Origin of the sequence: Streptomyces sp. NPDC001381, assembly GCF_042895685.1 — a bacterium.
Taxonomy (GTDB): Bacteria; Actinomycetota; Actinomycetes; order Streptomycetales; family Streptomycetaceae; genus Streptomyces.
The window spans coordinates 1-112,621 of sequence record NZ_JBIAWO010000011.1 but is presented as its reverse complement, the minus strand read 5'-3'; the positions used below and the strand labels follow the sequence as shown (position 1 = coordinate 112,621).

At 73.2% G+C, this 112,621-nt stretch carries 99 protein-coding genes, 1 rRNA gene and 1 pseudogene (1 of these 101 cut by a window edge); 38 read left to right on the top strand and 63 right to left on the bottom strand.

All coding sequences use genetic code 11. The annotated features are described in order from the left end of the window. Together ACFY2L_RS33435 and ACFY2L_RS33430 are read right to left on the bottom strand one after the other, a co-directional pair. Positions 1 to 258 carry the 5' portion of a YiaA/YiaB family inner membrane protein gene (locus ACFY2L_RS33435; protein WP_390660717.1) on the bottom strand. 30 nt of this gene lie to the left of the window's left edge, so the window shows 258 of its 288 coding nt (coding positions 1-258); its start codon is at positions 256 to 258; its stop codon lies beyond the left edge, outside the window. Positions 259 to 318: 60 nt separating this feature from the next. After that, positions 319 to 1,470 (bottom strand): acyl-CoA dehydrogenase family protein, encoded by a 1,152-nt coding sequence (locus ACFY2L_RS33430; protein WP_390660934.1) that lies wholly within the window; start codon positions 1,468 to 1,470, stop codon positions 319 to 321. 111 nt (positions 1,471 to 1,581) lie between these two features. Between ACFY2L_RS33430 and ACFY2L_RS33425 the strand changes: the two genes are divergently transcribed. From ACFY2L_RS33425 to ACFY2L_RS33415, 3 genes are all read left to right on the top strand, one after another. Further along, on the top strand, positions 1,582 to 2,214 hold the full coding sequence (locus tag ACFY2L_RS33425; protein WP_390824223.1) for a TetR/AcrR family transcriptional regulator: 633 nt from the start codon (positions 1,582 to 1,584) through the stop codon (positions 2,212 to 2,214). A gap of 45 nt (positions 2,215 to 2,259) precedes the next feature. Next, entirely contained in the window at positions 2,260 to 2,982 is a 723-nt protein-coding gene (locus ACFY2L_RS33420; protein WP_390824222.1) for an ArsR/SmtB family transcription factor, read from the top strand. A gap of 103 nt (positions 2,983 to 3,085) precedes the next feature. Then, entirely contained in the window at positions 3,086 to 4,012 is a 927-nt protein-coding gene (locus ACFY2L_RS33415) for a DMT family transporter (protein WP_390660933.1), read from the top strand. On the opposite strand, the gene ACFY2L_RS33410 is transcribed toward ACFY2L_RS33415, so the two are convergent. From ACFY2L_RS33410 to ACFY2L_RS33355, 12 genes are all read right to left on the bottom strand, one after another. Continuing rightward, positions 4,004 to 5,326 carry an MFS transporter gene (locus ACFY2L_RS33410; RefSeq protein ID WP_390660714.1) on the bottom strand — a complete coding sequence of 441 codons (1,323 nt, stop codon included), beginning with the start codon at positions 5,324 to 5,326 and terminating at the stop codon, positions 4,004 to 4,006. The genes ACFY2L_RS33415 and ACFY2L_RS33410 overlap by 9 nt on opposite strands. A gap of 134 nt (positions 5,327 to 5,460) precedes the next feature. Further along, entirely contained in the window at positions 5,461 to 6,540 is a 1,080-nt protein-coding gene (locus tag ACFY2L_RS33405) for a Zn-dependent alcohol dehydrogenase (protein WP_390824221.1), read from the bottom strand. A 10-nt stretch (positions 6,541 to 6,550) separates the two neighbouring features. Continuing rightward, positions 6,551 to 7,939, bottom strand: coding sequence for an aldehyde dehydrogenase family protein (locus ACFY2L_RS33400; RefSeq protein ID WP_390824220.1), 1,389 nt, complete (start codon positions 7,937 to 7,939; stop codon positions 6,551 to 6,553). A 127-nt stretch (positions 7,940 to 8,066) separates the two neighbouring features. Next, complete coding sequence (locus ACFY2L_RS33395; RefSeq protein ID WP_390824219.1) at positions 8,067 to 8,495, bottom strand: class F sortase; 429 nt, start codon at positions 8,493 to 8,495, stop codon at positions 8,067 to 8,069. A 745-nt stretch (positions 8,496 to 9,240) separates the two neighbouring features. Next, positions 9,241 to 9,837: a hypothetical protein gene (locus tag ACFY2L_RS33390; protein WP_390824218.1), complete on the bottom strand. Its 597-nt coding sequence runs from the start codon at positions 9,835 to 9,837 to the stop codon at positions 9,241 to 9,243. A gap of 101 nt (positions 9,838 to 9,938) precedes the next feature. Next, positions 9,939 to 11,189: an MFS transporter gene (locus tag ACFY2L_RS33385; RefSeq protein WP_390824217.1), complete on the bottom strand. Its 1,251-nt coding sequence runs from the start codon at positions 11,187 to 11,189 to the stop codon at positions 9,939 to 9,941. Positions 11,190 to 11,209: 20 nt separating this feature from the next. Next, complete coding sequence (locus ACFY2L_RS33380; protein ID WP_390824216.1) at positions 11,210 to 12,631, bottom strand: CitMHS family transporter; 1,422 nt, start codon at positions 12,629 to 12,631, stop codon at positions 11,210 to 11,212. Between the two features lie 121 nt (positions 12,632 to 12,752). Next, the gene (locus tag ACFY2L_RS33375) at positions 12,753 to 14,984 is read right to left on the bottom strand and encodes a molybdopterin oxidoreductase family protein (RefSeq protein ID WP_390660707.1); all 2,232 of its coding nucleotides are present in this window, start codon (positions 14,982 to 14,984) and stop codon (positions 12,753 to 12,755) included. A gap of 110 nt (positions 14,985 to 15,094) precedes the next feature. Then, on the bottom strand, positions 15,095 to 20,572 hold the full coding sequence (locus ACFY2L_RS33370) for a caspase family protein (protein ID WP_390824215.1): 5,478 nt from the start codon (positions 20,570 to 20,572) through the stop codon (positions 15,095 to 15,097). Positions 20,573 to 20,605: 33 nt separating this feature from the next. Further along, positions 20,606 to 21,463 (bottom strand): hypothetical protein, encoded by an 858-nt coding sequence (locus ACFY2L_RS33365; protein ID WP_390824214.1) that lies wholly within the window; start codon positions 21,461 to 21,463, stop codon positions 20,606 to 20,608. A gap of 68 nt (positions 21,464 to 21,531) precedes the next feature. After that, positions 21,532 to 22,152: a TetR family transcriptional regulator gene (locus tag ACFY2L_RS33360; protein ID WP_390660704.1), complete on the bottom strand. Its 621-nt coding sequence runs from the start codon at positions 22,150 to 22,152 to the stop codon at positions 21,532 to 21,534. 85 nt (positions 22,153 to 22,237) lie between these two features. After that, the gene (locus ACFY2L_RS33355; protein ID WP_390660703.1) at positions 22,238 to 22,747 is read right to left on the bottom strand and encodes a hypothetical protein; all 510 of its coding nucleotides are present in this window, start codon (positions 22,745 to 22,747) and stop codon (positions 22,238 to 22,240) included. 176 nt (positions 22,748 to 22,923) lie between these two features. On the opposite strand from ACFY2L_RS33355, the gene hmgA reads away from it, so the two are divergent. The 5 genes from hmgA to ACFY2L_RS33330 all read left to right on the top strand — a co-directional run bounded on the left by hmgA (position 22,924) and on the right by ACFY2L_RS33330 (position 27,781). Next, complete coding sequence (gene hmgA / locus ACFY2L_RS33350; protein ID WP_390660702.1) at positions 22,924 to 24,252, top strand: homogentisate 1,2-dioxygenase; 1,329 nt, start codon at positions 22,924 to 22,926, stop codon at positions 24,250 to 24,252. A 26-nt stretch (positions 24,253 to 24,278) separates the two neighbouring features. Next, a complete protein-coding gene (locus ACFY2L_RS33345) occupies positions 24,279 to 25,028 on the top strand; it encodes a GntR family transcriptional regulator (RefSeq protein ID WP_390660701.1) in 750 nt (249 codons plus the stop codon). A gap of 25 nt (positions 25,029 to 25,053) precedes the next feature. Continuing rightward, on the top strand, positions 25,054 to 26,193 hold the full coding sequence (locus ACFY2L_RS33340; protein WP_390660700.1) for a type ISP restriction/modification enzyme: 1,140 nt from the start codon (positions 25,054 to 25,056) through the stop codon (positions 26,191 to 26,193). Between the two features lie 82 nt (positions 26,194 to 26,275). Next, positions 26,276 to 26,551 carry a hypothetical protein gene (locus tag ACFY2L_RS33335; protein ID WP_390824213.1) on the top strand — a complete coding sequence of 92 codons (276 nt, stop codon included), beginning with the start codon at positions 26,276 to 26,278 and terminating at the stop codon, positions 26,549 to 26,551. A 33-nt stretch (positions 26,552 to 26,584) separates the two neighbouring features. After that, complete coding sequence (locus tag ACFY2L_RS33330; protein ID WP_390824212.1) at positions 26,585 to 27,781, top strand: CaiB/BaiF CoA transferase family protein; 1,197 nt, start codon at positions 26,585 to 26,587, stop codon at positions 27,779 to 27,781. Between the two features lie 9 nt (positions 27,782 to 27,790). Here the strand turns inward: ACFY2L_RS33330 and ACFY2L_RS33325 are convergent, their stop codons facing one another. From ACFY2L_RS33325 to ACFY2L_RS33315, 3 genes are all read right to left on the bottom strand, one after another. After that, positions 27,791 to 28,057: a hypothetical protein gene (locus ACFY2L_RS33325; RefSeq protein ID WP_390660698.1), complete on the bottom strand. Its 267-nt coding sequence runs from the start codon at positions 28,055 to 28,057 to the stop codon at positions 27,791 to 27,793. A 126-nt stretch (positions 28,058 to 28,183) separates the two neighbouring features. Next, positions 28,184 to 29,005 (bottom strand): anti-sigma factor domain-containing protein, encoded by an 822-nt coding sequence (locus ACFY2L_RS33320; protein WP_390660697.1) that lies wholly within the window; start codon positions 29,003 to 29,005, stop codon positions 28,184 to 28,186. Further along, positions 29,002 to 29,544: a sigma-70 family RNA polymerase sigma factor gene (locus tag ACFY2L_RS33315; protein ID WP_390660696.1), complete on the bottom strand. Its 543-nt coding sequence runs from the start codon at positions 29,542 to 29,544 to the stop codon at positions 29,002 to 29,004. Before ACFY2L_RS33315 ends, ACFY2L_RS33320 begins: the two co-directional genes overlap by 4 nt. A gap of 212 nt (positions 29,545 to 29,756) precedes the next feature. Here ACFY2L_RS33315 and ACFY2L_RS33310 point away from each other — a divergent pair, with 212 nt between their 5' ends. The 4 genes from ACFY2L_RS33310 (at position 29,757) to ACFY2L_RS33295 (ending at position 36,406) form a co-directional block, all read left to right on the top strand. Continuing rightward, a complete protein-coding gene (locus tag ACFY2L_RS33310) occupies positions 29,757 to 31,283 on the top strand; it encodes a DUF4331 domain-containing protein (RefSeq protein WP_390660695.1) in 1,527 nt (508 codons plus the stop codon). 168 nt (positions 31,284 to 31,451) lie between these two features. Beyond that, positions 31,452 to 33,029, top strand: coding sequence for a tetratricopeptide repeat protein (locus tag ACFY2L_RS33305; protein WP_390660694.1), 1,578 nt, complete (start codon positions 31,452 to 31,454; stop codon positions 33,027 to 33,029). Further along, positions 33,026 to 34,729 carry a sulfite exporter TauE/SafE family protein gene (locus tag ACFY2L_RS33300; RefSeq protein ID WP_390824211.1) on the top strand — a complete coding sequence of 568 codons (1,704 nt, stop codon included), beginning with the start codon at positions 33,026 to 33,028 and terminating at the stop codon, positions 34,727 to 34,729. Before ACFY2L_RS33305 ends, ACFY2L_RS33300 begins: the two co-directional genes overlap by 4 nt. Positions 34,730 to 34,789: 60 nt before the next feature. Next, the gene (locus ACFY2L_RS33295) at positions 34,790 to 36,406 is read left to right on the top strand and encodes a serine/threonine-protein kinase (protein WP_390824210.1); all 1,617 of its coding nucleotides are present in this window, start codon (positions 34,790 to 34,792) and stop codon (positions 36,404 to 36,406) included. 1 nt (position 36,407) lies between these two features. Here the strand turns inward: ACFY2L_RS33295 and ACFY2L_RS33290 are convergent, their stop codons facing one another. Then, entirely contained in the window at positions 36,408 to 37,214 is an 807-nt protein-coding gene (locus tag ACFY2L_RS33290) for an SGNH/GDSL hydrolase family protein (RefSeq protein WP_390824209.1), read from the bottom strand. A 627-nt stretch (positions 37,215 to 37,841) separates the two neighbouring features. Here ACFY2L_RS33290 and ACFY2L_RS33285 point away from each other — a divergent pair. The 5 genes from ACFY2L_RS33285 to ACFY2L_RS33265 all read left to right on the top strand — a co-directional run bounded on the left by ACFY2L_RS33285 (position 37,842) and on the right by ACFY2L_RS33265 (position 42,522). Then, positions 37,842 to 38,672, top strand: a complete 831-nt coding sequence (locus ACFY2L_RS33285) for a glycosyltransferase family 2 protein (RefSeq protein WP_390660690.1) — start codon at positions 37,842 to 37,844, stop codon at positions 38,670 to 38,672. Between the two features lie 11 nt (positions 38,673 to 38,683). Further along, positions 38,684 to 39,670, top strand: coding sequence for a glycosyltransferase family 2 protein (locus ACFY2L_RS33280; protein ID WP_390660932.1), 987 nt, complete (start codon positions 38,684 to 38,686; stop codon positions 39,668 to 39,670). Between the two features lie 28 nt (positions 39,671 to 39,698). Continuing rightward, on the top strand, positions 39,699 to 40,499 hold the full coding sequence (locus ACFY2L_RS33275; RefSeq protein ID WP_390824208.1) for a polysaccharide deacetylase family protein: 801 nt from the start codon (positions 39,699 to 39,701) through the stop codon (positions 40,497 to 40,499). 125 nt (positions 40,500 to 40,624) lie between these two features. Next, a complete protein-coding gene (locus tag ACFY2L_RS33270) occupies positions 40,625 to 41,719 on the top strand; it encodes a DUF5925 domain-containing protein (protein ID WP_390660688.1) in 1,095 nt (364 codons plus the stop codon). A 29-nt stretch (positions 41,720 to 41,748) separates the two neighbouring features. Further along, positions 41,749 to 42,522 carry a DUF72 domain-containing protein gene (locus ACFY2L_RS33265; protein ID WP_390660687.1) on the top strand — a complete coding sequence of 258 codons (774 nt, stop codon included), beginning with the start codon at positions 41,749 to 41,751 and terminating at the stop codon, positions 42,520 to 42,522. On the opposite strand, the gene ACFY2L_RS33260 is transcribed toward ACFY2L_RS33265, so the two are convergent. Further along, positions 42,523 to 42,891, bottom strand: coding sequence for a GntR family transcriptional regulator (locus tag ACFY2L_RS33260; RefSeq protein WP_390660686.1), 369 nt, complete (start codon positions 42,889 to 42,891; stop codon positions 42,523 to 42,525). 71 nt (positions 42,892 to 42,962) lie between these two features. Here ACFY2L_RS33260 and ACFY2L_RS33255 point away from each other — a divergent pair, with 71 nt between their 5' ends. Both ACFY2L_RS33255 and ACFY2L_RS33250 read left to right on the top strand, forming a co-directional pair. Then, positions 42,963 to 43,892, top strand: coding sequence for a GNAT family N-acetyltransferase (locus ACFY2L_RS33255; protein WP_390660685.1), 930 nt, complete (start codon positions 42,963 to 42,965; stop codon positions 43,890 to 43,892). Next, positions 43,873 to 44,373 carry a DUF402 domain-containing protein gene (locus tag ACFY2L_RS33250; RefSeq protein ID WP_390660684.1) on the top strand — a complete coding sequence of 167 codons (501 nt, stop codon included), beginning with the start codon at positions 43,873 to 43,875 and terminating at the stop codon, positions 44,371 to 44,373. Before ACFY2L_RS33255 ends, ACFY2L_RS33250 begins: the two co-directional genes overlap by 20 nt. A gap of 87 nt (positions 44,374 to 44,460) precedes the next feature. On the opposite strand, the gene ACFY2L_RS33245 is transcribed toward ACFY2L_RS33250, so the two are convergent. Then, positions 44,461 to 45,084: a class I SAM-dependent methyltransferase gene (locus ACFY2L_RS33245; protein ID WP_390660683.1), complete on the bottom strand. Its 624-nt coding sequence runs from the start codon at positions 45,082 to 45,084 to the stop codon at positions 44,461 to 44,463. Positions 45,085 to 45,223: 139 nt separating this feature from the next. Between ACFY2L_RS33245 and ACFY2L_RS33240 the strand changes: the two genes are divergently transcribed. After that, the gene (locus tag ACFY2L_RS33240; protein WP_390660682.1) at positions 45,224 to 45,358 is read left to right on the top strand and encodes a hypothetical protein; all 135 of its coding nucleotides are present in this window, start codon (positions 45,224 to 45,226) and stop codon (positions 45,356 to 45,358) included. Between the two features lie 18 nt (positions 45,359 to 45,376). Here ACFY2L_RS33240 and ACFY2L_RS33235 read toward each other — a convergent pair whose 3' ends face one another. Further along, on the bottom strand, positions 45,377 to 45,826 hold the full coding sequence (locus ACFY2L_RS33235; RefSeq protein WP_390660681.1) for a GNAT family N-acetyltransferase: 450 nt from the start codon (positions 45,824 to 45,826) through the stop codon (positions 45,377 to 45,379). Between the two features lie 163 nt (positions 45,827 to 45,989). On the opposite strand from ACFY2L_RS33235, the gene ACFY2L_RS33230 reads away from it, so the two are divergent. Continuing rightward, complete coding sequence (locus ACFY2L_RS33230) at positions 45,990 to 46,991, top strand: lytic polysaccharide monooxygenase (RefSeq protein WP_390660680.1); 1,002 nt, start codon at positions 45,990 to 45,992, stop codon at positions 46,989 to 46,991. A gap of 76 nt (positions 46,992 to 47,067) precedes the next feature. On the opposite strand, the gene ACFY2L_RS33225 is transcribed toward ACFY2L_RS33230, so the two are convergent. After that, positions 47,068 to 47,937 (bottom strand): esterase/lipase family protein, encoded by an 870-nt coding sequence (locus ACFY2L_RS33225; RefSeq protein ID WP_390660679.1) that lies wholly within the window; start codon positions 47,935 to 47,937, stop codon positions 47,068 to 47,070. A 172-nt stretch (positions 47,938 to 48,109) separates the two neighbouring features. Continuing rightward, positions 48,110 to 48,553, bottom strand: coding sequence for a MarR family winged helix-turn-helix transcriptional regulator (locus tag ACFY2L_RS33220; protein ID WP_390660678.1), 444 nt, complete (start codon positions 48,551 to 48,553; stop codon positions 48,110 to 48,112). A 114-nt stretch (positions 48,554 to 48,667) separates the two neighbouring features. Between ACFY2L_RS33220 and ACFY2L_RS33215 the strand changes: the two genes are divergently transcribed. Further along, positions 48,668 to 49,042, top strand: a complete 375-nt coding sequence (locus ACFY2L_RS33215) for a cupin domain-containing protein (RefSeq protein WP_390660677.1) — start codon at positions 48,668 to 48,670, stop codon at positions 49,040 to 49,042. A 40-nt stretch (positions 49,043 to 49,082) separates the two neighbouring features. Here the strand turns inward: ACFY2L_RS33215 and ACFY2L_RS33210 are convergent, their stop codons facing one another. The 6 genes from ACFY2L_RS33210 to ACFY2L_RS33185 form a co-directional block, all read right to left on the bottom strand. Continuing rightward, entirely contained in the window at positions 49,083 to 50,063 is a 981-nt protein-coding gene (locus tag ACFY2L_RS33210) for a hypothetical protein (protein ID WP_390824207.1), read from the bottom strand. Next, the gene (locus ACFY2L_RS33205) at positions 50,060 to 53,512 is read right to left on the bottom strand and encodes a DNA polymerase III subunit alpha (protein WP_390824206.1); all 3,453 of its coding nucleotides are present in this window, start codon (positions 53,510 to 53,512) and stop codon (positions 50,060 to 50,062) included. Before ACFY2L_RS33205 ends, ACFY2L_RS33210 begins: the two co-directional genes overlap by 4 nt. Before the next feature lie 192 nt (positions 53,513 to 53,704). Further along, the gene (locus ACFY2L_RS33200; RefSeq protein ID WP_390824205.1) at positions 53,705 to 54,787 is read right to left on the bottom strand and encodes a S1 family peptidase; all 1,083 of its coding nucleotides are present in this window, start codon (positions 54,785 to 54,787) and stop codon (positions 53,705 to 53,707) included. Positions 54,788 to 55,165: 378 nt separating this feature from the next. Further along, positions 55,166 to 56,077 carry a S1 family peptidase gene (locus tag ACFY2L_RS33195; RefSeq protein ID WP_390660673.1) on the bottom strand — a complete coding sequence of 304 codons (912 nt, stop codon included), beginning with the start codon at positions 56,075 to 56,077 and terminating at the stop codon, positions 55,166 to 55,168. A 733-nt stretch (positions 56,078 to 56,810) separates the two neighbouring features. Further along, entirely contained in the window at positions 56,811 to 57,407 is a 597-nt protein-coding gene (locus ACFY2L_RS33190; protein ID WP_390660672.1) for an ATP/GTP-binding protein, read from the bottom strand. 115 nt (positions 57,408 to 57,522) lie between these two features. Then, the gene (locus ACFY2L_RS33185) at positions 57,523 to 58,719 is read right to left on the bottom strand and encodes a DUF5685 family protein (RefSeq protein WP_390824204.1); all 1,197 of its coding nucleotides are present in this window, start codon (positions 58,717 to 58,719) and stop codon (positions 57,523 to 57,525) included. A gap of 331 nt (positions 58,720 to 59,050) precedes the next feature. On the opposite strand from ACFY2L_RS33185, the gene ACFY2L_RS33180 reads away from it, so the two are divergent. Next, positions 59,051 to 59,488: a cell division protein SepF gene (locus ACFY2L_RS33180; protein WP_390660670.1), complete on the top strand. Its 438-nt coding sequence runs from the start codon at positions 59,051 to 59,053 to the stop codon at positions 59,486 to 59,488. Positions 59,489 to 59,531: 43 nt separating this feature from the next. Here the strand turns inward: ACFY2L_RS33180 and ACFY2L_RS33175 are convergent, their stop codons facing one another. Continuing rightward, positions 59,532 to 60,722, bottom strand: a complete 1,191-nt coding sequence (locus ACFY2L_RS33175; RefSeq protein ID WP_390660669.1) for an acyl-CoA dehydrogenase family protein — start codon at positions 60,720 to 60,722, stop codon at positions 59,532 to 59,534. A gap of 103 nt (positions 60,723 to 60,825) precedes the next feature. Continuing rightward, positions 60,826 to 62,436 carry an MFS transporter gene (locus ACFY2L_RS33170; protein ID WP_390660668.1) on the bottom strand — a complete coding sequence of 537 codons (1,611 nt, stop codon included), beginning with the start codon at positions 62,434 to 62,436 and terminating at the stop codon, positions 60,826 to 60,828. Between the two features lie 248 nt (positions 62,437 to 62,684). On the opposite strand from ACFY2L_RS33170, the gene ACFY2L_RS33165 reads away from it, so the two are divergent. Continuing rightward, positions 62,685 to 63,959 (top strand): mannosyltransferase family protein, encoded by a 1,275-nt coding sequence (locus ACFY2L_RS33165; protein ID WP_390824203.1) that lies wholly within the window; start codon positions 62,685 to 62,687, stop codon positions 63,957 to 63,959. A 195-nt stretch (positions 63,960 to 64,154) separates the two neighbouring features. Next, entirely contained in the window at positions 64,155 to 65,171 is a 1,017-nt protein-coding gene (locus ACFY2L_RS33160; RefSeq protein ID WP_390660666.1) for a phosphatase PAP2 family protein, read from the top strand. Between the two features lie 121 nt (positions 65,172 to 65,292). Here the strand turns inward: ACFY2L_RS33160 and ACFY2L_RS33155 are convergent, their stop codons facing one another. From ACFY2L_RS33155 to ACFY2L_RS33145, 3 genes are all read right to left on the bottom strand, one after another. Continuing rightward, a complete protein-coding gene (locus ACFY2L_RS33155) occupies positions 65,293 to 65,520 on the bottom strand; it encodes an I78 family peptidase inhibitor (protein ID WP_390824202.1) in 228 nt (75 codons plus the stop codon). Positions 65,521 to 65,874: 354 nt separating this feature from the next. Then, the gene (locus tag ACFY2L_RS33150; RefSeq protein WP_390824201.1) at positions 65,875 to 67,155 is read right to left on the bottom strand and encodes an ABC transporter substrate-binding protein; all 1,281 of its coding nucleotides are present in this window, start codon (positions 67,153 to 67,155) and stop codon (positions 65,875 to 65,877) included. Continuing rightward, positions 67,124 to 67,696, bottom strand: a complete 573-nt coding sequence (locus tag ACFY2L_RS33145) for a hypothetical protein (RefSeq protein WP_390824200.1) — start codon at positions 67,694 to 67,696, stop codon at positions 67,124 to 67,126. Before ACFY2L_RS33145 ends, ACFY2L_RS33150 begins: the two co-directional genes overlap by 32 nt. 124 nt (positions 67,697 to 67,820) lie before the next feature. Between ACFY2L_RS33145 and ACFY2L_RS33140 the strand changes: the two genes are divergently transcribed. The 3 genes from ACFY2L_RS33140 to ACFY2L_RS33130 are packed head-to-tail and all read left to right on the top strand — an operon-like array spanning position 67,821 to position 71,982. Then, entirely contained in the window at positions 67,821 to 68,300 is a 480-nt protein-coding gene (locus tag ACFY2L_RS33140) for a hypothetical protein (RefSeq protein WP_390824199.1), read from the top strand. Continuing rightward, positions 68,300 to 71,326, top strand: a complete 3,027-nt coding sequence (locus ACFY2L_RS33135; protein ID WP_390824198.1) for an ATP-binding cassette domain-containing protein — start codon at positions 68,300 to 68,302, stop codon at positions 71,324 to 71,326. The genes ACFY2L_RS33140 and ACFY2L_RS33135 overlap by 1 nt, the downstream gene beginning before the upstream one ends. Then, positions 71,323 to 71,982, top strand: a complete 660-nt coding sequence (locus tag ACFY2L_RS33130) for an ABC transporter ATP-binding protein (protein WP_390824197.1) — start codon at positions 71,323 to 71,325, stop codon at positions 71,980 to 71,982. The genes ACFY2L_RS33135 and ACFY2L_RS33130 overlap by 4 nt, the downstream gene beginning before the upstream one ends. 37 nt (positions 71,983 to 72,019) lie before the next feature. Here ACFY2L_RS33130 and ACFY2L_RS33125 read toward each other — a convergent pair whose 3' ends face one another. Continuing rightward, positions 72,020 to 72,712, bottom strand: coding sequence for a transglycosylase family protein (locus ACFY2L_RS33125; RefSeq protein ID WP_390824196.1), 693 nt, complete (start codon positions 72,710 to 72,712; stop codon positions 72,020 to 72,022). 515 nt (positions 72,713 to 73,227) lie between these two features. On the opposite strand from ACFY2L_RS33125, the gene ACFY2L_RS33120 reads away from it, so the two are divergent. Continuing rightward, on the top strand, positions 73,228 to 74,010 hold the full coding sequence (locus tag ACFY2L_RS33120) for a hypothetical protein (RefSeq protein WP_390660658.1): 783 nt from the start codon (positions 73,228 to 73,230) through the stop codon (positions 74,008 to 74,010). Positions 74,011 to 74,167: 157 nt separating this feature from the next. After that, a complete protein-coding gene (locus tag ACFY2L_RS33115; protein ID WP_390660657.1) occupies positions 74,168 to 74,587 on the top strand; it encodes a hypothetical protein in 420 nt (139 codons plus the stop codon). 82 nt (positions 74,588 to 74,669) lie between these two features. Here the strand turns inward: ACFY2L_RS33115 and der are convergent, their stop codons facing one another. The 5 genes from der to aroH form a co-directional block, all read right to left on the bottom strand. Beyond that, positions 74,670 to 76,148 carry a ribosome biogenesis GTPase Der gene (gene der, locus ACFY2L_RS33110; protein ID WP_390660656.1) on the bottom strand — a complete coding sequence of 493 codons (1,479 nt, stop codon included), beginning with the start codon at positions 76,146 to 76,148 and terminating at the stop codon, positions 74,670 to 74,672. Between the two features lie 106 nt (positions 76,149 to 76,254). Further along, entirely contained in the window at positions 76,255 to 76,857 is a 603-nt protein-coding gene (locus ACFY2L_RS33105; protein ID WP_390660931.1) for a lysophospholipid acyltransferase family protein, read from the bottom strand. Between the two features lie 56 nt (positions 76,858 to 76,913). Beyond that, positions 76,914 to 77,600: a (d)CMP kinase gene (cmk, locus tag ACFY2L_RS33100; protein ID WP_390824195.1), complete on the bottom strand. Its 687-nt coding sequence runs from the start codon at positions 77,598 to 77,600 to the stop codon at positions 76,914 to 76,916. 132 nt (positions 77,601 to 77,732) lie between these two features. Continuing rightward, positions 77,733 to 78,818, bottom strand: coding sequence for a prephenate dehydrogenase (locus tag ACFY2L_RS33095; RefSeq protein WP_390660654.1), 1,086 nt, complete (start codon positions 78,816 to 78,818; stop codon positions 77,733 to 77,735). After that, positions 78,815 to 79,177 (bottom strand): chorismate mutase, encoded by a 363-nt coding sequence (gene aroH / locus ACFY2L_RS33090; RefSeq protein ID WP_390660653.1) that lies wholly within the window; start codon positions 79,175 to 79,177, stop codon positions 78,815 to 78,817. Before aroH ends, ACFY2L_RS33095 begins: the two co-directional genes overlap by 4 nt. Positions 79,178 to 79,350: 173 nt before the next feature. Between aroH and ACFY2L_RS33085 the strand changes: the two genes are divergently transcribed. After that, the gene (locus tag ACFY2L_RS33085) at positions 79,351 to 79,767 is read left to right on the top strand and encodes a Rieske (2Fe-2S) protein (protein ID WP_390660652.1); all 417 of its coding nucleotides are present in this window, start codon (positions 79,351 to 79,353) and stop codon (positions 79,765 to 79,767) included. Here ACFY2L_RS33085 and ACFY2L_RS33080 read toward each other — a convergent pair whose 3' ends face one another. Both ACFY2L_RS33080 and ACFY2L_RS33075 read right to left on the bottom strand, forming a co-directional pair. Continuing rightward, positions 79,768 to 80,790, bottom strand: a complete 1,023-nt coding sequence (locus ACFY2L_RS33080) for an ADP-ribosylglycohydrolase family protein (protein ID WP_390824194.1) — start codon at positions 80,788 to 80,790, stop codon at positions 79,768 to 79,770. It abuts the gene before it with no gap. Beyond that, entirely contained in the window at positions 80,787 to 81,518 is a 732-nt protein-coding gene (locus tag ACFY2L_RS33075; protein WP_390824193.1) for an NUDIX domain-containing protein, read from the bottom strand. The genes ACFY2L_RS33080 and ACFY2L_RS33075 overlap by 4 nt, the downstream gene beginning before the upstream one ends. Positions 81,519 to 81,598: 80 nt before the next feature. Here ACFY2L_RS33075 and ACFY2L_RS33070 point away from each other — a divergent pair, with 80 nt between their 5' ends. Further along, positions 81,599 to 82,486 carry a DUF72 domain-containing protein gene (locus tag ACFY2L_RS33070; protein ID WP_390824192.1) on the top strand — a complete coding sequence of 296 codons (888 nt, stop codon included), beginning with the start codon at positions 81,599 to 81,601 and terminating at the stop codon, positions 82,484 to 82,486. Positions 82,487 to 82,548: 62 nt separating this feature from the next. Here ACFY2L_RS33070 and ACFY2L_RS33065 read toward each other — a convergent pair whose 3' ends face one another. The 9 genes and pseudogenes from ACFY2L_RS33065 to ACFY2L_RS33025 form a co-directional block, all read right to left on the bottom strand. Continuing rightward, entirely contained in the window at positions 82,549 to 83,634 is a 1,086-nt protein-coding gene (locus ACFY2L_RS33065) for a pseudouridine synthase (protein WP_390660648.1), read from the bottom strand. Then, a complete protein-coding gene (scpB, locus tag ACFY2L_RS33060) occupies positions 83,634 to 84,281 on the bottom strand; it encodes an SMC-Scp complex subunit ScpB (RefSeq protein ID WP_390660647.1) in 648 nt (215 codons plus the stop codon). The genes ACFY2L_RS33065 and scpB overlap by 1 nt, the downstream gene beginning before the upstream one ends. Further along, positions 84,278 to 85,369, bottom strand: coding sequence for a segregation and condensation protein A (locus tag ACFY2L_RS33055; protein ID WP_390824191.1), 1,092 nt, complete (start codon positions 85,367 to 85,369; stop codon positions 84,278 to 84,280). The genes scpB and ACFY2L_RS33055 overlap by 4 nt, the downstream gene beginning before the upstream one ends. An 18-nt stretch (positions 85,370 to 85,387) precedes the next feature. Then, positions 85,388 to 85,972 (bottom strand): hypothetical protein, encoded by a 585-nt coding sequence (locus ACFY2L_RS33050; RefSeq protein WP_390660645.1) that lies wholly within the window; start codon positions 85,970 to 85,972, stop codon positions 85,388 to 85,390. Next, positions 85,957 to 87,093 carry a ParA family protein gene (locus ACFY2L_RS33045; RefSeq protein ID WP_390660644.1) on the bottom strand — a complete coding sequence of 379 codons (1,137 nt, stop codon included), beginning with the start codon at positions 87,091 to 87,093 and terminating at the stop codon, positions 85,957 to 85,959. Before ACFY2L_RS33045 ends, ACFY2L_RS33050 begins: the two co-directional genes overlap by 16 nt. A 413-nt stretch (positions 87,094 to 87,506) precedes the next feature. Further along, on the bottom strand, positions 87,507 to 88,622 hold the full coding sequence (gene ald / locus ACFY2L_RS33040) for an alanine dehydrogenase (protein ID WP_390660930.1): 1,116 nt from the start codon (positions 88,620 to 88,622) through the stop codon (positions 87,507 to 87,509). A gap of 146 nt (positions 88,623 to 88,768) precedes the next feature. Beyond that, positions 88,769 to 90,845: pseudogene (locus ACFY2L_RS33035) on the bottom strand (tetratricopeptide repeat protein). Positions 90,846 to 91,142: 297 nt separating this feature from the next. After that, positions 91,143 to 91,769: an NUDIX domain-containing protein gene (locus ACFY2L_RS33030; RefSeq protein ID WP_390824190.1), complete on the bottom strand. Its 627-nt coding sequence runs from the start codon at positions 91,767 to 91,769 to the stop codon at positions 91,143 to 91,145. 90 nt (positions 91,770 to 91,859) lie between these two features. Then, positions 91,860 to 93,530 (bottom strand): CTP synthase, encoded by a 1,671-nt coding sequence (locus ACFY2L_RS33025; RefSeq protein ID WP_390660929.1) that lies wholly within the window; start codon positions 93,528 to 93,530, stop codon positions 91,860 to 91,862. Positions 93,531 to 94,023: 493 nt separating this feature from the next. On the opposite strand from ACFY2L_RS33025, the gene ACFY2L_RS33020 reads away from it, so the two are divergent. From ACFY2L_RS33020 to ACFY2L_RS33010, 3 genes are all read left to right on the top strand, one after another. Continuing rightward, entirely contained in the window at positions 94,024 to 95,826 is a 1,803-nt protein-coding gene (locus tag ACFY2L_RS33020; protein ID WP_390660928.1) for a glycoside hydrolase family 15 protein, read from the top strand. A 66-nt stretch (positions 95,827 to 95,892) separates the two neighbouring features. Further along, positions 95,893 to 97,275 (top strand): FAD-binding oxidoreductase, encoded by a 1,383-nt coding sequence (locus ACFY2L_RS33015; protein WP_390824189.1) that lies wholly within the window; start codon positions 95,893 to 95,895, stop codon positions 97,273 to 97,275. A gap of 90 nt (positions 97,276 to 97,365) precedes the next feature. Beyond that, positions 97,366 to 99,009: a PucR family transcriptional regulator gene (locus tag ACFY2L_RS33010; RefSeq protein WP_390824188.1), complete on the top strand. Its 1,644-nt coding sequence runs from the start codon at positions 97,366 to 97,368 to the stop codon at positions 99,007 to 99,009. A gap of 16 nt (positions 99,010 to 99,025) precedes the next feature. On the opposite strand, the gene ACFY2L_RS33005 is transcribed toward ACFY2L_RS33010, so the two are convergent. The 5 genes from ACFY2L_RS33005 to ACFY2L_RS32985 all read right to left on the bottom strand — a co-directional run bounded on the left by ACFY2L_RS33005 (position 99,026) and on the right by ACFY2L_RS32985 (position 104,690). Next, positions 99,026 to 100,153 carry a glycosyltransferase family 4 protein gene (locus tag ACFY2L_RS33005; protein WP_390660640.1) on the bottom strand — a complete coding sequence of 376 codons (1,128 nt, stop codon included), beginning with the start codon at positions 100,151 to 100,153 and terminating at the stop codon, positions 99,026 to 99,028. Between the two features lie 707 nt (positions 100,154 to 100,860). Continuing rightward, entirely contained in the window at positions 100,861 to 102,579 is a 1,719-nt protein-coding gene (recN, locus tag ACFY2L_RS33000; RefSeq protein ID WP_390660927.1) for a DNA repair protein RecN, read from the bottom strand. An 80-nt stretch (positions 102,580 to 102,659) separates the two neighbouring features. Further along, positions 102,660 to 103,565 (bottom strand): NAD kinase, encoded by a 906-nt coding sequence (locus ACFY2L_RS32995; protein WP_390660639.1) that lies wholly within the window; start codon positions 103,563 to 103,565, stop codon positions 102,660 to 102,662. Further along, positions 103,562 to 104,377, bottom strand: coding sequence for a TlyA family RNA methyltransferase (locus tag ACFY2L_RS32990; protein ID WP_390660638.1), 816 nt, complete (start codon positions 104,375 to 104,377; stop codon positions 103,562 to 103,564). Before ACFY2L_RS32990 ends, ACFY2L_RS32995 begins: the two co-directional genes overlap by 4 nt. A 7-nt stretch (positions 104,378 to 104,384) precedes the next feature. Next, positions 104,385 to 104,690, bottom strand: coding sequence for a hypothetical protein (locus tag ACFY2L_RS32985; protein ID WP_390660637.1), 306 nt, complete (start codon positions 104,688 to 104,690; stop codon positions 104,385 to 104,387). A gap of 42 nt (positions 104,691 to 104,732) precedes the next feature. Here ACFY2L_RS32985 and ACFY2L_RS32980 point away from each other — a divergent pair, with 42 nt between their 5' ends. Then, a complete protein-coding gene (locus ACFY2L_RS32980) occupies positions 104,733 to 105,080 on the top strand; it encodes a sterol-binding protein (RefSeq protein ID WP_390660636.1) in 348 nt (115 codons plus the stop codon). Here the strand turns inward: ACFY2L_RS32980 and ACFY2L_RS32975 are convergent. From ACFY2L_RS32975 to ACFY2L_RS32960, 4 genes are read right to left on the bottom strand one after another with little or no spacing between them, the layout of a single operon-like run. Further along, positions 105,064 to 105,948: an ABC transporter ATP-binding protein gene (locus ACFY2L_RS32975; RefSeq protein WP_390660635.1), complete on the bottom strand. Its 885-nt coding sequence runs from the start codon at positions 105,946 to 105,948 to the stop codon at positions 105,064 to 105,066. The genes ACFY2L_RS32980 and ACFY2L_RS32975 overlap by 17 nt on opposite strands. Continuing rightward, the gene (locus ACFY2L_RS32970) at positions 105,945 to 107,024 is read right to left on the bottom strand and encodes a FecCD family ABC transporter permease (protein ID WP_390660634.1); all 1,080 of its coding nucleotides are present in this window, start codon (positions 107,022 to 107,024) and stop codon (positions 105,945 to 105,947) included. The genes ACFY2L_RS32975 and ACFY2L_RS32970 overlap by 4 nt, the downstream gene beginning before the upstream one ends. Positions 107,025 to 107,032: 8 nt before the next feature. Next, entirely contained in the window at positions 107,033 to 108,076 is a 1,044-nt protein-coding gene (locus ACFY2L_RS32965; RefSeq protein WP_390824187.1) for a FecCD family ABC transporter permease, read from the bottom strand. 51 nt (positions 108,077 to 108,127) lie between these two features. Beyond that, a complete protein-coding gene (locus tag ACFY2L_RS32960; RefSeq protein WP_390660632.1) occupies positions 108,128 to 109,177 on the bottom strand; it encodes an HAD hydrolase-like protein in 1,050 nt (349 codons plus the stop codon). 82 nt (positions 109,178 to 109,259) lie between these two features. On the opposite strand from ACFY2L_RS32960, the gene ACFY2L_RS32955 reads away from it, so the two are divergent. After that, positions 109,260 to 110,543: a DUF1015 family protein gene (locus ACFY2L_RS32955; RefSeq protein WP_390824186.1), complete on the top strand. Its 1,284-nt coding sequence runs from the start codon at positions 109,260 to 109,262 to the stop codon at positions 110,541 to 110,543. Between the two features lie 52 nt (positions 110,544 to 110,595). Here the strand turns inward: ACFY2L_RS32955 and ACFY2L_RS32950 are convergent, their stop codons facing one another. Together ACFY2L_RS32950 and ACFY2L_RS32945 are read right to left on the bottom strand one after the other, a co-directional pair. Beyond that, entirely contained in the window at positions 110,596 to 111,321 is a 726-nt protein-coding gene (locus ACFY2L_RS32950) for a hypothetical protein (RefSeq protein ID WP_390824258.1), read from the bottom strand. Next, on the bottom strand, positions 111,213 to 111,797 hold the full coding sequence (locus ACFY2L_RS32945; protein ID WP_390824261.1) for a hypothetical protein: 585 nt from the start codon (positions 111,795 to 111,797) through the stop codon (positions 111,213 to 111,215). The genes ACFY2L_RS32950 and ACFY2L_RS32945 overlap by 109 nt, the downstream gene beginning before the upstream one ends. On the opposite strand from ACFY2L_RS32945, the gene ACFY2L_RS32940 reads away from it, so the two are divergent. Then, a complete protein-coding gene (locus tag ACFY2L_RS32940) occupies positions 111,769 to 112,440 on the top strand; it encodes a hypothetical protein (protein WP_390824260.1) in 672 nt (223 codons plus the stop codon). The two genes, ACFY2L_RS32945 and ACFY2L_RS32940, sit on opposite strands and share 29 nt — an antisense overlap. Positions 112,441 to 112,530: 90 nt before the next feature. Here the strand turns inward: ACFY2L_RS32940 and rrf are convergent. Continuing rightward, positions 112,531 to 112,621: ribosomal RNA gene (rrf, locus tag ACFY2L_RS32935) — 5S ribosomal RNA — on the bottom strand; the annotation flags it as partial.

Here is a 112,621-nt window from a genome sequence, read left to right as displayed (position 1 = left end):
GAGCAGCTTCTCCAGGCGGGCCTGGTCGACACGGCTCACGATCGTCCCGGCCTCCTGGCGGTCGCGGATCACCTTCGACAGGGTGAAGGCGGAGGTGACGAGGTACAGGACCGCGATCGCCAGGAACGCCCGGACCCAGGCATCGGTGTTCAGCTGGTAGATGCCGATCGCCGTGGCCGCGATGGCGATGGCGAAGGAGGCGACGGCCTGTCCGTAGAAAGCGGCCGTGTTCTGCTGCTTGACCGGTGTGTCACTCATGCGGGAAGGATCCCGCCGGAGTGGCCCGCGCCACATCCGTACGCGTACTCAGACGCGTACTCAGAACGCCGAGACCCCGGTCAGGGCCCGCCCGATGACCAGCTTCTGGATCTGGCTGGTGCCCTCGTAGAGGGTCATCACGCGGGCGTCGCGCAGCAGCTTGCCCGCCGGGTACTCGTCGATGTAGCCGTAGCCGCCGAAGACCTGCAGGGCGTTGTTCGCGGCGCGGACGGCGGCCTCGGAGGCGAAGAGCTTGGCCTTGGAGGACTCGGTGGCGAAGGGCAGGCCCCGGTCGATCAGGTCGGCGACCCGCCAGGTCAGCAGCCGGGCCGCGTCGACGTCCACGGCGATGTCGCTGATCAGCTCCTGGATCAGCTGGTGGTGGGCGATGGTCCTGCCGAACTGCTCACGCTCGCCGGCGTAGCGCACCGCCGCGTCCAGGGCGGCCTGGGCTATGCCGACACAGCCCGCGGCGACCGACATCCGGCCCTTGGCGAGCGCCGACATGGCCACGGAGAAGCCCTTGCCCTCCTCGCCCAGCAGGGCGGAGGCGGGCACCCGCACGTCCTCCAGGACCAGCTCCGCGGTGGCCTGGCCGCGCAGGCCGAGCTTGCCGTGGACGGTCCGGCGGGTGAGGCCGGGGGTGTCGGTGGGGACCAGGAAGGCGGAGACGCCCTTGTGTCCGGGCGCGTCCGTGGAGCGGGCGAAGAGCAGGACGACGTCGGCCCAGGTGCCGTTGGTGATGAACATCTTGCTGCCGTCGATCACGTACGTGTCGCCGTCGCGGACCGCGCGGGTGGCGAGGCTGCCTGCGTCCGAGCCGGTGCCGGGCTCGGTGAGGCCGAAGCAGCCGACCTGGGCGCCGGAGGTGAGGCCCGGCAGCCAGCGCCGCTTCTGCGCCTCGCTCCCCCAGGACGCGATCGTCTTGGCGACCAGCCCCAGGGACACGGAGACGATCCCGCGCACGGACGAGTCGCCGCGTCCCAGTTCCTCCGTGACCAGGCAGTACGCGAGATGGTCACCGCCGCAGCCGCCGTACTCCTCGTCGATCGTCAGGCCCAGGAAGCCGACCTCGCCGAGCTTCTTCACGATGCCCCGGTCGACCTCCTCGGCGCGGTCCCAGGCGACGACGTGCGGAGCGATCTCCCGCTCCACGAAGTCCCGGGCGAGCCGCCGGACGGCCTCCTGCTCGTCGCTGAGCCCCAGGTTCACCACGAGATCACCTCACAGAGGAAGGGCTTGAAAGGCGGAGCAAGGCCTTTGAAAGCCGGACTTTTAAATTAGCACTGCTAGTTTCCAGGTCGCAGCCCTACTATGTGCGCCATGGTCCGACCGCGCAAGCCCCTTCTCAGCACCGACCGGATCGTCCAGACCGCACGGGCGCTGGTGGACGCGGAGGGCCTGGCGGCCGTCTCCACGCGCCGGCTCGCCGCCGAACTGGGGGTCAGCGGGCCCTCGCTCTACAACCACTTCCGCACCAAGGACGAGATCCTGGAGGCCGTCGCCGACTCGGTGAGCGCCCAGATCGACCTGTCGATGTTCGAGGACGACCGGGACTGGCGGACCGCGCTGCACGACTGGGCGGTCTCCTACCGGGCCGCCCTGCGCGACCACCCGAACATCGTCCCGGTCCTCGCCCGGGGCCCCGGCCGCCGCCCGGCGGGCCTCAGGGTCGCCGACGCCGTCTACGGCGCGATGGTCGCGGCGGGCTGGCCGCCCGCGCAGGCCACCTCCATCGGCGCGCTGATGCGGTACTTCATCATGGGCTCCGCGCTCGGCTCGTTCGCCGGGGGTTTCGTCGACGACGCGAGCGCCTACGACCCCGCCGACTATCCCCATCTCGGCCAGGCGCACCTGCTCGCCGAGCAGCAGGAGAAGATCGACGAGCGGGCGTTCGAGACGGGCCTGGCGGCCCTGCTGGACGGGCTCGCGCTGCAGCACCGGCAGCTGGCCTGAACAGTTCGGCGCGCGCCGAAGTGTCCGTCCCCCATGCTGGGATCCATGACCACCAGGGACGCACGGGCGCCGGGGCTGGCCGCGCTGGCGGCGCTCCTGGCCGACGAGACGCGGGCGGTCTGCCTGCTGGCGCTGCTCGACGGGCGGGCGTGGACGGCGGGCGAGCTCGCCCGGCACGCGGGGGTGGCCCCGTCCACGCTGAGCGAGCACCTGGGCAAGCTGGTCGCGGGCGGGCTGCTGGCCGGGGAACGACAGGGCCGGCACCGGTACGTACGGCTCGCCGACGCCCGGGTCGCCCAGCTCGTGGAGGACCTCGCCGCCCAGGTCGCCCCGGACCCGGCCGTCCGTCCGCGCACGCTGCGGGCCGCGAGCGCCGGATCGGCGATGGCCCGCGGCCGCACCTGCTACGACCATCTCGCCGGCCGGCTCGGCATCGCGGTCACCGACGCGCTCACGGCACGCGGGCTGCTGCGCACGCACGAGACAGGGCAGGCCGGGTTCGCGTTGACGGACGCGGGCCTGGCCTGGTTCGACGGCGCCGGCATCCCCCTGGAGCGGGCGGGCCGCCGGCCGCTGGCCCGGGCCTGTCTCGACTGGACCGAGCGCCGTCCCCACCTCGCGGGCGTCGCGGGCGCGGCCCTGTGCCGGCACGCCCTGGACACCGGGTGGTGCGTGCGGATCGGCTCCGGGCGGGCGGTACGGGTGACGCCGGCGGGCGAACGGGCGCTGGGCGGCCTGCTGGGGATCGAGGGGGCCGCGTTGAGCTGACCGCCCGCCCCCGCGGCTCCGGCCGGCCCGAGGGCCGCCGGGGAAACCGCCGTCCGCATTCCGCCGGCCCCCTCCCCCTTTCCTTCCTGACCCCGGGAGCATGATGAACCCCGCTCGTCGTACGCGACTGCTCGCCGCCGGTGCGGCCGGCTTCACGGTCCTGGCCTGGGCCTCCGCCTTCGTCGCGATCCGCGGTGCCGGGACCGCGTACTCGCCGGGCGCGCTGGCGCTCGGACGGTTGCTGGCCGGTGCGCTGGTGCTGGGGGCGCTGTGTCTCGTCCGGCGGGAGGGGTGGCCGCCGAGGGCCGCGAGGCGCGGGATCGCCGTCTCGGGCGTGCTGTGGTTCGGGGTGTACATGGTGGTCCTGAACTGGGGCGAGCAGCAGGTGGACGCGGGGACGGCGGCCCTGGTGGTGAACGTCGGGCCGCTGCTCATCGCCCTGCTGGGCGCGCGCTTCCTCGGCGACCGGCTGCCGCCGCGGCTGCTCGCCGGGATGGCGGTGTCCTTCGCGGGGGCGGTGACCGTCGGGCTGTCGATGTCGGGCGGGGGCGGGTCCTCGCTGCTCGGTGTGGTGCTGTGTCTGCTGGCGGCCGTGGCCTACGCGGGCGGGGTGGTGGCGCAGAAGCCGGCGCTGGGGCACGCCGGCGCGCTGCAGGTGACGACGTTCGGTTGTGCGGTGGGGGCGGTGCTGTGTCTGCCGTTCGCCGGGCAGCTGGTCCACGAGGCCGCCGACGCCCCGCTGTCCGCCACCCTCGGCATGGTCTACCTGGGGGTCGTCCCGACCGCGCTCGCCTTCACCACCTGGGCGTACGCCCTGGCCCGGACGACCGCCGGACGCATGGGCGCGACCACGTACGCCGTGCCCGCGCTGGTCGTGCTGATGTCGTGGCTGACGCTGGGCGAGGTGCCCGGCGTGCTCACGCTGGCGGGCGGGGCGCTGTGTCTGGCGGGCGTGGCGGTGTCGCGGTCCCGGCCTCCGCGGGCCGGCGCGTCGGTGCGGCGGCCCGAGGAGGAGGACGTCTCAGCGTGAGCGCGCCCGGTTCGCGAGGACCTTGATGGAGATCAGCGCGACCACGGACAGGGCGACGATGTAGGCGGACACCGCCAGGGACGTGCCCGTCGCCTCCAGCAGCAGGACCATCACGAAGGGGGCGAGGCCGCCGCCGGCCACGGCCGCGATCTGGTAGCCGAGCGAGGCTCCCGTGTAGCGCATCTCGGGGGTGAACAGCTCGGCGAACAGGGCCGCCTGCGGGCCGTACATGATGCTGAGGAAGCAGCTCGCGACGAACGTGCCGACCGCCAGCCACAGCAGGGAGCCGGTGTCGATCAGCAGGAACAGCGGTACGGCCCACAGGGCGATGCCGACCGCGCCGAGCGCGTAGATCCGGATGCGGCCCCAGCGGTCGGAGAGGGCGGCGGAGGCCGGGATCAGCGCGAGCTGGGTGAGGCTGACGCCGAGGGAGACGGCGAGGACGGGGCCGCGGGCCATGCCGAGTTCACGGGTGGTGTAGTCGAGCACGCCGGTGATGAGGATGTAGAACGCGGCGGTGTTCACGGCGAAGGAGCCGCCGGCCAGCAGGACCGTGCCGAGGTGTCCGCGCACGATCGCGCGGAGCGGGGAGCTCTGCTCGGCCTTCTCCTTCTCGGCCAGCTCCCGTTCGGCGGCCCGGAACTCGGGGGTCTCCTCGACCCGGGTGTGGATGTACCGGGCGAGCGCGAGCACGAACAGGCCGACCACGAAGGGGACCCGCCATCCCCAGGCCGCGAAGGCGCTGTCGGTGGTGAAGGCGCCGGCGAGGAGGAAGGCCGTGTTCGCCGTCACCACGCCGATGGGGACGCCGAGCTGGACGACGCTGCCGTAGACGCCCCGCTTGCCCTCGGGGGCGTACTCGGTGGCCAGCAGCATCGCGCCGCCCCACTGGGCGCCGACCGCGATGCCCTGCACGACGCGGAGGGCGACCAGCAGGATCGGCGCGGCCACACCGATCGTGTCGTAGGTCGGCAGGAGACCGATGGCCGTCGTGGCCACGCCCATGAGCGTCAGCGCGAGGACCAGCATCGGCTTGCGTCCGCGCTTGTCTCCGAGGTGACCGGCGACGATGCCGCCGATCGGGCGGGCGAGGAAGCCGACGGCGAAGGTGGCGAAGGCGGCCAGGACTCCGGCGGTGGAGCTGCCGGCCGGGAAGTACAGGTCGCCGAGGACGAGGGCGGCGGCGATGCCGAAGACGAAGTAGTCGTACCACTCCACCGCGGAGGCGAGCGCGGCGGCGGTGGCGACACGGCGGCGATGGGGAGTCGCGGGTGCCGTGGTGGGAGTCGGGTGAGCGGTGGGGAACGTGTCCATGCGTGCACACTCCAGTGGGTGCTATGGGGACGTTCCGGGGAACATACTGACCGGACGGTATGCGGTCAACGGATGTGACAGAACAGGGTCGGGCCAGCTCCGGCCGGGGGCCCGGGACCGGGCCCCCGGGACCGCTAGAAGACGACCAGCGCCCGTCCGCCCTTGCCCGCCAGCATGTTCTCGAAGGCCGCCGGGATCCCGTCGAGGGCGATCCGCTCCGTCACCAGGGCGGAGAGGTCCAGCCGGCCCGCGCGGACGTGGTCGGCGAGCACCGGCAGGTCCTGCGCCGGGTTCGAGTTGCCGTACACGCACCCGGACAGGGTCCTGCCCCAGTGGAAGAGCTCCAGGGCGTTGAAGGTGACCTCCTGGTCCTTGCCGCCGATGCCGACGACGGTGGTGCGGCCGCCGCGCCGGGTCGACTCCCAGGCCGTACGGATGGCGACCGCGCGGCCCACGCACTCCACGGCCACGTCGACGCCCTGCTTGCCGGTGAGGGCGCGGATCTCGCGGGCCGTCAGCTCGGAGGCGAGCACGAACTCCGTGGCGCCCGCCGCTCGCGCCAGTTCCTCCTTCTCCGGGGAGACGTCCACGGCGACGATCGTCGAGGCGCGGGCGATCCGGGCGGCCTGGAGCGTGGCGAGGCCCACCCCGCCCACACCGAACACGGCGACGGTCTCGCCGGGGCGGACGCGCGCGGAGTGGTGGACGGCGCCGTAGCCGGTGAGGACGGCGCAGCCCAGCAGGGCGGCGTCGGCGAGCGGGACGCCGTCGGGCAACGGCAGCACGCAGGACGCCCGGACGACCGTCTCCTCGGCGAACGCGGCGACGTTCAGTCCGGGGTGCAGGTCGGTGCCGTCGGCGGTGCGAGCGTACACGTCGGCCGAGCCGTTCAGGGCGTTGGCGCACAGCCAGACCTCGCCCAGTCCGCAGGCATGGCAACTTCCGCAGGAGGGAGCCCAGTTGAGGACCACGTCATCGCCGGGCGCCACCTCGGTGACGCCCTCTCCGACGGCCGTGACGGTACCCGCGCCCTCATGGCCGAGGACCGCGGGGACCGGCACCCGCATGGTGCCGTTGGTCAGGGACAGGTCGGAGTGGCAGACCCCGGCGGCGGCGAGACGGACGCGGACCTGGCCGGGGCCGGGGTCCGGGAGGTCGATGTCGGCGATCTCCAGCGGAGCGCCCACGGCGGGGAGTACGGCGGCACGGACCACGACAACCTCCTCAGAACTGCAGGGACTTGGTCTGGAGGTACTCGGCGAGACCGTGCGCGCCGAGTTCGCGGCCGACCCCCGACTGCTTGTAACCGCCGAAGGGGGCAAGGGGGTTGAAGCGGCCGCCGTTGATGTCGACCTGACCCGTGTCCATGCGGCGGGCGAAGGCCACCGCCTCGGCCTCGTCGCCCGCCCAGACCGCGCCGGCCAGGCCGTAGACCGTGCCGTTGGCGATCCGCAGGGCGTCCTCCTCGTCCTCGTAGCGCAGGAGGGCGAGGACCGGGCCGAAGATCTCCTCCTGGGCGATGGTCATCTCCGGCGTGACGTCGGCGAAGACCGTGGGGCTCACGAAGTAGCCCTGCTCACGCGGGGATTCCGGTCCGCCGGCCACCAGCCGGGCGCCCTCGGCGACGCCCTTCTCGATGTAACCGCGCACGCGGGCCTGCTGCTTGGCGTTCACCACCGGGCCGATGCGGTCGCCGTACTTGGCGGCGGCGGTCGCGGCGAGCTCGACGGCCTCGTCGTACTGGTCGCGGTGGACCAGCATGCGGGTCCAGGCGCTGCACGTCTGGCCGGAGTTGGACATCACGTTGGCGACGCCGGCATTGACCGCCCTGGCGAGGTCGGCGCTCGGCAGGATGACGTTGGCGGACTTGCCGCCGAGCTCCAGGGCCACCTTCTTGATCGCGGCACCCGCCGTGGCGGCGATCTGCCGGCCCACGGCGGTGGAGCCGGTGAAGGAGACCAGATCGACTCCGGGATGTTCGGCCAGGGCCTGGCCGGCGACCGGGCCGAGGCCGGTGACGAGGTTGAGGACACCGGCCGGGACGCCTGCCTCGTGGGCGGCCTCGGCGAAGAGCTGGGCGGTGAGCGGGGTGTCCTCGGCGGGCTTGAGGACCACCGTGCAGCCGGCGGCCAGGGCGGGGGCGACCTTGGCGACGATCTGGTGCAACGGGTAGTTCCAGGGGGTGATCGCGGCGACCACGCCGATCGGCTCCTGGTACACGGTCGAGTTGCCGACCTTCTCCTCGAAGCTGTGGGTGGCGGCGAGCTCGGCGTAGGAGCCGGCCACGGCGATCGGCAGGCCCGCGTGGACCACCTGGGCGAAGGCCGGCGGGGCGCCGAGCTCGGCGGTGACGGTCTCGGCGATCTCGCCCTTGCGGGCGGCCAGGACGTCCCGGAGCGCGGTGAGACGGGCGGCGCGCTCGGCGGGCGGGGTGGCCGCCCAGCCGGGGAGTGCGGCGCGGGCGGCCCGTACGGCGGCGTCGACGTCCACGGCGTTGCCCGCCGGGACCCGGGCGATCACCTGCTCGTCGGCCGGGTTGACGACCTCGATCACGTCCTGGCACGCGGCCGGACGCCAGGCGCCGTCGAGGTAGATGCCGTCCTGTGCCTTCATCGCGTTCCTTCCGCCGGTGCTCCTCGTCCGGGCCCCAAACTAGCGTCGTTAGTTTTCCGGCACCAGGGGCCCCAGAGGTAATGCACCACGGCTCGGGAGTGGGCCGTCTCACTCCCCCGGCTCCGGGTCAGCGGGCCGCGGGCCGGACGAGGCGGACGAGGTGGGCGAAGACGACGAGGTTGCCGTCGTAGCCGGTCCTGCGGTCGAAGGTGCCGCCGCAGGTGATCAGCCGCAGTTCGGGGCGGCCCCGGTCGCCGTACACCTCCCCGTTGGGGAAGTGCGCCTTCTCGTACCTGCGGAGGGCGTCGACGGTGTAGACGGCCGTGCGGCCGTCGGCGCGGCGGACCTGGATCAGCCTGCCCCGCCGGAGTTCGGACAGTCCCGCGAAGACGGCCGGGCCGTGGTCGGTGTCGAGGTGGCCGACGGCGACGGCGGTCCCCCGCTCGCCCGGGGCCGGGCCGGCCGCGTACCAGCCGACGAGGCCGGGCTCGTCCTCCGGGGGTGCGGGCAGCCGGCGCCTGCCGTCGAGGCGGAGGTCGATGACGGGGGCGTCCACGCCGATGTAGGGGATGGCGAGGCGGGTGGCGCGGGAGCGCGGCAGGGGCCGGGCGGCGGAGGGACTGCCACCGGGGCGGGCGGGGGCGGCACCGGGGCGGGGCGCCTGCCGGGGCGCGGGGCGACCGGCCGGGCGGGCGGGCCGGCCGGCTTGGCCCGGCTGCCCCTGCCGACCCTGCCGCCCTGCCTCACCCGGGCGGTCCTGACGCGCTCCCTGAGTCGGCTGACCTGCTTCGCCCTGGCGGCCCGGCTGACCCGCCCGACCCGGCCGACCCGATCCACCCGGCTGTCCCGGACGCTCCGGACGCTGCGGTCGACCGGCGGGATGCGGCTGCCCGGGTTCGCCCTTGCGGGCCGGCGGGCCGGACGGGTCCTGCCGCCCCGGCCCCGGCCGGTCCGGGCCGCCCGGCCGTCCTGCGGGGTGGCGCGGCTCGCCGTGGGACGGTGTCCCCCGGGGCCGGGAGTCACCGTCCTGCGGGCGGGCCGCCCCCGGCCCCCCGGAGACCGGGGCCCCCGAGGTCCCCGGTGCCCGGGCGGGCGTGCCCGGACCGGCCGGCGCAGGGGCGGCGGGTCCCGCGGACCCCACCGCCGCCACCCCGGCGGAGCCGCCCGGGCCGGCCGCGGCCGCACCCGGGGGTTCCTCGTCCTGGGTCCAGTGGACGCACCCCGTGACCAGCGTGGCGGTCAGCACGGCCGTCCGGGCCAGGCGGTAGGCGCGCGTCCGGTACCAGGGCCTGCGCCTGCGTCTACGCGGCGCCATGCGTACGGCGGCGGAGCCGGAACCAGACCACGCCGCCGACCGCGGCCGCACCCACGGTGGCGGCACCGGCCACCGGCCCGATGGCGGCGTCACGGGCGAGACCGCCACCGCCGGCCGGCGGGCCGCCGTTGGGGCCGCCGTTCGGGCCGCCGTTGCCCTGACCGGGCGCGCAGTCGACCCAGAACGTCTTGAACTTGCCCTCGCCGTCGCCGTCCGGTGTGACCCAGGTGAGCCGGTAGTGCCCGTTGGGCAGGTGGATCGCGTCGGTGTGCCCCGCTCCCGTGTCGTCGAGGGTGATCGAGTCGTTGCGCCGTACACCGGTGGTGGTCGGCGGCTCGGCCACGATGGTCCAGTCGGCCGTCTCGTTCGGGTCGAAGTTGAAGGCGTCGAGGTAGAAGCCGCAGACGTGGGGGTCGTTGTCGGGCTCGGCGGTGTCCTTTCCGACCGCGTGGATCTTGACGTCTCCGTTCTCGCCGGGCACGGCGACCGCGGGCACCCCGAAGAGGGCGCTTCCCGCGACGGTGAGGGCCGCGAGGGCGGCGGTGCGGGCGCCGGCGCGGCGGGGACGGGGCGTGGCGTGCATGCAAGCTCCTCCAAGTCGGATGATTTTCATACAAATCACTCGTCATCCGACTCTTTGTCACATCCGCGCCCCGTTCGGCGGGAGCACCGCCCTACGGCCCGTCAGGTGTCCCTCGTCCGGCCCATGGCCGACCCGGACCGCCGGGGCGGGGCCCCCTGTTGCGGGCCCTCCGGGGGGTTCGCGGGCTTCGCCGGTGACCGCAGCGCCACACCCGCCGACAGGACCAGCAGCACGCCGAGCATCACGAAGGGGGCGGCCGCGCCCGTGATCCCGGCGACCAGGCCCGCGGTGGCGGGCGCCGCGACCTGGCCGAGGCGGTTGCCGGTCAGCCGCAGCGCGAGGGCCGTGGAACGGGCGCCGTCGGGCGCGGCCTGGACGACCGTCGTCATGGACAGCGGCTGCCCCACCCCGAGGCAGAAGCCCAGGACGGCGAGCATCACGCCGAGCGCCCAGACCGGCACCGGCAGCGCGATCCCGGCGCACAGCACGGCCGCCAGCAGACACGTCACGGCGAGCAGCAGGGTCCGGCCCAGCATCCGCAGCAGCGGGGTGAGGACGAGCCGGCAGGCGATGGTGGCCGCCGCGCGGACGCTGAGCAGGACACCGACCACCGAGGGGGCGATGCCCCGCTGCTCGCCCACCACCGGCAGGTAGGCGGTGAGGACGTCGGTCGCGGACAGCACGGCGAGACTGACGAGGATGCCGGCCGGGACGCCGCGGGTGCGCAGGATGCGGCCGACGGGGACGCGGTCGCCGTCCGCCGCACCGGACGTGGGCGCCGTGTCGCGGTGTTCGATGCGCCACAGGGACGTGAACGCGACCGCGCAGCCCGCGCCCGCGACGAGCAGGGCGAGCGCGCTGGTGGCCGCCATGTCGTCGCCGCCGATCAGGGCCCCGGCCGCGATCGGGCCGGCCAGTTGGCCGAGGGAGGCGCCGATCGTGAAATGACCGAAGTTGCGGTCCTGTTCGTGCGGGGCGGACTGGCGGGCGACGAGCGACTGGGAGCCGATGACGAAGCAGAGATGGCCGAGACCCATCACCCCGCTCCACAGGGCCATCGCCCAGAGGGAACCGGCGAGGCCGCTCAGGGCGCAGCCGCCGGATATCAGCACCACGCCCACCGGCAGCAGCGGGGCGCACCGGCCGTGGTCGGTGCGGCGGCCCAGCGGTACGGCGGCGAACAGCGGAAGCAGTGCGTAGACACCCGCGATGACGCCGACGGCCCGCTCGTCGGCGCCCAGGGCGAGGGCCCGGTAGGAGACGGCGGGCCGGGCCATCGAGACCGCCCCCTGCGCGAAGGAGAAGGCGATGACGAGACGGAGCAGCCAGCCGTGGTTCCTGCCGGGCCTCACGAGTTCCTCCATGAAGTGGGTCAGATGATGCCGAAGAGCAGGCCCGCGCCCAGGATCACCAGGCAGGTGAGGGCGGCCCACTTGACCACGAAGCGGGTGTGGTCGCCGAACTCGACCTTGGCCATGCCGACCAGGACGTACACGGCCGGCACCAGCGGGCTCGACATGTGCAGCGGCTGGCCGACGAGCGAGGCGCGGGCCATCTCCAGGGGCGAGACGCCGTGCGCCGCGCCGGCCTCGGCGAGGACCGGGAGAACGCCGAAGTAGAAGCCGTCGTTGGACATGAAGTAGGTGAGCGGGAGGCTCAGCAGACCGGTGACGAGCGCCATGTGCGGGCCCATGCCCTCGGGGATGACGTCCACCATCCACGTGGCCATGTGGTCGACCATGCCGGTGCCCTGGAGCACGCCGGTGAAGACGGCGGCGGCGAAGACCATGCCGGCGACGTTGAGGACGTTGTCGGCGTGGGCGGCGAGCCGGGCCTTCTGGTCGGGGATGTGGGGGAAGTTCACGGTGAGCACGAGCGCGGCGCCGAGCAGGAACAGCACCGGGATCGGCAGCCACTCCATGATCATGGCGGTGAGCAGGGTCACCGTGAGCAGCGCGTTGAACCAGTACAGCCTGGGGCGCAGGGTGGCGCGCCGCGGGTCGAGGCCCTGGAAGCCCTCCTCGGGCTCGTCGTCGCCGGGGGCGGTGCCGGCGCCGGAACCCGCGGCCCGGGACGTGCCGTTGCCGGTGCCGGAGCCGCCGGCGCCCACAAGGACGGTCTCGGTCTCCTTCTCCTCGACGAGTGCGATCTCCTCCACCAGCACGTCGTCCAGGGTCAGCACGCCGAGCCGCTTGCGCTCGCGGCGGCCGAGGACGTACGCGAGGACGAAGACGAAGAGCAGGCCCACGGCCAGGGCCGGGATCATCGGCACGAAGATGTCGCTCGCGTCGAGCTTCAGCGCGGTGGCGGCACGGGCGGTCGGGCCGCCCCAGGGCAGCGTGTTCATCACGCCGTTGGCCATGGCGGCGACACCGGTCATCACGACCAGGCTCATCTTCAGGCGCTTGTAGAGCGGGTACATCGCCGAGACGGTGATCATGAAGGTGGTGGAGCCGTCGCCGTCGAGCGAGACGATCGCGGCGAGCAGCGCCGTGCCCACGACGATGCGCAGCGGGTCGGCCTTGCAGAACTTCAGGATGCCCCGGACGATCGGGTCGAAGAGGCCGACATCGATCATCACACCGAAGTAGACGATCGCGAACATGAGCATCGCCGCGGTGGGGGCGAGGCTGCTGACGCCGTCGATGACGTAGTCACCGAGCCGGGCGCCCTTCCCGACGAAGACGCAGAACAGTGCCGGGATCAAGACGAGCGCCGCGATCGGCGACATCTTCTTCATCATGATCAGGACCAGGAAGGTCGCGATCATGGCAAAGCCGAGGATGGTCAACATGTGTGGATACCTAACGTTCGCCCTTGAACATCCCACCGGGCAGGCGGTGCGACGACGTTAGGTCCCGTCAAACGGCGTTAACAAGACGTTGACGTGCGAGCAATAAGCGCAAAATTCCAGGTCACAGGCTTACGGTGAGCTCAACGGGTACGCCGTTCAGCACCGCGTTGCCCGACAGGGGGTCGAGCAGGCTGCCGTCGAGCAGCTGGTTGACGTTGACGCCGGGGTCCGTCGAGGCGTGGTGGAGACGGGTGCCGGGCCGGTCGTGACCCCAGCCGTGCGGAAGGCTCACCACGCCCCGCCGCACGCCGTCGGTGACCTCCGCCGGAGCGGTCACCTCTCCCCCGGCGCCCTTCACGCGCACCGGCGCCCCGTCCCGCACGCCCAGCCGTTCCGCGTCCTCGGGGTGGATGTGCAGGGTGCAGCGGTTGCTGCCGCCGGTGAGGGCCGGGACGTTGTGCATCCAGCTGTTGTTGGAACGCAGATGGCGCCGTCCGACGAGGACCAGTCCGGCGGGCCGCTCCCGCAGCGCCCCGGTGAGGCGGGGCAGGTCGTCGGCGATCGGCCGCGGCAGCAGTTCGATCCGCCCGCTCCGCGTCTTCAGCGGCTGCGGCAGACGCGGGCCCAGCGGCCCGAGGTCGATGCCGTGCGGGTGGTCCAGCAGCCGGGCGAGGCTCAGCCCGTCCGGGCGTGCGCCGAAACCGTCGCCGTAGGGGCCGAGGCGCAGCATCATGTCGAGCCGGCGCTCGGGGCCGTTCTCGCCCGTGAGCAGGGCGGCCAGTTCCCGCGGGTCACGGCCGTGCACGGGCGAGTGCGGCTCCTTGACCGCCTTGCCGAGGGTCTGGCCGATGACCAGGTCGTCGACGGCGGACGGGTCGGCGCCGTGCATGCCGGTCACGGCCAGCGTCAGCCGGGCGAGGATCTCCGTCTCGGCCATCCTGCCGGGCTCCAGCGGGACGGCGGGGCGGGAGTAGCGGACCTGGTTGCGCACGGCGAGGGTGTTGAAGGCGAAGTCGTGGTGGGCGCTCTGGGAGGGCGGGGGCGGCGGCAGGACGACGTCGGCGTGGCGCGAGGTCTCGTTCAGGTACGGGTCGACGCTGACCATGAAGTCGAGGGAGCCGAGCGCCTTGTCGAGCCGGTCGCCGTCCGGGGCGGACAGCACGGGGTTGGCGGCCACCACGACGAGCGCCCGGACCGGCTCGCCCTCCTCGGTGGCGGTGTCGATCTCCTCGGCGAGCGCGGACAGCGGCAGCTCGCCCTTGGCCTCGGGGTGCCGGCTCACCCGGGAGTGCCAGCGGCCGAGCGCGAAGCCGTGGCCCGGCCCGGCCGGGCGGGGGGTGCGGTCGGTGGCGGCCTGCGGGAAGAGCGCGCCGCCGGGCCGGTCCAGGTTGCCGGTGAGGATGTTGAGGACGTCCACGAGCCAGCTGCCCAGGGTGCCGAACGGGACCGTGCAGCTGCCGATGCGGCCGTAGACGGCGGCGGTGGGGGCGGCGGCGAGTTCGCGGGCGAGGGCGCGGACGGTGCCGGCGTCGACGTCACAGGCGGGGGCCACCGCGTCGGGAGTGAAGTCCCTTACGGCTGCACGGAGTTCGTCGAGCCCCTCGACGTGCGGGGTCAGCTCCCCCAGTTCCACCAGGTCTTCCTCGAACAGCACGTGCGCCATCGCCGCGAGGAGCAGCGCATCGGTGCCGGGCCTGATCCCGATGTGCCGGTCGGCGAGCTTCGCGGTGCGGGTGCGGCGCGGGTCGATGACGGTGAGGGTGCCGCCGCGGGCCTTCAGGGCCTTGAGCTTGCCCGGGAAGTCGGGGGCGGTGCACAGACTGCCGTTGGACTCCAGGGGGTTGGCGCCGATGAGGAGCAGGTGGTCGGTGTGGTCCAGGTCCGGTACCGGGATGGCGTTGGCGTCGCCGAAGAGCAGTCCGCTGGAGACGTGCTTGGGCATCTGGTCGACCGTGGAGGCGGTGAACAGGCTGCGGGTGCCGAGCCCGGCGAGCAGCACGGGCGGGTAGAGGGCGCCGGCCATGGTGTGGACGTTGGGATTGCCGAGGACGACGCCCACCGCGTGCGGGCCGTGCCGCTCGACGACCGGGCGGATCCCGGCGGCCACGGCGTCGAAGGCCTCCGTCCAGGTGGCCTCGCGCAGTTCGCCGTCCCGGCGCACGAGCGGGGTGCGCAGCCGGTCCGGATCGCCGTCGACGGCCCCGAAGGAGGCGCCCTTGGGGCAGATGAACCCCTTGCTGAACACGTCCTCGCGGTCACCGCGGGCGCCGGTGACCGAGGTCCCCTCAAGGGTGAGCGTCAGCCCGCAGGTGGCCTCGCACAGGGGGCAGATTCGCAGGGCGGTGCGGGACACGGGTCCTCCTGGGGGGCGACGATGCCATCTTCCGGCCGAGCATACCGACCGGTATGCCCGACGGGGAGGGGGGCGCGGGGGTGAGGCCGGAAATCGGGGGGGGACGGGGGTCAGTCGAAGAGGACGAGGCCGTTGCGGGTGCCGACGAGGAGTTCGCCACCCGGTCCGGCGGCGAGGGCCGTACAGGGAGAGGGAAGCTCGAGCCCGCGCAGGACGGCGCCGTCCCGCACCGAGGCGACGGCCAGCTCGTTCTGGGCCGCGACCGCGTAGGCCTCCCCACCGGGCAGCAGCACGGCGTGGCGGGCCTTGTACGTCGGGAGGACGACCGCGTGCTCGTGGAGCGGGGGCGGCGGTGGAGCGGCGCGCCGCCCGAGACGGGTGCGGGCGGTCACCGGCCGGATCTCGGCCGGCCGCTCGCCGGGCCGGGTGAAACAGGTGCGCAGGCTCTCCCACGCGTACACCCTGGTGCTCTCACCGCCGACCACGACGATCTCGTCCCCGTCCGCGGCGGCGAGGGCGAACACCTCGACCAGGTCGTCCTCCGGCAGCGCGGCCCAGCGCCGCGTCCGCGTGTCGAGCACGCGCACCACCCGGTCGGAAAGGGGCACGAAGACGAGCAGGGTGCCGCCGCAGCGGACCGCCCGGAAGGGGCCCTGGGGCGCGTTCTCGCCCAGGGGACGGCAGGGCTGGCTGTGCACGGGGCCGCGGGCCACGTCGAGGACGGCGAGGTGCGTGTCCTCGTCGGAGTCCCACAGCGGACGGCTGGGGCGGGCGTCCCACGGTGCCAGCGACAGCACCGCCTGGGTTCCGTCCCCGCCGGGCTGCACCGACAGGGTCGCCCGCGGGTCCTGGTGGGCGACCGGCGTGGCCAGCGGCAGACCCTGGGAGCTGATCGGGTCGGCCGCGGCGAAGTCCCAGCACTCCAGGACCCCCCACTCGCTGCGCGCGAACAGCAGCGGCCGTGGCTGCCTGCCGGGTGACCGCCAGGACACACCGGCCAGTTCCCGCACCCCGCTCTCGCAGACGGGCCGCAGCCGTCGCACCAGCCGCCCGCGCTCGCCCTCCCGGACCTCGAGCGAACCGTCGGGGCTGCCGGCGACGACCGCGGTGGAGCCGTCGACCGCGACGGTCGCGACGGCGGACACGGGCCGTACGGCGTCCAGCGCCTCGGTCACGGCCAGGCCCGCGTCGCCCGCCTCCACCCGCCACACCCGGCCCCGCTCGTCGCCGCCCAGAAGGGATCCGTCCGCGGCCTCGCCGAACGAGACCAGGGGCATGGGCATCCTGCGTTCCCCACCGTCCGCGTACGACACCAGTCGGTGGTCGGCGCCGCATCCGACGAGGCGTCCGCCGGCGTAGGCCAGGGCGGTCACCCGGCGCCGGTGCCCGGGGCGGGCGGGGCCGAGCGGCCGGCACGTGGGCAGCGACCACTCCCGTACGGTGCCGTCCAGGCCGCCGGTCGCCAGTCGCCCCGAGCCGTCCGGGGCCAGCGCGAGCGCGGTCGTCCAGAGCGGTCGGCGGGGTTCGGGGCCCAGGGCGTACATACGGGCGGCGCCGAGGTCCCAGCAGGCGATCCGGCCGGATCCGGTGCCGACGGCGAGCACGTCCCGGCCGCGCACCCGGCCCGCGGCGAGGGCCGTGACGATGTCCGGCACGGTGAACTCCTGCTCGGCGACGGGCAGTCCGTCGCTCAGCAGCAGCACCCTGACGCGTCCCTGGTGCTCGCCGGTGGCCACGAAGTCCCGGCCGTCGGCCCTGCGTCCGGTCGTGGCGCAGGCGAGCAGCGGTACCTGCCAGGGGCCGGGGTCCAGGACTCTCCGGCGCCACAGTTCGTGCGACCGCTCGGCGTCCCAGCAGCGGATCTCGTTGTCCAGGCCCACGCTCACGAGCGCCGGACGACCGGACGGGCCGCGCACGCGGCCGAGCGCCAGGACCGCACCGTCGTGGGCCGTGATCTGGGTCGAGTCCGCCGCCTGCGGGGTGGGCCACAGGCGGACGACACCGTCCGAGCCGCCCGCGCACACCGTCCCGCCCGCCGCGCAGACCGCGGACGCCTCGTGCCGGAACTCCTGCCCGCCGACGCGAGCGCCGCTGACCAGGTCGTACACCTGCAGGCCCCGGGAGTCGCCCTGGACCGACACGCAGTCGGCGCCGCGCAGGGCGAACGTCTCCACCCTGACCGAGGATCCCCGGTCCACCCGCAGCGGCAGTCCGATGGGACGCCCGCTGTCGAGGTCGATCCGGTGCAGCGAGCCGTCCGCCGTCACGACGGCGACGATCCACTGGCGTCCGACGCGGCGCGTCGAGAAGGAGGCGATCGGGAAGGCACTGGACAGCAGCGGCCGCAGGGGCCGGCCGGTGGTGAGGGAGGAGACGCGGACGGTGCCGTCGCGGGCCGCGGTGACGAGGAGTCTGCCCTGGGGGTGGCCGGTGACCAGGCCGATGTGGGTGACCGGGGAATCGTGGCCGGTGTTCACCTGGGAGAGGCGGGTTCCCTGTCTGAGGTCGGTTTCGAGGACCTCGCCGTCCTCGTACCCGACCAGGAGCGTGCGGGGGGCCAGGCCCCGCGGGGCCGCGCAGGCGGTGATGCGCCGGGGGTCGTCGTCGGCCCGCGGCCCGAGCGTCGTGTGCTCCCCGGCGGCCAGGTGCGCGAAGCGCGCCTGCCATTCCTTGGCCTCGTTGTCGTACAGCGAACGCCTGCTGTCCCGCGGGAGGGGTGGGTACGCCGTGCGGTTGTCGAGGCGGTACACGGCCACCTGACCGTCGTCGAAGCGGAGCACGGCCAGATCGGGGTTGCCGTCGTCGTCGGCCGTGAGCGCCAGTTGTTCGGGGGCCCGGGGGATGCGCCGCTCGGGCTCGACGTCCACGAACACGTCGGGCGGCAGGCACCAGGTCGTGCGTGACGTCCTCCAGACCGAATACAGGTGCAGCAGGCGGGCGTGACGGGTCCTCCACAGGGTCCTGCCGCGGATCTCGACCTCGTCCCCGTAGGCCACGGCGGCTGCTCCACCGGGCAGTTGGGGAAGCACGGTCAGGGTCGACCGGTACGGATCGCCGGTGTCGGCCGCGACCCGGCTCCACGTGCCGTCGTCGAGATCCCAGGCCCGAACCCCGTCCCACCAGGACAGTTCCAGGTAATGGGCATCGCCGTCGCCCGGGACCACCACCCCCGTCCGGGTCCCCACGGTCATCCCGGGATACCGCCGGGCGCCCTCGTGCGGGTTCCACGCCGCCCAGCGCGCCCGCCACGGCAGCTCCCCCTCCCCCGCGTCGCAGGAGTCGGCCAGTGCCCGCGCCTGGCGGCACACCGCCGCGAGGCGCAGCCGGGCGCGGGTCTCCGGGTCCGGGCCCGCGCCCTCGCGCCGTCTGAGCGGCTCCTCCAGGTCGCGTACCGCCTGCCCGGCCCGGCGCCCCTCCGCGGTGCGCAGCCCGGGCAGAGCGGCCAGCAGCTGGTCCGGCTCGGCGCTCAGGACGAAGTCGGCGTCCTGGACCAGCGGGTCGAGGACCCCGCCTTCGCCCGCGTGCAGGGCCAAGTACCGCCGCACGTAAGGGTGTTCGATGTCGCGCAGCACCTCGGTCACCGTGCGCTGGATCGTCTCCGTGTCCCGGTCCTCCCGCAGGTACTCGATCAACGCCCGGTGATAGACGCGGTAGACCGACCCCCCGCTCTCGACGCTCTCCACGACGTACGACCCCGCCGCCTGCCTCAGCCAGACGATGTGTTCGTCGTCGTACGGCTTGCCGGACAGGGCGGCGGCCAGCCGGGGCCAGACGGCCGCCCAGGGGAGGCCGGCGCCCTGGGCGTAGGCGAGCGGCAGGAGCAGGTCGCGGGCGCGGGCGGCCTGGGGTCCGAGGCGTTGGACCAGGTCGCGTTCCATGGCCTCGCCCGGCAGCCGGGGGAGTTCGTCGCGCCACCGCCGGTCGTACGGGTCGGGCGGCCGGGGCTCCCGCGCGATCGTGCGGGCGGTGATCCGGGCGACCAGGAAGGAGCGGCCGGCCGCCTCCGAAACCGCCTCCGCGACGGCCTCGACCAGGCGGTCCGCGGCGTCGCCGAGGACCGAGCCCGGGGCCCGCAGGAGCTTGCGGGTGTAGGTGCGGACGGCGTCGGGGTCGCCGTAGCGCTCCGAGTCGAGGTCGATGCGGGGGGCCGCGGTGGGCAGCCGGGCGGCGATGTGCGGGCGGGCGCCGATCAGCAGGCGCAGCGGGAGGCGGCGTTCGGGGTCGGTGAGCGGGGTGAGGAGTTCGTCGACGGCCTCGTGGGGCGTCAGTGCCTCGTCCAGGGAGTCGACGAGGACGACGAGCGGGTCGGTCCTGGTCTGCAGGTGAGCCGTGAGGGCTCCGAGGGATCCGGCGGCGCAGCCCGCGGCCGCGGACAGCGCGTCCAGGAGCTGGCGGGTGGACAGGTGACTGGCGTTGACACGCACGTCCACGTCGCCGGCGCGGGGCAGCAGTGCGGGCAGCCCGGTCCGGGGCACGGAGGCGTGACGGAGCGGATCGGTGAGCACCGCCACCATGCCGAGGAGGGACGATTTGCCCGAGCCGGGGTCGCCGGTGACGACACAGAGCCGGTCCCCGGTCCGGCGTGGATCGAGCCAGGCGGTGATGTCGCCGAGAGCGGCGTGCCGGCCGGTGAAGTCCCAGACGTCCTCGGTGGGTACGTCGGTGCCGCGGGCGCGGGGCACGAAGAAGCCGCGCATGTCCTTCTCCCGGGCGTCGCGTTCGCGGGCGCCGAGGGCGACGATGCGGTCGATCTCCTCCAGCTTCAGCCCGGCGGAGTCGGGGACGTGCCGGGGATTGGGGAGGAAGGCGGGGATGTCCCCGGTGGCGTGCGCGAGGGACCAGACGGGCCGCTGCGCGGCCGGCACCTCGGGATCGCTGCGGATGGCCGCCATGACGTGTTCGAGGCTGATGTGCGCGGGCACGTGGCCGGCGGTGGCCTGGCGGCGTACGGCGCGGTCGAAGGCGGCGGACAGGGCGCCGGTGTACGCCTCCTCCTTGCGGCGGGAGGACGAGACGAGCACGAGGCCGGTGGTGCCGTGCTCGGTGACCGGTTCCCTGAACCTGCGGGCCTCCAGCGCGCCGCGCAGCGCCCGGTCGGCTCCCTCCTCGGCGTAGCAGGCGTCGATCAGGACGAGCAGGCGTTCGACCGGGGTGTCCTCCCAGAGCTGGGCGACCAGGTCCTCGGTGGGCAGGGCGGTGCCGCGCAGGTCCCGGGCGTCGCTGTCGTGCAGGAGCAGGTAGTGGCGTCCGCTGTGCTCGGCGGTGACGCCGTGGGTGGCCAGGTAGAGGACCACGTAGTCCTCGGGGCGGCGGTCCGGGGCGGTGGCGAACGCCCGGAGCGCGTCCTGCAGTTGACGGCGCGTGGGGTTGAGGGCGGGGAGGTCGGTGGCCCGGTGGTAGCGGAGCTCGCCGAGGAAGAGGTCCTCGATCCGCCGTACGTCGGCGGCGAGTTCGGCGCGTTCGGCCTCGGGATGCGCCGTGACGTCGGTGACGGCGGCGGCGACGAGGAAGCGGCGGTCGGCCGCGTCCGGGGTCGGGGCGGACGTCGCGGGCTGGGCGGCCACCGCCGCCTCAGCGGGGCCCGGCACCGCGCCCCTCGCCCGCCGTCCGGCCTGTGTGTGTCACCGCCGGGCACCCGCGTCCACCGCTCGTCCCGCCTCCGCCGTGTTCAGGTACCGGGTCGCGTCGTGGGCCCGTGCCCCGTTGTGGACCACCTGGCACACGACCCGCTCGCCGAACAGCGGCCGCAGGTCCTTCACCAGGGCCACGACGTCGCCCTCGTCCGCGAGGTTGGTCCAGTGTTCGACGGCGCCGGGCCAGTCACCGGGGGAGCCGGCGGCCCCGGCCCGCAAGCGGTCGAACACCAGGTTGCGGATGCCCAGCGGCGACCCCACCGTGAGCAGCGAGCGCACCGGCCACCCGGGGTGGGCGCACAGTGCCTCGTAGGCGACGACGCTGCCCAGCGAGTGGCCGACGACGACCCGGGTGCGCTCGGTCACCGCGTCGGCGACCCGCTGCTGGACGGCGTCCCGCAGGGCCGGGTCGCACAGGTAGCCGCGGACCTGCTTGAGGTCGAGGACCATGCTCCGCAGGGCCACGCCGGCGAAGAAGCGGGAGCGGCTGAGGGCGTTGAGGGCCCGCTGCACCGCCTGGGGCGTGCGGGCGAGGGTGCGGGCGTCGGGCGGGAGGACGGTGGTGTCCGTGCGGGCCGCCTCCGCCCACCACTGCAGCAGCAGCTCCGTCTCCAGTCCCTCCGCCACGTCCGAGGCGTCGAGCGGCGGGTCGCCGAGGGCGAGGGTGCGGCCGGGCGGGCGGAACAGGTCACCGTAGAAGACGCAGCGCACGTCGTCCGCGCCGAGCGTGGCCGCGGCGCCCGCGCGGATCAGTCCGTCGGCCAGCGCGGGATGCCAGGAACGGTGCAGTTCCCGCTCCCCCGTGTGCTGCTGGCCGATCCCATGGACGCAGACCACCCGAGCCACAGCGTTCCCCCCATGCCCGCTCGACCGACTCACCTCGGCAACGGGCACCTTCCCGTGAACGGGGCCGGTCAGTCCAGTGCGCGTGCCAGATAGGCCCGCAACAGCTCCCGGGTCTCCTCGATCACCTTCGGATCCCCCTCCGGATCCATCCGGAAGGCCAGCTGGACGAGGGTGTCGGCGGTCTCCACGGCGATCAGGAAGGTGCGGCGCAGATTCTCGTCGGGGTCGCGGTCGAGGTAGGCGGAGAGGAGGTCGGTGAGGCGGTCGGCGACGCGGTGGTTGGGTTCGGCCTGGCGGGCGCCGACCGGGATCTGGTTGCCGAAGTCGACGAGGGAGAACCCGGGCGCGGTGCGCTTCATGGCCAGGTACTCGTCGAGCACGGCGTCCATGGCGGCCCGCCAGCCCTCTCCGCCCCCGGCTCCCTTCAGCCGCTCGGTGACGCGTTCGGAGTAGCGCTCCAGGTTGCGCTGGGCGAGCGCGTCGGCCATCTGCCGCTTGTTGCCGAAGAAGCGGTAGACGGAGCCGATCGGGACGCCGGCGCGCTGGGCGACGGCCCGGGTGCTCAGGGCGTCGTAGCCGACCTCGTCCAGGAGGTCGGCGCAGGCGTCCAGGATCCTGGTCAGCCGTTCGGCACTGCGCCGCTGGACGGGCGCACGACGGAGCGATGTCGCTTGGGGCACGGACTTCATGATGCCTCTCCGTCGCGGGCGGGTGAACCTCGCCCCTCGGTACGGAGAAAGGTGGCCGGTGCACTCAACGGGGGCGTCGACGCGGTCACGGGGAGGGCGACGGCTCCGAGGCCGTGATGTCCGCCGTGCTCTGCACGGGTTCGCCGTCGACCGCCCACACCGTGCCGTCGTCCGCGTACAGCCGCGCGGTGACCCGGTGCGTGCCGTGCGGGAGATAGCCGGCCGGGATGCGGTAGGAGGGGGTGCGCAGATCGGCGACGGGCTGGTCGTCGACGTAGAGCCGGGCGGTGCCGCGTCCGGTGGCCGCCTTCGCGGGCACTCCGGACGGGGAGAAGCGGAAATTGGCCAGCTTCAGCCGGACGTCCCAGCTGCCGTCGCTGTCGGGCTGGACCTCGACACCGACCTGGGGCGCCCCCTTCCTGCCCACTTCGCGGTAGTGCCTCCCGTCGTCGTCCGTGTCGTCCAGGACCTTGCCCACCGGTGAGGGCGACACGACGGTCCCCTCTTCCCGGGCATCACTGGAGCCGCACGCGGATCCGGCCAGCGGCAGGACACAGACCGCGAGCGCGGCGACGAGTACGCGCTTCCACGACATGCCCGGGAGATTAGAGCACCTGTCCGACACGCGGATCCTTCTGGAGTCTGGTTCCGGCCGGGTGTGATCGTCCTCCGTGAGGAGGACCGCCGGACCTCTTGCGTCTGCGAAAACGCAATCCTACGGTGATGCATAGGAATCGGCAGGGCAAGGAACCGCCACGCAAGGGAGCGACGATGAGCAGCGGGGACGCACGCAAGACCGCCGAGGGGCCGGCCTACCTCTCGGGGTTCGGCAACGAGCACGCCTCGGAGGCGGTGCCGGGCGCCCTCCCGGAGGGCCGCAACTCACCGCAGCGGGCACCCCTCGGCCTGTACGCCGAACAGCTCAGCGGTACGGCCTTCACCGAGCCGCGCGCCCACAACCGCCGCTCCTGGCTGTACCGGATCCGCCCCTCGGCCGCGCATCCGGCGTTCACCCGCGCCGACAACGGCGCGCTGCGCACCGGCCCCTTCACCGAGACGGTCCCCGACCCCAACCGGCTGCGCTGGGACCCGCTGCCCGAGCCCGCACCGGGCACGGACTTCCTCGCCGGCCTGTGGACCCTCGGCGGCAACGGCGACGCCACCCAGCGCACCGGCGTGGCCGTGCACCTCTACCACGCGAACGCCTCCATGGACCGCGTCTTCAGCGATGCCGACGGCGAGCTGCTGATCGTCCCCGAGCGGGGCGGGCTGCTGCTGCGCACGGAGTTCGGCCTGCTGCACGCCGAGCCGGGTGACGTGGCGCTGGTCCCGCGCGGGGTGCGCTTCCGCGTGGAGCTGCTCGACGGCTCCGCCCGGGGGTACGTGTGCGAGAACTACGGCGCCCCCTTCCGCCTCCCCGACCTCGGTCCGATCGGCGCCAACGGGCTCGCCAACCCGCGCGACTTCCGCGCGCCGGTCGCCGCGTACGAGGACGTCGAGGGGCCGGTGGAGGTGGTCAGCAAGTTCTGCGGCAACCTCTGGCGCGCGACGTACGGCCACTCGCCGCTGGACGTGGTCGCCTGGCACGGCAATCTCGTCCCCTACGTCTACGACCTGCGCCGTTTCAACGTGATCGGGACGATCTCGTACGACCACCCCGATCCGTCGATCTTCACGGTGCTGACGTCGCCGTCCGACACCCCCGGGCTGGCCGGGGTGGACTTCGTGGTGTTCGCGCCGCGCTGGCTGGTGGGCGAGGACACCTTCCGGCCGCCGTACTTCCACCGGAACGTGATGAGCGAGTACATGGGCCTGATCGAGGGTGCCTACGACGCGAAGACGGCCGGAAAGGGCGGTTTCGTGCCGGGTGGCGGCTCGCTGCACAACATGATGTCGGCGCACGGGCCGGACCGGGAGACCTTCGACCGGGCGAGCGCCGCCGAGCTGCGGCCGCAGAAGATCGACGACGGACTGGCGTTCATGTTCGAGACGCGCTGGCCGCTCACCCTCACCCCGCACGCGGCGGCCGCGGACCATCTGCAACAGCGCTACGACGACGTGTGGGACGGCCTCGAACGGCACTTCCGCCCCTTGCACTGAAGATTCCCTCCCGGTACGGATGGCCCGTGACCTCCTTCGCCCCGGACTCCATCGTCCTCAACCGCAAGCTGCCGCTCTGGTACCAGGTGTCGCAGTCGCTGCGCGCCTCGATACTCGGCCGCTCGCCCCGCGACCCGCTGCGGCTGCCCACCGAGGAGCAGTTGGCGGGGCACTACGGGGTGAGCGTGCTGACCATGCGGCAGGCGCTGAAGGAGCTGGAGGACGAGGGGCTGATCACCCGGCACCGGCGGCGCGGCACGTTCATCGAGCCGGGCGTCCGGCGGGGTGCGCCCGTGCGGCTGCTCGGCTCGGTCGACGCGATCGTGGCCCAGCAGTCCGGCATGGTGACGGAACTGCTCGGCCACGGACAGGCGCCCGTGCCGGCGGAACTCGCCGAGCACTTCCCGGACCTGGCCGAGGTGGCGACGTACCACCGGCTGCGCGGCGACGAGAAGACCGGCGAGCCGACCAACCACGCCCGCAACTACGTCCGTCCCGAGGTCGCCGCCCGCATCGACCCGCAGGACCTGGTGCGCTGGCCGATGACCAAGGTGCTGCGGGACGTGGTGGGCGCCGGCATCGGCCGGATCACGGACACGGTCGAGGCCCGGCTCGCTGACCCGGAGACCGCCCAGCTCCTCCGGGTCCCGCTGCTGAGCCCGATCCTGCACTACACGGGCGTCACCTACGACGGGGACGGGCGGGTGCTCGACGCCGCGGTCATCCACTACCGGGGCGACCGTTTCTCCTTCACGGTCACCCTCGACGCGACGTGACGTCCCGCGGGCGGTCCCACGTACCATGCCCAGCGTGACGCACGACGACGCTCCGCCGCTGGCGGACCTCATGCCGTGGTCCGTCGCACCGCCGCGGCTCGGCCGGGGGTGGCCGACGGCTCCCGACCCGGCTTCCCTGAAGGCCCGCTGGGACGCCCTGATGAAGGCCGAGGGCGCGGACCGCGAGGCGCTCTTCGAGCCGACGCGCTCGCGCACCCTGCACTCGGCGGTCGGCCAGCTCCCGGGCCGTGCGGGCGGCACGGAACGGCTGGTCCGGGCCGTCGGCCCCTGCCCGGAACCGGTGAGGGTGCTGGCCGCTCCCTTCGACGAGCAGTGGCTCATCCCCGACCAGCGGCTGATCGACGCGGCCCGGCCGGAGTTGTGGCGGGTGGCGGACGACCGGCAGGTGTTCCTGGTGGAGACGCCGGACGCGCCCCCGCTGGTGACCTCCCTGATCCCGCTGCGGCGGCCCGGCCGGGTGCGTCCGCTGTACCGGCGGCCGGGCGGCTCGGACCCCAACCTCGCGCCCGGGCTGCTGGATCACCTGGGCCACTCCCCCGATCCGGTGGACTTCCTCGCCTGGACCCTGACCGCGATCCGCCCCGACGGCACCCTTCCCCTCACCCGGGACCGCGAAGTGTGGGCCCGGGGCGTCGAACTGGGGCACCGCGCCCTGCGGCTCCTGCGCCGCGGCGGAGAGCGCCCCAAGCTTCCCGGCGGCCGGCGGCCCTACGTCCGCGCCCCGCTTCCGGCCCGTCCCCTCACCCTCCACTACGACCGCGACGAGGAGAGCCTCCACGTCGACGGGGGCCGCGTCTCCCCGGTGCCGCCGGAGGCCTGGGACTTCGAGAGCGCTCCGGGCGTCCGGGTCCTGGAACGGTGGTTCGCGGCCCGCACGGCGGAGGCGGAGCCGGGCACGCTCGCCGCGATCCGTCCGGCCGCCTGGCCCCAGGCCTGGACGTCGGAACTCCTGGAGCTGATCACGGTGTTGGCGCTGCTGACCGAAGTGCGCGCGCAGCAGGCGGAGTTGGTGCCGGTCGGCCTGATCACGACGGCGGAGCTGCGGGACACGGGGATCCTCCCGCCCCCGGAGCCCACCCGTCACCCGGCGACGGTCCTGGACCACCACGAGGAGGGCCCGGAGGGCCAGTTCGCGCTGCTCTGACCCCGGGGGGACGAGCCCGTCCAGCACCCACTCCACCGCGGTCTCGAACACGGCGCTCAGATCGACCGGTCCCGGGTCCTCCGTGAACGCGGCCGCCGTCCGCGGGTACGCCCCGATCGCCACCCGGCTCCCCGTCCCCACCGGCGACCTGCCGGACCGGCTGCGCACGCTCGCCGAGGGGAACCCGGTCAGCGCGCTGACGACGGCCCTGCGTGACCTGTCCGGCGACGCGCCCGCCCCCGAGGGGGCCGCCCGGCCGGTGGCGCGCCCGGTCGCGGGGGCGCTGGTCCGGTGCGCGGCGCCGATCGCGGTGTGCGCGCCGCTCGCCTTGCGGCAGCACGCGCATCCCCGCGCATGACAAACCGCCGGCCCGGGAGCCATGATCCACCTCATGGACCAGCTCCCGCCGCCCCTGGAGGGCATCACCGTCGTCGCCGTCGAACAGGCCGTGGCGGCCCCCTTCGCCACCCGTCAGCTCGCCGATCTGGGCGCCCGCGTCATCAAGGTCGAGCGGATCGACGGCGGCGACTTCGCGCGCGGCTACGACACCGCGGCCCGTGGACTCGCCTCGCACTTCGTGTGGTGCAACCGGGGCAAGGAGTCCATCGCGCTGGACCTGAAGGACCCGCGCGGCCTGGACGTCGTACGGCGGCTGGTCGCGGACGCGGACGTGTTCGTGCAGAACCTCGCGCAGGGGGCGGCGGCCCGGCTGGGGCTGGACGCGGCCACGCTGTGCGCGGCGCATCCACGGCTGGTCGCCGTCGACATCTCCGGTTACGGCAGCGAGGGCCCCTACGCGGACAAGCGGGCGTACGACATGCTCGTGCAGTGCGAGGCGGGGCTGGTGTCGGTGACCGGCACGCCGGAGCAGCCGGTGAAGGCGGGGATCCCGGCGGCGGACATCGCGGCGGCCATGTACGCCTTCTCGGGCGTGCTGGCGGCGCTGGTGCGGCGGGGGACGACCGGGCGGGGCGGGCCGGTGGAGGTGTCGATGCTGGAGGCCCTGGCCGAGTGGATGGGGCATCCGCTGCATCACACGCTGCACGGGGGCACTCCGCCGCGGCGCACGGGTCTCGCGCACGCGGTGATCGCTCCCTACGACGCCTACGCCACGGCCGACGGCGGCCGGGTGCTGCTGTCGGTGCAGAACGACCGGGAGTGGCGGCGGCTGGCCGAACAGGTCGTCGGCCGAGCGGAGTTGGGGACGGACCCGGCATTCGCGACGAACGCGGCGCGGGTGACGAACCGGGAGCGCACGGACGCGCTGGTGGCGAAGGCGCTGGGCGCGCTGGACACCGACGAGGCGCTGGCGCGCCTGGAGGGCGCGGGCATCGCGTGCGCGCGCCTGAGGGATCTGCGGGAACTGGCGGAGCATCCGCAACTGGCGGCCCGGGAGCGGTGGCGGGAAGTGGGTTCGCCGGTCGGGCCGTTGCGGGCGCTGCTGCCTCCGATCACTCTGCCGGGCGGGCCGGAGGCGAGGATGGGGGACGTACCCGCGCTCGGGGAGCACACCGAAGCGCTGCTGCGTGCCGTGGGGATGACGGACGACGAGATCGCAGCGCTGTGCCGGGACGGTGTGGCCGCCTGAGCGCGGGTCTCAGTGCCGGTGTCCGCCGAACAGCGAGCGGCGCAGTCGGCGCAGCGGCGCGAACAGCGACACGCGGGCCGTCCTGGAGTTGCGCTGGCGGGCGGGCTCACGCGCGGTCAGTTCCCGCATGAGCGAGGTCGCCTCGGCCGTCTCCCGTTGCGGTATGGCGGGTCCCGCCAGTACCGACAGATGGCGGTCGAGCCGCGAACTGGTCGCACTGCTCCCGCAGGTGATCGCAGGGACCCTCGCCCTGCTGCGCATCGTTATCTGTTCCATGTCACTCCCCACCCGTACGAGTCCACCCGGCCCGGGCAGGGTAACCCTATCGCCCCATCCGGGCACGCGTGTATCGAGCTCTCAGGAATCACCTTCCCCGCAAGGGGGTTGACGTACTCCCTTCGATCACTCTCCGAATCCGACCGATTTCAGGGTGAGTTGGACAACCGGCTGACTGGTGGGCTGAGCTGACCCCCCGTCGGGCTCGACGGTCACGGCGAGTGACGTCGAGCTCTTGTCGAGGCCGGTCGCGACCAGGGGCGTGTCGCCGTCGAAGAGCCCGAGGGAGCGCGGTTGCACGTTGGGGCGCATGAGCCAGAGCTGGTGCACCCGCCCCCCGGACAGGTCTCCGTATCCGCTCAAGGTGACGATCGCCTCCCCCTCCGAAGCGGAAGCGATTACTCCGATACTGCGGCCCCCGGCGTCGGTGCCGGTGCTCGCCCGGGCGTCCGGAGCTGCCAGAACGTGGGCGATCTCACGTGCCTGGGCGCGCTCCGCGTTCAGCTGCTCCTGGGTGCGGTTGGCCTGGACGGCGAAGAGCGAGGCGACGACGAGGGCCGCGGCGGCGGTGGCCGTGGCGAACGGCACGAACAGGGGGCGGCGCGCGCGAGGCGCACGGGAGCGTCCCGGCGGCGGCTGCGTGCCCCAGACGTGTGGAGGCAGTTGGGGCTCGTGCGCCCGCACCGGCGCACGCCCCGGCTCCTGCGGGGTGGTGCGTACGGCGGCCAGCACCCGGTCGCGCATCGCGGCCGGCGGCGGGACGGCCTGGGACCAGGCGAGCCGGACGGCGTCCTCGGCCAGGTCGCGCACCTCGGCGGCGCAGCGGTCGCACCCCCGGAGGTGCTTCTCGAAGCGGCGCCGCTCTTCGTGCTCGAGGGCGTCGAGGGCGTAGGGGGCGGCCAGCGAGTGCAGGTCCTCCCGGCGGAACAGTGATCCGAGGACGCTCACGCGACACCTCCCAAGCAGTCGCGCAGCCGCGTGAGTCCGTCGCGCATCCGGGTCTTCACGGTGCCCAGCGGCAGCGAGAGCCGCTCGGCCACCTCACGGTACGTGTAGCCGTCGTAGTAGGCGAGGGTGACGGACTGCCGCTGAAGGGCCGTCAGCCGGTCGAGGCAGCGCCGGACCAACTGGCGTTCGAGTCCCGCCTCGACCTCCTCCGCCACCTGGTCGAAGGCGGGGTCGTGGTAGCGCCGTCCCTCTCGCTGCTCACGGTCGCTGGCCGCGCGGGCGCTGCGCACCCGGTCCACGGCCCGCCGGTGGGCCAGCGTGAGGATCCAGGACAGGGCGCTGCCCCGGCCGGGGTCGTAGCGGGCGGCGGAGCGCCAGGCCTCCAGGAGCACCTCCTGGGCGACCTCCTCCGACTGGGCGGGGTCGCGCACGACGCGCCGCACGAGTCCGAACACCGGCCCGGACACCAGCCCGTACAACTGCTCGAATGCCCTCTGGTCGCCCCCCGCGACGAGCACCAGCAGCTCGTCCGCCTCCATCCGGTCCCCCTCTCCGCGGCCACACCCGGGCCACCCCGTCACACCAGGCATTCGCAACGGACACACCTCCGGATGGGGTACGGATCAGAGAGCCCGAAACGCGGGTCGAGCGGCGAAAAAAAGTTTTTTGATTTCGACCAATCCGATCGGCCCTCCGCTGCGTATCACTGTCCGTCAGGCAAGTTGGCACACAGGACGGACGGCAGGACGGCATGACAGCAGCTATCTCCAAGAGCGGCACGGGACGCAAGGGCGTCGCGACTCTGATCTGTGGGGCACTTGCCGCCGGGGCGCTCACGGCCGCCGGCGTCGTGGTGCTCGCTCCGGGGGCTGCACAGGCCTCCAGCCACCGCGAGGCCCCCCTCATCTCGGGGACCCCGCAGTACGACAACACCGACCTCTACGCGTTCGTCAGCCCGGACCACCCGGACACGACGACCATCATCGCGAACGTGATCCCGTTCCAGGAGCCCGGCGGCGGCCCGAACTTCTACCAGTTCGCCGAGGACGCCCAGTACGACATCCGCATCGACAACAACGGCGACGCGAAGGAGGAGCTGGTCTTCCGCTACACGTTCAAGACGAACGTCAAGAACCGGAAGTCGTTCCTCTACAACACCGGGGTCGTCGACAGCCTGCACGACCCGGACCTGAACGTCACGCAGACCTACGACCTCGAGCTGATCAAGGAGAAGAACGGCAAGGTCGTCCACGACACCAAGCTCGCGGACGACGTGCCGGTGGCGCCGTCCAACGTGGGCAAGGCGTCGATGCCGAAGTACTCCAAGCTGCGCGACCAGGCGATCTACAAGCTGTCCAACGGCGCCAAGACGTTCGCCGGACAGGCCGACGACCCCTTCTTCGCCGACCTGCGCGTCTTCGACCTGCTGTACGGCGGTGACCTCTCCGAGGTCGGCAACGACACCCTCAAGGGCTACAACGTCAACACGATCGCCCTGCAGGTGCCCAACGACATGATCGTCGAGGCGAAGCACCAGCCGATCGTCGGCATCTGGACGACCACCCAGCGCAAGAACGCGCAGGGCTACTACTCCCAGGTCTCGCGCCTCGGCAGCCCGCTGGTCAACGAGGTCGTCAACCCGCTGAAGGACAAGGACAAGTTCAACGCGTCCCAGCCGAAGGACGACGGCCAGTTCCTGAAGAACGTCACCAACCCCGAGCTGCCGAAGCTCATCGAGGCGATCTTCAAGATCAAGGCCCCGGCGGAGCCGCGCAACGACCTCGTGGACGTGTTCCTGAAGGGCGTCAAGGGCCTCAACCAGCCGCCGTACGTGACCCCGTCCGAGGAACTGCGTCTCAACACCTCGATCAAGCCGGCCGCCAGCCCCAAGCGTCTCGGTGTGCTGGACGGCGACAACGCGGGCTTCCCGAACGGCCGTCGCCTCACCGACGACGTGATCGACGCCTCCCTCCAGGTCGTCGAGGGTGAACTGGTCGGCGCCAAGAACGACCTGGGCGACGCGGTCGACAAGAACGACAAGAACTTCGAGAAGTACTTCCCGTACGTCGCCCTGCCGACCGAGGGTTCGCGCGGCAAGACCGCGAAGAGCGGCGCCGACGTCAAGAGCGCCCTCGGTGACGGCCTGACCGGTGCCACCTCGGAGAACACCCCGCTGATCGCGGCCTCCGCGGGCGCCGGCGCGGCGGGCATCCTCCTCATCGGCGGCGGTCTGATGTGGTGGCGCCGGATGCAGCGCCCGTCCTACCGGCGCCACTAGGCACCGGACCGGACCCCACGTCCAGGTGGGCCGGAGGGAATCCTGCGCTCCCCGGCCCACCTCGCCCCCACCGACTGGCGCGGCCCGCGTACTCATCCCCCACGGCGCGGGCCGCGCCACCCCCCACACCCCGCAGGCCGAACCACCCCAGGCGACCTAGGAGAGGGCATGTCCCCGCGTACGAACGACGGCGCACCGGAGAGCGAGCGGCCGGGGCCCGGGCCGGCGTCCGAGGACGCCGCCGTCGTGGACCCGGACCTGCCGGAAGGCGGGGAGGACCGGGCAGAGACCGACTCCGAGGACGCCTTCGCCCTGGAGGACACCGAGGCCACGCGGGCCCTGGAGACGGCGGACTCCGGCACGGACCACACCGACGTCCGGGTGGCCGCCGTACGCCGGGTCGCCGCCGCGGGCCGTCGCTGGCGGGGCGTCCAGCTCGGCGCCTGCGCCGCCATGCTGGCGGTGGCGCTCACCGCGGGTGCGATCGCGATCGGAGCCGTGCGGGACGGACAGGATCCGCACGTGGCCACCGCCGCGGCCGTGTCCCCCGGACTGCTCGCGAACGGTGACCTGGACTCGGGCATCACCGCGCTCCAGGCCCATCTCCGCGCCCAGCCGAAGGACTTCGGCAGCTGGGCCACCCTGGGTCTCGCCTACGTCGAGCAGGCCCGCACCAAGGGCGACCCCTCCCGCTACCCGCAGGCCGAGCAGGCGCTGAAGCGTTCGCTCTCCCTGCGGGCGGACAACGACCAGGCGCTGGCCGGCCGGGCCGCGCTCGCCGCCGCCCGCCACGACTTCGCGGGCGCGCTGAAGTACGCCGACCAGGCCCTGGAGCAGAACCCCTACAGCGAACGCGCCCTGTGCTCCCGTATCGACGCCCTCGTCGAACTCGGCCGCTACGACGAGGCCGGGAAGGCCGCCGACGCCGCCGACGAACGGCGGCCGGGCGTCCCGGTGTTCACCCGCTACGCGTACGTCCGTGAACTGCGCGGCGACGTCACCACCGCGCGCCGCGTCCTCGGCCAGGCGCTCTCCGCGTCCACCTCCCCGGGCGACATCGCCTACGTCGCCACCCAGCTCGGCCAGCTCGCCTGGAACCAGGGCCGGTACGAGGAGGCGCTCACCCACTACGCCCGCGCCCTCGCCGCCGACGACACCTACCTCCCGGCGCTGGAGGGAAGGGCCCGCGCCCAGGCCGCGAGCGGCCGGCAGGCCGAGGCGATCGAGGGGCTGGAGACCGTCGTCGCCCGCTACCCGCTCCCCGGACCGCTCGTCGCGCTCGGCGAGCTGTACGAGGCCCGCGGCGCGAAGGGCGACGAGGAGAAGGCGGACAACCAGTACGCCCTCGTCGACGCCTGGACGGCGATCGCCCGCGCCAACGGCGTCAACGCCGACCTCGACACCGCGCTCGCCGCCGCCGACCACGGGGACCGGGCGACGGCCCTGCGCGCCGCCCGCGCCGACTGGGCCCGCCGGCACACCGTGCACACGGCGGACGCCCTCGCCTGGGCCCTGCACGTCAACGGCGAGGACGCCGAGGCGCTCACCTACGCCCGGCAGGCCACGGCCACCGGCTACCGCAACGCGGCCTTCCTCTACCACCGCGGGGTGATCGAGAAGGCCACCGGTCGTCCCGACGACGCCCGTACCCACCTCGCCGCCGCGCTGAAGCTGAACCCCGGCTTCTCCCCGCTGGGCGCCCGCGAGGCCCGTACGGCTCTCAAGACGCTGGAGGCGGACAAGTGAGGACCCGTCGTCTGTTCGCCTCCTGCGCGGCCGTGTTCACGGCCGGCGTCGCGCTCGCGCTGGTTCCTTCCGCCGGCGCGAGCGCGCACCCTCTCGGCAACTTCACCGTCAACCGCTACGACGGACTCGTCGCCGCCCCCGGACAGTTGCGCGTCGACCACGTCGAGGATCTCGCCGAGATCCCGGCGACCCAGGCGAAGCCGGACATCGAGCGGCTCGGCATGACCGAGTGGGCCCGGCAGCGCTGCGCGACGGCCGCGTCCGGCAGCAGGCTGACGGTGGACGGCCGTGCCGTCACCCTCACCGCGGGCGGCGGCAAGGCGGTGCTGCGGCCCGGCCAGGCCGGACTGGACACCGTGCGGGTGGAGTGCCGGCTGACGGCAGAGCTGCCCGAGAAGGACACGGTCTCCCTGTCCTTCCACAGCGCGGGCGCCTCCTCGGGCCCCGGCTGGCGCGAGATCACCGCGCGCGGCGACCGGATGACGCTCACCGGGTCCGACGTACCGGAGAAGTCCGTCTCGGACGAGCTGACCACGTACCCCAAGGAGCTGCTCTCCTCGCCCGCCGACACCGCCACCGCCAGGCTCACGGCGCGGTCCGGTGGCGCGGCGCTCGTCGAGGAGGAGCGGGAGGCGCCCGCCGCGTCCGTGCTGCCGCGCGGCGCCGACCGCTGGACGCGGGCCCTGGACGGGCTCGTCGCCCGGCAGGACCTCACCGTGGGCTTCGCCGCGCTGGCCCTGGTGATCGCCGTCGTGCTCGGCGCGATGCACGCCGTCGCCCCGGGGCACGGCAAGACCATCATGGCCGCGACGGCGGCCGCCCGCGGCGGCCGGGCACGGATGAAGGACGTCCTTCCGCTGGCCGCCTCGGTGACCGTCACCCACACCCTCGGCGTGGTCGCCCTCGGCCTCCTCGTCACCGCGGGTTCGGCCGCGGCACCCTCGGTGATCGCCTGGCTGGGCCTGGCCAGCGGCGCCCTGGTGCTCTGCGCCGGCGTGACCCTCGTCCGCCGCGCCTGGAAGAACCGCGGCCACGGGCACGGGCACGGGCACGGGCACGGCCACGGCGGCCGTCCGCACAGCCACGGCCCCGACGGTCACGCGCACCCGCACGCCCCCGGCGACGACCACCCGCACGACCACGACCACGGCCGGCCCCACGACCACTCCCCCGCCGTCAGTCGTCAGCTGGCCCTCGCCGGCGCTCCCGCGGGCCGTCCGCACAGCCTCACGAAGGCCCCCGCGCAGCCCCACCACGACCACGAGCCCGATCACGACCACCACGAGCACACGCACGAGCACGAGCACACCCACGAGCACACCCACGGCGGGCACACCCACACCCACGCCGTAGCCCCGACCCTGCGCGGCACCATCCTGCTCGGCTTCGCCGGCGGCATGGTCCCCAGCCCCTCCGCCGTCGTGGTGCTGGTGGGCGCGGCGGCGCTCGGGCACGCCTGGTTCGGGCTGCTGCTCGTCGTCGCGTACGGCGTCGGTCTCGCCCTGACCCTCACGGCCGCCGGGTTCGCCGTCGTCAAGCTGGGCTCGGGCGCGACCCGGCTGATGGACCGGCGTCCCCGCTGGACCAGCCGCCCCGTCGTGACGCTGGTCCGCCGCAGCCTTCCGCTGTGGTCCGCGCTCCTGGTGGTGGCACTCGGGGCCGGACTGGTGCTCAAGGGGGCCGCATCCGTACTCGGCTGAGCTACGTTTGTGGAGTTGCGGAGGTTTTCGCCCGGATGCGAAGTGCGAATGGGGGACGCGGTGTCCGAAGAACCGGGCCATGAACGTCTGATCTCGGGCCGCTACCGTCTGCTGTCCCCGCTCGGCGAGGGCGGCATGGGGACGGTGTGGCGTGCCCGTGACGAGGTGCTGGGCCGCGAGGTCGCCGTCAAGGAGGTGCGCGCCCCGCACGGGCTGGCGGCCTCGGACGTCGAGCGGATGTACGCCCGGCTGGAACGGGAGGCCTGGGCGGCGGCCCGGGTCGCCAACCGGAACGTCGTCACGGTGTACGACGTGGCCATGCAGGACGGGCGCCCGTGGATCGTCATGGAGATCGTGCGCGGGATCTCCCTCGCCGAGCTGCTGGACGCCGAGGGTCCGCTGGAGCCGGCGCGGGCCGCGCACATCGGCGCCGAGGTGCTGTCCGCGCTGCGGGCCGCGCACGAGGCCGGGGTGCTGCACCGGGACGTGAAGCCGGCCAACGTGCTGCTGTCGAACGACGGCCGGGTGGTGCTCACCGACTTCGGTATCGCGACGGTGGAGGGCACCTCCGCCCTGACCATGACCGGCGAGGTCATCGGCTCCCCCGAGTTCCTCGCACCGGAGCGGGCGCTGGGGCGTACGCCGGGGCCCGAGTCGGACCTGTGGTCGCTGGGCGTGCTGCTGTACGCCGCGGTCGAGGGCAACTCCCCGTTCCGCCACGACACCCCGCTGAGCACCCTGCGCGCGATCGTCGACGAGGAACTGCCGCCGCCGCTGCGGGCCGGTCCGCTGGAACCGGTGATCGAGGGGCTGCTGCGCAAGGACCCGGCCGAGCGGTTGCCGGCCGAGCGGGCCGAGCAGGATCTGCGGGCCGTCGCGGCAGGGGGCACTCCCTCCGCAGGGGGCGGCCCGCGGTCGGGCACGGTCCGTTCGGTGCCGTACGCGCCCTACGCGCCGACCGCCACGACGCCGCCGACCCCCGTCGAGCCCTTCCGCCAAGAGGCTCCCCCGCCGTCCCCGCCGTGGGCGGCCACCGGCGCCGCCCGGGAGGAGCCGGAACGCAACCGGCGGACCGGCGCGGTCCTCGTCACCGGCGTGATCGTTCTCGCGCTGGCGGCGGCCGGTCTGACCTATGGGCTGCTGAACCGGGACGACGGCGACCCGAGCGGCAAGGGCGAGGTCACCAACAGCCAGACACAGGGCCTGAGTCCGACGCCGACGGCGCAGGAGTCCAGCGAGCCGCCGAGCCCCTCGGCGAGCCCGAGTCCCAGCGCCTCGTCCGCCGCCCCGGCGCAGACCGTCGCGGTCACCGTCTCCGGCGCCCACACGGACTACAGCGGATCCTGTCCGCCGCCCGACGCCTCCGCCCCCGCCTTCACGGCCACGCTGACGGTGGGCCGGCTGCCCGCGACGGTGTCCTACCGCTGGGTGGCGAAGGACGGCGAGCTGTCCGGCCAGACCTGGAAGACGCTGGACTTCCCCTCGGGCGGCGGGAGGTCACGGCAGGACAAGGTGACCCTGTCGACGTACGCGGGGAGCGGGACGTACCAGAACGCGATCGGGGTCGAGGTGCGCGATCCGGTGAGCGCGACCTCGAACTACGTGCCGTTCTCGGTGACCTGCGAGGAGGAGACCCCGTCGGCCGGGACCTCCCCCTCGCCCTCGCTCACCGAGTAGGTCAGGCCAGGCCGTTCAGGACCGGCAGATAGCCGCCCGACTGGCCGGCCGCGGTCGGGTGGTAGGACTCGCCGATGTTGAGCAGGTTGAGGCTGTGCAGCCAGGAGCTGCCGGAGCAGATCTCGTGGCCGCCGAACCGGGTGCGGACGTCGCCGAAGACGAAGCCGTGGGCGGCGGCGCGCCTGGCGACGGCGGCGTCGAGGTAGTCGGCCGCGTTGTTGATGGCGGAGCGCTTGGCCTCGGACAGGCCGAGGCAGATGGTGCCCAGCTTGTAGAAGCGGGGGTAGCCGAGGACGACGACCTTGGCGTTCGGGGCCTTGGACCGGATCGCCGTGTAGACGGTGTCGAGCTTGCCGGGGAGGGTCGAGTCGACGTACGCCCTGGCCGTGTTGATGCGGTTGACGCAGGTGCTGTCGGAGCTGGTGACGCAGGTGGTCATGACGTCGGCGAAGCCTGCGTCGTTCCCGCCGACGCTGATCGAGACGAGGCCGGTGGCGGAGTTCAGGCCGCCGAGCTGACTCGCCAGAACTTCATCCGTTCGGGCGCCCGAGCAGGCGGCGAAGGTGAACGAGGCGGGTGCGTGGGCGGCGTTCCACAGGTACGGGTACGCCTTGGTGCTGCGCTTGCAGCTGCCGCTGGAGCTGATGTAGCTGCCGGCGCCGACACCGGAGGAGTAGGAGTCGCCGAGCGCCACATAGCCGCCGTTCGCGGCGAGTTGGGACGCGTGCGCCGCGCTCGCCCCGGTGAGGGCGGCGCCTGCGGCGAGGAGGAGTGAGCTGACGAATACGACAAGTCGGGAACGTCTCATGGAACCTCCCTTTAGCAGGATCTCTGCCACAACCGTCGTAGCAACTACGCGTGTTGACGGGAAGTGTCCATGCCAAGACTTTTCGGCTCGCACCGGGACCGGGAGTTGGCGCTGCCGTTGCCTCAGGATCGCGCCGCGAGGTCCGCGGCCTGATCCAATCCCCGTTCCCCGGAGGCGCGCCCCACCGCCTCCGGGGAACACTTTTTTCCCTCTCGAACAACGGGACACACCGTTGTGTAACGGTCAAACGAACAAAAAGGTGAGCGGGACCCCAAGGGCTTGCCATCCGGGCGTAATCATCAATACCGTCATACATCTCACTCGCAGCGGACCGTCGGCAACGGCTCCAGGGGAGGGCTCAGGGACCGGGGCGGCATCCGGGGCGAGAGCGCGGTAGGGGGGTGCCGTGCCCGGTGACCACATGGGTGGCCGGGACGTGCCGCGCGGTCGGCCGCCGTCGTTCGCCGGCGGCCGGTCAGCTTTGCCAGCTCACCCGTTGTGCGCGGAGACCACTCCGGCATGCGGCGGAGACACGTCCGCCACGGGTGAGAAACCCCCCTTTCGAACCGGACGTGGATCCGGGCCGCCCCGGGGCGGGCGGCCCACCGGACGAGAGGGACCAGACTCATGAGTTCCGTTCTGCAGCCGGCGACACCGGGCCAGGACCTGACAGGCCCGTCCACCGCCGGCACGTACCGGCCGATCTCCTCTCACCTGGCCATCGCGCCACCGGTGAGCGTGGTCATCCCCGCGATGAACGAGGCCGAGAACCTTCCGTACGTCTTCAAGACCCTGCCGGACTGGATCCACGAAGTGGTGCTGGTCGACGGCAACTCCACCGACGACACCGTCGAGGTCGCCCGTGAGCTGTGGCCCGGCGTCAAGGTCGTCGGACAGCGGGGGCGGGGCAAGGGCGACGCCCTGATCACCGGTTTCGAGGCGTGCAGCGGCGACATCATCGTGATGGTCGACGCCGACGGCTCGGCCGACGGCAACGAGATCGTGTCGTACGTCTCCGCCCTGGTCTCCGGCGCGGACTTCGCCAAGGGATCGCGCTTCGCCAACGGCGGCGGCACCGACGACATGACCTTCGTCCGGTGGCTGGGCAACCGGGTGCTGTGCGCGGTCGTCAACCGCAAGTTCGGCGCCCGGTACACCGACCTGTGCTACGGCTACAACGCGTTCTGGCGGCACTGCCTGGACAAGATCGACCTGGACTGCACGGGCTTCGAGGTGGAGACCCTGATGAACATCCGGGTCGTCAAGGCAGGTCTGAAGGTGCAGGAGATCCCCAGCCACGAGTACCTGCGCATCCACGGCGTCAGCAACCTGCGCGCCGTGCGCGACGGGCTGCGCGTCCTGCGGGTGATCCTCCAGGAGCGCTCCAACCGGCGGGCTCTGCGCCGCGCCGGCCGCCGCTCGCCCCTGCTCGACTCGGCCCGGGGAGAGGTGTCGTGAGCGCGCTCGGCATGTCGGTCGTCATCTGCGTCTACACCGAGGACCGCTGGGCGGACATCCTCGCGGCGGTCGCCTCGGTGCGCGCCCAGACCCACCCGGCCCTGGAGACCCTGGTCGTCGTCGACCACAACCCGGCGCTCCTGGACCGGCTGACCCGGGAGTACAAGGAGGACGACGAGGTGCGGGTGCTGCCCAACGCGGGCCCGCGCGGACTGTCCGCCGGCCGCAACACCGGCATCGCCGCCTCGTACGGCGAGGTCATCGCCTTCCTCGACGACGACGCCGTCGCGGAACGGGACTGGCTGCGCCGCTTCGCCGACCCGTACTCCGACCCCCGGGTCATGGCGGTGGGCGGCCGGTGCGAGCCCGTCTGGTCCTCGGGCCGGCGGCCCGACTGGTTCCCCGAGGAGTTCGACTGGGTGGTGGGCTGCTCCTACCGGGGCCTGCCGCCCGGCCGCGTGCGGGTGCGCAACATCCTCGGCGGCAACGCCTCCTTCCGGCGCACCGCCTTCGACATCGCGGGCGGCTTCGCCGGCGGCATCGGACGCGACGGCGGCAGACGGCCGATGGGCGGCGAGGAGACGGAGCTGTGCATCCGGCTCAGCCATGCGAGACCCGACGCGATCCTGCTGGTCGACGACCGCGCGGTGATCCACCACCGGGTGCCCGAGGCGCGCGAGCACTTCGGCTACTTCCGCACCCGCGCCTACGCCGAGGGCCTGTCCAAGGCGCTCGTGGCACGCAGCGTGGGCTCCGACAAGGGACTGGAGACCGAACGCCGCTACACCACCCGGGTGCTGCCCGCCGGGGTGCTGCGCGGCCTGCGCGACGCGGCGCTGGCCCGGCCCGGCGGGGCCCGGCGGGCGGGCGCGATCGTGGCGGGGGTGCTGACGGCGGCCGGCGGGTACCTCGTGGGCAGCGTGCGGGCGCGCAGGAACGGGACGACGTTCGAGGTCGTGCGGATCGGGGACGTACGGGACCGGGAGGACGCCGTATGACGAAGACACGGCAACGGGGGCGTGCCGTATGACCGAGGCACGCGTCCCGATTCTGATGTACCACGCGGTCGCCGAGCGTCCGAGCGGGGCCACCCGCGCCCTCTCCGTCACTCCGGAGGCCTTCGACGAGCAGCTGGCGGTGATCGCGGACCGCGGCCTCACCCCGCTCACCACGGCCGCGCTGGCGGACCGCTGGCGGACCGGCCGGCCGCTGCCCGCCCGGCCGGTGCTGATCACCTTCGACGACGGCTACGAGGGCGTGCACCGGCACGCCCTCCCGGCCCTCGCCCGGCACGGCTTCCCGGCCACGCTGTTCGTCTCCACCGGCTGGATCCAGGGCGCCTACGACACCGGCGGCGCCCTGGACACCATGCTGGACTGGCCACAGGTACGCCAACTGGCGGACGCCGGCGTGGAGATCGGCGGCCACAGCCACAGTCACCCGCAGCTCGACCAGCTCGACGACCCCGCGCTGCGCGCCGAACTGACCCGCTGCCGGGACATCGTCGCCGGTGAACTGGGCGCGCTGCCGGTGTCGTTCGCCTACCCGTACGGCTACTCCAGCCGCCGGGTGCGCACGGCGGTGCGGGAGAACGGCTTCGCCCAGGCGCTGGCCGTCGGCAACGCCCTCGCCCGCCGCGCGCAGGGGCCGTACGCCCTGCGCAGGGTGACGGTGCGGCGCGCCACGGACGCCGAGCAGTTCGCCCGGCTCCTCGACGGCCGGGCCGTCGGCCGTGCGTTCGCCCGGGACAGGGCGCTGACGAAGGGGTACGCGGTGGTGCGCGGGACACGCCGGCTCCGGCGCCGGGCGGTCGGCGCCCTCGCCTGAGCCGCCCGGGTTCCGGAGTGCGCCGGGCGCCCGGCGCACTCCGGATCCACCGGACAGGACCGACACACCGCGCGCACCGCGGAAACCGGGTGCAGAGGGCGCCCTCGTGCCGGATCATGGCGGCTATGCCTGCACACCCGCACGACGCTCTGCCGATCCGGCTCAACGTCGACGACTCCGACTCCCCGTCCGACGTCGTCGACGCGCTGTTCCTCGGCCGCTTCGCGACGGGCGAGCAGCCGTACTCGCACGCGGCGAACATCGACCGCGTCCGCTCCGGGGCGACGCTGCTGCCGCCCCAGGCCCGCGTGCTGCGCGTCGCCCGCGACGACGACCGCAGCGCGACGCTCGCCGAGGGCGACGGCTGGACGCTGCTGGTCTCCCGCTGGAACCGCGGCGCAGACGTCACGGTCACCGCGACCACCGCCGAACTCGCCGCGAAGGTGCTGGACGAGGCCACCGACGGCGCGGCGGACGAGCCCGAGCCCCAGCCCGAGAACGTGACGATGGGCTTCTGGTACGTCTCCCCGCGACGCGGCCCGCACCGCACCACCCGCCAGATCTCCGCCGGTACGTGGGAGGAGGTGCGCCCCAACTACACGGCACCCGTCGCCGAGGCGATGGACCGGCTGATGGGCACGACCCCGGAGGACATCGCCGGCCGGCTGCTCCTGCTGCACGGCCCGCCCGGCACCGGCAAGACCTCGGCGCTGCGCACCCTGGCCCGTTCCTGGCGGGACTGGTGCCAGGTGGACTGCGTCCTGGACCCCGAGCGGCTCTTCTCCGACGTCGGCTATCTGATGGACATCGCGATCGGCGAGGAGGACGCCACCGGCAAGGGCCGCTGGCGGCTGCTGCTCCTGGAGGACTGCGACGAGCTGATCCGCGGCGAGGCGAAGCACACGGCGGGCCAGGCCCTGTCGCGGCTGCTCAACCTCACCGACGGCCTGCTCGGGCAGGGCCGCAACGTCCTGGTCGGCGTCACCACCAACGAGGACCTGGAGCGTCTCCATCCGGCCGTGGTCCGCCCCGGCCGCTGTCTGGCCCGGATCGAGGTGGGTCCGCTGACCCGCCCGGAGGCGGTCGGCTGGCTGGGCACCGAGGAGGGGGTCGGCCGCGAGGGGGCGACCCTGGCGGAGCTGTACGCGCTGCGCCGGGGCACGTCCCCGACCTCGCTGCCCGAGCCGCGGGGGCGGTCGGACGCGGGACTGTATCTGTAGCCGGCGGCCTCAGGTGTTTTGATGGAGGTATGACACTGCGCGTCGGCACCTCGGGCTGGCAGTACAAGGACTGGAAGGACGTCCTGTACCCGGCCGACGTGCCTCAGCGGCGGTGGCTGGAGGAGTACACCGAGCATTTCGCCACCGTCGAGATCAACAACGCGTTCTACCGCCTGCCGTCCAGGGAGACCTTCACGTCCTGGGCCGAGCGCGTCCCGGCGGACTTCGTGGTCGCGGTGAAGGCGAGCCGCTATCTCACCCACATCAAGCGGCTGCGCGACCCCGAGGAGCCGGTGCACCGCCTGATGAACCACGCGGCCGGACTCGGCGCCCGCCTCGGCCCGGTCCTGCTGCAGCTGCCGCCCACCCTGCGGGTCGACCCCGTTCTGCTGGACGCCTGCCTGGCCTGTTTCCCGTCGGGCACCCGGGTGGCGGTGGAGCCGCGCCACGACTCGTGGTGGACGCCGGTGGTGCGGCGGGTCCTGGAGTCCCGGGGAGCGGCGCTGTGCTGGGCCGATGTGCTGGCCCGTCCGGTCACGCCGATGTGGCGCACCGCCGACTGGGGGTACGTCCGCTTCCACCAGGGCCGCGCCCAGCCCTGGCCGCGCTACGGCCAGCGGTCCCTGGAGACCTGGATCGACCGCATCGCGACGACCTGGGCCGACAAGGACGACGTCTTCGCGTACTTCAACAACGACCCGGGCGGCGCGGCGGTGGGCGACGCGGCGCTGTTCGGCAGGACGGCCCAGCGCGCGGGCCTGACGGTGACCCGGACTCCGCGCGCGCTCGCCACGCGCCGCTGATCACTCCCCGTAGGCCGCCCGCAGGGCGTCGCGCACCGCGGCCAGCGCGCCCTCCTCGCTGAGCCCGAGCCGTCGCACCCGCTCGGCGTAGGCCTGGGCCGCGGTCGCCGCCTCCCGCTCCGCCGCCGGTCCGGCCGCCGCGACGAACGTGCCGTTGCGGCCCCGGGTCTCGATGACCCCGTCCGCCTCCAGCGCCCGGTAGGCCTTGGCGACGGTGTTGGCCGCCAGCCCCAGCGACTCGGCGAGCCCCCGGACCGTCGGCAGCCGGTAGCCGACCGGCAGCGCTCCGGAGCGGGCCTGCCCGGCGATCTGCGCCCGCACCTGTTCGTACGGCGCGGCGCCCTCATCGATGTGGATCTTCAAGGTCACGGCCCGATTGTCCCGCACCCGCCGGAAAATGAGAGGCAGGGGGACGCGGCCCGCCCGTAGCGTGCGCTCACATGACCGTCATCGTGCGTGATCTCCGCCCCGATGTGACCCCCGACGTCGAGGGCTTCGTCCGGGTGCGCCATCTCGCTCTGCCCTTCGTGTACTTCAGCCCGCGGTCGGTGCGGCACCTCCTCGCCCACGCCCACCCCGACGCCCATGCCCGCAAGCTGGTCGCCGAGGAGGACGGCGAGATCATCGGCACGGCCCAGCTGGGTCTCGCCCATGAGAGCCCGGAGCCCGGCCAGGGCTTCCTCAACGTGTACGTGGACCCGGCGCGCACCGGCCGGGGCGCGGGCACGCTGCTGACGCGCACCGCCGAGGAGCACCTGGCGGCGCACGGTGCCACGAAGCTGTTCGCCTGGATCCTGGACGAGCCCGGCAACCGGGCGTTCGCCGAGCGGCGCGGCTACCGGGCGAGCCGCTCCGCGCACTTTCTGCGCCTGGACCTGGCGCGCACCCCGCTGCCGCCGCTGCAGGACCCGCCGCCGGGCGTCGAACTGCGCACGGCCGCCGACTTCGCGGACGACCCGCGCCCGCTGTTCGAGCTGGACGCCGCAGTGGTGGCCGACGAGCCGAGCGACATCGACACCGAGTTCACGGACTACGAGGCCTGGGTCGCGGAGACCTGGCACCATCCCCATCTCGACCGGGAGCTGACCTCGGTCGCCGTGGCCGACGGCCGGCCGGTCGCCTTCAGCGTGGCCCACACCGACGGCCCCGGCCGCTACGGCACCGGCATGACCGGCACCGCCCGCGCTTACCGCGGCCGGGGCCTGGCCAAGCTCGTCAAGAACGACTCCCTGCACCGCGCCCGCGCCGCGGGGTACACGGAGGCGTACACCGGCAACGACTCGGACAACGGGCCGATGCTCGCGATCAACAAGTGGTTCGGATACGAGATCTGCGCGACGGAGGTGCGTCATGTCCGCACACTCGGCTGACGCCGCCCGCGGGGTCGACGTCGTCCTCGTCAAGGCCGGCCGTACGAAGATCCGTTACACGGCCGAGCTGCTGGCGGACGACGGCACGCGCATCGCCGTACGCGCCCCCTGGGCCGGTGACGGGGTGCGCGACTTCGGCTTCGTACGGTTCGAGACGGGGGACGTGTTCACCGAGTACTACTGGCGTGACCGGTGGTACGCGGTGAAGGAGGTCCGGGCCGCGACGGGCGCCCTGAAGGGCTGGTACTGCGACGTCACCCGCCCGGCCACGCTCCTCGGCACCGAGCTGGTCGTGGAGGACCTCGACCTGGACCTGTGGCGCTCCGCCGACGGCACGGACGTACGACGGCTCGACGAGGACGAGTTCGCGCAGAGCGGTCTGGCCGGGAGAGACCCCGAGGCGGCCGCGGCCGCCGAGGCCGCCCTCGACGAGCTGGAGGCACTGGCCCGCGAGGGCGACTTCACGGCGCTGCTGCGGTGAGGCGGCGCCCGGCAGGCACCCCTTGAAGGCGTGGGAGGTACCCCCGCGCGCCGCACCGGCCGCCGTCCTCGACGGGCGCGGTGCCCGTCAGGGCACTCGGTCCGTCGCCACCACCGCGTACCGCTCGTCCCGCACCGGCCCGCCCCACAGACGCGGGTCGTCCGACAGCCGCTCGACGCGCGTCCGCACGGCGAGCGGGGCGAGGAGTGCGGTGAGGCGGTCCGCCGGTATGCCGACCGGGGTGACCGTCCCCCAGACGCCCTCCACCAGGACGAGCCGTCCTCCCGGGCGCAGCAGGCCCCGCCAGTGCGCCAGGACGCGGGCGGGGTCGGGCAGGGCCCACAGCACATGGCGGACGAGCACGGTGTCGAAGCGCCGCTCGCCGACCGGGGGTGCCGCCGCGTCGCCGAGGAGGAACACCGCGTCACGCCCGGCGAGTTTGGCGCGGGCCAGGTCGATCATGGGGGCGGACAGGTCGACCCCGGTGACGCGGTGTCCCTGTTCGGCGGCGAGGAGCGAGAGGCTGCCGGTGCCGCAGCCGAGGTCGAGGAGCTCGCCGGCGCGCTCCGGGAGCCAGGTCCGCAGCCGCTCCGCCCAGGCGGCACGCACCTCGGGGTCCCGCAGTCCGTGATCGGGCTCCTCGTCGAAGCCCGCCGCCTCCGCGTCCCAGTCGACACTCACCGACGTCATTTCGTCCCCGTTCTTCCTCATGTGCCCCAGAGTGACACCTGCCACTGACACTCGAATCGTGACACCCGCCACTGACAGACCGGGGGGCGATGAGGAAGTCTCCCGGAAAGGGTCTACCTCCGTGAGAACGCGGAACCCGGTGTCCCTGAAGGAGGCAGTCATGCGCCGCACGACCGTGCAGAAGCCCCTGAAGAAGACGGAATCCCGCCGGATCCGCGAAGAGGCGGACGAGCGCCCCGCCGGACGCCCCGAGGTGCGACAGGACATCGCGCGCACCTGGTGGCCGGACGGGTGAGACACCCCGCGGCTCCGGTCAGCCGAGCCGCTTGCGGTAGTGGAGACGCTCGTAGGGGCCGTCCACCCGTCGCCCCACCAGTTCATAGCCGTACTTCGGGTAGATCCTCTGGTTCTCCCACATCAGCACGTTCGTGTAGAGCCTGACCTCGGGCAGTCCGCGGGCACGCGCGTGTGCGTCCACGAAGTGCAGCAGCCGCCGCCCGACGCCCCTGCCGTGGGCGTCGGGGTGGACGGCGATGCTGTCGAGGAACAGGTGGTCGGGGAACTCCTCGACGACCACCAGTCCCGTGACGGGCTCCCCGGTCACGAACACCTTCCCCGCGGCCACGTTCGCCGCGTGGTCCGCCCGCATGGGCAGCGGCACCAGGCCGATGCGCTCGATGTAGTGCGTGTACGCCGCGTCGGTGACCGTCTTCACGGCCGGTACGTCGGCCGCCGTGGCGGGCCGGATCTCCTCGCTCGTCATACCGGACACGCTAGCTACCTGATCTCCGTCTGAGCGCTTCCTTAAGGCAACCCTAAAGATCGCTCCGGGCCTCCCTCAGCAGGCGTTTTCGCGGTTTCGTGGTGGCGGCACGCAGCAGCGTCGCCCGCAGCGCACCCGATCCACGGTTCCGAGGAGATCCCCCATGCCCGCACGCCGCAAGGCCGCCGTCGTCGCCGCCCTCGCGCTGACCCCGCCGGCCCTGACCGCGCTGTCCGCCGCTCCCGCGGCCGCGCACGGCACGCTGGGCGATCCGGTCAGCCGGGTGGCGCAGTGCTACGCGGAGGGCCCCGAGAGCCCGGCGTCCGAGGCGTGCCGGGCGGCGGTCGTGGCGGGCGGTACGCAGGCGCTCTACGACTGGAACGGCGTCCGCATCGGCGACGCGGCCGGGCGCCATCAGGAGCGGATCCCGGACGGCGCGCTGTGCAGCGCCGGCAACGAGGAGTTCAAGGGCCTCGACCTGGCCCGGACCGACTGGCCGGCGACCAGCGTGAGCAGCGGGGCGTACACCTTCAGGTACCGCGTGACCGCTCCGCACAAGGGCACCTTCACGGTGTACCTCACCAAGGCCGGCTACGACCCGGCGCGGCCGCCGGCCTGGTCCGACCTGGACCTGGCGCATCCGGTGGCGACGGCCACCGACCCGGTCGCGGCGGACGGCTTCTACACGTTCTCCGGGACCCTGCCGGAGCGTTCCGGCCGGCAGCTGCTGTACGCCGTCTGGCAGCGCTCGGACAGCCCGGAGGCGTTCTACTCCTGCTCGGACGTCACGTTCGGCGGCGCCTCCTCGGCGGTACCTGCCGCCTCCGCGCCCTCCGAGGAGCAGATCGAGGACGGTGCCGACAAGTCGACGATCGAGCACCACGGGCACGGGGACGACGACGCCACGACGACGGCGGACCCCGCCACGGACCCGTCGCCCGCCGGCTCGTCGTCCGCGGCCCCGGCGGCGGTGGCCGCGGACGACGGCCTCGGCGGCCCGGCGGCGCAGGCGGCCGGCCCGGCGCGGGACCTCGCCGAGACGGGCGCAGGCCCCGGCACCTCCTCGCTCGCGGTGGGCGGTGCCGCCGTCCTGGCCCTGGGCGCGGCGCTGCTGTTCGCGTCGGTGCGCCGACGGGCCGTGGGGGGCGGCCGGCGCGGCCGCTGAGCGGCCGCGACCGACAGGACTCCGGGGCCTGACCGGCGGCTCAGGCCGGACAGGCCCCGGCGGATCGGCCTGTGCGTCAGCTCAGCGCGGACGCACAGGTGGTGGCGGTGGCGTGGGCCGGGTCGAGCGCGTTGGCCACCTCGTGGAAGGCGATGCGGTCGAACAGGCCGATCGCCACGTGCTCGGAGAGGTCGAGCGGGCACAGGTCCTGGAGCAGCACGTTGCGGACGCCGGTTCCGCTGAGGTACCCGCTGCGCCAGGGGGTCACCACCTCGTCGTACTTGGTGGCGATGACCGTGTAGCGGACGCCGGGGACGGTGTCGCCGCCGGCGTTGAGCTTGGTGAGGAAGGCCGATCCGGCGATCTGGTCGGCGAGGCCGGGGGTGGCGGACGAGAGCAGGTCCTCGGCGCCCGGGAAATAGGGCAGCAGGTTGGTGAGGCCGCTGAGCGTGGTGCCGTGGTTGTCGGGGGCGATCCCGACGAGCGCGTTCACCTTGGCGGCTCCGCCGAGGAACTTCAGGTAGTAGCGGGGCATCATGCCGCCCTGTGAGTGGCCGACGAGGTCGGCTTCGGCGGCGCCGGTCGCGGTGAGCACCTTGTCGACGAAGGCGGAGAGCTGTTCGGCCGACTTGTCGATGGGGCCGAGGCCGTGGAAGAAGGGGACGCCCGGCAGTTGGCCGTAGTCGAGGGAGTAGACGCAGTAGCCCCGGACCTCGAGGTAGGGGGCGAGGGACAGCCAGTTGTCGATAGAGTTCCCGAGGGTTCCGTGGACCAGGACGACGGGGCGGGGGTGGGCGGCGGAGGGCTTGCAGGTGTAGTCGTTCCAGCCGCTCGACGGCGAGGCGGTGGTGGGGGAGGCATGGGCGGCGGAGGCGGGGACGGTGGCGGCGGCGGCCGCCAGCAGCACTGCGGCGAGGGGTCTGAGCAGGCGCTTCCAGGGCAGCATCGGGTGATCTCCTTGCGGCTCAAGGGAGGTGCGATGGCCGTACGCCCTGTGACCCGGATCACGAGGATGCTGTTCACTCATCAAGTTACGGACGAGTAGATGAAGTGTGAAGTTACGCGTCAGTAAAAACTTCCAGTGGTAGTCAGGGACGGCCGAGGCCCCTGACGTCCCGTCACCAGGCGGGCCTGATGGGACCGTGGGGGGCGACGCGCATCAACTGGCGGCACAGCACGCCCGCTTCCCCCTCTCCGAGCACCTCGCCCCAGCCCCGCACCGCCTCGGCGGCCGCCTCCTCCGCCGCCCGGGTGCACTCCCACCCCCGCTCGGTGAGCACGATCAGCCGGGCCCTGGCGTCGTCCGGATGCGCCCGCCGCTCGACGTACCCCTTGCGCACGAGCTCGTCCACGAGCTGGCTCGCCGCCTGCTTGGTGACGCCGAGGTGGACGGCGAGGTCGGTGACCGTGGCACCGCCCGGGGCGAGCCGGGCGAAGGCGAAGCCGTAGACGGGCCGCCCCTCGAACCCGCGGGCGACGACACCCTCGTTGATGCGCTGCGTCAGCTCGCCGGCGGCGGAGAGGAGGGCGGCGGCCAGGGTCAGGGCTTCGGAGTTCTGCACGCCTGCATTGAAACACCCTTGACGGATTGGTCAAGCTGCTTGACCATGAGGCATATAGTCAAGCAGGTTGACCTTTTCTCCGGCCCTTGCGGCCCAGCTCACCGGAGGCACGCCATGCCCGTCGTCCGTCCGTCCGACACCGTGACCCACGAGATCCACGGCGCCCGCTTCGTCTCGTACGCCACTCCCCTGACCGGCAGCAAGGAGCTGTGCGCCTGGCGCGGGGAGATCCCCGCCGGGACGAAGGCCCCCGCGCACACCGTCAGCCGGGAGGAGATCTTCCATCTGCTCGTCGGCGAACTGCTCATCACGCTCGACGGCCGCACCGAGCGGATCACGGCGGGCGACACGGTGATCGTCAATCCGGGAGCGACCCTGTCGGTCGAGAACCCGACCGGTCACACCGCGCTCTCCTGGGTCACCACGTCCATCGGCCTGGAGGCGGAGCTGGCCGACGGCACGCGGATCACTCCGCCGTGGGCCAACTGACCCCCGTCCGGCAGGGATCACGCGGGCGCCCCGTGCCGCCTCACGCCGCCAGCGCCCCCGGTATCACCGCCCCCGGCCCGAACTTCGCCCGCACCCGGTCGGCGACCTCCTCGATCCGGCGGACCTTCTCGTCGACGGGGTCGAAGCTGAGCTGGTGGGAGGCCTGGTCGGCGGGGCCGAGCGCCTCGGCGCGCAGGACGATCGCGCGGACCCGGGCGCGCTGCAGCCCGAGCGCCTCGTACAGGCCGTACGCCGCCCTCGTCAGGGCCGCCGAGTGCGCGGTCGGCTCCCCGAGGGTGCGACTGCGGGTGGTGGAGGAACGGTCGGCGTAGCGCACGGTGAGGGTCAGGGTGCGGCAGACCTTCTCCAGGGCGCGCAGCCGGGCTCCCAGTTCCCCGGCGGCCGACAGCAGGGCCCTGCGGTGCCGGTCGGGGTCCAGCTCGTCGCGTTCGAAGGGCCGTTCGGCGGCCAGGGAACGGGAGACCGCGTTCGGCACCACCCGGCCGCGGTCGACGCCGTTCGCCTTCTCGTGCAGTTCGCGGCCCGTCTTCGCGCCGACCAGGCGCTGGAGGGTGGACAGGGGTGCGGCGGCGACCCGGCCGAGGGTGTCGAGGCCGTAGTCGCACAGTGTGCGGGCGGTGGCCGCACCGACGCCGGGCAGTGCGACGACCGGCTTCTCGGCGAGGAACTCCCGCACCCGGTCCTCGCCCTCCGGGACCGCGCGGGTCAGCCCCGGCCGGGCGTCCCGCAGCGCCATACGGGCCAGCATCGGGCCGGGCCCGGCGCCGATGACGCAGTCCACGCCGTGCAGCGCGAGGGCGCGCACGCGGATCACCGACGCCAGCTCCACCGCGCTGCGCCCGAAGTACCGTTCGGCGCCGCGCAGATCGGCCAGCGCCCCGTCCGGCGGCAGCGCCTCGACGACCGGTGTGAACTCCTCCAGCAGTCCGAGCAGCCCGGGCAGGGCGGCTTCGGCTTCGCGCATCGGAGGCAGCTGGAAACGTACGCAGAGGATGGTCATCCCGCACTCCCCGGACTCTGGTGCCACAACTTCCTTACCGTCGAAGGCCCTTGAGAGGCCTCCTGGCCCGCGGGCCGCAGATCGGCCCACGGGTGGAGTTCGTATCCGGTGGACAGACGGATGCGCCTGCCCCCTGTCGCGTCACCGGCCCCTTCCGGCGCGGGCGCCGGCGCCGCGAGCCGGGCCGCCACCTCGTCCAGCCCGCCCTCGGCGCGCAGTTCGACGAGTTCGGCGAGGTTCCAGGCGGCGGCGCCCACCACGCTGAGGCTGCGCGGGCCACGCCGCTGGACCACCCCGCGCACCAGCAGCAGCCAGGAGTGGAAGACGGTGTGGGCGCAGGCCTCGTGGGAGTCGTCGAAGAAGGCGAGGTCGACCAGGCCCGTGCCGTCGTCCAGGGTGGTGAAGACGACCCGTCTGCCGGACCGGACCGGCGGGGTCTGGGTGGCCGCCTTGGCGCCCGCGACCAGCACGGTCTCCCCGTGCCGCGCCTCCCTCAGCCGTCGTGCCGAGACCACTCCCAGCTCGTCGAGGAAGGCCCGGTGGTCGTCCATCAGGTTGCGCGAGGCATCCATGGACAGCACACCCAGCTCGGCGCTGAGCCTCTCGGCGGAGGACAGGTCCGGCAGCCCGGCCGGAGCCGTCCTGCGGCCGCCCGCCAGGGGGAGCTGGCCGCCGCCCGCGCCCCGCGCGCCCCGGTGCAGCTCGGCCAGGTGCAGTTGCAGGTCACGGCGGTTGGCGCCGAACTCGTCCAACGCGCCCACCTGCGCGAGCCGCCCGGCCAGCGGGCGGCTCGGGCGCGCCCGCTCCCAGAAGTCGAGGAGCGAGGCGTACGGCTGTCCGTCGGCGACCCGCGCCGCCTCGGCCTCGCTGATGCCGTGCACGTCGGAGAGGGCCAACCGGAGTCCCCAACGCCCGCGCCCACCAGGAGAATCAGACACCAGTTCGATACGGTGTGCGACGCCCGACTTGTTCACGTCCAGCGGCAGGATCGGCACCCCGCGCCGCCGCGCGTCCGCCAGCAGCAGCCGCTTCGGGTACATCCCGGGGTCATGGGTGAGCAACCCGGCATAGAAGGCGGCCGGGTGATGCGCCTTCAGCCACGCCGACTGGTACGTCGGGACGGCGAAGGCGACCGCGTGCGCCTTGCAGAAGCCGTACGAACCGAAGGCCTCGATGATCTCCCAGGTCCGCCGAATCGTTTCTGCGTCATACCCGCGGGCCTCCGCGTGCTGCGCGAACCACACCTTAATCCGCCCCTGCGCCTCCGGATCCGACAGCCCGCGCCGCACCCGGTCCGCCTCCCCGCGCCCGCAGCCGGTCATGATCGCGACGATGTCGATGATCTGCTCGTGGAAGACGACCACCCCGTACGTCCCCTTCAGCGGTTCCTCCAGATCGGGGTGCGGGTAGCGGACGGGCGCCCGTCCGTGCCGCGCCTCGATGAACGGCCGCACCATGTCGGCGGCGACCGGCCCGGGCCGGAAGAGCGAGATGTCCACGACCAGGTCGTGGAGGGTGGCCGGCTGCAGCCGCCCCACCAGGTCCCGCTGGCCCGGCGACTCGATCTGGAAGCAGCCCAGCGTCTCGGTGGACCGGATCAGGCCGTACGTCGCCGGGTCACCGCCCGCCACCGCGTCCAGGTCGATCCGCTCCCCCGTGGCCCGCTCCACCTCCGCCACCGCGTGCGCCATCGCCGACTGCATCCGCACCCCCAGCACGTCCAGCTTGAGCAGCCCGAGGTCCTCCACGTCGTCCTTGTCGAACTGCGCCATGGGAAACCCCTCGCCGCTGGTCGGCATCACCGGCGTACGGGAGAGCAGGGAGGCGTCGGACAGGAGCACCCCGCAGGGGTGCATGGCGATCCCGCGCGGAAGGGCGTCGAGGGCCTCGACCAGCTCCCACAGCCGCCCGTACTTCTCCTTCTCCGCCGCCAGGTCCTTGAGCTCGGGCAGTTCCTCCAGCGCCGCGCGGGCGTCCCGCGCCCGGATGTGCGGGAAGGACTTGGCGACCCGGTCGATGTCGGCGGGGTCCATGGACAGGGCCGCGCCCACGTCCCGGACGGCGTGCCGCACCCGGTAGGTCTCCGGCATCGCGACGGTCGCGACCCGCTCGCCGCCGAACCGGCCGATGATCGCGCGGTAGACCTCGAGCCGGCGCGCGGACTCCACGTCGATGTCGATGTCGGGCAGCACGACCCGCTCCTTGGACAGGAAGCGCTCCATCAGCAGCCCGTGCTCGACGGGGTCGGCGTGCGCGATGCCCAGGAGATGGTTGACGAGGGAGCCGGCGCCGGAGCCGCGCGCCGCGACCCGGATGCCCATGTGCCGTACGTCGTCGACGACCTGAGCGACCGTCAGGAAGTAGGAGGCGAAGCCGTGGTGGGCGATGATGTCGAGTTCGTGGTGCATCCGCTCCCAGTAGGCGCGCCGGTCGGCGTACCCGTGCAGCACCATCCCCGCCGCCGCCCGTGAGGCCAGCGCCCGCTGGGCGGTGCGGCGGCCCGCGCCGACGAGATGCGGTTCGGGGAAGTGGACGGTGCCCATGCCGAGGTCGTCCTCCGGGTCGACCAGGCACGCGGCGGCCGTGGCCCGGGTCTGTTCCAGCAGGCGGTGGGCGGTGTCCCGCCGGAAGCCGGCGGCCTCCACGATCCGCTCCGCCGCCCCGAGCATGGCGTCCGCGCCCTTCAGCCAGGCCTCCCCCGAGTCGAGCTCCTTGGCCGGATCGATGGGGACGAGCCGGCGGGCGGCGTCCAGGACGTCGGCGACCGGGCCCTGGCCGGGATCGGCGTAACGGACGGCGTTGCTGAGCACCGGGCGGATCCGCTGGTCGGCGGCGAAGCCGACGGTGCGGGCGGCGAGGCGCAGGGAGCCGGGTCCCGTGCCGGTGCGGCCGTGCCAGACGGCCTCGAGCCGCAGGGCGTCGCCGTAGACCTCGCGCCAGGGGGCGAGGAGCCGGGCCGCACGGTCCGGACGCCCCGCGGCCAGGGCGCGGCCGACGTCGGAGGCGGGGCCGAGCAGGACGGTCAGACCGTCGCCGTGGTTGCCGGTCCAGGGCAGTACCGGGAGGTCCTCGGCGGCGTGGGCGGCGGTCACGATCCGGCACAGGTCGGCCCAGCCCCGGGCACCGTCGCGGGCGAGGAAGGTGACACGGGGTGTCGACTCGTCGACGAAGGCACCGCCGCGCACGGGGGTGCGGCGCCTTTCCCGTCGTACGTCACTGTCCTGGCGGACCGGCGCGGCCACCGCGAGGTCCACCCCGAACAGCGGGCGCACCCCCTCCTTCGCGCAGGCCTTGGCGAAGCGGACCGTGCCGGCGAGGGTGTCGCGGTCGGTGAGGGCGAGGGCGTCCATGCCCCGCTCGGAGGCGCGCTCGGCCAGTCGCTCCGGGTGCGAGGCCCCGTACCGCAGGGAGAACCCGGAGACGGTGTGCAGATGCGTGAAGCCTGGCACACGCACCTCCCGCGATCCCGCTCTCGAACATCAGTTCCCTAATCCCTCACCCCCACCATACCCCCATCCCCGAACATCTGTACGACAACCGTGCGGGCGTCCCTCACCTGCGGAAACACCGGGCGGACGGACGGCAGAGGTCCCGCCCCGGCATGCGGGGCGGGACCTCACCGTTCGAGGGAGCCGGAGCCGTCAGCCGATCCGCGTCCCCGTCGCCGCCAGCGCCTCCGTCACCGGCTGGAAGAAGGTCTCCCCGCCGGAGGTGCAGTCGCCGCTGCCCCCGGAGGTCAGGCCGACCGCGCTGCTGCCCGAGAAGAGGGAGCCGCCACTGTCACCGGGCTCGGCGCAGACGTCGGTCTGGATCAGACCGTTGACGACGTCGCCGTTGCCGTAGTTCACGGTGGCGTCCAGACCGGTGACCGTGCCGGAGTGGACCTGGGTGGTGGAGCCGCTGCGGGTGACCTTCATGCCCACCGTGGCCTCGGCCGCGCCGGTGATCTGCTGGGCGGACCCGTTGTAGAGGTCGACCTCGCTGGGGTGGGCGACGTCGGCGGTGTACTTGACCAGGCCGTAGTCGTCGCCCGGGAAGCTGGAGGTCTCGTTGGTGCCGATCTCGGTGCCGGAGGAGTCCGACCAGGTGGAGATGGCGTCGGTGCAGTGGCCGGCGGTCAGGAAGTACGGCTCGCCGCCCTTGACCACGTTGAAGCCGAGCGAGCAGCGTCCGCTGCCACCGGTGATCGCGTCGCCGCCGGCGATGAAGGGCTTGAACTCCCCCTTGGCGCGCTGGAGTTCGGCCACCTGCCCGAGTCCGTCGACGACCTTGGTGAGCCTGGCCCACTCGGCGTCGGAGACGGTGCGGTCGGCGGTGACGACGACCTTGTTGGTGCGCGGGTCGGTCACCCAGGCGGTGCCGGGGATGGTCGCGTCCGCCTTCAGCGTCGCACGGGCGCCGGTCAGTTCGGCGAGGGAGTTCTCGACGATTCTCGCCTTGGCGCCGGCCGCCTCGACGGTCTTCGCGGCGGCCGCGTCGAGCACGTTCACCACGAGACTGCGGCTCTTCGCGTCGTAGTAGGTGCCCGCCGCGTCGGCGCCGAGATCCTCCCCGAGCGCCGAGGCGAGTTCTCCGGCCCCGAGGGCCGAGAGGGTGGCGGGCTGCGGGGTCTTCGCAGGTTCACTGGCGTTCGCGGTCTGGAAGGTGACTCCCGCCGCGACGAGCGCGGCGATCCCCGCGCCCGTCATGATCATCCGCCGCCTGGGTATGCGTCGGTGCTGCAACTCACGTCCTCCTGTGGGGGGTCGGCCCGCGACGGTGATGGGGACCGCGGCGGGCCGGAAGGCTGGTTGACGGGCGCCCACTCTTCCGAATCGCACAGAGAGCACACAAGGTCGACTTCGGGACGCGCACAGAGTGAACACCGCGCGCCCTCCGCGCCTTCACCACTTCCGCACCCCGCCGGGCCGGGCGGGCGTTCTCATGTCACCCAGGGACGACCCCCGTTCCCAGGAGACCCGTCTCGCGCACATCGGGCGGTGCTCACCGGAACGCGGCTCCGGGCGGCGCCTCGGTCAGCGCCGGACGAACCGGTTCGGCGGACAGGGGCGGGCCCCCGCACGACGATTCCCGTGCGGGGGCCCGGTGTACGCGGACGGGCGCTAGAAGACGCTGACGCCGTAGGCGTTCAGGGCCTCCACGACCGGCTGGAAGAAGGTCGTGCCGCCTGAGGTGCAGTTGCCGCTGCCGCCGGAGGTCAGACCGTAGGCGATGCCGCTGGCCGAGTAGAGCGCTCCGCCGGAGTCGCCGCCCTCGGCGCAGACGTTGGTCTGGATCATGCCGTAGACGATGTCGCCGCTGCCGTAGTTGACGGTCGCGTTCAGGGCCGTGACGCGGCCGCTGTGGATGCCGGTGGTCGAGCCGTCACGGTAGACCGTGGTGCCGACGCTGGGCGTGCCCGCGCTGGTGATGTCCGTGTTGCCGGCGGTGCCGGACTTGGTGACCGAGGAGTTGGTGTAGCGGACCAGCGCGTAGTCGTTGGTCGGGAAGCTGTAGCTGACGTTCGTGCCCAGCGTGGTGGTCTGCCCGGAGTTGGAGTACCACGTCGAGGCGACCTCGCCGCAGTGGCCCGCGGTGAGGAAGTAGTAGGTGCTGCCGCTGACGACGTTGAAGCCGAGCGAACAGCGGTAGCCGCCGCCGTAGATGGCGTCGCCGCCGGCGATCAGCTTGTTGAACTTGCCCGGGGTGTGCTTGATCGTCAGAGCGCCGGCGTTGCTGCCCGCCGCCTCCTTGATCTGCGCGATCTCCGCGTCGGACACGGTGCTGTCGACGGTCACGAGAAGGCGGTTGGTCTTGCTGTCGACGGCCCAGGCGGTGCCCGGGACGTCCGCCTGGAGCACCGAGTTGCCGGCGCTCTTCAGCTGGGCGGCGCTGAAGGTGGCGGTGTCGGCCGCGCTCGCGTTGGGGATCGCGACGGCGGCCGCGGCGACGAGGCCGGTGGCGACGGCGATCAGCCGGTTCCGTCTCGAGGTGCCGCGCGTGGGGGTGGTGGGGGTGGTGCGCTTGATCCTCACGTTTCGTTCCCTCCCAGGGGAAGTCGGGGGCCCGTCGAGTGGGGTCGGGGCCCGTGAGGCGCAGCCAGGACCGACGTTCGCCCGGATTCCGGACACGTCGTGCCCCTGACAAGCGCTGAGGGGGAGTATTCGGCCGAACGGCCGGTCGGCGCAAGGGCGCCTTTCGGCCGTCAGATCTTCAACGAACTGCGTGGGTCGGTCCCTCTTGCCGCCCTCTCGTCCCAGCTCAGACCGGGTTGCGCCGCCGTGCCGATCACCGCGCCCGAGGTGTTCCCCGGTACGGGAAGGAGCAGTTGAAGGCGGCGGCGCGCGCACCCGGAGGCGGCGCGGCCCGGAGGGAATCGGCCGTCGGCCGGCCCGCCGGTCCCGGCCACGGTGGGGGCCGCCCCGGCCTCCTCGGCCCACCGGACTCCCGAGTGTCCGGAAGTCGACCGTCCGCAAAGCCCTCCGGCCGGCGTCCCCCAGGGCCCGGCGGCGGGCCGAAGCCGCGAGCTGCGCGGGCCTGCGCCGGCCCACGACGCCCACGCACCTTCCCCCGCGCCGGCTGGTCACACGCTCCCCCATCGACTTCGGTCGAGTGTGGTCCTCTTCCTGTTGAGCCGACCCCCTGCGTGCCCCCGCCTCCTGACCGGGGGGCGTCTTTCGTGTTCTCCCTCCCGCGCCTTCACACGCGCGCCCTCCCCCTCGCCCCACCCTCACCGCTGACGGCGGGCGCGTTCGCGCCCCGCGGCGATCAGCGGACCGCCACCGCCCTCCGCTCGGGACCGGCTCCCGACCCGATCACCCGGTCCAGCAGGGCCGCCAGCACGTCCCGCACGGACCCCCGTTCCCGCGCGTCGCACTCCAGCACGGGAACCTCGGGGTCCAGCCCCAGCGCCCGCCGGACCTCCTCCAGCGCGAACCGCTCGGCCCCGTCGAACCGGTTCACCGCGAGAACGAACGGCACCCCCCGCGCCTCGAAGTAGTCCACGGCCGCGAAGGACTCCTCGATCCGCCGGGTGTCCGCGAGGACGACCGTCCCCAACGCGCCCTCGGCCAGGTCGTCCCACAGGAACGAGAACCGGCCCTGCCCGGGCGTCCCGAACAGATACAGCGCGATGGCCGGATCGAGGGCGATCCGCCCGAAGTCGAGCGCCACGGTCGTCGTCGTCTTGGCCTCCACGCCCTCCAGCGAGTCGACCCCCACCGACACCTGCGTGATCGCCGCCTCGGTGTCGAGCGGCTCGATCTCGGAGACGGCCCCGATGAAGGTCGACTTGCCGACCCCGAGCCCTCCGCTCACCACGATCTTCACGGCGAGCGGCACGATCCTGTCGGAGCACCCTGACATGGTCCCTGCTCCTTTCGGGCATCCGCGTCTCGACAGGAGATACGTTCCAGGGCAGCTCGGCACTCAGCGTGACGCCCCTCACAGAACGCGACACGGACAGGGAAGTGACGCTATGTCAGCAGGAGCAGTCGCAGGCGCAGCACTCACAGCACTCGCACCCGTCGCAGCAACTGCTGCAGCAGTCGCAGCCGCAGCCGTCGCTGCACCAGCCCTCCCGCCTCTTGCGCGACCAGGGCCCCTCGAACTCGTCGGCGCAGCACGCCTTGCAGGTGCAGCACAGCCCGAGCGCGACGGCGCACCCGGCCCAGAAGCCGCGCTTCTCGGGGTGCGGCGGCTCGCCGCCGAAGGGGTTGCCATAGGGGTTGCCGGGCGCGTCCGGGTGCGCCGGGCCCTGCGGGGCGTACGGTCCGGTCGGCGGTCCGAAGGCACCCTCGGGCCCGTGCGCGTGCCCGCACGAGGACGTCCCGAACGCCCGGTCCACCGACCGCTCCAGCTCGTGCGCGAGGAGCAGATGCGCCAGCCTGCCGTCGGTGAAGTCGACGTCCTTCAGCGCGAGCCGTATCCCGTGCAGGGCGTCGTCGGCGAGCCGGCGGGCCTCGGTGAGCGGGGTCCGCGTGGCGGTCAGCGGGTTCCAGGCACCGGCCGCCGCGTCGGCGGCCTGGTCCTCCACGGCGTCCAGCAGATGCGCGAGGCGGCCGAACAGCCGCCCGGCCTCGGCGAGCGGTGCGGCGTTGCCCGGCCGGCCCGCCAGGACGGCGGTGTGCGCGAAGGCGGCGGCGGTGGCGGTCTCGGTCGGCTCGGTGACGGTCAGCAGCGACGTGCCCGGTCCGGCGAGGGTCTCGATCCCGGCCTGCCGGTCCACGGCGTCCACCAGCACCGCCGTGTCGAACCCGACCGCGGCCCCGCCGCGCTCCCCCGCCCGGCCCCAGCTCCGCGCCACCCTGCGCGCGGCGGCGGCGACCGGCCGCCGCGCCAGCAGCCCGTCCCCGTCGACGACATGGTCGCGCACCTTGGCCGAGGCCAGCACGAGCGAGACGGCCGCCGCGAGCCGCGCGCCCTCGCCCTGGGCGACGGAGGCGGTGCGCATCCCGCGCAACGGGCACGGTCCCGCCGTACGCCGCCGTCCGGTGGCGGACTCGGCCTGAGCCTCCGTCAGAACCGAGACGAGCAGGCCGTCGTAGTTGGTGACGACCCGGGCGAACTGCCCGTGGTCCCCGCGCAGCGCGAGGCACAGGCCGCACAGGTGCGCCATCCACTGGGTCTTGAGCCGCTCACCGAGCCGATGACTGCACGGTCTGACGATTCCGAACATGACAACCCCCGTAGTCGGCAGTCCGAGTTCCCTGATCCTCAGGACATTGAGCTGCCGCATGCTATCGGCCGATAATCGCCGTTGAACGATCCGGTCTGTTCACCCGTACGCACCGTGCATCACCCGTACGCCGCGAACAGTCATATTTCACTCTCAGTCAGCAGCCGTGCACGGCAAGACCCTTGGGAGAGGCGGGCTCTCGACGGATCCACTGTGCACCAGTACCGTCACAAACCCCCCGCGCGGCGTCTATCCACTTGGCGCGACATCCGCATCATGGTCGACCATGGGATGCGGAAAGCATGAAAGACCGCTGTGAGAGGAGGCGTCCATGGGATCGGTGCGCAAGGCGAGTGCCTGGCTTGGCCTCGTCGACGACAACGATGACGAGCGTTACTACGACGACGACTACTCCGAGGGGACCGACTCCGGAGACGCCTGGGTCACCGACCCGCGTGTGAAGGTCGCCACGGACACGGCCGAGGAGAAGGGCCGCCGGATCGGCACCGTCACCCCGGACAGCTTCCGGGACGCGCGGCTGATCGGTGAGCTGTTCCGCGAGGGCGTGCCGGTCATCGTGAACCTCACGGCCATGGAGGCCGGGGACGCCAAGCGCGTCGTCGACTTCGCGGCCGGCCTGATCTTCGGTCTGCGCGGTTCGATCGAGCGGGTCTCCACCCGGGTGTTCCTGCTGACCCCGTCGAACACGGAGATCGTCAACGGCGACCCGGCCGCGCACCGGGCGGACGGCTTCTTCAACCAGAGCTGAGGCAGGGCCGCTCACCGGCCCTGCCTCGGCCCCAGGGGCCGGGTCAGCGGAAGGCGTCGAGCCCGGTGAGCGCCTTGCCCAGCACGAGCTGGTGCATCTCGACGGTGCCCTCGTAGGTGAGCACCGACTCCAGGTTCGTCGCGTGCCGCATGACGGGATACTCGAGCGAGATCCCGTTGGCCCCGAGGATCGTCCGCGCCGTGCGGCAGATCTCGATGGCCTCTCGTACGTTGTTGAGCTTGCCGAAGCTGACCTGCTCGGGACGCAGGCGGCCGGCGTCCATGCGCCGCCCCAGATGGTGGGCGAGCAGAATCCCCTTGTGCAGCTCGACCGCCATGTCGGCGAGCTTGGCCTGGGTCAGCTGGAACCCCCCGATGGGCCGCCCGAACTGCTCCCGCGTCCGCGCGTAGCCGACGGCGGCCTCGAAACAGGTGCGCGCCGCCCCCATCGCCCCCCAGACGATCCCGTACCGGGCGTGCGACAGACAGCTCAGCGGCCCCCGCAGCCCGACGACCTCGGGCAGCACGGCGTCGGCGGGCAGGCGCACCTCGTCCAGCACGAGCTCGCTGGTCACACTGGCCCGCAGCGACCACTTGTGCTTGATCTCGGGCGCGGAGAACCCGGGGCTGTCGGTGGGCACGACGAACCCGCGGATCCCCTCCTCGGTCTGCGCCCAGACGACGGCGACCCCCGCCACGGACCCGTTGGTGATCCACATCTTCCGCCCGGTCAGCACCCAGTCCGAGCCGTCCCGCTTGGCGTACGTCCGCATGCCGGCCGGGTCGGACCCGTGATCGGGCTCGGTGAGTCCGAAGCACCCGATGACCTCACCCGCGGCCATCCGGGGCAGCCACCGCTGCTTCTGCTCCTCGCTGCCGAACCGGTGGACGGCGTACATGGCGAGGGATCCCTGCACGGACACCAGGGACCGGATCCCGGAATCGGCGGCCTCCAGTTCCAGACAGGCCAGTCCGTACTGAACGGCGCTCGCCCCGGCGCAGCCGTAGCCGCTGAGCGACATGCCGAGCGCCCCGATGCCGCCGAGTTCCCGGGCCAGCTCCCGGATGGCGGGCAGCTCCCCCTTCTCGTACCACTCGGCCACGTGCGGCAGCACACGATCGGCGGCCCAGCCGCGCACGGTGTCGCGGATGGCGAGATCCTCGGGGTCGAGCAGTTCGTCGAGACCGAGGGGATCAGCGGGATCGAACGGGGGCAACTTCGAGGACGCGGACATACGGGATCCTCCGGCAGGACTAAAACTAGCGCCGCTAGTTACGATGTCCGCTCGAAGGTACCACCCGAGGTGCCGGGGAGAGCCGCCGGTGGCGGACCGCCGCTCAGCGCACGGTCACCGGCGAGGCATGGGCGGCCGACCCGACCTCGCGCGGCGCGGGCAGCTCCACCGCGGCCGACTCACAGTGCATCACCCTCGGCAGCCTCAGCGCCATCACCGCTCCCAGGAGCAGCAACCCGGCGCTGACCAGCAGCGTGACATGCAGCCCGTGCACGAAGCTGTCCTTCGCGACCCGCCGCAGCGCGGCCCCGGCCGGTCCGCCCAGCTGCCCCGCGACCTCGTAGGCCTCGCCCAGCGAATGTCCCGCGGCCGCCGACGCGGACGCCGGCACCCCGGGCACGGAGGCCAGTCCGGGCGTGTAGGCGGCGTTCATCACGCTTCCCAGCAGGGCGATGCCGATGCCCGCCCCCAGCTGGTAGGAGGTCTCGCCGATCGCCGCGGCGCCCCCCGCCCGCTCCGCCGGAGCCTCGCTCAGCATCGACTCGTAGGCCGCGAACAGGGTCGTCTCCAGGCCGAAGCCGAGCAGCACGAACCCGAACAGCAGGAGCCCGGCGTTGTCCGATCCGCCCATCGCGGTCAGGATCAGCACGGCGAGCGCGGTGAGGACGAACCCCCCGCACACCATCCGCCGCGGCCCGAACCCCCGCAGCAGCCGCGCCCCGGCCAGCCCCGCCGCCATCGCGGCGAAGGTCAGCGGCAGCAGGCGCAGTCCCGTCTCCAGGGGCGAGAGCCCCAGCACCAGCTGCAGATACTGCGCGGCGATCAGTTCCAGCCCGACCAGCGCGAGCATCGCCAGCACGATGCACCCCACCGAGGTGCTGAACGCCGGCCGCGCGAACATCCGCAGGTCCACCAGTGGATGTGCCCGCCGCCGCTGACGCCGCACGAAGAACACGATCAGTGCCGCGCCCAGCAGCAGCGGCACCACGGTGAACGGCCCCGGCTCCCCGCCGCCCAGCCGCTTCACCCCGAGGACGAGACCGAACAGCCCGGCGGCCGCCGTCAGCGCGCCGACCACGTCCCAGGGCCCGTCTCCGGCCCCCCGGGACTCCGGCAGCAGCAGCCGCCCGACCGGCAGGCTGACCAGCATCAGCGGGATGTTGACGAGGAAGACCGAGCCCCACCAGAAGTGTTCGAGGAGGAAGCCGCCGAGCAGCGGCCCGACGGCCGCGCCGACCGCGGCCACGGCACTCCAGATGCCGATCGCGAGCGCCCGTTCCCTCCGGTCGGGGAAGACCTGCCGCAGGATCGACAGGGTGGCGGGCATGATCATCGCGCCGCCGACGCCGAGCAGCGCCCGTGCCAGGATCAGCACCTCGGCGCTTCCGGCGAACGCCGCCAGTGCCGAGGCGACGCCGAACAGCGCGTATCCGAGCAGCAGGATCCGCCGTCGGCCGACCTTGTCGCCGAGTGTGCCGAACAGGATGAGCAGCGAGGCGCAGACCAGTGGATAGGTGTCGACGATCCAGAGCAGCTCGATCGAGCCGGGCCTCAGGTCCTCGGTGACCGCGGGTACCGCGACGTGCAGCACGGTCGCGTCGACGGCGACCAGGAGCAGGCTGACACACAGCACCACGAGCACGACCCAGCGGTTGGCACCGGCCCCGGCCGCCCGACGGCGCAGCCCAGCGGCGGCCGTGGTCGTCCCGGACATGTACGTACCTCCCAGGTGATCCCTCGGTCCGGCGGGCTCGCGGGGTGGGGACTCCCCGCGACTCGGCCGGAGAGGAGCGGTGGTCTCCGGCCCGCGCAAACGAACACGAGTGAATGGCAGCGTACGCGAGTTCGCGCCAGGGCCACGTGGCGGAACTCTCACACCGCACGGCCAACCCGTGTGGCGTACGCCACTCCCCGGGCGTCCGCTTTCCCGGCCCCCGTGCCGCCCGGTCGATAATCGGGCCCGTGACCGATCTTGAAACGCGCGTGGCACCCTGCGGCCCCGCCGGCCTGCGCCGGGCGGCCCCCGCCCTGCTCGGCTACGCGGCCGTACGGGCGCTGGGCCTGCTCGTCCTGGCCCTGTGGAGCGCCGCCCGCGACAAGAGCGCGTACACGCTGCTGACGGCCCGCTGGGACGCCCTCTGGTACACGAGGGTCGCCGAGGGGGGGTACGGCTACGAGGTCCGGCTGCCGAACGGCGACGTCCACTCGAATCTGGCGTTCTTCCCGCTGCTGCCGTGGCTGGAAAGGCTCCTGCACGCGGTGACCCCGCTGTCGTACGCCGGCGCGGGTCTCGCCGTCTCCCTGTCGGCCTCGCTCGCCGCGGCGTGGGGGATCTTCGCGGTCGCCGATCATGTGCACGGCCGTCGGGCCGGCGTGTGCGCGGTGCTGGTGTGGGCGCTGCTGCCCGTCGGGATCGTGCAGTCGATGGCGTACAGCGAGTCACTGTTCACCGCGCTGGCCGCCTGGTCGCTGTACGCGGTGCTGACCGGACGGTGGGTGACCGCGGGTGCGCTCGCGGCGCTGTCGGGTCTGACCCGTCCGGTGGGGCTCGCGGTGGTCGCGGCGGTCTGGGCGGCCGGCCTGGCGTCCTCCCCCGCGATACGGGGTCTCCCCTCGCGGATCCCGTTCGTGCGGAACCGCAGCACGGCGCCCGCACCGGGCGCGCCCGCCGGCGAGCGCGCCCCCCGCACACCTGTGAACGGTCCCCTCCGGCGCGAACGGACACCCGAGGGCGCCCGCCCCGGCGCACGCGCCCTCGGCATGCTGCTCGCCCCGCTGGGCGTCGCCGGGTACGTCCTGTGGGTCGGCCACCACACCGGCAAGGGCCCGCTCGGCTATCTCGACGTCCAGGCGGGCTGGCGCAACGGCTTCGACGGCGGGTACGCCTTCGCCCGCTTCGTCGCCGACAAGTTCACGTCGCTTCCCTCCGTCCCGGCCGGCCTCGGGCTGGTCGTCGGGGTCGCGCTGCTGATCCGGCTGTACGTCGCCTGTGTGCGGCAGCGCCAGCCGCTGGAGCTGCTGGTGTACGGGGGCGCGGTCCTCGCGCTGGCCCTGTGCGCGTCGAGCTACTTCGGCTCGAAGCCGCGGCTGCTGCTGCCCGCCTTCCCGCTGCTGCTCCCCCTCGCCCTGGCGCTGGCCCGGCTGCGGACCTCGCGGGCGGCGCTGATGGCGGGCGGTGTCGCGCTGGCGTCGGCCGTGTACGGGGCGTGGTGGCTGAACGGTTCCGGTCCTCCGTGAGTTCCCGGTGAACTCATTCATAAGTTCCTTAAAACTATCCCCGCCAATGATCAAAGGAATTGAAGGGACCGGTGTTCGAGGATTAGCGAATCCGTAGGAATAAAGCCGCTTCTGAGAGCAATCCCACATCACATCGTCATCACAAACCAGCGGAATCGGCCGAGCGCCGAGCTCACTCGCTGTAACGTCGTTTAGGTGCGTACCGAACGAAACCTCACCCGTCTGGACCGGGTGTTCGCCAGGCTGGACCGTGAGCCGGAACGACCGGCCCACATCGATGTGCCGAGGATGAGCAGGCACAGGATCGCGCTGTTCGCGGCGACCCTGGCCTTCTATCTGGCGATCGTGTGGCTCGTGGTGATCACCTCGTGGCTGGTCCGCCTCGACTGGCAGGTCATGTTCTTCCGGCCGTACCAGCAGTGGCCCGAGATCCACGCGTTCCTGGACTACTACGTCGTCCTGGGCCAGCGCGGCCCGACCGCCGTGATGGTCGCCGCCTGGCTCGGCTGGAGATCCTGGCGCCAGCACACCCTGCGCCCGCTGCTGACGCTGGGCGCCTCGCTGCTGCTGCTGAACATCACCGTCGGCGCCGCCAAGCTCGGCATGGGCCGGCTCGGACCGCATTACGCGACCACCATCGGATCCAACGAGATGGGTCTGGGCGGCGACATATTCCCCAGCGGCCACACCGCCAACGCGGTCGTGACCTGGGGAATCCTGGCGTATCTGGCCTCCACCCCGAGAGCCCGCCGCTGGCTGTCCGCCGTCTCCGCGGTGGTCTCGCTCGGCGTCGGCCTCACCACCGTCTACCTCGGTACGCACTGGCTGAGCGATGTCGTGCTCGGCTGGGCCGCCGGCCTGCTGATCCTGCTGGCCCTGCCCTGGTGCGAACCGCTGATCGCCCGCGCCGAGGTGCGGATCCTCGACCTGCGCGACCGCTGGCGCGACCGCCGTACCGCCCCGGCCCCGGCCCCGGTCTCCGTGCCCGTGCCGTTCACACCGCGCGCGGCCCAGGAGGAGGCCGGAGCGGCCCGCGAGACGGTCGTCGCGGGCCGTCCGCCCCGGGCGCCGGTGTACCTGGCCCCGGGCCCGCACACGGCCCGCTCCGAGCGCACTCCGGTCACCCCGGTCGGCAGCCGCAGACCCCCGCACCCCGAACGTGTCGCCCGCGGTGCGACCGCCTCGGCGGCCCGCCCGCTGACCGGCGGCTGACCCCTCCGACCAGCGGGACCTCCGGTACGCACAGCCCGGTCCCGCACACGAAGGCCCCGGTTCCCGTCCGACGGGAACCGGGGCCTTCGCCGTGTCCTCCCCGGCCGCCGCCGTGGTCGGCTCAGCCCTTCCAGGCCCGCGTCACACGGCCGTCGCGCACCTCGAAGTTCAGGCGTCCGAAGCGGTACTCCATGGTGATGATCGCCCCCGGCGGCAGCGAGCGCACCGTCGGCCATCCCCGTTCCCGGGCGAGCCGCTCGGCCCGCTCGGCGTCCAGGCCGACGTATCCGTCCGGGCTGTCCTGGGGCTCCGCCGGCGGAGTGGGTTGCGGTGTGGGATTCGGTGCCATAGGGCCCACGCTAGGCCGCGGGCCGACGCGGCGGGAACCCCGGAACGGCGAGGTGGATCACTCCGGTCACACTTCTGTCACAGGATCACGACACATGTTTCGGCCGAAGTCCGTCACACGTACGAGCGGTTCCCGAGTACTTACGCACCCCTTCCCGACGCATTCGAACGCAATTCCCGCGAGGCGTCGCGACGGCTCGAATAGCCCGGCGCGGAGTTCCCGGAAAGCGGTTCCTCACACCCGTTCCTCCCCTGATTCCGCACGGTTCCGGAGGGTGACACCTCATAGGAAATACACCGCTTCCCCACACAATCTCCCTGCTCCGCGGCGGCCGGGGAGCGGGGTTCCGGAGGCTCACGGTGTGTACGCGAGTTGTGGCACCTCGAAGCAGTTCCTGGTCATCTCACCCTGCGTCACCCAGCCCTCGCCGTCCTTCCAGCGGGCCACCGACAGACACGTCCGCCGGGTCCGCGGGGGCTCGGGGAGCCGCTCGAAGCGCACGGGGAGGAGCAGTCCGCCGGCGTCGTGGTCCTGGCTGTGGTTCATGAAGTCGTCGACGCACGCGCGCGTGATGCCGCCGGCCGCGCACGACCGGGCCGCCTCCGTGAACCACTGGGCGGCCGCCCAGCCCTCCAGCTGCCACTGGGAGTGGGTGCCGAGGCCCCGGGTGGCGTCCCGGAACTCCCGTACGGCCGGCTGGGAGGTGTCCTCGTGGTTGCGGCTGGATCCGGTGGCCCACAGGGCGTTGCGGCAGGCCGGGGAGTCCTTGTAGTCGTCGGGCACGGTGGACGTCCAGTTCTGCACGTTGGTGACCTTGGCGGTGACCCGGGCCCCGACCGCGTCCATCGCCTCGCACAGCTGCGCGTTGCCGTGCGTGTCGAGGGCGTCGAAGAGGAGGTCGGCACCCTCCGCCTCGAGGTCGGCGGCGGCGGCGCGGAAGTTGGGCAGCGCGAAGTCGACCTGTTCGCTCACCACCCGGTAGCCCTCGGCCTTCAGCCCCCGCTCGACGAGCCGGGCGTAGGCGGCGGACGCGGACTGGTTGTAGGAGACGACCGCGGCCGTGCGGGCGCCGTGCGCGCGCTTGAAGTACCGGTAGACCTCGGTGCCGCCGTACAGCCTGCCGTCCCAGCCGGGGGTGCCGTCGCGGGGCGCGAGGCTGCCGTAGATGCCGTACAGGTGCGGCCAGGTGTCGTAGGCGGCGCCGAGGGGCTGGCCGCCGATGTCGGGCACGCGCGCGCGGGAGACACGGGAGGCGCCCGCGTAGTCGAGGGCGGTGGTGGCGACGAGGGCGACGACCTGGTCCTCGTCGATGAGCTTGTGCACGCACGTGTTGTTGCCGACGCCGCTGCCCCCGTCGTCGCACAGCCGCACCTCGACCCGGCGGCCGTCGATGCCCCCGCGGGCGTTGAGCCGGTCGAAGTACGCCACCGCGCCGTCGCGCGGCCCCGTGAACGCGGCGCCGCCCACCGGGCTGGTGGCGCTGGTGATGACGCCGACCCGGACGGCGGAGGCCCGGGGGGTCCCGGTGGGTCCGAAGTCGCTCTCCGGGAGCCGGCTGCCGCAGGCCGCGCTCAGCAGGAGCAGCAGCGTGACGGCAGCGGTCTCAGCAGCCCGGAACCGCCGACGCGGACCCATCGCCGCTCAGCTCGACCAGCGCGCAGAGTGTGGTGCCGGAGACCTTCCAGGTGCCGTCCTGCAGGACCGCCTTCCCCGAGGCGTTCGGCAGGGCGGTCGTGCCGTCGAGGGTGAGGGTGTAGGTCACGGTCGCCTCGGTCGGGCCGGTGAACTCCACCTTCTCGACCTCGGCCGCCACCTGTCCGCCGCGCCGGTCCCCGCCGAAGGCCTGGAGGACCGGGCCCATCCGCTCGCCGTTCTCCAGCACGGCCTGCTTGTCCTCGGTGGAGGTGGCCGGGTCGAAGAACTTCTGCCAGTTCTGCCGGACCTGCTGCTCGGCCGCAGCCGGATCGGCGGGTGCGGTGGGCGGCGCGCTCGTGGGCGACCGCGAGGCCGACGCGGAGGGCGAGGAGGCACCGCCGCCGCCGTCGTCGCTGCACGCCGCGAGGGCGGGGGCGCACAGGAGGACCAGAGCGGCCGCGAGGGCCGTGCCCCGTCCCGCAGCCCGGCGGCCGCTTCCCTGCCGTGTGTCCCCCCGCGTGACGTCGCTCCCGAGAACCATGTGGCTCACCACCGGGTGTCGTTCCGGGCGTGCGCGCCCGGTGCTTTCAGGGTCAGCTTGCAGAGGGCATAGTGCAAGCCATTGGCCGACATGGACCGTCGCACGACGTGTGGGAGGCCGGAAGATGCGGAGAGGACGACTGCGGACCGTGCGTCCCTTCCCGTGGGCCGGCCTGGCCGCGCTCGCCGTCGGCGCGGTGCTGTGCGTGGCCGGCTGGTACGGCGTCTCCGGCGAGCGCTTCGCCGCACGGCAGCTGCCCTACCTCGCCTCCTGCACGGTCCCGGGCGCCGCGCTGATCGTGGCCGGGTCGGTCCTGCTGACGTACGGGCGGGCGCTCACGGCCACCGCGCGCGTGGAGGAGCTGTACGGCCTTCTGGTGGCCGCCGGACCGGAAGACCAGGAGGGCCCGGCGGAGTCGTCCCCGGTCGCGCCCGTCGCGGTCAGCGGTGAGCTGCGGATGGTGCCCGGGGGCACCCTGTGGCACCGCGCGGACTGCCCGCTCGTCGCCGGGAAGCCGGAGGCGGTGCCGGTGGACGGCAGGCTGCTGGCGAGCGGCGACCTCGACCCGTGCCCCATCTGCGAGCCGGACGCGGCGGACTCCTGATGTCGTCCCTGACCTACGACCTCACGCTCGCCGGCCTCTCGGTCGGCAGCGCGGCCGCCCTCACGGGCATCGGCCTGATCGTCACCTACCGGGCGACCGGGGTGCTCAACTTCGCGCACGGGGCGATCGCGATGATCTGCGCGTACGTGCTGCGGCAGTGCGTGGTGGAGTGGGGCTGGCCCCTGTGGCCGGCGGCGGCGGTGACGCTCCTTCTCCTCGCGCCGGCGATCGGGGTGGTGCTGGAGCGGTTCGTCTTCCGGCCGCTCGCGGTGCTGGGCTGCGATCCGGCACAGACCCTGGTGGCGTCGATCGGTGTGTTCGTGCTGCTGGTGGGCGGGGCGGCGCTGGTCTGGGGGCAGGGGGCGCGGGACGACGTGCCGGAGCTGGTGCGGGCGGATCCGTGGGGGCAGCTGGCCGTCGTGCTGGTCCTGGCGGCCGGTGTCGGCGCGGTCCTGCGTCCCGCCCGCGGACCCGGCCGCCCGCGCCGGTGGACGCGCTTCGGGCGGGAGCTGCGGGCGGTGGTCGACGACCGGGAGCTGGCCGTGCTCGGCGGCGTCGACGCCGACCGGGTGGCGGCGGCGGGCTGGGCGTTCGGCGCGTTCACGGCCGGTCTGACGGGCGTCCTGCTGGCGCCGTACGTGCGCCTCGACCCGTACGGCCTGCCGCTCCTCGTGATGGAGGTCGTCTCGGTGGCGGTGGCGGCGCGGATGCGCAGCCTGCCGGTCGCGGTGGCGGTGGCGCTGGGCATCGGGATCGCGCAGAGCCAGCTGACCCGGCTGCACCCGTCGGGCTGGGGCGCGCCGCTGCTCCAGGCGATCGGCGCGAACCTGTTCGTGGTGGCCCTGCTGGTGGCCGCGCTCGTCCTGCCCGGCGTGGGCTCGCGCGACGCGCTGCCGCCTCCGGCGCGGGCACGGGTGCGCACCCCGCCGGGGGCGTGGCCGGTGGCCGCGGTGCTGTTCCTGCTGCCGCTGGGGTTCGCGGGGTCGGACCTGCACACCTCGGTCCAGGTCCCGGCGCTGGGTGTGATCCTGCTGTCCCTGGTGGTGGTCACCGGCCGCGGCGGCCAGATCTCCCTCGGGCAGGCGGCGTACGCGGGTCTGGGCGCCCTGTTCACGGCGCTGCTGGCCGCGGGCCGGTTTCCGGGCCTGCCGCGCCTGCCCGAGCTGGCGGCGCTGGCCGTGGCGGTCCTGCTGGTGGCCCCGCTGGGCCTGCTGACGGGCTGGCCGGCGATCGGCCGTCACGGACTCGCCCTGGCCCTTGCGACCTTCGCGGTCGGCGTCGGCGTCAGCCGCTTCGTCTTCGCCCAGCCGTACGCCACCTCGGGCCTGGCCCTCGGCCGCCCGGCGGGCTTCGACGGGGACCGCGCGTACTACGTCCTCGAGCTGGCCCTGCTCGGCGCGGCCCTGCTGGCGACGCGGGCGCTGCGCCGGGGCCGTACCGGGCGGGCCCTGGCGGCGATGCGCGACCACGAGCCGGGCGCCTCGGCGGCGGGCGTGCGCGTGCCGGCCCTGAAACTCCTGGCCTTCGTCGCGGGGGCCGCGCTGGCCGCGCTCGGCGGCGCGATGCTCGGCATGGGCCTGCGGGCCTTCGACGCCGGCGCGTACGACCCCGTCCGCGGTCTGCTCTGGTTCGCGGCGGTGGTGGTCCTGGGCGCCGACAACGCCCTGGGCGCCCTCGTCGCGGCGGCGCTGCTGGTGGGCCTGGACGCGGGCGCCCGGGGCGGAGTGGCGGCGGTCCTGGTGGGCGTCCTGGCGGCGCTGACGGGCCGCTTCCCCGGCGGCCCGTACGAGGCCCTGCGGGCGGCCGGCGCGCGCGTACGGCCGCGGGCGGAGCTGACACCACTGGGCGCGGGGATACGGCGAAGGCTGCGGGCGGCGGGCCACGCACCCGGGGACCGACGGCCCCCGTCCGGCCCGCAAGACGTCTCCGGCCCCACCCGCACCCCGCCCCCGTCACCCGACGGACCCCGACCGCCGTTGAGGCCGCCCTCTCCGGGGGGCGTCCCCGGGCCCACCGGCACAGCACCCCGCCCGAAGGACGCTCGGCGCCGCCCGTCGGGGGCCGCCCGCACGCCGACCCCACCGGAAGCCCTGCCGCACCACCCACCCAGGACCGCCCACCCGCCGACGCCACCGGAAGCCCTTCCACAGCGCCCGCCCAGGCCCGCCCGTACACCGACCGCGCCGGAGGCCCTTCCGCACCACCCGCCCAAGGCCGCCCCCACGCCGACCCCATCGGATGACACTCCGCCCGCGGCGCGCCGAACGGCCGGCGCGCCGTCCCCGCCGGAGGACACCCCGCCCCGCCCGCCCCGGCCCACCCAGGCGCCGTCATCGGCGCCCCTTCTCTCGGCCCGTCGCCTCGAAGTGCGCTACGGGGGCTTCACCGCTCTCGACGGTGTCGGGCTGGACGTGCCCGCCGGGCGGGTCACCGCCGTGGTGGGGCCCAACGGTGCCGGGAAGAGCACGCTGTTCCACTGTCTCGCCGGCACCCTGCGCCCCGTGCGCGGGCAGGTGCGGTTCGGCGGGCGGGACATCACGCGGCTGCCCGCGCACGCCCGTACCCGGCTCGGTGTCGCGCGGACCTTCCAGCAACTGGCCGTGTTCCCGTCGCTGACCGTGGCGGAGAACGTGCGGGTGGGTGCCGAGCAGGGGCGGACCGCCGGCCCGGAGGCCGTGGAGCGGGCGCTGGCGCTGTTCGGGCTGGACGGGCCGGTCCGCGCGCGGCCCGCCGCGGGGCTGCCCACCGGCACGCTGCGCCGGGTCGAGCTGGCCCGGGCGTTCGCGGGCGCCCCACGGGTGCTGCTGCTGGACGAACCCGCCGCCGGACTCGACACCGCGGAGGTGAGCGCGCTCGCCAGGATCCTGCGAGCCCTGGCCGCCGACGGCACGGCCCTGCTCGTCGTCGAGCACGATCTCGACCTGGTCGCCGGTCTCGCCGACACCGTGCACGTCATGGCGGCGGGCCGGATCGTCGCCTCGGGCCCGCCCGACCGCGTCCTCGACGCCCTGGAGACGACCTCGTGATCTCACTGCGGCACGCGCGCGTGCGCTACGGCCCCCTGGAGGCCCTGCACGGCGTCTCCCTCACCGCCCCCGGGCCGGGCCTCACCGTCCTGCTGGGCCGCAACGGCTCCGGCCGTACGACGGCGCTGCGGGCGCTGGCCGGGGCGGTGCCGCTGGCGGGGGGCGCGGTGGTGTGGGACGGCGCGGACGTGACCCGGATGCCCGCGTTCGAGCGGGCACGGCGCGGACTGTGTCTGGTCCCCGAACGGCGGGCGGTGTTCGGCTCGCTGACGGTACGGGAGAACCTGGAGCTGACCGGGGCGGACCACAGCCTCTACCCGCAGCTGGAGCCGCTGCTCGCGCGCCGCGCAGGCACCCTCTCGGGCGGTGAGCAGCGCATGGTGGCCCTGTGCCGCGCCCTGTCGGCGCACGCGCGCGTGGTCCTCGTCGACGAGCCGGCCCAGGGGATGGCCCCGGCGGTGGCGGCCCGCACCTACGCCCTGCTGTCCTCGCTCGACGCGTGCGTGGTGCTCGCCGAGCAGCGGCTGCCGCCCGCGCTGCGCGGCCGCGGGACGTTCGTGTACGAACTGCGGCGCGGGAGGGTCGTGTTCGGTGGGGAGGCGGCCGAGTGGGCGGGCCGCGCCCGGGACGGCGGCGCGGCCCCACCCGGCGGGTGAACCGGGTGGGGCCGCGGTGTCCCGCGGGGCGTTCGCCTCAGATCGCGAGGCGCTGGCCCGGCATGATCAGGTCGGGGTCGCCGCCGATGACGCCCTTGTTGGCGCTGTAGAGCCGCTGCCAGGTGGTGTTGTGCCCGGCCGCGATGGTGCTGAGCGTGTCACCCACGCGGACGGTGTAGTCGCCGCGGCCGGTGCCACGGGAGGTGTTGGCCGTCGTGCGCTCGGGCGCCCGGGAGGAACCGCTGCTCGACGAACCGGACTTGGCCGCCGGCTTCGTCGACTTGGTCGACTTGGTCGACTTGGTCGACTTGGTCGACTTGCTGGACGCCGACCCGGTGGAGGATCCGGAGTTCGCCGGTGCGCTGCCGGTCGCCCCGGCGCGGCTGGAGCAGACCGGCCACGCGCCCCATCCCTGGGACTTCTGGACCTTGGTGGCGACGGCGATCTGCTGGGCCTTGGTCGCCTTGTCGGCGGTGGACGCGTAGGCGGTGCCGCCGTACGCGCGCCAGGTGCCGGCGGAGAACTGCAGTCCGCCGTAGTAGCCGTTGCCGGTGTTGATGTGCCAGTTGCCTCCGCTCTCGCACTGGGCGATGCGGTCCCACACCCCGCCGTCGGCCGCCGCGGCGTTGCCGGTCGCGGCCAGCAGTCCGAGGGGGGCGAGCAGGGCCGCCCCGGCGAGGACCGCCGTCGTACGCGACGTGCGGGAGTGGTGATCGGCACATTCGGACATGAAGTTCCCTCTCTACGGACCCGGGTCTCCCCCGGGCGGGGCGCTTCCCGCGTGTCGACGCGGGTGTCGCGCTCCGCCCCGTCCACCGGCGGTGTCGCTGCGCGTTGTCTGGCTCTGCGCGGCCGGCGGACGTACCCGAGCGGTGCTCGCTGCACACGGCGGAGCAATCTAGGGAGCCTGACGAGCCGTTATCAACCAAATCCCTGTTGTTGCAGGCCAGTTGACGGTTACCGCAAGTAGCGGCGAATTCCGGCCACCCACTACATACAGGAATTTCGGCATTTGTCGACCGCCGACACGGACATCCTGTGAGTCAGTTCACGGAGCCAACCGCCGTGACCTTCCCGTGACTTGACAAGGAGTGTCCGATTCCATACCCAACGTGACCATCCGTGTTCGGCGATGTGATCGCGTCGGGCGTTCAGCGTGACCCCCACCACAGCTCCCCCGTTGTCATCTCATGAGCCGGGGACCCACCCGGCCCGCCAACGCACCGCTTTCCGAGGGAGTCACCCGTGCCGCGCATGCTCGACGTCAGCGACGAGGTACGCGCCGAGATCGGCGACGAAGAAGCCGACCGGCTGCTCACCGGAGAGAACGCCCCGGGCAGTTACGACTGCACGTCCTGCCGCACCCCGGGCGACTCCGCGCACGAACGCACCAGCACCGTCCTGTTCGTCGGGGACGAGACGGCCGTCCTCGCCTTCGCCCACGCCACCTGCCTGCCCTCGCAGGTCGTCCAGGTCACCGAGGAACAGCTCCAGGGCGCCGTCCGCTCCATCAGCGGCGACACCGCCGACCTGAACACGGAGAAGATCGTCCCCGAGCAGGCCGTGCTCGGCGTGACGAGCGGACTGGTCCTGCTCGCCGGGGAGTTGCACCCCGCGCTGGTCGTCGAGCCCACCGCCCCGATCGTGCGCCCCGGGACCGTCGGCGCCGGGGACGACTTCCTGCCGCTCCTCATCGAGCAGGGCTTCATGCCGCTGTCCGAGCTGTACGAGGTGCCGCCGGTGCAGCACGGCTGGTCCGTGCTGCTGGCGATGGGACAGCTGCACGCCGTCCTGCAGCCGTCGGCGAACGGCGGTCAGCCGGTCGCCTGGTGGCAGGCGCACCAGCCGCTGCAGGTGACGGAGGGGTGGCGGGCCGCCGCCAACAAGCACCAGCAGGTGCTGATGTTCGCGGCGCCGGTGGGGTCGATCGGGCGCCAGCCGCGGGAGGACCTGCTGCGGGACGCGCTGGACAGGGCCGCGGCGAACGGCAAGCTGGTCGGGGCCGCGCTGCCGCTCGCCGGTACCTGAGTCCACCCGCCGAGGGGAACCGCGGCGGGACGGCGGCCGCGGACGGCGCGCGGCCGGTCGAGCCCCCGCGGCGTGGCCGCGTCCTCGCGCGGTCCCGCGCCCCCAAAGGCACGCTGCCCGGCCGCATCTCTTGCAGTGCGCCCTCGTTTGGACATACGTGCACACCTACGACGTTCCCCGCCGCCAGGCCTACCAGGTCCCGTCCGCGCGACCGGCTCAGACCTCCCAGGGCGGCCCATCGGCCACGCCGATCTACGACGCGCTCTACGCCGAGTACGTCAAGACGTTCCGCTCGCTGCCGGGCGACCGCAGCGGTGAGGAGAATCTGGGGTTCACCGCCTTCGGGAACATCCCGCACGGCACGGGCACGTACAACGGGCACCGGCCGGGGTCGTTCAGCCACTCCTACAGTGCCTACAGCGCGGGCGCGCAGACCGCCCGGCAGCAGTCGCAGTGGCAGCGGGTCGGACAGATCGGCCAGGGAGGCCAGACCGTCCGGGCGGAGCAGCAGGCGCCCCCGGCGATGCGGCCCGTCCCTGCGCGCGCGCTGCCGCCCGGCCCCCGGCGGGAGTTCTGACCCCGCCGGCCGTACGTGACACCGCTGGAGGGCGGCCCCCCGGGTCATCGGGGGACCGCCCTCCAGCGGTGTCATCCGTCCGCTACTTCTTCTTGCCGCGCTTCTCGCGCACCCGCACCGAGATGTGGATCGGGGTGCCCTCGAAGCCGAACTCCTCGCGCAGCCGGCGCTCGATGAAGCGCCGGTAGCCCGCCTCGATGAAACCGGAGGCGAACAGGACGAACCGCGGCGGCTTGGTGCCGGCCTGGGTGCCGAAGAGGATGCGTGGCTGCTTGCCGCCCCGGATCGGGTGCGGGTGGGCCGCGACCAGTTCCCCGAGGAAGGCGTTGAGGCGGCCCGTCGGGACGCGGGTCTCCCAGCCGGCGAGGGCGGTCTCGATCGCGGGGACCAGCTTCTCCATGTGCCGGCCGGTGCGCGCCGAGACGTTGACCCGGGGCGCCCAGGCGACCTGGCCGAACTCGGTCTCGATCTCGCGCTCCAGGTAGTAGCGGCGCTCCTCGTCGAGGGTGTCCCACTTGTTGTACGCGATGACCATCGCGCGGCCCGCCTCGACGGCCATGGTGACGATCCGCTGGTCCTGGACGGAGATGGACTCGGAGGCGTCGATCAGGATGACCGCCACCTCGGCCTTCTCCACGGCGGCGGCCGTGCGCAGCGAGGCGTAGTAGTCGGCGCCCTGCTGAAGGTGGACGCGCTTGCGGATGCCGGCCGTGTCGACGAACTTCCAGGTCACGCCGCCGAGTTCGATCAGCTCGTCGACCGGGTCCCGGGTGGTGCCCGCCAGTTCGTTGACGACGACGCGCTCCTCGCCGGCCACCTTGTTCAGCAGCGAGGACTTGCCGACGTTCGGGCGGCCGATGAGGGCGATGCGGCGCGGGCCGCCGACCGCGGTGCCGAAGCTCTGCTCGGGGGCGTCCGGCAGGACCTCCAGGACGGCGTCCAGCATGTCGCCGGTGCCGCGGCCGTGCAGCGCGGAGACGGGGTGCGGCTCGCCGAGGCCCAGGGACCACAGGTAGGCCGCGTCGGCCTCGCCGCTCGGGCCGTCGACCTTGTTGGCGGCGAGCACGACGGGCTTGCCGGCCTTGCGCAGCAGCCGTACGACCGCCTCGTCGGTGTCGGTGGCGCCGACCTTGGCGTCGACGACGAACACGACGGCGTCGGCGGCCTCGATCGCGTACTCGGCCTGCGCGGCCACGGAGGCGTCGATGCCGAGGACGTCCTGCTCCCAGCCGCCGGTGTCGACGACCTTGAAGCGGCGGCCCGCCCACTCGGCCTCGTAGGTGACGCGGTCGCGGGTGACGCCCGGCTTGTCCTCGACGACGGCCTCGCGGCGGCCGATGATCCGGTTGACGAGAGTCGACTTGCCGACGTTCGGGCGGCCGACGACGGCGAGCACGGGCAGCGGCCCGTGACCCGCCTCCTCGATGGCGCCCTCGACGTCCTCGAGGTCGAAGCCCTCCACCGCGGCGAGCTCCATGAACTCCGCGTACTCGGCGTCGCCGAGCGCCCCGTGGTCGTGCTCGAATCCGTCCGAGCCGCCGGGCTGGATGTGGTCGTTCATGAAGTCCGTACCTCGTCGTTCATTCGTGGTGGTCGGTGGATCACCCGGTTCGTCCCGAGTGATCCACTACTCAGTGTCGCCCAGCGCCCGACCGGGCGCCCGGCGTTCAGTCGCCGGTCACCCGGCGGCCGGTGAGCCGTCTCGCGTGGTCCAGGTGCGCGGCCAGCTGCTTCTGGATGCGCTCGGTCGCCTCGTCCAGCGCCTTGCGGGTACGCCGTCCGCTGCCGTCGCCCGCCTCGAACGGGTCGCCGAAGACGACGTCGACGCGGGAGCGCAGCGGGGGCAGCCCCTTCAACAACCGTCCGCTCCTCTCGGAACTTCCCAGGACGGCCACGGGCACGATCGGCGCCCCGCTGCGGACCGCGAAGTAGGCGAGCCCGGCGCGCAGGGAGGCGAAGTCGCCCTCGCCGCGGGTGCCCTCCGGGAAGATGCCGAGGACACCGCCGCTCTCCAGCACGCCCAGCGCGCGTGTGATCGCCGTGCGGTCGGTGGTCTCGCGGTCGACCTTGAGCTGGCCGATACCGGTCAGGAAGGGGTCGAGCGGGCCGACGAACGCCTCCTTCTTGATCAGGAAGTGCGTCGGCCGGGGCGCCACGCCCATGACCATCGGGCCGTCGATGTTGTGGGAGTGGTTGACGGCGAAGATCACCGGACCGCTCGCGGGCACCCGCCAGGCGCCCAGCACGCGCGGCCTCCACAGCCCGTACATCAGGCCGACGCCGATGCGCCGTCCGACCTCGGCGCCCCTCTCGGAGGGCAGATCGCTCACTTCGCGGCTCGCTTCTCCTCGACGAGGGTGACGACGCACTCGATGACCTGGGCCAGCGTCAGCTCGGTGGTGTCCACCTCGACGGCGTCGTCCGCCTTGGCGAGGGGGGAGGTCTTGCGGGAGGAGTCGGCCGCGTCGCGCTTGATCAGCGCCTCGCGGGTGGTGTGCACGTCGGCGCCCTTGAGCTCGCCGCTGCGGCGGGCGGCCCGGGCCTCCGGGGAGGCGGTGAGGAAGATCTTCAGGTCGGCGTCGGGCAGCACGGTCGTCCCGATGTCCCGCCCCTCGACGACGATCCCCTTCTCGGCGCCCGCGGCCAGCGACCGCTGCAGCTCGGTGATCCGGGCCCGCACCTCCGGTACGGCGCTCACCGCGCTGACCTGGGAGGTGACCTCCTGGGTGCGGATCGGGCCGGCGACGTCCACGCCGTCGACGGTGATCGTCGGGTTCGCCGGGTCGGTGCCGGAGACGATCTCCGCCTTGCCGGCGACGGCGGCGATCGCCGACGGGTCCTCTATGTCGATCCCGTTGGTCACCATCCACCACGTGATCGCCCGGTACTGGGCGCCGGTGTCCAGGTAGCTCAGCCCGAGCTGGGCGGCCACGGCCTTGGACGTGCTCGACTTGCCCGTGCCGGAGGGGCCGTCGATGGCGACAATCACGGGCTGGGCGGCGCCGTTTTCCACGGGGGGACACCTTCCTGGTGCGAGGCGGTGGGTGTGCGGGGCGCGACTGTGCCCCGCACAAGGTTACCGGGCATGCGTCACCCTTCCGGCCGCACCTGGTCCGCGCGTGGTCCGCCGGCCCCCGCCGGGTGCCTACTGGCGGATCGCCCAGCCCCGCTCCCGCAGCGCGGCCGACAGCACCGGAGCCGACTTCGGCTCGACCATCAGCTGGACGAGGCCCGCCTGCTGTCCCGTCGCGTGCTCGATGCGAACGTCCTCGATGTTGACGCCCGCCCGGCCGGCGTCCGCGAAGATGCGGGCCAGCTGACCGGGCTGGTCGTCGATCAGCACCGCCACGACCTCGTACGTCCGCGGCGCGGCCCCGTGCTTCCCGGGGACGCGCACCTGCCCGGCGTTGCCGCGGCGCAGGACGTCCTCGATGCCGCCGGCGCCCTGACGGCGCTTGGCGTCGTCGGAGGACTGCAGCGCGCGCAGGGCCTGCACGGTCTCCTCAAGGTCGGCGGCGACGTCGGTGAGCAGGTCGGCGACGGGCCCGGGGTTCGCGGAGAGGATGTCGATCCACATCCGGGGGTCGGAGGCGGCGATCCGGGTCACGTCCCGGATGCCCTGTCCGCACAGCCGTACGGCGGCCTCCTCGGCCTTCTCCAGGCGGGCGGCGACCAGGCTGGAGACCAGGTGGGGCATGTGCGAGACCAGTGCGACGGCACGGTCGTGCGCGTCGGCGTCCATCACCACCGGGACGGCCCTGCAGTGCGAGACCAGTTCCAGGGCGAGGTTCAGCACCTCGGTGTCGGTGTCCCGGGTCGGGGTCAGCACCCAGGGCCGGCCCTCGAAGAGGTCGCCGGTGGCGGCCAGCGGCCCGGACTTCTCGCGGCCGGACATGGGGTGGGTGCCGATGTACGCCGACAGGTCGAGGCCGAGCGCCTGAAGCTCGCGGCGCGGACCTCCCTTGACGCTGGCCACGTCCAGGTAGCCGCGCGCCACGCCCCGGCGCATCGCGTCGGCGAGGACGGCGGCCACATGGGCGGGCGGGGCCGCGACGATCGCGAGGTCGACGGGCCCCTCGGGCGCCTCGTCGGTGCCGGCGCCCAGCGCGGCCGCCGTCCGGGCCTGTCCGGGGTCGTGGTCCTCCAGGTGGACGACGACGCCCCGCTGGGCGAGGGCCAGGGCCGCGGAGGTCCCGATGAGCCCGGTTCCGATGACGAGCGCGGTCCTCACTGGGCGATGTCCTTGCGCAGGGCGGCGGCGGCGCCGAGGTAGACGTGGCTGATCTCCGAGCGCGGCCGGTCGGACTCGATGTGCGCGAGGAGCCGTACGACCCGGGGCATCGCGCCCGCGATGTCGAGTTCCTGGGCGCAGATCAGCGGCACGTCGACGATGCCGAGCTTGCGGGCGGCGGCGGCCGGGAAGTCGCTGTGCAGGTCGGGTGTGGCCGTGAACCAGATGCTGATCAGGTCGTCCACGCTGAGGGAGTTCCGCTCCAGGACGGCGGTGAGCAGGGCCCCGACCTGCTCGTCCATGTGCCCGGCCTCGTCGCGTTCCAGTTGGACGGCTCCCCGGACCGCTCGTACCGCCACGGCGCTGCTCCTTGCTGATGTACGGCTCTTGAGGATTCCAGCCTAGTCAGCCCGCGCCGGGCCGGGTGCCCGGCGCCCGCCCGCTGAGACGGGCCGGGCCCCGGTTGCGGTGCCCCGCTAGTCCGCGTTTGGCTGTCAGGCATACGAAACGCGCACATCCTCGGAGTGACGACATGACCATCTCCCCGACCCGGCGCACCGTGCTCGTCGTGACGGGAGGCGCTGCGGCGGCCCTCGCCACGGGCTGCGGCGACGGCGGCGGTTCCTCGACCTCTAACGGAGAGTCGTCCGGCGCCTCCGCCGGCGAGCGGCTGGCGAAGACCGTCGACATCCCCGTCGGCGGCGGCAAGATCTTCGCGGGCCCGAAGATCGTCGTGACCCAGCCGACGAAGGGCGACTTCAAGGCCTTCTCCGCGGTCTGCACCCACCAGGGCTGCACGGTCGGCAGTGTCGCCGACGGCACGATCAACTGCCCGTGTCACAAGAGCGAGTTCCGCGTCGCCGACGGCTCGGTGGCCTCGGGTCCGGCGCCCCGGCCGCTGCCCGAGAAGAAGATCACCGTGACGGGCGGGACCATCACGCTGGCCTGATCACTGGTCCCACAGCGCCCCGAGCGTCACCAGCTCCCCCTGGTATTCGATCCGGTCCGCCCAGGGCGTGGGCCAGGCCTCGGCGCCGGCGTACGCGCCCGCGAAGGCGCCCGTCAGACAGGCGATGGAGTCGGAGTCGCCGGACGAGCAGGCGGCCCGGCGCAGCGCGGTCACCGGCTCGTCGGGGAAGAGCAGGAAGCACAGCAGCCCGGTGGCCAGGGCCTCCTCGGCGATCCAGCCCGCCCCGGTGGCCAGGCACGGGTCGCTCTCCGGCGCCGGGTCGCGCAGCGCCTCCGCCAGGCGGTCCAGGACACCGAGGCACTCGTCCCAGCCCCGCGCGATGAAGTGCTCGGCGGAGGGGTCCTGGCTGCGGGTCCACAGGTCGCCGAGCCAGCGGTGGTGGTAACGGGTGCGGTTGTCGAGCGCGTACGTCCGCAGCAGCCCGACCAGGCCGGCCGGGTCGGCCCCCTGCGCGAGCAGGCGTACGGCGTGGGCGGTGAGGTCGGACGCGGCGAGCGCGGTGGGGTGCCCGTGGGTGAGCGCGGACTGGAACTGGGCGGCACCGGCACGCTGTTCCTCGCTGAGGCCGGGCGCCAGGCCGACGGGGGCGACACGCATGTTGGCACCGCAGCCCTTGGAGCCGATCTGGCTGGCGTCCTGCCACAGCCGCCTCTCGTCCTTCAGCAGGTTGCAGGCGGTCATGCAGGTCCGTCCCGGGGCCCGGTTGTTCTCGGGCGACTGGTACCAGTCCACGAACTCCTCGCGCAGCGGCCGCTCCAGCCTCGTCGGCACCAGCAGCCCCCGGTCCATCGCGGTGCGCAGGGCCCGCCCCACGGCCAGCGTCATCTGGGTGTCGTCGGAGACGAGGGCGCGCTTCGGCAGCTCCATCTGCCGCCAGGGCCCGCACTTGGCGAGGATCGAGGGGACGTCGTTGAACTCGGTGGGGAAGCCGAGGGCGTCCCCGAGGGCGAGGCCCAGCAGGGATCCGGTGGCGGCGCGCTTCTTCACGGTGGTCATGGTCATGCTGAACGTCCTTCCCGGGGCGGTCGCAGCAGCGGCGGATGGAGCGCGGTGGCGGTGCCCGCGCGGTAGAGGGCGGCCGGCTTGCCGCGGCCGCCGGTCAGCCGCGCGGCTCCGGGCACGGGCTCGACGAACCCCGGTGTGGCCAGCACCTTGCGGCGGAAGTTGGGACGGTCGAGCGCCGTCCCCCACACCGTCTCGTAGACCAGCTGGAGCTCGCCGAGGGTGAACTCGGGCGGGCAGAACGCGGTCGCGAGGCAGGTGTACTCAAGTTTGGCGCCGACGCGGTCGTGGGCGTCGGCCAGGATCCGGTCGTGGTCGAAGGCGAGCGGCCCGACCGTGTCGTAGGGCAGCCAGCGGGCCTGCGCGGCGTCGCCGCCCCCCGTCGGCTCGGGCGCGTGGGGCAGCAGGGCGGCGAAGGCGACGGAGACGACCCGCATCCGGGGATCGCGGCCGGGCTCGCTGTAGGTGCGCAGTTGCTCCAGGTGCAGCCCTGTGACGTCGTCCAGGCCGGTCTCCTCGGCGAGCTCGCGGCGGGCGGCCGTCTCCGCGGACTCGTCCGGCAGCACGAACCCGCCGGGCAGCGCCCAGCGGCCGGCGTACGGCTCCTGGCCCCGCTCGACGAGCAGCACGTGCAGGGTGTCGGAGCGGATCGTGAGGACGGCCAGGTCGACGGTGACCGCGAAGGGCTCGTAGGCGTACTTGTCGTACTCCACCCCGTCGGACTCCATACGGCCACCTCTTTAATAGTCACTAGGACTATAAACAGTCGGTGATGCTTCCACAACCCCTCGTCGGGTAACCGCACCGGATGAGCGAGATCCTCGTGGGCACATGTGCGTGGACGGACCGGGCCCTGGTGGGCAGTGGCTGGTATCCGCCGGGGCGGCGGGACGCCGAGGGGCGGCTGCGGCACTACGCCGAGCGGTTTCCGGTCGTCGAGGTCGACTCGGCGTACTACGCGCTGCCCAGAGCCCGCGACAGCCGGCTGTGGGCCGAGCGGACGCCCGAGGGCTTCGTCTTCGACGTGAAGGCCTTCTCGCTGCTCACCGGTCATCCGACGCGCGCCGCGGTGATGCCGGACGGGCTGCCGGCCGATCCCCGGGACCCGAAGGTGCTCGACGCGGTGTGGGCGCGGTTCACCGAGGGGATCGAGCCGCTCCGGGCGGCCGGGCGGCTGGGCGGGGTGCTGTTCCAGTTACCGCCCTGGTTCCGGCCGGGGCGGCGGGCCGGGGCGTTCCTGCGGGAGTGCGCGGAGCGGACCGCCGGGTGGCCGGTCTCCGTGGAGTTCCGGCATCCAGGCTGGTGGCGGCCGGAGTGGGCCGGGGCGACGCGCGCCCTGCTCGCGCGGTACGGCATGGCCGCCGTCGCCGTCGACATGGCGCAGACCCTGCCCTCCTCGATCCCGCCCGTCACCGCGGTCACCTCGCCGCGGCTGTCCGTCGTGCGGTTCCACGGGCGCAGCCCCGCCTGGGGCTCGGGCAGCAAGGAGGACCGGTTCCGCCACGACTACCGCGACGAGGAACTCGCCGAGTGGGTGCCCCGGCTGCGGGACATGGCCGGGCGGGCCGAGCGGCTCCACGTCCTGTTCAACAACTGCTGCGGCGCCGCCGCCGTCCGGGCCGCCGAGGCGATGCGGCGTCTGCTCGCCGGCCAGGACCCGGCACCCGCGGCCGAACCGACGAGGACCGTCCGGTGAGTCCTGTACGGGCCACCGGACGGTCCTCGCGGAGCCCTTCGGCGGCCCCCCGGCGAAACGTCCTACAGGTCGACTTCCTTCATCAGCATGCCGACCTCGGTGTTGGACAGCCGCCGCAGCCAGCCCGACTTCTGGTCGCCCAGGGTGATCGGCCCGAAGGCGACGCGGACCAGCTTGTCGACCGGGAAGCCCGCCTCGGCGAGCATGCGGCGCACGATGTGCTTGCGGCCCTCGTGGAGGGTGACCTCGACGAGGTAGTTCTTGCCGGTCTGCTCGACGACCCGGAAGTGGTCCGCGCGCGCGTACCCGTCCTCCAGCTGGATGCCGTCCTTGAGCTTCTTGCCCAGGTCGCGCGGGATCGGGCCCACGATGTGCGCGAGGTAGGTCTTGCGCACGCCGTACTTGGGGTGGGTCAGCCGGTGCGCCAGCTCGCCGTGGTTGGTGAGCAGGATGACGCCCTCGGTCTCGGTGTCGAGCCGCCCGACGTGGAAGAGCCGGGTCTCGCGGTTGGTGACGTAGTCACCGAGGCACTGCCGCCCCTCCGGGTCCTCCATCGTGGAGACGACACCGGCCGGCTTGTTGAGCGAGAAGAACTGGTACGACTGCGTGGCCACGGTCAGGCCGTCGACCTTGACCTCGTCCTTCTCCGGGTCGACCCGCTTGCCCTGTTCGAGGACGATCTCGCCGTTGACCTCCACCCGCGCCTGCTCGATCAGCTCCTCGCAGGCCCGCCGGGAGCCGTAGCCGGCCCGCGCCAGGACCTTCTGCAGCCGCTCGCCCTCCTGCTCGGCGCCCGGGAAGGTCTTGGGCAGCTTGACGTCCTTCTTGCCCGCGTACCGCTCGCGGTTGCGCTCCTCCGCGCGCGCCTCGTACTCACGGGACCGCGCGGGCGCCGTACGTCCGCGCCCGCCGCCCTGCTGGGACTGCTTGGGGCCGCCCTTGGCGCCACCGCGCGCGGAACCGCCGCGCCCCGACTTGGGGCCGTCCGGGGAGGCGCCGGGGCCCACGTCGTAGCGGCGCTCCTCGGGGCGGGGCTTGCGGGGACGGCCCTGGCCGCCCTGCTTCTGGTCCCTGTTGTTGCCGGCCCCGCGGTAGTTACCGCGCCCGCCGCTCTTGCCGCTACCGCTGCCGCTGCCACTGCTTCGCATCAAATGTCCGTCGTCGTCGTGTTAGGCGTGTTCGTCGTGGGCCCGTCGTCCGCGTCCGGGGCGTCCGGGTCGAACGACGGTACGGCTTCCTGGGTCTCGGCCTCGATCGCCTCCGCCTCCGGGAGGAAGGGCGCGAGCTCCGGGAGCTCGTCCAGACCGCGCAGGCCCATCCGCTCCAGGAAGTAGTTCGTCGTCGCATACAGGATCGCACCTGTTTCGGGTTCCGTGCCCGCCTCCTCGACCAGACCGCGCTGCAGGAGGGTGCGCATCACACCGTCACAGTTCACTCCGCGCACCGCGGAGACCCGGCTGCGGCTGACCGGCTGACGGTACGCGACCACGGCCAGCGTCTCCAGGGCGGCCTGGGTGAGCCGGGCCTGCTGCCCGTCCAGCACGAACCGCTCCACGGCCGGGGCGTACTCGGCCCGGGTGTAGAACCGCCAGCCGCCCGCGACGAACCGCAGCTCGAAGCCGCGCCCCTGCACGGTGTACTCGTCGGCCAGCTCCCGCAGCGCGTCCGCGACCTGCCGTCGGGGCCGCTCCACGATCTTCGCGAGGTGCTCCTCGGTCGCCGGCTCGTCCACGACCATCAGGACGGCCTCCAGGGCTCCCTTGAGGTCGAGGGCGGCGACGGTCTCCTCACTCACGTCTCCTTCTCCTTCCCGGGCTCCTCGGGCGGCCGGTCGAACTCGTCGGTGACCCTCGGCGTCTCGTCCCCGTCACCACCGGTCCAGCGCACGAGCAGCTCGCCGAGCGCGGTCTCCTGGTCGAGCGCGACCGCCTTCTCCCGGTACAGCTCCAGCAACGCGAGGAACCGGGCCACGACGGTCAGGGTGTCGTCGGTGTCCTCCACGAGCGCCCGGAAGCTGGCCTCCCCCAGCTCCCGCAGCCGCGCCACCACGATCCCCGCCTGTTCCTGCACGCTCACCAGCGGCGCGTGGATGTGATCGACGTACACCTGCGGCTTGGGCCTGGGCTGCATCGCCTTCACGGCGAGTCTGGCGAATCCTTCCGCCCCGATGCTGATGACCACCTCGGGCAGCAGCTCGGCGTGATGCGGTTCGAGGCCCACGGTACGGGGGTAGCGACGGGCCTCGTGCTCCAGGCGCCCGGTGAAGACGTCGGCGACCTGCTTGTAGGCGCGGTACTGGAGCAGCCGCGCGAACAACAGGTCCCGCGCCTCCAGCAGCGCCAGGTCGGCCTCGTCCTCGACTTCGGCGGCGGGCAGCAGCCGGGCCGCCTTCAGATCGAGCAGCGTGGCCGCCACGACGAGGAACTCGGTCGTCTGGTCCAGGTCCCAGTCCGGGCCCATCGCCCGGATGTGCGCCATGAACTCGTCGGTCACCTTCGACAGCGCGACCTCGGTGACGTCCAGCTTGTGCTTGGAGATCAGCTGCAGCAGCAGATCGAAGGGACCCTCGAAGTTGGCGAGCCGCACCTTGAAGACACCGTCGGGGGCCTCCTCCGGCGCGGGGACGGGTTCCGGGGCTGGAACGGCTTCCGGAGATGGAGCGGTTTCCGGAGCAGCAGGTGCGGCAGGTTCCTGCGCGACGGCTTCCGGCACGACGGCCTCGGGCTCGGGCTCAGCGAAGGGCTCCGGCTCAGCGAAGGGCTCCGGCTCGACGGCCGGCCCCGTCTCGACCGGCACCGGTGCCGCGCCCGGCCCCCGCCCCAGCGCACGCCGGCGACCACCGGCTGCACCGGGTACGGGGCTGGGCGCGTCGTTCGAGGTCATGGCCTCCGCAGGCTACCGCTACCGGCCACGCAACCGTCGTACGAGGATGCTCGCATCCCCGCGGGTCTCCAGGTCGGCGAGCACCACCGCGACCGCTTCCCGCACGATCCGCCCCCGGTCCACGGCCAGACCGTGCTCGCCCCGGAGCACCAGACGGGCGTGCTCCAGGTCCATGAGCTCCTCGGCGGACACGTACACGGTGATCTTCTCGTCGTGCCGCTCGCGCCCGCTGGGCCGACGGGCGGCGGCCCGCCCCCGCTTGCGCGGCTGGCCCTCGCCGGCGGCGGCCGCGGCGGATCCCTCCTGGGGCTGTGCCCCCGGGCGCCGCGCGGAACGCTCCGCGGCGGCGGCCCGGCTGCGGGACTCGGCCTCGGTCTGGTCCGCGTCGGCCGCCACATGCTCGGCGCCCTCGCCGTCCCCGCCCTGCGCGGGCACGGCCTGTGGCGCGTCGTCGCCCGCCGCGACCCCGTCGCTCTCCTGGGCCGGTGCGGGCACCCGGGCCTCGCCGTTGGCCTGGCGCCGGGGTGCGGACGGCTGCAGCCCCATTCCCCCTGTCGTACGGAAGAGTTCGTCGGCCCCCGGCAGACTCACTCGGCGTGACACCGGGCGAGCACCTCCCTGGCGAGCTGGCGGTAGGCGGCGGCACCGACGGAGTTGGAGGCGTAGGTGGTGATCGGCTCACCGGCGACCGTGGTCTCCGGGAAGCGGACGGTGCGCCCGATGACCGTGTGGTAGACGTGGTCGTCGAAGGCCTCGACGACACGCGCGAGCACCTCACGGCTGTGCACGGTGCGCGAGTCGTACATGGTCGCCAGGATCCCGTCGAGCTCCAGCTCGGGGTTGAGCCGCTCCTGGACCTTCTCGATGGTCTCGGTCAGCAGGGCCACACCGCGCAGCGCGAAGAACTCGCACTCCAGCGGCACGATCACCTTGTGCGCGGCCGTCAGCGCGTTGACGGTGAGCAGGCCGAGCGAGGGCTGGCAGTCGATGACGATGTAGTCGTAGTCGTCCATCAGCGGCTTCAGCGCCCGTTGCAGGGTCGACTCGCGCGCGACCTCGCTGACCAGCTGGACCTCGGCGGCCGACAGGTCGATGTTGCTGGGCAGCAGGTCCATGTTGGGGACCGCGGTCTTCAGGAGCACCTCGTCGGCCGACATGCCCCGCTCCATGAGCAGGTTGTAGACCGTGAGGTCGAGCTCCATCGGGTTGACACCGAGACCGACCGACAGCGCGCCCTGCGGGTCGAAGTCCACGAGCAGCACCCGGCGTCCGTACTCCGCGAGCGCGGCACCCAGGTTGATGGTCGACGTGGTCTTGCCGACGCCGCCCTTCTGGTTGCACATCGCGATGATCGTCGCGGGACCGTGCTGGGTCAGCGGTCCCGGGATCGGGAAGTACGGCAGCGGGCGTCCGGTCGGGCCGATGCGCTCCCGGCGCTGACGGGCAGCGTCGGGCGCGAGCGTGGCCGCGTACTCCGGGTCCGGCTCGTATTCGGCGTCGGGGTCGTAGAAGTGCCCGTCGGGCAGTTCGTCGTAGTCGGCGAAGTGGTTGTGGGGCGCGCCACTCCCGTCGCCGGCCATGGCGTTCACGTGATGACCGTCCATGCTCTGGTGTGCTGACAGAGCCGTATGGGGGCTGGTCTGGCTCTGGTGGGCTGCGAAGGTTCGGACAGCGACGGAGCCGACAGCCTCGAGCCCCGTGGGGCCCGGGCCCCGCGTAGGCATTCCTGGTTGACCACCCCCGGGAGAAAATGTCGACTCATTCACAAGTCGTCTTACCTCCTTGGTGACCAGGAAACTTCTAGACAAGGTCAGCGTGGCACCATGCCGACGGTTGGCGACTCTATGGCGTGTCGGGCGTCCGCAGCAACACAATCCGCCGGACCCGGCCCGATGTGTCGGCAATGAAACATCCCGCTGTCAAGGGCGTACGGCCGTCGCACAGCAGGTTCGACCGGTGTACGAATCGGTCGAAGGGTTGTGTTCGAGGCGAGTTGACCGAGAGCCGCAAAGTGACCATACACACACCTGGCCGGACCTTGCGGGCAAGGTCCGGCCGGTCGTGCGCCATTGACGCGTCTTGTTGACGTATCGCCTTTACGAAAAGGTGACTTGATCCGGGCGCCCGGTGGAAGGGATCAGCCGAGGAGCTGGTCGAGCTCCAGGTGCTCCAGGCCGTGCGCCTCGGCCACCTCGCGGTAAACGACCTTGCCGTCATGGGTGTTGAGACCCCTGGCGAGCGCGGCGTCACGGCGCAGCGCCTCCGCCCAGCCCCGGTTCGCGAGTTCGACGATGTAGGGCAGCGTGGCGTTGGTGAGCGCGTAGGTGGAGGTGTTGGGAACCGCGCCGGGCATGTTGGCGACGCAGTAGAAGACCGAGTTGTGGACCTGGAAGGTCGGCTCGGCGTGGGTGGTCGGACGGGAGTCCTCGAAGCAGCCGCCCTGGTCGATCGCGATGTCGACAAGGACACTTCCCGGCTTCATCCGGGACACCAGCTCGTTGGTGACCAGCTTGGGGGCCTTGGCGCCCGGGATGAGGACGGCGCCGATGACGAGGTCGGCGTCGAGGACGGCCTTCTCGAGTTCGAAGGCGTTGGACATGATCGCCCGGACCTTGGTGCCGAAGACCTTGTCGGCCTCGCGCAGCTTGTTGATGTCGCGGTCGAGCAGCGTGACGTGGAAGCCCATGCCGACGGCGATCTGCGTGGCGTTCCAGCCGGAGACGCCGCCGCCGATGACGACGGCCTTGGCGGGCTGGGTGCCCGGGACGCCACCGGGGAGCACACCCCGGCCGCCGGCCGAGCGCATCAGGTGGTAGGCGCCGACCTGCGGGGCGAGGCGGCCCGCGACCTCCGACATCGGGGCGAGCAGCGGCAGGGCGCGGCTGGGGAGCTCGACGGTCTCGTATGCGATCGCCGTGGTGCCGGACTCGATGAGCGCGTCCGTGCACTCCTTGGAGGCGGCCAGGTGCAGGTAGGTGAAGAGCGTCTGGTCCTTGCGGAGACGGTGGTACTCCTCGGCGACGGGCTCCTTGACCTTCAGCAGCAGGTCGGCGGTGGCCCAGACCTCGTCGGCCGTCTCCAGGATCCGGGCACCGGCGGCCACGTACTCCTCGTCGGCGATCGACGAACCGACGCCGGCGTTTCGCTCGATGACGACCTGGTGGCCGTGGCGCACCAGCTCATGCACGCCGGCGGGGGTGATGGCCACCCGGAACTCGTTGTTCTTGACCTCGCGGGGGATGCCGACCTTCACGTCGATCACGGTCCTTGGCTCAGAGGATGGGACGGGGCATAGCAATACATACCCGGATGGAAGGGGTACATCGGGGTACACCGCAGGAGAAGGTGCGGCAGAGCCAGTCTAATGAAGGTGTTCCCGCTGTCTAGCCTTTCAATGCATCAATCTTCAGCGGATGTACTACGGATTTCGCAGGCGTTAGGGCTGTGTTCCGGCCGATTCGGGGTCCGGACCCCGGTCCTGCGGCCCCTCGCCCAGCAGACGCTCGGCCGCGCCGCGGTGCAGCCGGGCGGCCGTCGGATCGCCCAGGTGCTCCAGGGTGTCGGCCAGCCGCAGCCGCACCGCCGCCTGCAGCCGGGTGTCCTCGGCGCGCCGCGCCCACTCCAGCGCCTCCTCGCAGGTGCGCAGCGACTCCTCGGGCCGGCCGGCGTACTCCTGGACCCGCGCCAGCTCGCTCAACGCCCGCGCGCAGGCGGCCACATCGCCGTTCTTGCGGTGGCCGGCCACCGACGCCCGCCAGGACCGCTGTGCCTCGCCGTAGCGGCCCGCGTAGGTGTGCGCGGTGGCGATCCGGCCGTACAGCCGGGCGGCGTCCGCGCGCTCGTCGCGGGCCAGACGCTGGGCGAGGGCCCGGCCGAACCAGTCGGCGGCCCGTTCGTAGTCGCCCAGCTCCAGATGCGCCCCGCCTACGGATTCCATCGCGCGGCCGGTCGCGTACGGGTCGTGCGCCGCCCGTCCGGCGTCCAGGGCCGCCCGGTAGCGCACCAGCGCCTCCGCCGTGCGTCCGGTCCGCGCGTCCACGTCGGCCAGGTTCAGCAGGGCGGCGGCCTTCTCCCGGGGCAGGCCGCGGCGCTCGGCCACGTCGAGGACGAGCTGATGGATGCCGTACAGGTCGGGCGCGGCCGCCTGGGTGCCGAGGTGCGCGACCATCGTCCGCACCAGCTGGGACATCAGCCGGCGGGCCAGCGTGTCCAGCTCCCCGTCCGCGACGGCCGCCCGGGCCGCGGCGAGCAGGGCCGGACGGCGGACGTCCAGCCAGTCGGCGGCGTCGCGCGGGGTGGGGAAGCGCAGAGCCCGGGGGGTGCCCTGGAGCTTCTCGCGGGCCTGGGGGTTGTCGGGCTCGGTGACGGCCCGGCAGGACTGGAGCAGCCGTACGGTCCGCTCGAGCATGCGGGCGCGGGCCAGCTTGAGCTCGGCCGGGCGGTCGTGGGTCTCGGCGGCGGCGCGGAGCAGGGGGTGCAGCGCGCCGGGGACCTCGTACTGGGGCAGCGGGGAGTCGACGGGCCGCAGCAGGCCGAGGGCGGTGAGGTCGTCCAGGGTGGTGCGGGCGGTGCCGATCGAGCAGCCGGCGAGCGCGGAGGCGGTGTGCGGGTCGACCAGTCCCGCGGGGGCGAGCGAGAGCAGGCGCAGGGTGCGGGCGGCGGGGGCGGGCAAGGAGGTGTGGACGAGCCCGAAGACACGGCTGAGCGGGGTGCCCGCGGAATCCTCGGCCATCTCCGCGTGCAGCTGCTTGGCGAGGTCGGAGACGGCCGCCTGGGGGCGGGCGGCGAGCCAGCCGCCCGCGAGGATCAGCGCGGTGGGCTGGCCCTGGCAGGCCTCGACCAGGGCCTCGGCGGCGCGCGGGTCGACGGTGACGCGGACCGAGCCGGTGTAGCGGGTGAGCAGTTCCAGGGCCGACTTGGTGTCGAGGCCGCCCAGGGTGCAGGGGCGGACGTCCGAGATGCCGGTCAGGGGGCCCGCGGAGACCGCGACGAGCAGGCATTCGGGGGTGTCCGGCAGCAGCGCGTCGACCTGTTCCGCCCCCACCGCGTCGTCCAGCAGGATCAGCGCGCGCCGGTCGGCGAGGGCCTCGCGCAGGGTGGCCGCGAGCTCGTCCTCGTCGGCGCCGGCCGGGGTGGGCAGGTCCAGGGCGGCGAGCAGTTCGCGGGCGGCGCGCTCGACGGGGACGGGAGTCCCGTCGGGCTCGGCGAGCCGGGCGCGCAGGACACCGTCGCGGTAGCGGCCGGCGACCTGCCGTACGAGTTCCTCGGCGAGTGCCGTACGCCCGGATCCGGGCCGGCCCGCGATGAGGAGCACACGAGCGCGGGGCGCCTTCTTCCCGGTCAGGGTGTCCAGGCCGGTGCGCTCGATGTCGGCGCGCAGTTCCTTCAACTCCCGGGTCCGGCCCAGGAAATGGCCCTGTGTCGCAGCGTGTCCGGACAGCTGCACGCCGCCTGTGTCCACTGCCTGATCCGTCACGGGCCACACTCCCGTCCCACGCGCACGCCGGCCCGCCGGGACTCCGGATCGGGCGATTCCAGAGCCTAGTTCACGCTCTGCGACGTTCCGTGCGGCGGACGGTGGGGCACGGCCGGGACGTCCCCCGATCGGATCAAGCGATCTTCACACCGCAGCCTGTCGATCGTCACGCCGCGGTCCGCCGACCGCCGGAGCCGACCGCGGGACCGCCGATCGTCACCTCGCAGCCCGCCCCTCGTCGGGGTGTGGGCCGACCCGGCATAGGGCGTCCCGGCGAGGGCCGTCCCGGCGAGGGGCTCAGGCCTCGAACGGGCGGGCCGGCCAGGGCGCCTCGGCGGGACGCAGCGCGTCGAGGCCGTCCCCGGCGCGCGCGGCCACGAACGACAGCACGCCCACGACGAGGCAGTTGTTGTGCACGTCCCCCGCGAGCACCGCCCTGACGAGCTCGTCGACCGGCACCCGCGCGTGCTCCATGTCGGCCTCCTCGTCCTCGACCTCGAAGCGCTGCCCGTCGGCCTCGGACAGCCCCCGGGCGAGGAAGATCCGCACGGACTCGTCACAGCCGCCGGGGGTCGTGTACACGTCGGTCAGAACGCGCCACTCCTCGGCCTTGACGTGCGCCTCCTCGTACAGCTCGCGCTGGGCGGCGTGCAGCGGGTTCTCGCCGGGCACGTCGAGCAGGCCGGCCGGGATCTCCCAGAGCTTGTGCCGCACGGGGTGGCGGTACTGCTTGATCAGCAGCACCCGGTCCTCGTCGTCGAGGGCGAGGACGGCCACGGAACCGGGGTGGACCTGATAGTCGCGGCCGACCACCGAGCCGTCGGGCATGACCACCTCGTCGGTGCGCACGGAGGTCTTGTTGCCCACGAAGGGGGTCCCCGTGGACCGGATCTCCCACGCCTCGGGGGTGTCCTTGATCGTCATTGCCCTCTGCCGTCCTTCCACCTGCGCGAACGAAAACCGGGGTGCTCACCGTTGAAGGGATGCACCCCGGCCACCGTACAAGCTGGTGTGTTACTTGGAATTCTCCCGCGGACCCTCGGTCCGCTGACGCTCGACCGCCGCCTTCACCAGGCCGGCGAACAGCGGGTGCGGACGCGTCGGCCGCGAGCGCAGCTCGGGGTGCGCCTGCGTGGCGACCAGGTAGGGGTGGACGTCGCGGGGGTACTCGACGTACTCGACGAGCTTGCCGTCCGGCGAGGTGCCGGAGAACAGGATGCCCGCCTTCTTCTCCAGCTCGGCGCGGTAGGCGTTGTTCACCTCGTACCGGTGACGGTGCCGCTCCTCGACGTACTCCTTGCCGTCGTACACCTCACGGACGATGGAGCCCTCCGCCAGCTTGGCCGGATACATGCCCAGGCGCATCGTTCCGCCCATGTCGCCCTCGCCCGCGACGATGTCGAGCTGCTCGGCCATGGTGGAGATGACGGGGTGGGCGGTGGCCGCGTCGAACTCGGTGGAGTTGGCGTCGGAGATGCCGGCCAGGTTGCGGGCCGCCTCGATCACGATGCACTGCAGGCCCAGGCAGAGGCCCAGCAGCGGGATCCTGTTCTCGCGGGCGTAGCGAATCGCGCCGACCTTGCCGAGCACACCGCGGTCGCCGAAGCCGCCGGGGATGCAGACGCCGTCGACGTCGGCGAGCTGCGCCTTGGCTCCGGCCGGGGTCTTGCAGTCGTCGGAGGTGACCCACTTGATCTTCACGCGGGCCTTGTGGGCGAAGCCGCCGGCGCGCAGTGCCTCGGTGACCGAGAGGTAGGCGTCGGGCAGGTCGATGTACTTGCCGACCAGGGCGAGGGTGATCTCGTGGTCGGGGTTGTGGACCCGGTCGAGCAGGTCGTCCCAGGTGGTCCAGTCCACGTCGCGGAACGGCAGGTCCAGCTTGCGGACGACATAGGCGTCCAGACCCTCGCCGTGCACGGTCTTCGGGATGTCGTAGATCGAGCGGGCGTCGGGGCAGGCGACCACGGCCGCCTCGTCGACGTCGCACATCAGCGAGATCTTGCGCTTGATCGCGGTCGGCACCTCGCGGTCGCAGCGCAGCACGATCGCGTCCGGCTGGATACCGATGTTGCGCAGGGCGGCCACGGAGTGCTGGGTGGGCTTCGTCTTCAGCTCACCGGACGGGCCGATGTAGGGCAGGAGAGAGATGTGGACCACGAAGACGTTGTCCCGGCCGACCTCGTGCCGGACCTGGCGGACGGTCTCCAGGAAGGGCAGCGACTCGATGTCGCCGACCGTGCCGCCGACCTCGGTGATCACGACGTCGACCTCGTCGGTCGCCATCCGGCGGATGCGGTGCTTGATCTCGTTGGTGATGTGCGGGATGACCTGAACGGTGTCGCCCAGGTACTCGCCGCGGCGCTCCTTGGCGATCACCGTCGAGTAGACCTGACCGGTGGTGACGTTCGCCGAGCCGTCCAGGTCGCGGTCGAGGAAGCGCTCGTAGTGGCCGATGTCCAGGTCGGTCTCGGCGCCGTCGTTGGTGACGAACACCTCACCGTGCTGGAAGGGGTTCATCGTGCCCGGGTCGACGTTCAGGTACGGGTCGAGCTTCTGCATCACGACGCGCAGGCCCCGCGCCTTGAGCAGCATGCCGAGGCTGGAGGCCGTCAGGCCCTTGCCGAGCGAGGAGGCGACACCCCCGGTGACGAAGATGTGCTTGGTCGTCGTAGATTTCGGCGGCATGGCCAAGAGGGGGCTCCCGTGGTGGCGGTCTGGGGTCGCTGCGGTTCGGGGGTTTCGAGCCCACCGGTCCACGGGCTACCAGGGTATCAGCGCCTCGGGGACCTGGCTTCCGGCCACGCTCCGCGCACGGGCCGGTACCGGACGCGCCTTCCGCGGGAGCCAGGCAGACTTCTCTTACGGGCTTCTCACCGGAGGCTCACCCGTTCGGCGTACCCGCGTTGCCCGGAGCGGCACACAGATCATCTACGTGCGTCGTATCCTGCTCGGACACTCGCTGCCGAGCCCGGCCGGCAAGACGGCACACCCCAGCCCGTATCCCACCGGAACAACGAGAGCTCGTCAGTTCGTTGAGCAGGAATTGGCGTTTTGCCCATACGGCGGAGCGTTTGCTTTGCTTCATCGCTCAACGACGCATTACAACGACCCCTTGACCGCACTAGCGACAGCCCCCCGTACGCGTGGGGGTGACGTGGCCGTTCGACTGGAGTTGCACGTGGCCGGGCGCATCGAAGACTACGCACTCATCGGAGACATGCAGACCGCTGCCCTGGTCTGCCGTGACGGGACAGTGGACTGGCTGTGCCTGCCCCGCTTCGACTCGCACGCGATCTTCGCCGGTCTGCTGGGCACCGAGGATCACGGCTTCTGGCGCCTCGGCCCGGCGCACGCCTCCGACACCCAGCCGCCGACCGCGGCCCGGCGGACCTACCGCGGCGACTCGCTGATCCTGGAGTCCGAGTGGGACACCCCGCGCGGCACGGTCCGGGTCACCGACTTCATGCCTCCCCGCGACGGCGCCCCCCAGCTGATCCGCATCGTCGAGGGCGTCTCCGGCCGCGTCCCGATGCGCTCCACCCTGCGCATGCGCTTCTCCTACGGCCGGGTGGTCCCCTGGGTGCACAAGCACGAGGGGCGCACCGTCGCCGTGGCCGGCCCCGACTCGGTGTGGTTCGACACCACCGCCGAGACCTACGGGAAGTCGCTGACCACGTACGCGGACTTCACGGTCGCCCCCGGTGACCGGATCGCGTTCACGATCTCCTGGGAGCCCTCGCACAAGCAGCCGCCGGCCCTGCCGGAGCCCGAGCAGTCGCTGGAGGCGACCGAGGAGTTCTGGCGCGAGTGGGTCGAGCACTGTACGTACCACGGCCCCTACCGTGAGGCGGTGATCCGCTCGCTGATCACCCTGAAGGCACTGACGTACGCCCCGACCGGCGGCATCGTCGCCGCGCCCACCACCTCCCTGCCGGAGGACATCGGCGGCGTCCGCAACTGGGACTACCGCTACACCTGGCTGCGCGACGCGGCGATCACCCTGTCGTCCCTCCTGCGCACCGGCTACCGCGAGGAGGCCCGCGCCTGGCGCGAGTGGCTGCTGCGCGCGGTCGCCGGCGACCCCGAGAACCTGCAGATCATGTACGGCATCGCGGGCGAGCGCGAGCTGGGCGAGGCGGAGCTGGACTGGCTGCCCGGCTACGAGAACTCCGCCCCGGTCCGGGTCGGCAACGGCGCGGCGCACCAGCTCCAGCTGGACGTGTACGGCGAGGTCACCGAGGCCCTGCACCTCGGCCACATGACGGGCCTCGCCCGCAACGACTACGCCTCCCTGCTCCAGCTGAAGCTGATCCGCTACCTGGAGAAGCACTGGGACGAGCCGGACGAGGGCATCTGGGAGGTGCGCGGCCCGCGCCGCCACTTCGTGCACTCCAAGGTCATGGCCTGGGTCGCGGTCGACCGCACGATCAAGCTGATCGAGTCCGGCGACGCGGACGGCCCGCTGGAGAAGTGGCGCGAACTGCGCGACGACATCCACCGGGACGTCTGCGAGAAGGGCTACGACAAGGAGCGCAACACCTTCACCCAGTCCTACGGCTCCCGGGAACTGGACGCCTCGCTGCTGCTCATCCCGCAGATGGGCTTCCTGCCGCCCGACGACAAGCGGGTGATCGGCACCATCGAGGCGATCCAGCGCGAGCTGTCCACCCCGGACGGCTTCATCCTGCGCTATCCGACGCAGGGCGACGACGAGGGCGTCGACGGCCTCCCCGGGGACGAGGGCGCCTTCCTGGCCTGCTCGTTCTGGATGGCGGACGACCTGGCGATGATCGGCCGTGTCGACGAGGCCCGCAAGCTCTTCGAGAAGCTGCTGTCCCTGCGCAACGACCTCGGCCTGCTCGCCGAGGAGTGGGACCCGCGCCTCAAGCGCCAGGTCGGCAACTTCCCGCAGGCCTTCAGCCACGTGCCGCTGATCGACACGGCCCTGCGCCTGACGGCGTCCGGCGCGTACGGCGGCTGAACAGGAAGACCACACCGCGCCCGCCTACGCTGGGAGGACCAGCCCCTGCACGGAAGGGGGCGCCCCATGGCCTCCCCGTCGAAGGCGGGCGCGGCGCTGACCGCGCTCCGCGAGGATCTGGCCGGCGATGTGTTCGCCCCGGGGGACGTCGGCTACGACGAAGCGCGCACGGTCTTCAACGCGATGATCGACCGGCGTCCGGCGGTGATCGCCCAGTGCGTGGACGAGGACGATGTCGTCCGGGCGGTGCGCTTCGCCCGTGACCTGGATCTGAAGATCGCGGTGCGCGGCGGCGGGCACAGCGTGGCGGGGATGGCGCTGGGCGACGCGGCGCTGGTGATCGATCTGCGGCACATGCGGGCGGTCACCGTGGATCCCGCGGCCGAGGCGGTGCGGGTGGCGGGCGGCGCCACGATGAGCGACCTGGACCGCGCCTGCCAGCCCTTCGGCCTCGCCACGACCGGCGGCCGGGCCTCCACCACCGGCGTCGGCGGCTTCGTCCTGGGCGGCGGCACCGGCTGGCTGGACCGCCGCTGCGGCCTCGCGGTCGACAACCTGCTCGGCGTCGAACTGGTCACCGCCGACGGCGAGCGGACCCACGCGAACGGCGACGAACACCCGGACCTGTTCTGGGCCCTGCACGGCGGCGGCGGCAACTTCGGCGTCGCCACCGCGCTCACCCTGAGGCTGTACGAGCTGCCCGAGTTCTCCATCGCGCTGGTGCTGTACCTGCCGGAGTACGGCCCGGAGGTCGTGCGCACCTACCGCGACCTCATCGAGGCGGCCCCCGTCGAGGCCAGCGGCGCGGTCCTGTACCTCACCGGCCCGCCGGAGGAGTTCGTGCCGCCGCCGCTGGTCGGCCGGCTGGTGTGCGGGGCGCTGCTGACGTACGCCGGGGCCGAGGAGGACATGCGCAAGCTGGCCCAGCCGCTGCTGGCGCTGCCGCACGAGGCGGAGGTCGTCGGGGCGATGCCGTACGCGGACGTCCAGTGCATGATCGACGATCCGCCCGGGATGCGGAACTACTGGTCGGCGGAGTACCTGACGCACGCGCCCGACGACTTCGTGGACGCCTACTGCGCCCTCGCGGACTCCATGCCCGTGCCCACGGCCACCCAGCACCTGCTGATGCCGCAGGGCGGCGCGATCGCCGACGGGCCCCACGAGTATCCGGTGCCGTACCGGGACGCGCCCTGGGCCGTGCACCCGTTCGGGATCTGGGAGGACCCGGCGGACGACGAACGCGGCGTCGCGTGGGTCCGGGACGTGCGCGCCCGCGTCCGCCCGTGGAGCACCGGCGACGTCTACCTCAACTTCATCGGCGACGAGGGCACCGAGCGGGTGGTGGCCGGCCTCGGCGCGGAGAACGCCCGCCGGCTCGCCGAGGTGAAGCGGCGGTACGACCCCGACAACGTCTTCCGCTTCAACCACAACATCAGGCCGGCCTGAACGCCGTCGGCGTCCGCGTCGCCCACCGGGCGCGGCCCGCGCAACCCGCGGAGATGTCGCCGGGACGTCTTCGCAGGTAGCGTCCGCTGCATGGACAGCCGCACGGACCACCGACCCGACAGCCCGAACGCCGGCATCACCGTGCAGCGCGCGCTGGAGCTGCCCGGACTGCGCAGCGGGCTGCCGGAGATCCTGGCGGGTGCCGACCGGCTGGGGCGGACCGTGCGCTGGGTGCACGCGGGCGAGGTCCCGCACATCGCCTCGCTGCTCAAGGGCGGCGAGTTGCTGCTGACCACGGGCTACGGCCTCGGCACCCGTGCGGCAGAACAGCGGGCGTTCGTGCGGACGCTGGCCGAGCGGGGCATCGCGGCCCTGGTGATCGAACTCGGGCCTCGCTTCACACGGCTGCCCGCGACGCTCGTGGAGACGGCGAGGGCGAGCGGGCTGCCCCTGGTCCAGCTGCACCGCGAGGTGCCCTTCGTGGCGGTCACGGAGGAGATCCACACCGAGATCGTCAACGGCCACTACGCCCTGCTCCAGCGCGCCGAGGAGGTCCACCGCCGTTGCACGGAGGCCCTGCTGGGCGGCGGCGGGATCCCTCAGGTGCTGGGCATCCTGGCCGGGTTCAGCGGCAACCCGGTGTTCCTGGAGACGACGGACGGCCGGCTCCTGTACGCGGCCGGCGAGGGGCCGGAAGGGGCGGATCCGCTCCAGGTGTGGGAGGGGCTGCGCGGCCCGCACAAGGACGCGCCGCCGCCAGCCGGTTCGGTGCTGGTGGATGTCCCCGGCGGCGGGCCGGGGGCGGGTTCGGTCCGCGCGCGGCTCGTGCTCCTGCCCGTGCGCGCCCCGCTCGCCCCGGTGCACCGGATCGCCGCCGAGCGGGCTGCGGGGATCCTGGCGGTGGTGCTGATGCAGGCCCGTCAGGAGGAGGAACTGGCGGCGCGCGGCCGGGGCGACTTCCTGACCGACCTCGCCGAGGGCCGCATCGCGGCGGCGGACGCTCCGGCCCAGGCGCGGGTGCTCGGTTTCCGGCCCGGTACCGGCCCGCTGCTGCCGGTCGTCATGCGGCTGGGCGACGCCCTCGCCCCCGGCGGAGGCTGGGCGGTGCTGGCGCGGGCGGTCGGTGAGGAACTGGCGTCGGTGGGCGTGCCGGTGCTGCTGGGCGTACGGCCGGTGGAGGGCCGGGTGCCGCTGCTGCTGGGCCTGCGGTCGGAGTCGGAGCGGTCGGCGGTCGCGGACCGGGTCGCGGCGGCGCTGCGGGCCGGGGTGGAACGGGCCGGGATGCAGCGGCCGGGCGCCCCGCCGCCCGTCGTGGTCGTCGGGGTCGCGGGCGGCTGGGCGGCGGCCTCGGCGGGGCTGCGCCACGCGGCGGAGACGGCGACCGCCGCCCAGGGCCTGTCGGACCGCCCCTGGTACGACGCCCGCCGCCTGGACATCGACCTGCTGCTGTGGCGCCTGCGCGACCACCCCGATCTGGCCGCCTTCGTGGACCGCGCGATCGGCCCGGTCCGCGACCACGACGACCGCTCCAAGCCGCCCCTGCTGCCCACGCTGGAGACCTATCTGGCGCATGCCGGCCGCAAGGCGGAGACGGCCCGCGAACTGCACCTCAACCGCCAGACGCTCTACAACCGACTGGCCCGTATCGGTGAGTTGCTGGGCACCGACCTGGACGACCCGCAGACGGTCCTGGCGCTGAGTCTGGCGCTGCGGGCCCGCAGGCACGTGTCCTGAGGGACCGTCCGCCGGGTCAGACCATCGGCAGGGGCTGCGTCAGCTCGTCGTAGACGCTGAGGACCTGCTCGACGGTCTCGTCCTCGGTGGGCCAGGCGGCTGCCTGACGGGTCCCCAGGTCGCGCAGCCGCTCGCACCGCCGCGGGTCGTCGAGCAGGCGGACGACGGCGTCGGAGAAGGCCTTGGCGTCGTCGGGCGGTACGAGTTCCGCGGCGTCGCCGACGAGTTCGCGGACGCCTCCGGTGTGGGCGGCGACCAGTGGTACGCGCGCGTGGAGGGCCTCCTGCGCCAGGACCGACCGGGCCTCCTCGCCGCCCGGCAGCAGCGCGAGGTCGGCGGCGGCGAGCAGGGCTCCGACGTCGTCCCGCCGGCCGAGCAGCCGCACCGGCAGCTCCTCGTCCTCGATACGGCGCTGGAGCGCCGGCCGCAGCGGCCCCTCCCCCGCGATGACGACCAGGGGCACGGGGTCCAGCCGGCACCACGCGTGCGTGGCGTCCAGCAGCAGGTCGTAGCCCCGGTGACGGTCCAGTGATCCGACGGCCATGAGCAGCGGGCGGCCGGTCGCGCCGAGTTCGGCCCGCACCTTGGGATGCGACTGCTCGGCGTCCTCCTGCCCGTCGGTGCGCCGGGGGCCGGGCAGCGCCACACCGGCGAACCGCGCGTCCCTGGCCCCGGTCCGGCGCGCCCGGTCGACGAGGCCGGAGGTGGTGCCCAGCACCACGGTGGCCGCCTTCGCCACCCGCCGCTCCAGCAGCCGCAGCAGATGGGCGCGGGCGCCCTCGGCACGCGCCCGGTTGTGCCAGGTGACGACGAGCGGGGTGCTGCGCCCGCTGAGCGCGAGGACGGCCCGGAAGGAGGCGTGCAGTCCGTGCGCGTGGACCAGGTCGGCGTCCGTGCAGGCCGCCCGCAGCGTGGCCACCGCCCCCGGGTCGCTGCTGCGCGGCACGTGCACGTGTTCGGCGCCGGCGCCCGTGAAGTCGTAGAGGTGCTCGGCCTCGGAGGGGGCGCACACCGTCACCCGCACGCCCCGCGCGACGAGCCCCGCGGCCAGGGAGCGCACGTGCGCGCTGCTGCCGGCGTTGCCACCGCCCAGCACCTGCACGGTGCGCAGCGGCGACTGGCCGTGCGGTGAGTGGCTGCTCACGTGGCCGGGGCTCCTGGTTCGGCGTCGGACGGTCACGAAGGACGGACAGAGGGACCGGCGGAGGGGTGGACCGCTCGGTTTCCTCCACGTACTACGCCCAAGGATGCCAGCACGTACGGGTGTTCCGTGCCGCCCGGCCCCCGGGCCCCCGGCGACACGGCCGCACAGTTCACCCACACGAGTGAAGAAACCCAGGACCCCGTTCGATTCCTCCCTCCCGAACCCCCTCCCCGCACATCCCCCACCCCACCCGTCCGCCCCACGCACCCACCCGACGCGTCCACCCCTCCGCGTCGGTCCCGCACGTCCGCCCCGCACGTCGGCCCATGGTGTCCGCCCCCGCGTCCACCCAGCGTGTAGGCCCCGGGCGTCCGCCCGGCGCGCCCACTCAACGCGTCCGCCACGGGCATCCGCCCAGGGATACGGCCCGACGCATCCGCCCCGCATGTCGGCCCCCGCGTCCACTCGACGCCCCCTCGCGACCATCCGGCGCGTCAGCTCTACGCGCCCACCCGACGCGCCGCCCCTGAGCGTCCGCCCGGCGCGCCCGCCGAACGCGTCCGCCACGGGCATCCGCCCATGGTTACGGCCCGACGCATCCGCCCCACGCGCCCACCGAGCATGCCCACCCTGGGCGTCTGCCCCCGCGTGCCGGCCCTGCGCATCCCCCAGCCCGTCGGCTCTACGCGTCCCCCGGCGAGTCGCCGCTACGCGTCCGCGCGGGCCGTCGCCAGTAGTTCCTCCGCGTGTGCCCGGGCCGTTTCGGAGTCCTCCTGTCCGGCGAGCATCCGGGACAGTTCCCGGATGCGTTCCTCGCCCTCCAGGACCTTCACGCCGGAGCGGGTCACCGACCCGTCGTTGGTCTTCTCGACCAGCAGCTGGCGGTCGGCGAAGGCGGCGACCTGCGGGAGGTGGGTGACCACCACGACCTGCGCCGACTTCGCAAGCTTCGCGAGCCGCCGCCCGATCTCCACGGCCGCCTTGCCGCCGACGCCCGCGTCGACCTCGTCGAAGAGATACGTCGGCACGGGATCCGTCCCCGCGAACACGACCTCCACGGCCAGCATCACGCGGGACAGCTCACCGCCGGAGGCACCCTTGGCGATGGGCCGCGGCGGCGCGCCCGGGTGCGGGGCGAGCAGCAGCTCGACCTCGTCGGCGCCGGACGGCCCGTAGGCGACCGTGCGCCCGCCGACCTCGACGCCCTCGGGGTCCTCGGTCTGCCGGATGGCGAACGACACGCGCGCGTGCGGCATGGCCAGCGAGGCCAGCTCGGCGGTCACGGCGGCGGCGAACCGCTCGGCGGCCTCCGTACGCGCGTCCGTCAGCGCCTGCGCCAGCCCGCCCAGTTCGGTCCGCAGCGCGTCCCGCTCGGCGGTCAGCTCGTCGATCCGCTCGTCGTCGCCGTCCAGTTCGGTCAGGCGCGCGGCGCTCTGCTCGGCCCACGCCAGCACCGCGTTCACATCGGGTCCGTACTTGCGGGTCAGCGCGGTGAGCGCGGCCCGCCGCTCCTCCACCGCCGCCAGCCGCAGCGGATCGGCGTCGAGGTCGTCGGCGTACCCGGCGAGCTCGCCCGCCACATCGCCGAGCAGGATCCCGATCTCCCCGATCCGGTCGGTCAGCGCCGCCAGTGCCGGATCGTGCGACCGGACGGCCTCCAGGGCCCGCTGAGCGCCCGCCACGAGCGTCGCGGCGTCGATGCCCTCGGGATCCTCGGGATTGCCCGCGAGAGCCGCGTGAGCGGCCGTGGCGGCCGAGGACAGCGCCTCCGCGTGCCCGAGCCGCTCCGCCTCCTCCGCCAGCTCCACGTCCTCCCCGGCGCGCGGCTCGACGCCGGCGACCTCCTCCAGGCCGAAGCGCAGCATGTCGGCCTCCTGGGCCCGCTCACGCGCGCGCGTGACGATCTCGTCCAGCTCGACGGCCACGGCCCGCAGCCGCCGGTAGGCCTCGGTGTACTTGGCGAGCGGCACGGCGACGGCGTCCCCGGCGTACCGGTCGAGCGCCTGCCGCTGCCGGGACAGCTTCAGCAGCCCCTGCTGGTCGGTCTGCCCGTGCACGGCCACCAGCTCGTCGGCCAGCTCGGCCAGCACGCCCACGGGCACACTGCGCCCGCCGACATGCGCCCGCGACCGTCCCTCGGCGGAAACGGTACGGCTGATGAGCAGCGCCCCGTCGTCGAGCTCGGCCCCCGCCTCCTCGGCCCGTACGACCACCGAGGCGTCCGCGGGCACGGCGATCCGCCCCTCCACGACCGCCCGCTCGGCGCCGATCCGCACGAGCGCGGCATCGGCGCGCCCGCCCAGCAGCAGCCCGAGGCTGGTGACCACCATGGTCTTGCCCGCGCCCGTCTCGCCCGTGACGGCGGTGAAGCCGGGCGACAGCTCGACGACAGCGTCGTCGATGACTCCGAGCGACCGTATCCGCATCTCCTCCAACACGGAGAAGACCTTACGAGGTCGGACGGAGAAAGTGCGAGGCACCCTGTCACCCGGCCGAGTGGACGTCCCTAGTGCCGGGCCCCCCGCCACCCGGAAACGGGCAGGGCGAACTTCGCCACGAGCCGGTCGGTGAAGGAGGCGTGATGCAGCCGGGCCAGCCGCACCGGCACGGCCCCTCGCCGCACCTCCACCCGCGCCCCCGGCGGCAGCTCGAAGGTCCGCCGCCCGTCGCACCACAGCACACCCGGCGGAATGTGCGGCAGCAGTTCCACGGCGAGCACGGAGTTCGGAGAGGTCACCAGCGGCTTGGCGAACAGCGCGTGCGCGCTGATCGGCACCATCAGCAGTGCCTCGACCTCGGGCCACACCACGGGACCGCCGGCCGAGAACGCGTACGCGGTGGACCCGGTCGGTGTCGACAGGACGATCCCGTCACACCCGAACCCGGTCACCGGCCGCCCGTCGATCTCCAGCACGACCTCGAGCAGCTTCTCCGCGCCGGCCTTCTGCACCGCCGCCTCGTTCAGCGCCCAGTCCGTGTGCACGATGTCGCCGTTGCGGTGCACGACGACATCGACGGTCATCCGCTCCTCGACCTCGTACGCCTTCGACACCACGCGGTCGACGACCTTGTCGAGGTCGTCGCGCTCGGCCTCGGCGAGGAAGCCGACGCTGCCGAGGTTGACGCCGAGCATCGGCACCCCGGAGGCCCGCGCGAACTCCGCGCCGCGCAGCAGCGTCCCGTCACCGCCGAGGACGATGAGCAGCTCGCAGCCCTCCAGGCACTGCGGGGTGGCCTCGGAGACCAGCTCCACCTCGTCCGGCAGGGGCAGGTCGGCCGCCTCGTACTCCAGGACGCGCACCCCGATGCCCTCGCGCAGCAGCCCCTTCACCACCAGTTCCGCGCTGCGGATCGCGGCGGGCCGGCCCGTGTGGGCGAGCAGGAAAACAGTACGAGCTCGGTTCTGTGTCAACGCGGCCCCTCCGCAACTGCACGGTCAACGTCGGCCGGGTCCAGGGCAGGCGCCCCGGCCCGGAGCCACAGAAAGTACTCGACGTTGCCCGAGGGCCCGGGCAGCGGACTGGCGGTGACACCCTTCACCCCGAGCCCCAGGTCCCACGCCCTCTCGGCGACGCCGCGCACCGCCTCGGCCCGCAGCTGCGGGCTGCGTACGACGCCCCCGCTGCCGAGCCGTTCCTTCCCCACCTCGAACTGGGGCTTGACCATCATCACCAGATCCGCGTCCGGCTCGGTGCACCGCGCCAGGGCCGGCAGCACCAGCCCGAGCGGAATGAAGGACAAGTCCCCCACGACAAGATCCACAGGCTCCCCATCGATCGCTTCAAGCGTCAACTCGCGTACGTTCGTACGGTCCTTGACGGTGACGCGTTCATCGCTTCGAAGAGACCAGGCGAGTTGTCCGTACCCCACGTCCACGGCGACGACGTGCGCGGCCCCCGCCCGCAGCAGCACGTCCGTGAACCCCCCGGTGGACGCCCCGGCGTCCAGTGCCCGCCGCCCCTCGACGACGAGCCCCTGCGGCACGAACGCCTTCAGCGCCCCGGCGAGCTTGTGCCCGCCCCGCGAGACGTAGTCGGGGTCGTCGTCGTCCACGGCGACGACGATCGCGGCCGCCGTCTCCACCTGAGTGGCCGGCTTGGTCGCGACGGTCTTGCCGACGGTGACCCGCCCCGCCGCGATCAGCTGCCCGGCATGCTCACGCGAGCGCGCGAGCTTCCGGCGGACCAGCTCCGCGTCCAGACGGCGGCGTGCGACTCCTGCCACGTTCGGTTCAGCTCCTAGTGCCATACGAGGGTGAGGGCGCCCTCTGGTCATACGACGGTGAGGGCGCCGGAGGTCCCGGGCGGGCGTCGAGCGCGGTGAGCGCGTCGCGCAGCCCCCGGTGTACATCCTCGTACACCTCGATGTGTCCGTCGGTGGCGAGGTGGTCGGCGTCGGCGAGCCGGTCCAGCAGGGCGTCGACCTCGGCGTCGCCGGTGGGGATGCGGGGCACGGCCAGCGGGGCGGGCGCGGCGGGGTCGTACTCCGGCTCCTCCGGCGCGGTCTCCGGCTGCGGCTCCGGCAACGTGTCGCTCATGCCCAGACGCTATCGCGAACGGCTGGGGTACCGTCGGTCGCGATGGCCACGACTGAGGAGTGCCGTGCGGCACTCGAGAAGCTCTCGGAGAACATGCAGAGCGCCGAAGGCGACGTCCGCACCGCCGTTTCCCTGGACCGCTCGGTGAGCTGCTGGATCACGGACCTGGACGTCACGTTCGCCGGCCGGATGAGGGGCGGCCGGATCGTGGTGCGGGACACCCTGCAGGGCCCTCCTCGGGAGAAGGCCCAGATCAGGCTGACCATGACCGGCGACGACCTGGTCGCGCTGGTCGCCGGCGAGCTGCACTTCGCCAAGGCCTGGGGGTCGGGCCGGGTGAAGCTGGAGGCCGGTCTGCGGGACCTGTTCCAGCTCAGGAAGCTTCTGTAGCCACCACCCGCCCGGCCTGGGCCCGCGCCCTGCGCGCGGCCGGCACCACCAGCGGCGTCCCCGTCTCCGGGTCGTCGATGACCTGGCAGCGCAGCCCGAAGACCTCCTCGACCAGTGCGGCCGTGACGACGTCGTTCGGCGCACCCTGCGCGATGACCTCGCCGCCCTTGAGCGCGATGAGATGGGTGGCGTACCGGGCCGCGTGGTTGAGGTCGTGCAGCACGGCGACGAGCGTGCGGCCCTGTTCCTCGTGCAGTTCGGCGCACAGGTCGAGGACGTCGATCTGGTGCTGGATGTCGAGGAAGGTCGTCGGCTCGTCGAGCAGCAGCAGCGGGGTCTGCTGAGCGAGCGCCATGGCGATCCACACGCGCTGCCGCTGGCCGCCGGACAGCTCGTCGACGTACCGGTCGGCGAGCTCGGCCACCCCGGTCTGTGCCATGGACTCCTGGACGACCCGCTCGTCCTCGGCCGACCACTGCCGCAGGATGCCCTGGTGCGGGTATCGGCCGCGGCCCACCAGGTCGCCGACGGTGATCCCGTCCGGAGCGATGGACGACTGCGGCAGCAGGCCCAGGGTGCGCGCGACCTTCTTCGCGGGCATCGACTGGATGACCTGCCCGTCGAGCAGCACCCGCCCCCGGGAGGGCTTCAGCATCCGCGACAGCGCCCGCAGGAGCGTCGACTTGCCGCACGCGTTGGGGCCGACGATCACGGTGAACGAGTTGTCGGGTATCTCCACCGAGAGCTGCTCCGCGATGACCCGCTGGTCGTAGGCGAGGGTGACGTTCTCGGCGGACAGGCGGTTCACGCTGCTCCTTCGGTTGTTCGGGTCGGCCGCGCGGCCGTCGGTGCCGGCCGTGCCGCTCATATCCGGCCCGCCTTGCGTTCGGTGACGAGGAGCCACAGCAGGTAGACCCCGCCGAGCACACCGGTGACCACGCCCACCGGAAGCTGTCCGTCGCCGAACAGCCGCTGCGAGGCCCAGTCGGCCGTGACCAGCAGGGCGGCTCCCATGCACAGGGACGGCACGAGGTTCGGGCCGGGCGAGCGGGTCAGCCGCCGGGCGAGCTGCGGCGCGGTGAGCGCCACGAAGCTGACGGGACCAGCGGCGGCCGTCGCGGCGGCGGTGAGCAGCACGGCCGACACCATCAGCACCAGCCGTACGCGCTCCACCCGCACGCCGAGCGCGTGGGAGACGTCGTCGCCCATCTCCATCATCCGCAGGCCGCGGGCGTTGGCGAGGACGAGCGGTACGAGTACGCAGACCAGCACGAGCAGCGGCCAGACCTGCTTCCAGTCCCGCCCGTCCAGGGTGCCGGTCATCCAGACGACGGCACGGGCCGCGTCGACGAAGTCGGCCTTGGTGATCAGATAGCCGTTGACCGCCGTCGCCATGGCCGACACGCCGATGCCGACCAGCACCAGCCGGTAGCCGTGCACGCCCCGCTTCCACGCCAGCAGATAGATCGCGGCCCCGGTCACCAGCCCGCCGACCAGCGCGCCGAGGGTGACCTGGGTGGTGCTCCCGGAGAACAGCACGATCATTACGAGCGCGCCGGCCGTCGCCCCCTGCCCGAGGCCGAGCACGTCCGGGCTGCCCAGCGGGTTGCGCGACACGGCCTGGAACAGCGCACCTCCGAGCCCCAGCGAGGCGCCCACCAGCAGCCCGACGAGGACCCGCGGCAGCCGCAGCTCGTTGACGATGAGCTCCTGACCGGGGTTCCCCTCGCCGAACAGGGTCTTCACCACGTCGCCGGTCGAGATCGGGAAGTCGCCGGTGCCGATCAGCACGACGCTCGCGGCGAACGCGGCGACGATCAGCAGCACGACGACGGTCAGGGCCCGCAGGTCCAGCCGCAGCGACAGTCCGCCCGGGGTGCGCAGGGCCCGGGGCCCGGTCCGCGGCACGGGGGTCTCCCGCACCGGCGTGCTCTCGGTCGTCACGTCGGTCCTCACAGCTGGGCCGTCCTCCGCCCTCGTACGAGAAAGATGAAGACCGGCCCGCCGATGATCGCGGTGATGATGCCGACCTGGACCTCGGACGGGCGGGCGACGACCCGGCCGATCACATCGGAGCCGAGCAGCAGCACGGGCGACAGGATCGCCGCGTACGGCATGATCCAGCGCAGGTCGGGGCCGGTGAACGAGCGGACGACGTGCGGCACCATCAGCCCGACGAACATGATCGGCCCGCAGGCGGCGGTCGCGGCCCCGCACAGCAGCGTCGCCGCGAGCATGGCCAGCGCCCGGGTGCGGTGCAGGTGGGCGCCCAGCGCCCTGGCCGTGTCGTCGCCCATCTCCATGGCGTTGAGGGGCCGGGCCAGGGCGAGTGCCAGGACCGTGCCGACGGCCAGGAAGGGCAGCACCTGCCCGATGGTCCCGTCCGTCGCCGTCGACAGCGAACCGACCGTCCAGAACCGCATCCGGGCGAGCGCCGCGTCATCCATGATCATCACGGCCTGGAGGTAGCCGTACAGCGCGGCGCTGATCGCGGTGCCGGCGAGCGCGAGCCGAACCGGCGTCGCCCCCCGGCTCCCGCCCAGGAACCACACCAGCGCGCCGACCGCCGCCGCGCCCAGGAAGGCGAACCACACATAGCCGGTCAGGCTCGTCACCCCGAGGAAGGTGATCGCGGTGACCACGGCGGCCGAGGCGCCCGCGTTGATGCCGAGCAGCCCGGGGTCGGCCAGCGGATTGCGCGTCAGGGCCTGGAGCACGGCGCCGGACAGCCCCAGCGCGGCGCCGACGAGCAGCCCGAGCACGGTCCGCGACAGCCGCTCGTCGACGACGACGTCCGCGTACGTCCCCGAATCCGCGAACAGCCCGTGCCAGACCTGGGCGACGGACAGCTCCTTCGCCCCGACGGCGATGCTCGCCACCGCCACCGCCAGCAGCAGCGCCACGGCGGCGAGCAGCCCAACGGAACGGATCGCCCGGCGGGTTGGGGGCGCGGGGGCGGTCTCCGCGCGCTGTTCGGGAACACTGTCGACCAACACGCAGTTAGGTTAGCCTACCCTCCCAACCCCTCTCGATCCCTGGTGAGGGACTCACAGTCCCAGCCGCGCCAGCGCCTTCGCCCCGTCCAGCTCACAACTGCCCTCCCCCGCGGCCGTCCAGGCCGCCGCGCACAGCGCCCGCAGGCCGTCCAGCGCCTCACCGTCCCCGTCCAGCTCCAGCCTTCGCTCGTGCGCGGGGACCCCCACGGCACCCGCCGTCGCCGTCCAGCCCCCGCACCGGAACCCGTCCCCGGCCACGCTCACCTCCGGCTGCCCGGTGAGCAGCCCGCGCAGGTCGGCGTCCACGAACGTCGGCCGGTGCTGCGGCGGCGCGGCCAGCAACTGCGCCCCGTCCGTGACCCCGGTGAGGACCAGCAGCGAGTCCACCTCCCCGTTGAACGCCCCCTCGATGTCGGTGTCCAGCCGGTCCCCGACGACCAACGGCCGCTCCGCGCCCGTCCGCAGGATCGTCTCCCGGTGCATCGGAGGCAGCGGCTTGCCCGCGACCTGCGGCTCGGCACCGGTCGCTATCCGCACGACCTCCACCGCCGCCCCGTTGCCCGGCGCGATCCCCCGCCCGCTCGGAATCGTCAGATCGGTGTTGGACGCGAACCACGGCACACCGCGCGCCACGGCGTACGAAGCCTCCGCGAACCGCCCCCACGGCAGGTCCGGCCCGCCGTACCCCTGCACCACGGCCGCCGGATCGTCGTCCGCGGACTCCACCGGCGTGAGCCCCCGCTCCCGCAGCGCGACCCGCAGCCCCTCACCGCCGATCACCAGCACCCGCGCCCCCGCCGGCACCTGCTCGGCGATCAGCCGCGCGACCGCCTGGGCCGAGGTGATGACGTCCTCGGCCCCCGTGGGAATCCCCAGCTCGGTGAGGTGCCCGGCCACGGCGTCCGGCGTCCGCAGCGCGTTGTTGGTGACGTACGCCAGACGCATCCCGCCCGCCCGGGCGGTGTCCAGCGACTCGACGGCGTGCACGATCGCGCTACCGCCCGCGTACACCACCCCGTCCAGATCGAGCAGCGCCGTGTCGTACGCCTCGCTCAGGGCCTGCCCACTGGCCTCGGGCCTCGTCCTGACGCTCCGGCTCATTCCGCATCGCTCCTCGATCGATCCGCTTTCCCCCGATCATCGCGCATGCCACTGACACACGTGCGACCCGTACGATGCCGGGATGAACACAGCAGGTCACTCGGAAGCAACGGCGCACCGAGGCCTGGAACTCACCCCGTTCCGAGGCCTGCGCTACGACCCCGACCGGGTCGGCAGCCTCGCCGCCGTCACGTCCCCGCCGTACGACGTCGTCGTCCGCCCCGACGGCCTGCACCACCTCCAGGACGCCGACCCGTACAACATCGTCCGCCTGATCCTCCCCCAGGCGACCACACCCAGCGCCCGCAACGAACAGGCCGCCGACGCCCTGCGCCGCTGGCTGGCCGAGGGCGTCCTGACGGCCGACCCGGAGCCCGCCCTGTACGTGTACGAGCAGCGTCACGCCGACGGCATGCTCCAGCGCGGCCTCATCGGCACCCTGCGCGTCTCCGACCCGGCGGAGGGAGTCGTCCTGCCCCACGAGGACGTCATAGCGCCCGTCGTGGCGGAGCGCGCGGCCCTCATGCGGGCCACCTGCGCCAACCTCGAACCGCTCCTCCTCACCTACCGCGGCAACGGCACGGCGGCGGAGATCGTGGACCGCACCGCGCAACGGCCCCCGCTCCTCGCCACCACCACCGAGGACGGCTACCGCCACCGCCTGTGGGCGATCACCGACCGCGCCGAGCAGGCCCTCGTCCAGGCGGACCTCGCCCACCACCAGGCCCTGATCGCCGACGGCCACCACCGCTGGGCCACCTACCGGCGGCTCCGCGCCGAGCACCCCTCCCCCAGCCCCTGGGACCACGGCCTCGTCCTCCTCGTCGACACGGCCCGCTACCCCCTGCGCGTCCGCGCCATCCACCGCCTCCTGCACGGCCTGCCGGTGGCACAGGCCCTGGCCGCGGTGGAGCACCGGTTCCGCGTCCGGCACCTTCCGGTCCCCCTCCCCGAGGCGCTGGACGCCCTGGCCGACGCGGCCTGCGCGGGCAACGCCTTCCTGCTCGCGGGCGACGGCGCCTTCCACCTCCTCGACCGCCCGGACCCGGCCCTCCTGGACCGCACGGTCCCCCGGGACCGCCCACAGGCCTGGCGCACCCTGGACGCGACGGTCCTGCACGCCACCCTCCTCGCCCATGTCTGGCACATCCCGGAGGACGACCCGGCCCGCGTCGCCTACATCCACGACACGGCGGCCACCGTGCGGAAGGCGGAACGCAGCGGCGCCACGGCGGTCCTGCTCCACCCCGTCCGCGAGGAGGTCGTCCGCGACCTCGCCCGCCAGGGCGTCACGATGCCCCGCAAGTCGACGTCCTTCGGCCCCAAGCCGGCCTCCGGCCTGGTCCTGCGCGCACTGGACGTCTGAAACGCGGAAGGGGCGGGTTCCCCGTGGAACCCGCCCCTGTCAGTCAGTGCGCTCAGTCCTTGTCGACGTCCTCGGTCGGCGTCTCCTCGGACTCACTCTCGTCGAGAGCGTCGACGAACTCCACGCCGTCCATCTCGGCGAGCCGGTCCGAGGCGTCGGTGCTGCCGTCGCGGTCCGCCTCGACGGCCTTCGCGAACCACTCCCGCGCCTCGCCCTGACGTCCGGCGGCCAGCAGCGCGTCGGCGTACGCGTAGCGCAGCCGCGCGGTCCACGGCTGGACGGAGTTGGAGGCGAGCTCGGGGCTCTGCAGCGTCACGATGGCCGCGTCCAGCTGCCCCATGTCGCGCCGGGCGCCAGCCGCGACGAGCCGCATCTCCACCTGGCCGGCCTTGTCGAGCTTGTGCACCTCGGGGGCACCGGCCATGTCCAGCGCCTTCTCCGGCCGCCCGAGCCCCCGCTCGCAGTCGGCCATGACGGGCCACAGGTCCACCGAGCCGGTCATCCGCCGCGCCGCACGGAACTCGGCGAGCGCCTCGCTGTACTTCTGGTTCGCGTACGCCGCGAACCCGGCCGCCTCGCGCACCGCGGCGACACGCGACGCGAGCCGCAGCGCCACCCTGCTGTACCCGTAGGCCCCTTCGGGATCCTCGTCGATCAGCCGCGCGACCATCACCAGGTTCCTGGCGACGTCGTCGGCGAGCGTCTTGGGCAGGCTCTGCAGCTCCTGCCGTACGTCCTTGTCGATCTCCTCGCCGGTGACGTCCTCGGGGATCGGCAGCCGCTTGATCGGCTCACGGTCCCGGTCCCGCTCGTCACGGAACCGCCCGCCACCACGCCGGTCGTCCCTGCGGTCGTCGCGACGGTCGTCCCGCCCGCGGAAACCGCCGGGCCGCCCGCCCCGGTCGTCACGCCGGTCGTCACGCCGGAAGCCGCCACGCCCACCGCGGTCGCCGCCGCGGTCGTCACGGCGGTCATCGCGCCGGAAGCCTCCGCGGTCGCCGCGGTCGTCACGGCGGTCGTCCCGTCGGTCGTCACGGCGGAAGCCACCACGGTCGTCGCCGCGCCGGTCGTCACGGCGGTCATCGCGCCGGTCGTCCCTGCGGAAGCCCCCGCGGTCACCGCGGTCGCCGCCACGGTCGTCCCGTCGGTCGTCACGGCGGAAGCCGCCACGGTCACCGCGGTCGTCCCTGCGGTCATCGCGCCGGAAACCGCGGTCGTCGCCGCGGTGGCCCCCACGCTCACCGCGGTCGTCACGGCGATCGTCCCTGCGGTCATCACGCCGGTCGTCCCTGCGGAACCCGCCCCGGCTGTCGTCACGGCGGAAGCCGCCACGGTCACCGCGGTCGTCCCGACGGTCGTCACGGCGGAAGCCGCCGCGCTCTCCGCGGTCGTCGCCGCGCCGGTCGTCGCGGCGGTCGTCACGGCGCCCGTAGCCACCGCGGTCCCGGTCCCCGAACCCGCCACGGTTGTCGTCGCGCCGGAAGGCCGGCCGGTCACCGCGGTCGTCGCGACGGAAGCCACGGTCCCGGTCGTCCCGACGCGGGCCACGGTCGCGGTCGTCACGCTGGAACGCGGGACGCGAGCCCCGATCGCCTTCGCGCCGGTCGTCGCGCCGGTCGTCGCGGCGGCCGTATCCACCACCGCGGTTGTCGTCCCGGCGGTCGTCACGGCGGAAGCCACCGCGGTCACCGCGGTCACGGTCGTCACGACGGCCATGCCCACCGCGGCTGTCGTCGCGGCGGCCTGGGCCTCCGCGGTCGTTGTCCCGGCGGAAGCCGCCTCGATCACCACGGTCACGATCTCCGCGGTAGCCGCCACGTTCGCCGCGATCCCCACCGTCCCGTCGCCGCTCGTCGCGCTCCGGTCGGTCGTCGGGAGAGTTGGTGGACATCGGTGACTCCTGTCTTCGGTACCGCAATCATTCTAAAAACGAAAGGACCCCTGGTCCCAGCTGAACGCTGGTGACCAGGGGTCCTTCCCAAAGATTGTTCGGCGGTGTCCTACTCTCCCACAGGGTCCCCCCTGCAGTACCATCGGCGCTGTAAGGCTTAGCTTCCGGGTTCGGAATGTAACCGGGC

What these genes read in the sequence shown, in the direction of transcription:
- ACFY2L_RS33145 (WP_390824200.1), bottom strand. Translation starts at nt 67,696, where the DNA reads ATGGTTCTCGGGAGCGACGTCACGCGGGGGGACACACGGCAGGGAAGC.
- ACFY2L_RS33025 (WP_390660929.1), bottom strand. Translation starts at nt 93,530, where the DNA reads ATGCCGCCGAAATCTACGACGACCAAGCACATCTTCGTCACCGGGGGT.
- ACFY2L_RS33285 (WP_390660690.1), top strand. Translation starts at nt 37,842, where the DNA reads ATGAGTTCCGTTCTGCAGCCGGCGACACCGGGCCAGGACCTGACAGGC.
- ACFY2L_RS33315 (WP_390660696.1), bottom strand. Translation starts at nt 29,544, where the DNA reads ATGGAGGCGGACGAGCTGCTGGTGCTCGTCGCGGGGGGCGACCAGAGG.
- ACFY2L_RS33055 (WP_390824191.1), bottom strand. Translation starts at nt 85,369, where the DNA reads ATGACCTCGAACGACGCGCCCAGCCCCGTACCCGGTGCAGCCGGTGGT.
- der (WP_390660656.1), bottom strand. Translation starts at nt 76,148, where the DNA reads ATGAACGACCACATCCAGCCCGGCGGCTCGGACGGATTCGAGCACGAC.
- ACFY2L_RS33080 (WP_390824194.1), bottom strand. Translation starts at nt 80,790, where the DNA reads ATGACCATGACCACCGTGAAGAAGCGCGCCGCCACCGGATCCCTGCTG.
- ACFY2L_RS33270 (WP_390660688.1), top strand. Translation starts at nt 40,625, where the DNA reads ATGCCTGCACACCCGCACGACGCTCTGCCGATCCGGCTCAACGTCGAC.
- ACFY2L_RS33210 (WP_390824207.1), bottom strand. Translation starts at nt 50,063, where the DNA reads ATGACCATCCTCTGCGTACGTTTCCAGCTGCCTCCGATGCGCGAAGCC.
- ACFY2L_RS33180 (WP_390660670.1), top strand. Translation starts at nt 59,051, where the DNA reads ATGGGATCGGTGCGCAAGGCGAGTGCCTGGCTTGGCCTCGTCGACGAC.
- ACFY2L_RS33085 (WP_390660652.1), top strand. Translation starts at nt 79,351, where the DNA reads ATGACCATCTCCCCGACCCGGCGCACCGTGCTCGTCGTGACGGGAGGC.
- ACFY2L_RS33415 (WP_390660933.1), top strand. Translation starts at nt 3,086, where the DNA reads ATGAACCCCGCTCGTCGTACGCGACTGCTCGCCGCCGGTGCGGCCGGC.
- ACFY2L_RS33255 (WP_390660685.1), top strand. Translation starts at nt 42,963, where the DNA reads ATGACCGTCATCGTGCGTGATCTCCGCCCCGATGTGACCCCCGACGTC.
- ACFY2L_RS33235 (WP_390660681.1), bottom strand. Translation starts at nt 45,826, where the DNA reads ATGACGAGCGAGGAGATCCGGCCCGCCACGGCGGCCGACGTACCGGCC.
- ACFY2L_RS33010 (WP_390824188.1), top strand. Translation starts at nt 97,366, where the DNA reads ATGGACAGCCGCACGGACCACCGACCCGACAGCCCGAACGCCGGCATC.
- ACFY2L_RS33070 (WP_390824192.1), top strand. Translation starts at nt 81,599, where the DNA reads ATGAGCGAGATCCTCGTGGGCACATGTGCGTGGACGGACCGGGCCCTG.
- ACFY2L_RS33125 (WP_390824196.1), bottom strand. Translation starts at nt 72,712, where the DNA reads ATGTCCGAATGTGCCGATCACCACTCCCGCACGTCGCGTACGACGGCG.
- ACFY2L_RS32985 (WP_390660637.1), bottom strand. Translation starts at nt 104,690, where the DNA reads ATGAGCGACACGTTGCCGGAGCCGCAGCCGGAGACCGCGCCGGAGGAG.
- ACFY2L_RS33150 (WP_390824201.1), bottom strand. Translation starts at nt 67,155, where the DNA reads ATGGGTCCGCGTCGGCGGTTCCGGGCTGCTGAGACCGCTGCCGTCACG.
- ACFY2L_RS33250 (WP_390660684.1), top strand. Translation starts at nt 43,873, where the DNA reads ATGTCCGCACACTCGGCTGACGCCGCCCGCGGGGTCGACGTCGTCCTC.
- ACFY2L_RS33215 (WP_390660677.1), top strand. Translation starts at nt 48,668, where the DNA reads ATGCCCGTCGTCCGTCCGTCCGACACCGTGACCCACGAGATCCACGGC.
- ACFY2L_RS33420 (WP_390824222.1), top strand. Translation starts at nt 2,260, where the DNA reads ATGACCACCAGGGACGCACGGGCGCCGGGGCTGGCCGCGCTGGCGGCG.
- ACFY2L_RS33275 (WP_390824208.1), top strand. Translation starts at nt 39,699, where the DNA reads ATGACCGAGGCACGCGTCCCGATTCTGATGTACCACGCGGTCGCCGAG.
- ACFY2L_RS33015 (WP_390824189.1), top strand. Translation starts at nt 95,893, where the DNA reads ATGGCCTCCCCGTCGAAGGCGGGCGCGGCGCTGACCGCGCTCCGCGAG.
- ACFY2L_RS33305 (WP_390660694.1), top strand. Translation starts at nt 31,452, where the DNA reads ATGTCCCCGCGTACGAACGACGGCGCACCGGAGAGCGAGCGGCCGGGG.
- ACFY2L_RS33225 (WP_390660679.1), bottom strand. Translation starts at nt 47,937, where the DNA reads ATGCTGCCCTGGAAGCGCCTGCTCAGACCCCTCGCCGCAGTGCTGCTG.
- ACFY2L_RS33065 (WP_390660648.1), bottom strand. Translation starts at nt 83,634, where the DNA reads ATGCGAAGCAGTGGCAGCGGCAGCGGTAGCGGCAAGAGCGGCGGGCGC.
- ACFY2L_RS33265 (WP_390660687.1), top strand. Translation starts at nt 41,749, where the DNA reads ATGACACTGCGCGTCGGCACCTCGGGCTGGCAGTACAAGGACTGGAAG.
- ACFY2L_RS33340 (WP_390660700.1), top strand. Translation starts at nt 25,054, where the DNA reads ATGCCCAGCGTGACGCACGACGACGCTCCGCCGCTGGCGGACCTCATG.
- ACFY2L_RS33105 (WP_390660931.1), bottom strand. Translation starts at nt 76,857, where the DNA reads ATGTACGGGCTGTGGAGGCCGCGCGTGCTGGGCGCCTGGCGGGTGCCC.
- ACFY2L_RS33280 (WP_390660932.1), top strand. Translation starts at nt 38,684, where the DNA reads ATGTCGGTCGTCATCTGCGTCTACACCGAGGACCGCTGGGCGGACATC.
- ACFY2L_RS33075 (WP_390824193.1), bottom strand. Translation starts at nt 81,518, where the DNA reads ATGGAGTCCGACGGGGTGGAGTACGACAAGTACGCCTACGAGCCCTTC.
- ACFY2L_RS33135 (WP_390824198.1), top strand. Translation starts at nt 68,300, where the DNA reads ATGTCGTCCCTGACCTACGACCTCACGCTCGCCGGCCTCTCGGTCGGC.
- ACFY2L_RS33245 (WP_390660683.1), bottom strand. Translation starts at nt 45,084, where the DNA reads ATGAGGAAGAACGGGGACGAAATGACGTCGGTGAGTGTCGACTGGGAC.
- ACFY2L_RS33190 (WP_390660672.1), bottom strand. Translation starts at nt 57,407, where the DNA reads ATGTCAGGGTGCTCCGACAGGATCGTGCCGCTCGCCGTGAAGATCGTG.
- ACFY2L_RS33325 (WP_390660698.1), bottom strand. Translation starts at nt 28,057, where the DNA reads ATGGAACAGATAACGATGCGCAGCAGGGCGAGGGTCCCTGCGATCACC.
- ACFY2L_RS33400 (WP_390824220.1), bottom strand. Translation starts at nt 7,939, where the DNA reads ATGAAGGCACAGGACGGCATCTACCTCGACGGCGCCTGGCGTCCGGCC.
- ACFY2L_RS33140 (WP_390824199.1), top strand. Translation starts at nt 67,821, where the DNA reads ATGCGGAGAGGACGACTGCGGACCGTGCGTCCCTTCCCGTGGGCCGGC.
- ACFY2L_RS32975 (WP_390660635.1), bottom strand. Translation starts at nt 105,948, where the DNA reads ATGAGCGGCACGGCCGGCACCGACGGCCGCGCGGCCGACCCGAACAAC.
- ACFY2L_RS32960 (WP_390660632.1), bottom strand. Translation starts at nt 109,177, where the DNA reads ATGAGCCGGAGCGTCAGGACGAGGCCCGAGGCCAGTGGGCAGGCCCTG.
- ACFY2L_RS33330 (WP_390824212.1), top strand. Translation starts at nt 26,585, where the DNA reads ATGGACCAGCTCCCGCCGCCCCTGGAGGGCATCACCGTCGTCGCCGTC.
- ACFY2L_RS32980 (WP_390660636.1), top strand. Translation starts at nt 104,733, where the DNA reads ATGGCCACGACTGAGGAGTGCCGTGCGGCACTCGAGAAGCTCTCGGAG.
- ACFY2L_RS33360 (WP_390660704.1), bottom strand. Translation starts at nt 22,152, where the DNA reads ATGAAGTCCGTGCCCCAAGCGACATCGCTCCGTCGTGCGCCCGTCCAG.
- ACFY2L_RS33030 (WP_390824190.1), bottom strand. Translation starts at nt 91,769, where the DNA reads ATGACGATCAAGGACACCCCCGAGGCGTGGGAGATCCGGTCCACGGGG.
- ACFY2L_RS33045 (WP_390660644.1), bottom strand. Translation starts at nt 87,093, where the DNA reads ATGCCTACGCGGGGCCCGGGCCCCACGGGGCTCGAGGCTGTCGGCTCC.
- ACFY2L_RS33185 (WP_390824204.1), bottom strand. Translation starts at nt 58,719, where the DNA reads ATGTTCGGAATCGTCAGACCGTGCAGTCATCGGCTCGGTGAGCGGCTC.
- ACFY2L_RS33380 (WP_390824216.1), bottom strand. Translation starts at nt 12,631, where the DNA reads ATGTTGACCATCCTCGGCTTTGCCATGATCGCGACCTTCCTGGTCCTG.
- ACFY2L_RS32955 (WP_390824186.1), top strand. Translation starts at nt 109,260, where the DNA reads ATGAACACAGCAGGTCACTCGGAAGCAACGGCGCACCGAGGCCTGGAA.
- ACFY2L_RS33425 (WP_390824223.1), top strand. Translation starts at nt 1,582, where the DNA reads ATGGTCCGACCGCGCAAGCCCCTTCTCAGCACCGACCGGATCGTCCAG.
- ACFY2L_RS33170 (WP_390660668.1), bottom strand. Translation starts at nt 62,436, where the DNA reads ATGTCCGGGACGACCACGGCCGCCGCTGGGCTGCGCCGTCGGGCGGCC.
- ACFY2L_RS33355 (WP_390660703.1), bottom strand. Translation starts at nt 22,747, where the DNA reads ATGTCGTGGAAGCGCGTACTCGTCGCCGCGCTCGCGGTCTGTGTCCTG.
- recN (WP_390660927.1), bottom strand. Translation starts at nt 102,579, where the DNA reads ATGCGGATACGGTCGCTCGGAGTCATCGACGACGCTGTCGTCGAGCTG.
- ACFY2L_RS33240 (WP_390660682.1), top strand. Translation starts at nt 45,224, where the DNA reads ATGCGCCGCACGACCGTGCAGAAGCCCCTGAAGAAGACGGAATCCCGC.
- ACFY2L_RS33175 (WP_390660669.1), bottom strand. Translation starts at nt 60,722, where the DNA reads ATGTCCGCGTCCTCGAAGTTGCCCCCGTTCGATCCCGCTGATCCCCTC.
- ACFY2L_RS33310 (WP_390660695.1), top strand. Translation starts at nt 29,757, where the DNA reads ATGACAGCAGCTATCTCCAAGAGCGGCACGGGACGCAAGGGCGTCGCG.
- hmgA (WP_390660702.1), top strand. Translation starts at nt 22,924, where the DNA reads ATGAGCAGCGGGGACGCACGCAAGACCGCCGAGGGGCCGGCCTACCTC.
- ACFY2L_RS33290 (WP_390824209.1), bottom strand. Translation starts at nt 37,214, where the DNA reads ATGAGACGTTCCCGACTTGTCGTATTCGTCAGCTCACTCCTCCTCGCC.
- ACFY2L_RS33410 (WP_390660714.1), bottom strand. Translation starts at nt 5,326, where the DNA reads ATGGACACGTTCCCCACCGCTCACCCGACTCCCACCACGGCACCCGCG.
- ACFY2L_RS33230 (WP_390660680.1), top strand. Translation starts at nt 45,990, where the DNA reads ATGCCCGCACGCCGCAAGGCCGCCGTCGTCGCCGCCCTCGCGCTGACC.
- ACFY2L_RS33390 (WP_390824218.1), bottom strand. Translation starts at nt 9,837, where the DNA reads ATGCACGCCACGCCCCGTCCCCGCCGCGCCGGCGCCCGCACCGCCGCC.
- ACFY2L_RS33155 (WP_390824202.1), bottom strand. Translation starts at nt 65,520, where the DNA reads ATGGCACCGAATCCCACACCGCAACCCACTCCGCCGGCGGAGCCCCAG.